109 protein-coding genes and 3 tRNA genes (2 of these 112 cut by a window edge) are annotated in these 111,650 nt (G+C 62.0%); 70 read left to right on the top strand and 42 right to left on the bottom strand.

Annotated features, from left to right (window positions below):
- Positions 1-402, bottom strand: the 5' portion of a protein-coding gene (locus tag ACR0NB_RS08600) for a glutamine amidotransferase (protein WP_480775419.1). The gene continues 333 nt to the left of window position 1, outside the view; only the first 402 of its 735 coding nucleotides appear in the window; the start codon lies at positions 400-402; its stop codon lies beyond the left edge, outside the window.
- Positions 403-442: 40 nt separating this feature from the next.
- Positions 443-2,215 carry an SLC13 family permease gene (locus ACR0NB_RS08595; protein ID WP_480775418.1) on the bottom strand — a complete coding sequence of 591 codons (1,773 nt, stop codon included), beginning with the start codon at positions 2,213-2,215 and terminating at the stop codon, positions 443-445.
- Positions 2,216-2,325: 110 nt separating this feature from the next.
- On the opposite strand from ACR0NB_RS08595, the gene ACR0NB_RS08590 reads away from it, so the two are divergent.
- Complete coding sequence (locus ACR0NB_RS08590) at positions 2,326-3,066, top strand: YebC/PmpR family DNA-binding transcriptional regulator (protein ID WP_170340180.1); 741 nt, start codon at positions 2,326-2,328, stop codon at positions 3,064-3,066.
- Between the two features lie 177 nt (positions 3,067-3,243).
- On the top strand, positions 3,244-4,509 hold the full coding sequence (locus tag ACR0NB_RS08585) for a permease (protein WP_480775417.1): 1,266 nt from the start codon (positions 3,244-3,246) through the stop codon (positions 4,507-4,509).
- A gap of 21 nt (positions 4,510-4,530) precedes the next feature.
- On the opposite strand, the gene ACR0NB_RS08580 is transcribed toward ACR0NB_RS08585, so the two are convergent.
- On the bottom strand, positions 4,531-5,415 hold the full coding sequence (locus ACR0NB_RS08580) for a LysR family transcriptional regulator ArgP (protein WP_480775416.1): 885 nt from the start codon (positions 5,413-5,415) through the stop codon (positions 4,531-4,533).
- 84 nt (positions 5,416-5,499) lie between these two features.
- On the opposite strand from ACR0NB_RS08580, the gene ACR0NB_RS08575 reads away from it, so the two are divergent.
- The 6 genes from ACR0NB_RS08575 (at position 5,500) to ACR0NB_RS08550 (ending at position 11,332) form a co-directional block, all read left to right on the top strand.
- Positions 5,500-6,099, top strand: coding sequence for a LysE/ArgO family amino acid transporter (locus tag ACR0NB_RS08575; RefSeq protein WP_170340781.1), 600 nt, complete (start codon positions 5,500-5,502; stop codon positions 6,097-6,099).
- A 40-nt stretch (positions 6,100-6,139) separates the two neighbouring features.
- The gene (locus ACR0NB_RS08570; protein ID WP_480775415.1) at positions 6,140-7,048 is read left to right on the top strand and encodes a DMT family transporter; all 909 of its coding nucleotides are present in this window, start codon (positions 6,140-6,142) and stop codon (positions 7,046-7,048) included.
- A gap of 94 nt (positions 7,049-7,142) precedes the next feature.
- Complete coding sequence (betI, locus tag ACR0NB_RS08565) at positions 7,143-7,715, top strand: choline-binding transcriptional repressor BetI (protein ID WP_170420352.1); 573 nt, start codon at positions 7,143-7,145, stop codon at positions 7,713-7,715.
- Positions 7,712-9,220, top strand: a complete 1,509-nt coding sequence (gene betC / locus ACR0NB_RS08560) for a choline-sulfatase (protein ID WP_480775414.1) — start codon at positions 7,712-7,714, stop codon at positions 9,218-9,220. The genes betI and betC overlap by 4 nt, the downstream gene beginning before the upstream one ends.
- 86 nt (positions 9,221-9,306) lie before the next feature.
- Entirely contained in the window at positions 9,307-10,965 is a 1,659-nt protein-coding gene (betA, locus tag ACR0NB_RS08555) for a choline dehydrogenase (protein WP_480775413.1), read from the top strand.
- Between the two features lie 127 nt (positions 10,966-11,092).
- Positions 11,093-11,332 carry an HP1242/YdcH family protein gene (locus ACR0NB_RS08550; RefSeq protein WP_093964776.1) on the top strand — a complete coding sequence of 80 codons (240 nt, stop codon included), beginning with the start codon at positions 11,093-11,095 and terminating at the stop codon, positions 11,330-11,332.
- 46 nt (positions 11,333-11,378) lie between these two features.
- Here the strand turns inward: ACR0NB_RS08550 and ACR0NB_RS08545 are convergent, their stop codons facing one another.
- Together ACR0NB_RS08545 and ACR0NB_RS08540 are read right to left on the bottom strand one after the other, a co-directional pair.
- A complete protein-coding gene (locus ACR0NB_RS08545; RefSeq protein WP_093964777.1) occupies positions 11,379-12,779 on the bottom strand; it encodes a helix-turn-helix domain-containing protein in 1,401 nt (466 codons plus the stop codon).
- A gap of 64 nt (positions 12,780-12,843) precedes the next feature.
- Complete coding sequence (locus ACR0NB_RS08540) at positions 12,844-14,049, bottom strand: multidrug effflux MFS transporter (RefSeq protein WP_170436662.1); 1,206 nt, start codon at positions 14,047-14,049, stop codon at positions 12,844-12,846.
- 172 nt (positions 14,050-14,221) lie between these two features.
- On the opposite strand from ACR0NB_RS08540, the gene ACR0NB_RS08535 reads away from it, so the two are divergent.
- The 5 genes from ACR0NB_RS08535 to ACR0NB_RS08515 all read left to right on the top strand — a co-directional run bounded on the left by ACR0NB_RS08535 (position 14,222) and on the right by ACR0NB_RS08515 (position 19,643).
- Positions 14,222-15,754 (top strand): acyl-CoA carboxylase subunit beta, encoded by a 1,533-nt coding sequence (locus tag ACR0NB_RS08535; RefSeq protein ID WP_170340194.1) that lies wholly within the window; start codon positions 14,222-14,224, stop codon positions 15,752-15,754.
- A 70-nt stretch (positions 15,755-15,824) separates the two neighbouring features.
- Positions 15,825-16,310 carry a DUF6497 family protein gene (locus tag ACR0NB_RS08530; RefSeq protein WP_170369475.1) on the top strand — a complete coding sequence of 162 codons (486 nt, stop codon included), beginning with the start codon at positions 15,825-15,827 and terminating at the stop codon, positions 16,308-16,310.
- 127 nt (positions 16,311-16,437) lie between these two features.
- The gene (locus ACR0NB_RS08525) at positions 16,438-16,791 is read left to right on the top strand and encodes a hypothetical protein (RefSeq protein WP_170340793.1); all 354 of its coding nucleotides are present in this window, start codon (positions 16,438-16,440) and stop codon (positions 16,789-16,791) included.
- Positions 16,792-17,276: 485 nt separating this feature from the next.
- A complete protein-coding gene (locus ACR0NB_RS08520) occupies positions 17,277-17,480 on the top strand; it encodes a hypothetical protein (protein WP_480775412.1) in 204 nt (67 codons plus the stop codon).
- A 117-nt stretch (positions 17,481-17,597) separates the two neighbouring features.
- Entirely contained in the window at positions 17,598-19,643 is a 2,046-nt protein-coding gene (locus ACR0NB_RS08515; protein ID WP_480775411.1) for an ATP-binding protein, read from the top strand.
- Between the two features lie 115 nt (positions 19,644-19,758).
- Here ACR0NB_RS08515 and ACR0NB_RS08510 read toward each other — a convergent pair whose 3' ends face one another.
- Complete coding sequence (locus ACR0NB_RS08510) at positions 19,759-20,196, bottom strand: DUF4174 domain-containing protein (RefSeq protein WP_480775410.1); 438 nt, start codon at positions 20,194-20,196, stop codon at positions 19,759-19,761.
- 144 nt (positions 20,197-20,340) lie between these two features.
- Between ACR0NB_RS08510 and scpA the strand changes: the two genes are divergently transcribed.
- From scpA to ACR0NB_RS08480, 6 genes are all read left to right on the top strand, one after another.
- Positions 20,341-22,506, top strand: a complete 2,166-nt coding sequence (gene scpA / locus ACR0NB_RS08505) for a methylmalonyl-CoA mutase (RefSeq protein WP_480775409.1) — start codon at positions 20,341-20,343, stop codon at positions 22,504-22,506.
- A gap of 157 nt (positions 22,507-22,663) precedes the next feature.
- Positions 22,664-23,266, top strand: coding sequence for a VOC family protein (locus tag ACR0NB_RS08500; RefSeq protein WP_170581564.1), 603 nt, complete (start codon positions 22,664-22,666; stop codon positions 23,264-23,266).
- Positions 23,263-23,751, top strand: coding sequence for a GNAT family N-acetyltransferase (locus tag ACR0NB_RS08495; protein WP_170581561.1), 489 nt, complete (start codon positions 23,263-23,265; stop codon positions 23,749-23,751). The genes ACR0NB_RS08500 and ACR0NB_RS08495 overlap by 4 nt, the downstream gene beginning before the upstream one ends.
- Before the next feature lie 45 nt (positions 23,752-23,796).
- Entirely contained in the window at positions 23,797-24,477 is a 681-nt protein-coding gene (locus ACR0NB_RS08490) for a molecular chaperone DjiA (RefSeq protein WP_170340209.1), read from the top strand.
- A 4-nt stretch (positions 24,478-24,481) separates the two neighbouring features.
- Positions 24,482-25,495 (top strand): endonuclease/exonuclease/phosphatase family protein, encoded by a 1,014-nt coding sequence (locus ACR0NB_RS08485; RefSeq protein WP_170364626.1) that lies wholly within the window; start codon positions 24,482-24,484, stop codon positions 25,493-25,495.
- A gap of 51 nt (positions 25,496-25,546) precedes the next feature.
- Positions 25,547-25,906 carry a hypothetical protein gene (locus tag ACR0NB_RS08480; RefSeq protein WP_480775408.1) on the top strand — a complete coding sequence of 120 codons (360 nt, stop codon included), beginning with the start codon at positions 25,547-25,549 and terminating at the stop codon, positions 25,904-25,906.
- Positions 25,907-25,915: 9 nt separating this feature from the next.
- On the opposite strand, the gene ACR0NB_RS08475 is transcribed toward ACR0NB_RS08480, so the two are convergent.
- The 5 genes from ACR0NB_RS08475 to ACR0NB_RS08455 all read right to left on the bottom strand — a co-directional run bounded on the left by ACR0NB_RS08475 (position 25,916) and on the right by ACR0NB_RS08455 (position 31,696).
- Positions 25,916-27,457 (bottom strand): Ppx/GppA family phosphatase, encoded by a 1,542-nt coding sequence (locus ACR0NB_RS08475; protein WP_475143172.1) that lies wholly within the window; start codon positions 27,455-27,457, stop codon positions 25,916-25,918.
- A 49-nt stretch (positions 27,458-27,506) separates the two neighbouring features.
- Complete coding sequence (locus ACR0NB_RS08470) at positions 27,507-28,196, bottom strand: HdaA/DnaA family protein (protein ID WP_170365667.1); 690 nt, start codon at positions 28,194-28,196, stop codon at positions 27,507-27,509.
- Positions 28,197-29,270 (bottom strand): AI-2E family transporter, encoded by a 1,074-nt coding sequence (locus ACR0NB_RS08465; RefSeq protein ID WP_170357245.1) that lies wholly within the window; start codon positions 29,268-29,270, stop codon positions 28,197-28,199.
- 87 nt (positions 29,271-29,357) lie between these two features.
- Entirely contained in the window at positions 29,358-30,332 is a 975-nt protein-coding gene (locus tag ACR0NB_RS08460) for an isopenicillin N synthase family dioxygenase (protein WP_480775407.1), read from the bottom strand.
- Positions 30,332-31,696: an FAD-dependent oxidoreductase gene (locus ACR0NB_RS08455; protein ID WP_480775406.1), complete on the bottom strand. Its 1,365-nt coding sequence runs from the start codon at positions 31,694-31,696 to the stop codon at positions 30,332-30,334. Before ACR0NB_RS08455 ends, ACR0NB_RS08460 begins: the two co-directional genes overlap by 1 nt.
- 165 nt (positions 31,697-31,861) lie before the next feature.
- Here ACR0NB_RS08455 and proS point away from each other — a divergent pair, with 165 nt between their 5' ends.
- On the top strand, positions 31,862-33,202 hold the full coding sequence (gene proS, locus ACR0NB_RS08450; RefSeq protein WP_170340821.1) for a proline--tRNA ligase: 1,341 nt from the start codon (positions 31,862-31,864) through the stop codon (positions 33,200-33,202).
- Positions 33,186-34,079, top strand: a complete 894-nt coding sequence (locus ACR0NB_RS08445) for a glycosyltransferase family 2 protein (protein ID WP_480775405.1) — start codon at positions 33,186-33,188, stop codon at positions 34,077-34,079. The genes proS and ACR0NB_RS08445 overlap by 17 nt, the downstream gene beginning before the upstream one ends.
- On the opposite strand, the gene ACR0NB_RS08440 is transcribed toward ACR0NB_RS08445, so the two are convergent.
- Entirely contained in the window at positions 34,076-34,435 is a 360-nt protein-coding gene (locus ACR0NB_RS08440) for a hypothetical protein (RefSeq protein ID WP_170340824.1), read from the bottom strand. The two genes, ACR0NB_RS08445 and ACR0NB_RS08440, sit on opposite strands and share 4 nt — an antisense overlap.
- A 312-nt stretch (positions 34,436-34,747) precedes the next feature.
- Here ACR0NB_RS08440 and ACR0NB_RS08435 point away from each other — a divergent pair, with 312 nt between their 5' ends.
- The 3 genes from ACR0NB_RS08435 to ACR0NB_RS08425 all read left to right on the top strand — a co-directional run bounded on the left by ACR0NB_RS08435 (position 34,748) and on the right by ACR0NB_RS08425 (position 37,799).
- Positions 34,748-35,752 carry a DUF6492 family protein gene (locus tag ACR0NB_RS08435; protein WP_480775404.1) on the top strand — a complete coding sequence of 335 codons (1,005 nt, stop codon included), beginning with the start codon at positions 34,748-34,750 and terminating at the stop codon, positions 35,750-35,752.
- 81 nt (positions 35,753-35,833) lie between these two features.
- On the top strand, positions 35,834-37,120 hold the full coding sequence (locus ACR0NB_RS08430) for a lipoprotein-releasing ABC transporter permease subunit (protein ID WP_480775403.1): 1,287 nt from the start codon (positions 35,834-35,836) through the stop codon (positions 37,118-37,120).
- Positions 37,113-37,799 (top strand): ABC transporter ATP-binding protein, encoded by a 687-nt coding sequence (locus ACR0NB_RS08425; protein ID WP_480775402.1) that lies wholly within the window; start codon positions 37,113-37,115, stop codon positions 37,797-37,799. The genes ACR0NB_RS08430 and ACR0NB_RS08425 overlap by 8 nt, the downstream gene beginning before the upstream one ends.
- Here ACR0NB_RS08425 and ACR0NB_RS08420 read toward each other — a convergent pair.
- Entirely contained in the window at positions 37,783-38,220 is a 438-nt protein-coding gene (locus tag ACR0NB_RS08420) for a DMT family transporter (RefSeq protein ID WP_170598539.1), read from the bottom strand. The genes ACR0NB_RS08425 and ACR0NB_RS08420 overlap by 17 nt on opposite strands.
- Positions 38,221-38,315: 95 nt before the next feature.
- Between ACR0NB_RS08420 and ACR0NB_RS08415 the strand changes: the two genes are divergently transcribed.
- The gene (locus ACR0NB_RS08415; protein WP_170598535.1) at positions 38,316-38,720 is read left to right on the top strand and encodes a c-type cytochrome; all 405 of its coding nucleotides are present in this window, start codon (positions 38,316-38,318) and stop codon (positions 38,718-38,720) included.
- A gap of 3 nt (positions 38,721-38,723) precedes the next feature.
- Here the strand turns inward: ACR0NB_RS08415 and ACR0NB_RS08410 are convergent, their stop codons facing one another.
- Together ACR0NB_RS08410 and ACR0NB_RS08405 are read right to left on the bottom strand one after the other, a co-directional pair.
- Entirely contained in the window at positions 38,724-39,410 is a 687-nt protein-coding gene (locus ACR0NB_RS08410) for a hypothetical protein (protein WP_170340237.1), read from the bottom strand.
- Between the two features lie 40 nt (positions 39,411-39,450).
- Positions 39,451-40,113: a DNA-3-methyladenine glycosylase I gene (locus ACR0NB_RS08405; RefSeq protein WP_480775401.1), complete on the bottom strand. Its 663-nt coding sequence runs from the start codon at positions 40,111-40,113 to the stop codon at positions 39,451-39,453.
- A 397-nt stretch (positions 40,114-40,510) separates the two neighbouring features.
- Here ACR0NB_RS08405 and ACR0NB_RS08400 point away from each other — a divergent pair, with 397 nt between their 5' ends.
- The 7 genes from ACR0NB_RS08400 to ACR0NB_RS08370 all read left to right on the top strand — a co-directional run bounded on the left by ACR0NB_RS08400 (position 40,511) and on the right by ACR0NB_RS08370 (position 48,406).
- Complete coding sequence (locus tag ACR0NB_RS08400) at positions 40,511-41,461, top strand: ABC transporter substrate-binding protein (RefSeq protein ID WP_480775400.1); 951 nt, start codon at positions 40,511-40,513, stop codon at positions 41,459-41,461.
- A gap of 9 nt (positions 41,462-41,470) precedes the next feature.
- Complete coding sequence (locus ACR0NB_RS08395; RefSeq protein WP_093964806.1) at positions 41,471-42,523, top strand: quaternary amine ABC transporter ATP-binding protein; 1,053 nt, start codon at positions 41,471-41,473, stop codon at positions 42,521-42,523.
- The gene (locus ACR0NB_RS08390; RefSeq protein WP_480775399.1) at positions 42,520-44,586 is read left to right on the top strand and encodes an ABC transporter permease; all 2,067 of its coding nucleotides are present in this window, start codon (positions 42,520-42,522) and stop codon (positions 44,584-44,586) included. The genes ACR0NB_RS08395 and ACR0NB_RS08390 overlap by 4 nt, the downstream gene beginning before the upstream one ends.
- Before the next feature lie 105 nt (positions 44,587-44,691).
- On the top strand, positions 44,692-45,357 hold the full coding sequence (locus ACR0NB_RS08385; RefSeq protein ID WP_480775398.1) for an NnrU family protein: 666 nt from the start codon (positions 44,692-44,694) through the stop codon (positions 45,355-45,357).
- A gap of 71 nt (positions 45,358-45,428) precedes the next feature.
- On the top strand, positions 45,429-45,950 hold the full coding sequence (locus ACR0NB_RS08380; protein ID WP_480634002.1) for a DUF2478 domain-containing protein: 522 nt from the start codon (positions 45,429-45,431) through the stop codon (positions 45,948-45,950).
- A 90-nt stretch (positions 45,951-46,040) separates the two neighbouring features.
- Positions 46,041-47,288 (top strand): D-arabinono-1,4-lactone oxidase, encoded by a 1,248-nt coding sequence (locus ACR0NB_RS08375; protein ID WP_170340848.1) that lies wholly within the window; start codon positions 46,041-46,043, stop codon positions 47,286-47,288.
- Positions 47,285-48,406: an alanine racemase gene (locus ACR0NB_RS08370; RefSeq protein WP_480775397.1), complete on the top strand. Its 1,122-nt coding sequence runs from the start codon at positions 47,285-47,287 to the stop codon at positions 48,404-48,406. The genes ACR0NB_RS08375 and ACR0NB_RS08370 overlap by 4 nt, the downstream gene beginning before the upstream one ends.
- A 6-nt stretch (positions 48,407-48,412) precedes the next feature.
- Here ACR0NB_RS08370 and ACR0NB_RS08365 read toward each other — a convergent pair whose 3' ends face one another.
- The 6 genes from ACR0NB_RS08365 to ACR0NB_RS08340 all read right to left on the bottom strand — a co-directional run bounded on the left by ACR0NB_RS08365 (position 48,413) and on the right by ACR0NB_RS08340 (position 54,151).
- Positions 48,413-49,168, bottom strand: a complete 756-nt coding sequence (locus ACR0NB_RS08365; RefSeq protein ID WP_093964811.1) for an ABC transporter ATP-binding protein — start codon at positions 49,166-49,168, stop codon at positions 48,413-48,415.
- Between the two features lie 9 nt (positions 49,169-49,177).
- Positions 49,178-49,933: an ABC transporter ATP-binding protein gene (locus ACR0NB_RS08360; RefSeq protein WP_093964812.1), complete on the bottom strand. Its 756-nt coding sequence runs from the start codon at positions 49,931-49,933 to the stop codon at positions 49,178-49,180.
- A 12-nt stretch (positions 49,934-49,945) separates the two neighbouring features.
- Entirely contained in the window at positions 49,946-51,151 is a 1,206-nt protein-coding gene (locus tag ACR0NB_RS08355) for a branched-chain amino acid ABC transporter permease (protein ID WP_480775396.1), read from the bottom strand.
- Between the two features lie 3 nt (positions 51,152-51,154).
- Positions 51,155-52,186, bottom strand: a complete 1,032-nt coding sequence (locus tag ACR0NB_RS08350; RefSeq protein WP_093964814.1) for a branched-chain amino acid ABC transporter permease — start codon at positions 52,184-52,186, stop codon at positions 51,155-51,157.
- Positions 52,187-52,290: 104 nt separating this feature from the next.
- The gene (locus tag ACR0NB_RS08345; RefSeq protein ID WP_093964815.1) at positions 52,291-53,637 is read right to left on the bottom strand and encodes a substrate-binding protein; all 1,347 of its coding nucleotides are present in this window, start codon (positions 53,635-53,637) and stop codon (positions 52,291-52,293) included.
- A gap of 430 nt (positions 53,638-54,067) precedes the next feature.
- Positions 54,068-54,151 (bottom strand) — tRNA-Tyr (locus ACR0NB_RS08340).
- 116 nt (positions 54,152-54,267) lie between these two features.
- Here ACR0NB_RS08340 and rlmB point away from each other — a divergent pair.
- From rlmB to ACR0NB_RS08325, 3 genes are all read left to right on the top strand, one after another.
- Complete coding sequence (rlmB, locus tag ACR0NB_RS08335; protein WP_480775395.1) at positions 54,268-55,041, top strand: 23S rRNA (guanosine(2251)-2'-O)-methyltransferase RlmB; 774 nt, start codon at positions 54,268-54,270, stop codon at positions 55,039-55,041.
- Between the two features lie 392 nt (positions 55,042-55,433).
- Entirely contained in the window at positions 55,434-55,886 is a 453-nt protein-coding gene (locus ACR0NB_RS08330) for a YHS domain-containing (seleno)protein (protein ID WP_170585696.1), read from the top strand.
- Positions 55,887-56,087: 201 nt separating this feature from the next.
- Positions 56,088-56,558 (top strand): CoA-binding protein, encoded by a 471-nt coding sequence (locus tag ACR0NB_RS08325; RefSeq protein WP_480775394.1) that lies wholly within the window; start codon positions 56,088-56,090, stop codon positions 56,556-56,558.
- Positions 56,559-56,562: 4 nt separating this feature from the next.
- On the opposite strand, the gene ACR0NB_RS08320 is transcribed toward ACR0NB_RS08325, so the two are convergent.
- The 3 genes from ACR0NB_RS08320 to hisF all read right to left on the bottom strand — a co-directional run bounded on the left by ACR0NB_RS08320 (position 56,563) and on the right by hisF (position 58,299).
- Positions 56,563-57,138 carry a hypothetical protein gene (locus tag ACR0NB_RS08320; RefSeq protein WP_254439024.1) on the bottom strand — a complete coding sequence of 192 codons (576 nt, stop codon included), beginning with the start codon at positions 57,136-57,138 and terminating at the stop codon, positions 56,563-56,565.
- A gap of 85 nt (positions 57,139-57,223) precedes the next feature.
- Positions 57,224-57,541, bottom strand: coding sequence for a phosphoribosyl-ATP diphosphatase (locus ACR0NB_RS08315; RefSeq protein WP_170357264.1), 318 nt, complete (start codon positions 57,539-57,541; stop codon positions 57,224-57,226).
- Positions 57,538-58,299, bottom strand: coding sequence for an imidazole glycerol phosphate synthase subunit HisF (gene hisF / locus ACR0NB_RS08310; RefSeq protein ID WP_170340259.1), 762 nt, complete (start codon positions 58,297-58,299; stop codon positions 57,538-57,540). The genes ACR0NB_RS08315 and hisF overlap by 4 nt, the downstream gene beginning before the upstream one ends.
- Before the next feature lie 171 nt (positions 58,300-58,470).
- On the opposite strand from hisF, the gene ACR0NB_RS08305 reads away from it, so the two are divergent.
- Entirely contained in the window at positions 58,471-58,863 is a 393-nt protein-coding gene (locus tag ACR0NB_RS08305; RefSeq protein WP_480775633.1) for a DUF302 domain-containing protein, read from the top strand.
- A gap of 6 nt (positions 58,864-58,869) precedes the next feature.
- On the opposite strand, the gene ACR0NB_RS08300 is transcribed toward ACR0NB_RS08305, so the two are convergent.
- Entirely contained in the window at positions 58,870-59,346 is a 477-nt protein-coding gene (locus ACR0NB_RS08300) for a DUF2867 domain-containing protein (RefSeq protein ID WP_480775393.1), read from the bottom strand.
- A 10-nt stretch (positions 59,347-59,356) separates the two neighbouring features.
- Complete coding sequence (hisA, locus tag ACR0NB_RS08295) at positions 59,357-60,079, bottom strand: 1-(5-phosphoribosyl)-5-[(5-phosphoribosylamino)methylideneamino]imidazole-4-carboxamide isomerase (RefSeq protein WP_480775392.1); 723 nt, start codon at positions 60,077-60,079, stop codon at positions 59,357-59,359.
- 135 nt (positions 60,080-60,214) lie between these two features.
- Between hisA and ACR0NB_RS08290 the strand changes: the two genes are divergently transcribed.
- A complete protein-coding gene (locus tag ACR0NB_RS08290; RefSeq protein WP_170365720.1) occupies positions 60,215-60,622 on the top strand; it encodes a DUF2147 domain-containing protein in 408 nt (135 codons plus the stop codon).
- A gap of 4 nt (positions 60,623-60,626) precedes the next feature.
- Here the strand turns inward: ACR0NB_RS08290 and hisH are convergent, their stop codons facing one another.
- Positions 60,627-61,265: an imidazole glycerol phosphate synthase subunit HisH gene (gene hisH, locus ACR0NB_RS08285; RefSeq protein WP_170525221.1), complete on the bottom strand. Its 639-nt coding sequence runs from the start codon at positions 61,263-61,265 to the stop codon at positions 60,627-60,629.
- Entirely contained in the window at positions 61,266-61,853 is a 588-nt protein-coding gene (gene hisB, locus ACR0NB_RS08280) for an imidazoleglycerol-phosphate dehydratase HisB (RefSeq protein ID WP_480775391.1), read from the bottom strand.
- 153 nt (positions 61,854-62,006) lie between these two features.
- On the opposite strand from hisB, the gene ACR0NB_RS08275 reads away from it, so the two are divergent.
- Positions 62,007-62,246 (top strand): Lrp/AsnC family transcriptional regulator, encoded by a 240-nt coding sequence (locus ACR0NB_RS08275; RefSeq protein ID WP_050602861.1) that lies wholly within the window; start codon positions 62,007-62,009, stop codon positions 62,244-62,246.
- A 3-nt stretch (positions 62,247-62,249) separates the two neighbouring features.
- On the opposite strand, the gene ACR0NB_RS08270 is transcribed toward ACR0NB_RS08275, so the two are convergent.
- The 3 genes from ACR0NB_RS08270 to ACR0NB_RS08260 all read right to left on the bottom strand — a co-directional run bounded on the left by ACR0NB_RS08270 (position 62,250) and on the right by ACR0NB_RS08260 (position 63,385).
- A complete protein-coding gene (locus ACR0NB_RS08270) occupies positions 62,250-63,113 on the bottom strand; it encodes a GNAT family N-acetyltransferase (RefSeq protein WP_480775390.1) in 864 nt (287 codons plus the stop codon).
- Positions 63,114-63,201: 88 nt separating this feature from the next.
- Positions 63,202-63,276 (bottom strand) — tRNA-Gly (locus ACR0NB_RS08265).
- A gap of 34 nt (positions 63,277-63,310) precedes the next feature.
- Positions 63,311-63,385: transfer RNA gene (locus ACR0NB_RS08260), tRNA-Gly, on the bottom strand.
- A 148-nt stretch (positions 63,386-63,533) separates the two neighbouring features.
- Between ACR0NB_RS08260 and ACR0NB_RS08255 the strand changes: the two genes are divergently transcribed.
- The gene (locus ACR0NB_RS08255) at positions 63,534-63,686 is read left to right on the top strand and encodes a hypothetical protein (RefSeq protein WP_170340270.1); all 153 of its coding nucleotides are present in this window, start codon (positions 63,534-63,536) and stop codon (positions 63,684-63,686) included.
- Between the two features lie 123 nt (positions 63,687-63,809).
- Complete coding sequence (locus tag ACR0NB_RS08250) at positions 63,810-64,778, top strand: hypothetical protein (protein ID WP_480775389.1); 969 nt, start codon at positions 63,810-63,812, stop codon at positions 64,776-64,778.
- Between the two features lie 62 nt (positions 64,779-64,840).
- Here the strand turns inward: ACR0NB_RS08250 and ACR0NB_RS08245 are convergent, their stop codons facing one another.
- Together ACR0NB_RS08245 and ACR0NB_RS08240 are read right to left on the bottom strand one after the other, a co-directional pair.
- Positions 64,841-68,278, bottom strand: coding sequence for a pyruvate carboxylase (locus ACR0NB_RS08245; protein ID WP_170508853.1), 3,438 nt, complete (start codon positions 68,276-68,278; stop codon positions 64,841-64,843).
- 120 nt (positions 68,279-68,398) lie between these two features.
- A complete protein-coding gene (locus ACR0NB_RS08240) occupies positions 68,399-69,559 on the bottom strand; it encodes an alpha-hydroxy acid oxidase (RefSeq protein WP_480775388.1) in 1,161 nt (386 codons plus the stop codon).
- 161 nt (positions 69,560-69,720) lie between these two features.
- Between ACR0NB_RS08240 and ACR0NB_RS08235 the strand changes: the two genes are divergently transcribed.
- The gene (locus tag ACR0NB_RS08235) at positions 69,721-72,123 is read left to right on the top strand and encodes an ATP-dependent helicase (protein ID WP_480775387.1); all 2,403 of its coding nucleotides are present in this window, start codon (positions 69,721-69,723) and stop codon (positions 72,121-72,123) included.
- A 514-nt stretch (positions 72,124-72,637) separates the two neighbouring features.
- Here the strand turns inward: ACR0NB_RS08235 and ACR0NB_RS08230 are convergent.
- Positions 72,638-72,862 carry a DUF1127 domain-containing protein gene (locus ACR0NB_RS08230; RefSeq protein WP_093964832.1) on the bottom strand — a complete coding sequence of 75 codons (225 nt, stop codon included), beginning with the start codon at positions 72,860-72,862 and terminating at the stop codon, positions 72,638-72,640.
- Between the two features lie 917 nt (positions 72,863-73,779).
- Between ACR0NB_RS08230 and mraZ the strand changes: the two genes are divergently transcribed.
- The 9 genes from mraZ (at position 73,780) to ACR0NB_RS08185 (ending at position 83,473) form a co-directional block, all read left to right on the top strand.
- A complete protein-coding gene (gene mraZ, locus ACR0NB_RS08225) occupies positions 73,780-74,283 on the top strand; it encodes a division/cell wall cluster transcriptional repressor MraZ (protein ID WP_093965061.1) in 504 nt (167 codons plus the stop codon).
- A gap of 4 nt (positions 74,284-74,287) precedes the next feature.
- Positions 74,288-75,283 (top strand): 16S rRNA (cytosine(1402)-N(4))-methyltransferase RsmH, encoded by a 996-nt coding sequence (gene rsmH, locus ACR0NB_RS08220; RefSeq protein WP_480775632.1) that lies wholly within the window; start codon positions 74,288-74,290, stop codon positions 75,281-75,283.
- Positions 75,280-75,648, top strand: coding sequence for a cell division protein FtsL (gene ftsL / locus ACR0NB_RS08215; RefSeq protein ID WP_093964833.1), 369 nt, complete (start codon positions 75,280-75,282; stop codon positions 75,646-75,648). Before rsmH ends, ftsL begins: the two co-directional genes overlap by 4 nt.
- Positions 75,645-77,432 (top strand): peptidoglycan D,D-transpeptidase FtsI family protein, encoded by a 1,788-nt coding sequence (locus ACR0NB_RS08210; protein WP_170357278.1) that lies wholly within the window; start codon positions 75,645-75,647, stop codon positions 77,430-77,432. Before ftsL ends, ACR0NB_RS08210 begins: the two co-directional genes overlap by 4 nt.
- Positions 77,433-77,453: 21 nt before the next feature.
- Positions 77,454-78,935, top strand: a complete 1,482-nt coding sequence (locus tag ACR0NB_RS08205) for a UDP-N-acetylmuramoyl-L-alanyl-D-glutamate--2,6-diaminopimelate ligase (RefSeq protein ID WP_480775386.1) — start codon at positions 77,454-77,456, stop codon at positions 78,933-78,935.
- Complete coding sequence (locus tag ACR0NB_RS08200; protein WP_480775385.1) at positions 78,932-80,326, top strand: UDP-N-acetylmuramoyl-tripeptide--D-alanyl-D-alanine ligase; 1,395 nt, start codon at positions 78,932-78,934, stop codon at positions 80,324-80,326. Before ACR0NB_RS08205 ends, ACR0NB_RS08200 begins: the two co-directional genes overlap by 4 nt.
- A 34-nt stretch (positions 80,327-80,360) precedes the next feature.
- Complete coding sequence (gene mraY / locus ACR0NB_RS08195) at positions 80,361-81,443, top strand: phospho-N-acetylmuramoyl-pentapeptide-transferase (protein ID WP_170357281.1); 1,083 nt, start codon at positions 80,361-80,363, stop codon at positions 81,441-81,443.
- Between the two features lie 150 nt (positions 81,444-81,593).
- The gene (gene murD, locus ACR0NB_RS08190; protein WP_480775384.1) at positions 81,594-82,988 is read left to right on the top strand and encodes a UDP-N-acetylmuramoyl-L-alanine--D-glutamate ligase; all 1,395 of its coding nucleotides are present in this window, start codon (positions 81,594-81,596) and stop codon (positions 82,986-82,988) included.
- Between the two features lie 110 nt (positions 82,989-83,098).
- Entirely contained in the window at positions 83,099-83,473 is a 375-nt protein-coding gene (locus ACR0NB_RS08185; protein WP_093964839.1) for a glycine zipper family protein, read from the top strand.
- Here ACR0NB_RS08185 and ACR0NB_RS08180 read toward each other — a convergent pair.
- Entirely contained in the window at positions 83,470-84,651 is a 1,182-nt protein-coding gene (locus ACR0NB_RS08180) for a BaiN/RdsA family NAD(P)/FAD-dependent oxidoreductase (RefSeq protein WP_480775383.1), read from the bottom strand. The genes ACR0NB_RS08185 and ACR0NB_RS08180 overlap by 4 nt on opposite strands.
- A gap of 129 nt (positions 84,652-84,780) precedes the next feature.
- Between ACR0NB_RS08180 and ftsW the strand changes: the two genes are divergently transcribed.
- The 17 genes from ftsW (at position 84,781) to ACR0NB_RS08095 (ending at position 102,401) form a co-directional block, all read left to right on the top strand.
- The gene (gene ftsW, locus ACR0NB_RS08175) at positions 84,781-85,944 is read left to right on the top strand and encodes a putative lipid II flippase FtsW (protein ID WP_170357284.1); all 1,164 of its coding nucleotides are present in this window, start codon (positions 84,781-84,783) and stop codon (positions 85,942-85,944) included.
- A complete protein-coding gene (locus tag ACR0NB_RS08170; RefSeq protein WP_480775382.1) occupies positions 85,944-87,041 on the top strand; it encodes a UDP-N-acetylglucosamine--N-acetylmuramyl-(pentapeptide) pyrophosphoryl-undecaprenol N-acetylglucosamine transferase in 1,098 nt (365 codons plus the stop codon). Before ftsW ends, ACR0NB_RS08170 begins: the two co-directional genes overlap by 1 nt.
- Positions 87,038-88,447, top strand: a complete 1,410-nt coding sequence (gene murC / locus ACR0NB_RS08165; protein WP_170371540.1) for a UDP-N-acetylmuramate--L-alanine ligase — start codon at positions 87,038-87,040, stop codon at positions 88,445-88,447. The genes ACR0NB_RS08170 and murC overlap by 4 nt, the downstream gene beginning before the upstream one ends.
- A 75-nt stretch (positions 88,448-88,522) precedes the next feature.
- The gene (locus ACR0NB_RS08160) at positions 88,523-88,771 is read left to right on the top strand and encodes a DUF2484 family protein (RefSeq protein WP_480775381.1); all 249 of its coding nucleotides are present in this window, start codon (positions 88,523-88,525) and stop codon (positions 88,769-88,771) included.
- Positions 88,768-89,034, top strand: a complete 267-nt coding sequence (locus ACR0NB_RS08155) for a DUF2484 family protein (protein ID WP_005984154.1) — start codon at positions 88,768-88,770, stop codon at positions 89,032-89,034. The genes ACR0NB_RS08160 and ACR0NB_RS08155 overlap by 4 nt, the downstream gene beginning before the upstream one ends.
- Positions 89,035-89,058: 24 nt before the next feature.
- The gene (locus ACR0NB_RS08150; protein WP_170525247.1) at positions 89,059-89,352 is read left to right on the top strand and encodes a hypothetical protein; all 294 of its coding nucleotides are present in this window, start codon (positions 89,059-89,061) and stop codon (positions 89,350-89,352) included.
- Entirely contained in the window at positions 89,349-90,275 is a 927-nt protein-coding gene (gene murB / locus ACR0NB_RS08145) for a UDP-N-acetylmuramate dehydrogenase (RefSeq protein ID WP_480775380.1), read from the top strand. The genes ACR0NB_RS08150 and murB overlap by 4 nt, the downstream gene beginning before the upstream one ends.
- Positions 90,276-90,379: 104 nt before the next feature.
- Complete coding sequence (locus ACR0NB_RS08140) at positions 90,380-91,300, top strand: D-alanine--D-alanine ligase (RefSeq protein ID WP_480775379.1); 921 nt, start codon at positions 90,380-90,382, stop codon at positions 91,298-91,300.
- Positions 91,288-92,295 (top strand): cell division protein FtsQ/DivIB, encoded by a 1,008-nt coding sequence (locus tag ACR0NB_RS08135; protein WP_480775378.1) that lies wholly within the window; start codon positions 91,288-91,290, stop codon positions 92,293-92,295. Before ACR0NB_RS08140 ends, ACR0NB_RS08135 begins: the two co-directional genes overlap by 13 nt.
- A 7-nt stretch (positions 92,296-92,302) precedes the next feature.
- Positions 92,303-93,637 (top strand): cell division protein FtsA, encoded by a 1,335-nt coding sequence (gene ftsA, locus ACR0NB_RS08130; RefSeq protein ID WP_480775377.1) that lies wholly within the window; start codon positions 92,303-92,305, stop codon positions 93,635-93,637.
- Positions 93,638-93,656: 19 nt separating this feature from the next.
- Positions 93,657-94,040 carry a hypothetical protein gene (locus tag ACR0NB_RS08125; protein WP_480775376.1) on the top strand — a complete coding sequence of 128 codons (384 nt, stop codon included), beginning with the start codon at positions 93,657-93,659 and terminating at the stop codon, positions 94,038-94,040.
- A 344-nt stretch (positions 94,041-94,384) separates the two neighbouring features.
- Complete coding sequence (gene ftsZ, locus ACR0NB_RS08120) at positions 94,385-96,016, top strand: cell division protein FtsZ (protein WP_480775375.1); 1,632 nt, start codon at positions 94,385-94,387, stop codon at positions 96,014-96,016.
- A 213-nt stretch (positions 96,017-96,229) separates the two neighbouring features.
- Positions 96,230-97,150: a UDP-3-O-acyl-N-acetylglucosamine deacetylase gene (lpxC, locus tag ACR0NB_RS08115; RefSeq protein ID WP_093964852.1), complete on the top strand. Its 921-nt coding sequence runs from the start codon at positions 96,230-96,232 to the stop codon at positions 97,148-97,150.
- A 125-nt stretch (positions 97,151-97,275) separates the two neighbouring features.
- Positions 97,276-98,139, top strand: coding sequence for an outer membrane protein assembly factor BamD (locus ACR0NB_RS08110; protein ID WP_170340921.1), 864 nt, complete (start codon positions 97,276-97,278; stop codon positions 98,137-98,139).
- 36 nt (positions 98,140-98,175) lie between these two features.
- Complete coding sequence (gene recN, locus ACR0NB_RS08105) at positions 98,176-99,825, top strand: DNA repair protein RecN (protein ID WP_480775374.1); 1,650 nt, start codon at positions 98,176-98,178, stop codon at positions 99,823-99,825.
- A 101-nt stretch (positions 99,826-99,926) separates the two neighbouring features.
- Positions 99,927-101,612 (top strand): chloride channel protein, encoded by a 1,686-nt coding sequence (locus ACR0NB_RS08100; protein ID WP_170364553.1) that lies wholly within the window; start codon positions 99,927-99,929, stop codon positions 101,610-101,612.
- Between the two features lie 123 nt (positions 101,613-101,735).
- Positions 101,736-102,401: an outer membrane protein gene (locus tag ACR0NB_RS08095; RefSeq protein ID WP_170391021.1), complete on the top strand. Its 666-nt coding sequence runs from the start codon at positions 101,736-101,738 to the stop codon at positions 102,399-102,401.
- A gap of 33 nt (positions 102,402-102,434) precedes the next feature.
- On the opposite strand, the gene ACR0NB_RS08090 is transcribed toward ACR0NB_RS08095, so the two are convergent.
- The 4 genes from ACR0NB_RS08090 to cobS all read right to left on the bottom strand — a co-directional run bounded on the left by ACR0NB_RS08090 (position 102,435) and on the right by cobS (position 107,722).
- Positions 102,435-102,779 carry a DUF427 domain-containing protein gene (locus tag ACR0NB_RS08090; protein ID WP_170391022.1) on the bottom strand — a complete coding sequence of 115 codons (345 nt, stop codon included), beginning with the start codon at positions 102,777-102,779 and terminating at the stop codon, positions 102,435-102,437.
- A 78-nt stretch (positions 102,780-102,857) separates the two neighbouring features.
- Complete coding sequence (locus ACR0NB_RS08085; protein ID WP_480775373.1) at positions 102,858-104,648, bottom strand: aminopeptidase P family protein; 1,791 nt, start codon at positions 104,646-104,648, stop codon at positions 102,858-102,860.
- A gap of 84 nt (positions 104,649-104,732) precedes the next feature.
- On the bottom strand, positions 104,733-106,610 hold the full coding sequence (gene cobT / locus ACR0NB_RS08080) for a cobaltochelatase subunit CobT (RefSeq protein WP_170368150.1): 1,878 nt from the start codon (positions 106,608-106,610) through the stop codon (positions 104,733-104,735).
- Positions 106,611-106,735: 125 nt separating this feature from the next.
- Positions 106,736-107,722, bottom strand: a complete 987-nt coding sequence (cobS, locus tag ACR0NB_RS08075) for a cobaltochelatase subunit CobS (protein WP_093964859.1) — start codon at positions 107,720-107,722, stop codon at positions 106,736-106,738.
- A 605-nt stretch (positions 107,723-108,327) separates the two neighbouring features.
- Here cobS and ACR0NB_RS08070 point away from each other — a divergent pair.
- On the top strand, positions 108,328-109,230 hold the full coding sequence (locus ACR0NB_RS08070) for a Hint domain-containing protein (protein WP_480775372.1): 903 nt from the start codon (positions 108,328-108,330) through the stop codon (positions 109,228-109,230).
- A 5-nt stretch (positions 109,231-109,235) separates the two neighbouring features.
- Here ACR0NB_RS08070 and ACR0NB_RS08065 read toward each other — a convergent pair whose 3' ends face one another.
- Positions 109,236-109,856 carry a J domain-containing protein gene (locus ACR0NB_RS08065; protein WP_093964862.1) on the bottom strand — a complete coding sequence of 207 codons (621 nt, stop codon included), beginning with the start codon at positions 109,854-109,856 and terminating at the stop codon, positions 109,236-109,238.
- Positions 109,857-109,963: 107 nt separating this feature from the next.
- On the opposite strand from ACR0NB_RS08065, the gene ACR0NB_RS08060 reads away from it, so the two are divergent.
- Positions 109,964-110,218, top strand: coding sequence for a BolA family protein (locus ACR0NB_RS08060; RefSeq protein WP_093964863.1), 255 nt, complete (start codon positions 109,964-109,966; stop codon positions 110,216-110,218).
- A gap of 82 nt (positions 110,219-110,300) precedes the next feature.
- Positions 110,301-110,690 carry a DUF805 domain-containing protein gene (locus tag ACR0NB_RS08055; RefSeq protein ID WP_093964864.1) on the top strand — a complete coding sequence of 130 codons (390 nt, stop codon included), beginning with the start codon at positions 110,301-110,303 and terminating at the stop codon, positions 110,688-110,690.
- A 12-nt stretch (positions 110,691-110,702) separates the two neighbouring features.
- On the opposite strand, the gene ACR0NB_RS08050 is transcribed toward ACR0NB_RS08055, so the two are convergent.
- Both ACR0NB_RS08050 and pepT read right to left on the bottom strand, forming a co-directional pair.
- On the bottom strand, positions 110,703-111,170 hold the full coding sequence (locus ACR0NB_RS08050) for a DUF4177 domain-containing protein (RefSeq protein WP_170585770.1): 468 nt from the start codon (positions 111,168-111,170) through the stop codon (positions 110,703-110,705).
- Positions 111,171-111,253: 83 nt separating this feature from the next.
- On the bottom strand, positions 111,254-111,650 hold the end of the coding sequence (pepT, locus tag ACR0NB_RS08045; protein WP_480775371.1) for a peptidase T. Its footprint extends 860 nt past the window's final position; 397 of the gene's 1,257 nt are visible here — the last part of the coding sequence; its start codon lies beyond the right edge, outside the window; it ends in the stop codon at positions 111,254-111,256.

Here is a 111,650-nt window from a genome sequence, read left to right as displayed (position 1 = left end):
ATCCTCGGTCAGGTGGCAGCGCGACGGGCCGACCGGCTCGCCATAACGGTCCTTGCTGACCGGCGCGCCCAGATGCGCAGCCAATATGCCCAGGCCATAGCAGCAGCCCATGAAAGGATGATCGTGCGCCGTGATCTGCGGCATCAGCCCCATGATCGCGTCCTCGATCCGGGCGTCCATCTGAGATTTGCTGGCCGGGTCGTCGCTGACGCAGCCCGGCCCGCCGCCGACGATCACGCCGGCATAGTCGGTCACGTCAAGACCTTCGTGCAGGGCCTCGCAATCTAGACGGATGCGGTGGGTGCGCTCGGGCGTCAGCTCGGACCGGTTCAGGATCGAGGCATATTCGGCGTCCGAGGCATCGGTCTCGGGGCGCAGCTGCAGGATCAGAAAGCGTTTCATGCGCTGCCCTTAGCGCGCGGTTCGGCGGTCACGCAAGCCCTCACAGCGGCCAGAACACGAGGATCGCCGGCACCGAAACCGCCACGATCAGAATTTCCAGGGGCAGGCCCATACGCCAATAGTCGCCAAAACGATAGCCGCCAGGCCCCAGCACCAGCGTATTGTTCTTGTGCCCGATCGGGGTGAGGAACGCCGCCGAGGCAGCCACCGCCACCGTCATCAGGAACGGATCGGGCGAAACCTCGAGCGTGCGCGCCATCTGGATGCCGACCGGCGCGGCGACGATGGCGGTTGCGGTGTTGTTCAGCACGTCCGACAGCGTCATGGTCACAACCATCAGAACCGTCAGGATGGCCCAGGCTGGCAGGCCGTCGGTCAGTTGAACCAGCGCATTCGCGATCAGTTCCGTCCCGCCCGAGCTTTCCAGCGCGCTGCCCAGGGGGATCATCGATCCCAGCAGAACCACGACTGGCCATTCGATCTGATTGTAGATCTCGGTGATCGGGATGATCTTTGTCAGCACATAGGCGATCACCACAAGCCCCAGTGCGATCGGCAGGTAGATCAGCCCGATGCTGGCCGCCAGCACGGCAGCGGCGAACAGGCCGATGGCCAGCCACGCCTTGTCATTGGCGGTCACGTTCAGGCCGCGTTGGGCCAAAGGCAGGCAGCCCAGCCACTCGGTCACGTCCGCGCCCCGGTCGCGCGGGCACAGCAACAGCAGGATGTCGCCCGGCTGTACCTCGGTCTTGCGGACCTGTTCGGTGATGCGCCGGCCTTGGCGGGAAATGCCCATCAGGATCGTGTTCTGCCGCCAGGCCAGCCCCAGCCCCTGCGCGGTGCGACCCGCGATGCGGGCGCTTTCGGGCACGACGACTTCGATCACTTCCAACCCGTCGCCAGCAGCCGTCAGCAGCTCTTGCCGGCGGGCATCCGAGAAATCTAGGTTCAGCGCGGCGCGAAACTCGTCCAGCGCCTCGGGGCTGGCTTCCAGCACCAGCGCGTCGCCTTCCTGAAGAATCGCGTTTGCCGCGCGGCCATAGCGGCGCTTGCCGTCCCGGATCAGGCCGATGATAGCGACGTCGGATTTCTCGGCCACCTCGTCCAATTCGGCGACGCGTTTGCCGATATGGGGAGACTCGGCCGGGATTGTCAGTTCAGCGATATATTCCGCCAGCGTTTCCGAACTCTCGGTCTGTTCGCCGCGGTTGGGGATCAGCCGCCAGCCGATCAGGGCGACAAAGGCCAGACCCGCGATGGCCGCCAGCCCGCCAACCGGGGCGAAATCGAACATGTGGAACGGCTCGCCCAGGGTTTCCTGCCGGATCGACGCGATGATGATGTTGGGCGGTGTGCCGATCAAGGTGGCCATGCCGCCCAGAATGGTGGCAAAGCTCAGCGGCATCAGCGTCAGCCCAACTGAACGTCCGGCCTTTCGCGCGGTCTGAATGTCGACAGGCATCAGCAGCGCAAGCGCCGCCACGTTGTTCATGAAGGCGGACAGTACGGCTCCGATCCCGCCCATCAGCGCGATATGCGCGCCGAGGCCCCGCGAGGCATCGACCAGCGTGCGGGTGATCAGGAACACCGCGCCCGACCGCACCAGCCCGGCCGAGACCACAAGAACCAGCGCCACGATGATCGTGGCCGGATGGCCGAACCCGGCAAAGGCTTTGTCAACCGGCACAACACCCAGTATCACGCCGACCATCAAGGCGGCAAACGCCACAAGGTCATAGCGGAACCGACCCCACAGCAGCAGACCGAATACGGTAATAAAGAGTGCAAAGAGAATGATCTGATCTGTCGTCATTGGGCCACCATAAACGCGCTGACTGCACGAGCAAGCGGGTGTCTTGATCCTTTGCCCCGCAAACGTCTATATGTGCGCCGAATACGCAATCACGATTACGAGGACGCAACATGGCAGGCCATTCCAAATGGGCCAACATCCAGCACCGCAAGGGGCGCCAGGACGCCGCGCGGTCCAAGCTGTTTTCCAAGCTGTCGAAAGAGATCACCGTGGCCGCCAAGATGGGCGACCCGGATCCCGACAAGAACCCGCGCTTGCGTCTGGCGGTCAAAGAGGCCAAGTCGAACTCGGTGCCGAAGGACGTGATCGAACGCGCGATCAAAAAATCCCAGGCGGGCGACGGTGAGGATTACGAAGAAATCCGGTACGAAGGCTACGGTCCCAACGGTGTGGCCGTGATCGTCGAGGCAATGACCGACAACCGCAACCGCACTGCGTCGAACGTGCGTTCGACCTTTTCCAAGAATGGCGGAAACCTGGGCGAGACCGGCTCGGTCGGGTTCATGTTCGACCGGAAGGGCGAAGTGATTTATCCCGCATCGGCGGGCGATGCCGACACGATCTTCGAGGCGGCCATCGAGGCTGGGGCCGAGGATGTGGAAAGCTCGGAAGACGGTCATATCATCTGGTGTGCGGATACCGACCTGAACGAAGTGTCCAGTGCGCTCGAGGCGGCTCTGGGTGAATCTGAATCCACCAAGCTGGTGTGGAAACCCACGACCACCACCGAACTGGGCCTTGAGGACATGCAGCGCCTGATGAAGCTGGTCGAGGCGCTAGAAGACGATGACGACGTTCAGCGCGTGACCACCAATTTCGAGGCCACCGACGAGGTGATGGCGCAACTCTAAGCGTCGCACTCGGTTGTTTTTGGAGCCCGGCCGAACACGGCCGGGTTTCTTTTTTTGCCTGCGTCGCAGTTGGTCCTTGGCGCATATGGGTCCTGCGCATACCCTTAGGGTTGAACCGCGCACAAAGGAGCTGGCAGAGACCTTGCGACAGACAGGTCGGGGCCGGCACGACAGGACATGACAGGCAAATCCACGGAATTGGAGCGGCGAAATGTGCCGGTTCTGGCAAGCCAAAGCGTGCTGTCCCAGGTCGCGTGGACGATGGGCAGCCCTTCGATCGTCTTGCCGTTTCTGGCGGTCTCATTGGAGATGCCCATGTTTCTTGCCGGGGCGCTGGTTTCCGTGCGTCAGGCAGGCAACATGATTTCGGACATGTTCTTTGCGGTCCCTGTGTCCGCGAAGCAGCAGAAGAAACGTTCCATTGCCCTGACCGAGGTCGCGATTGGTGCGTGCCTTCTGGCAGCCATCGTGGTTGCGGCGATCGGGGGCTCGCCCGTGGTGGCTGCGGCTTTCGTCCTAGCCTTCTTTGCAATCGGCATGATCGAAGAGGTCCAGGCGCTGATGTTCACTGACCTTTGGGGGGATCACCTGCGCTCGAAATCCCGGATCTGGATGAGCTATCTTCAACTGGGGGCAGGGGGGCTTGGGGCCATCGGGCTGACACTGACGCTGCATCATCTGACTTCGGACAACCCGCCATTCTCGCGTCACTCGACCGTGATCGCGGTGTCTGCCGGGTTCTTTGTGCTGTCCGGATTGTCCATTCTTGCCCTTGCGGAACTGTCGCGGTCGCAACCCCAGGCTCAAACCGGTCGTCGAGCGGCAGGGCAGTTCCTGTCGGACGCTCGGGCCATGTTCGAATTCGCCTGGTTCCGGCGGTATCTGACCATGCGGCTGCCGCTGGTCGGGGTTTCTCTGTCGGTGCCGTTCTTTGCATTGATCGCAGCCGAGGCGCATCATGGATCGGCCAAAGGGCTGACGGCGTTGATCATTTCGTCGGCGACCGGCTATCTGGTCGCCGCGCCCCTGTGGCAGCTCGTGAACATGAAATCACACCGGGCGGTCATGGTGGCCGGGTCGTTGATGGTGGGGGTGACGGGCGTCGTTCTGGTTGCGGTTCACTATTTGCATCTTGACCACGACGTTCACCTGCACGCGATCGCCCTGTTCGTGGCGACCGTCGCGACAACCGGCATCGGCAGTGCACGCAAGCTGTATTTCATCGACACCGCGCCCAAGGAACAGCGGGTCAAGGCATCTGCCGCGATCAAGAGCATTTGCAGGCTCGTGGCGATTGTCGGGTCGGCCGGGTTGGCGGCGGTTGCGCATATGAACGAGGTCGCACTGGCCGTCGCATTCCTCACCCTGTGCAGTTTTTGGTCCGCAATCGCATGCTATCGTCTGGTCACGCCGCAGCCGAAGGATGCGGAACGCGCCACCTGAGCCATCGATCACAGCATGGGGTTACGGGTTTGCCAGCACCTGCGCCGCAACTTTCCGGACCGCTCGCGTCAACGGTGAAAGCGCCGGTGCAAGGATACGCCCGACCTGCCAGGTCAGAGGCACATCCAGCGGGGTGCCGGGCACAAGCTCGCGCAGACGGCCATCCGCGATCGCGCTTTGGACCAGATGCGCGGGGTTCATCCCCCAACCCAAACCTGCGGCAGCAGCGGCTACGAACCCGTGAGACGAGGGCAGAAAGTGGGTCGGCGGAGACAGCCGGCTACCCGTTTGCGCATGGATCCAGGCCTTTTGCAGGGCATCCTTACTGTTGAAGGTCAGGCAGGGTGCCTGCGACAGGCTCTGAGCATTCACTCCGCCAGAGAACCAACGAGCCATGAACTCGGGGCTTGCCGTCGGCAGGTATCTGAGCGTGCCGAGGGCAATGGAATCGCATCCAGGGACGGTCTGCCCGCCGACCGAGATGGCGGCGCTGACATCCCCGCGCCGCAGCCATTCTGCCGAGTGATCCTGATCGTCGATCACAAGGTCAAACAGCATATCACCAACGGCTGCCATCGCGTCTATGAACCAGGTAGACAGAACATCCGCCGGAACCGCGATCCTGACCCGGGTGGGGCCTGTGCCCTGTTCCAGCGAAAGCTCGCGATTGAGTTGCGCCTCAAGCAGGCCGATGTCTTCGGCATGGCGGGCAAGCCGCAAGCCAGCCGGGGTTCCGGTGCAGGGCGTGCCGCGGTGAATCAACGATACGCCGACCCGATCCTCCAGCGCCTTGATCCGTTGCGAAATCGCAGATGGCGTTACCGCCAGTTCCGCGGCGGCGGCGTCAAAGCTGCCATTCCGCAGAATAGCGGCCAGCGCGGCCAGGTGATGTGGGTCCAAGTGCATTAGAAAATCTAATTATAGCTCATTATCTTTAATTTGATACATGTGTATCTGTCGCGTAGTCAACGGACTTGAACAGGAGGGTCCATGTCTACATCCGTCATCGCCGGCTTTGCGCTTGGCTTCAGTTTGATCCTGGCAATCGGCGCTCAGAACGCGTTTGTCCTCAGGCAGGGGCTCCGGCGCGAGCATGTTTTTGTGTTGTGCCTGACATGCGCCGTGTCGGACGCCATTCTGATCGCCGCAGGTGTCGCGGGTTTCGGCAGCCTGGCAACTGCGGCGCCGTGGTTCGAGCCGATGATGCGATACGGCGGCGCGCTGTTCTTGACGTGGTACGGGCTGCGCAGTCTGGCGTCAGCCGGGCGCGGCGGCGCCGCGCTTGAGGTCGGAGAGGCAAAGCGTACAAGTCTGCGCGCGGCCTTGCTGACCGTTCTGGCCTTCACCTGGCTCAATCCGCACGTCTATCTGGACACGGTGGTGCTGATCGGTTCGATTTCGGCGCAGTATGAAGACCGGATGGGTTTCGCCATCGGTGCCATGTCCGCCAGTTTCGTTTTCTTCTTCTCTCTGGGATATGGGTCCAGGGTGCTGTCTCCCATTTTCGCCCGGCCCAGGGCATGGCAGGTGCTGGATGTGCTGATCGGTATCGTCATGTTGGCGATCGCCTGGAAGCTGGTCGCAATGTAGAGGCTTGTTCGTCGCCGGGTTTCCGTGTTCAACCGGACCCATGACAACGATCGCCACCCAATCCCGCCCGCTTGCCGGAATGTTCTGGATGTTCAGCGCTGGGCTGTCCTTTGTGGCGATGACAGCCTTGGTCAAATCTCTGGGTACCTCGATGGATCCGATTGAGGCTGCGTTCCTGCGTTATGCTTTGGGGCTGGTCTTTCTGCTGCCAGCCATGCGGGCGATCCTGACCACGCATCTGACCCGCCGGCATATCGCCTTGTTTGGACTGCGTGGGGCCATACATGCGGTCGGGGTCATGTTGTGGTTCTTTGCGATGACCCGTATCCCGCTGGCGGAAGTGACTGCGATGAACTACCTGACGCCGGTCTATGTGACCTTGGGCGCCGCGCTTTTTCTGGGCGAGACGATGGCCTTTCGCCGTATCGCGGCCGTGCTTGTCGCCATCGTGGGCGCTGTAATCATTCTACGACCCGGGTTCCGCGAGATTTCCGCCGGACATCTGGCGATGCTGGGCACCTCGCTGATGTTGGGGGGTTCGTACCTGCTGGCCAAAGCGATGGTGCAGGACGTGCGGCCTTCGGTCGTTGTGGCGCATCTGTCGATCTGGACGACGTTGTTTCTTATCCCTTTTGCGATCGCCGTCTGGACTCCGCCCAGCCAGCGCGACATCGGCGTGCTGTTCATGATCGCCAGTTTTGCAACGGCGGGGCACTATTTCATGACCTTGGCTTTGCAGGCTGCACCCGTCGCGGTGACTCAGCCGGTCACCTTCTTGCAGCTGATCTGGGCCACGCTTCTGGGTGCGCTCGTGTTTCAAGAGGGCATCGATATCTGGGTCGTGGCCGGGGGGACGCTGATCCTCGCAGCGGTCAGTTTCATAACCTGGCGCGAGGCCGTCCTGAACCGCAGTGGCTTGACCCCTCCAAGCCTTGCCCCCAAGCTGTAAAAGCCCCGGCGCCCCCAAGGGCAACGTTATTGATTGACGAGTCAATAAAAAGCCCTTAGCGTTTGTTCTGTTGAGACTAGGTTTGGGGGCGGTTATGCCAAAACTCGGAATGGAGCCGATCCGGCGCGATGCGATCGTCAGGGCAACGATTGCCGAGTTGGGGTCCAAGAAGTCTCTGGATGTAACCGTCAGTCAGATCGCCAAACGCGCCGGCATGTCCAGCGCCCTCGCTCACCATTACTTCGGGGGGAAAGACCAGATCTTTCTGGCGGCGATGCGGCGCATCCTTGGCGATTTCGGTGCCGAAGCCCGGGCCGAGTTGAAAGCCGCGGCACCGGACCAGCGCGCCCAGGCCATTATCCGCGCCTGTTTCGCGCCGTCCTGCTTTACGCCCGACGTGATCGCCGCGTGGATGACCTTTTACGTTCTGGCCCAGACCAACGATGACGCGCTGCGCCTCTGGCAGATCTATCAGGCGCGGATTCGGTCCAACCTGATCCACGCATTGCGCCCGCTGATGAAGGACCCGGTCGAAGCGGCCGAGAACATGATCGCCCTGATCGACGGTCTGTATATCCGCGCCGCTCTGTCTGCGCCCGAGGAACCGCAACTGGCGGTTACCCACGCCATGCGCGTCCTGACGACCTTGCTTGAGGCCGAAAAATGACACGACCCAACATTCTGATCCTGATGGTGGATCAGCTCAACGGTACCCTCTTTCCCGACGGTCCCGCCGAGTGGCTGCACGCGCCTAACCTCAAGAAGCTGGCGGCGCGGTCAACGCGGTTTGCCAACGCTTACACGGCCTCACCGCTGTGTGCGCCGGGGCGGGCCAGCTTCATGTCGGGCCAGTTACCCTCGCGCACGGGCGTCTATGACAACGCGGCCGAGTTCCGCAGCGACATCCCCACCTATGCCCACCACCTGCGCCGCTCGGGTTATTACACCTGCCTGTCGGGCAAGATGCATTTCGTCGGCCCGGACCAGCTGCACGGGTTCGAGGACCGCCTGACCACCGACATCTATCCGGCCGATTTCGGCTGGACCCCGGATTACCGCAAACCGGGCGAGCGCATCGACTGGTGGTACCACAACATGGGCTCGGTTACCGGGGCAGGCGTGGCCGAGATCACCAACCAGATGGAGTATGACGACGAGGTCGCCTATCACGCAAAGGCCAAGCTCTATGATCTGGCCCGTGGCAAGGATGACCGCCCGTGGTGCGTAACCGTCAGCTTCACCCACCCGCATGACCCCTATGTGGCGCGGCGCAAATACTGGGACCTTTACGAGGAATGCGAGCACCTACTGCCCGAGGTCGGCGATCTGGGCTATGAAAACCAAGATCCACATTCCCAGCGCATCTTCGACGCCAATGACTGGCGCAGTTTCGACATCACCGAAGAAGACATCCGCCACTCGCGCCGGGCCTATTTCGCCAATATCTCGTATCTGGACGACAAGATCGGCGAGATCCTCGAAGTGCTGGAGACCACCCGGCAGGAGGCGACCATCCTCTTCGTCTCCGACCACGGCGACATGCTGGGCGAGCGGGGCCTTTGGTTCAAGATGAACTTCTACGAAGGCTCGGCCCGGGTGCCGCTGATGATCTCGGCGCCGGACCTGCCGGCCGGCCGCATCGACACCCCGGTATCGACCATCGACGTGACCCCGACGCTGGGCGCGCTGGCGGGCATCGACATGTCGGAGATTGCCCCATGGACGGACGGGCAGGACCTTGTGCCGCTGGCCAATGGCACCGAGCGCACGGCGCCGGTTCTGATGGAATACGCGGCCGAGGCGTCTTATGCCCCGCTGGTGTCGATGCGCTATGGCAAGTGGAAATACAACCGCTGCGCGCTGGACCCCGATCAGCTGTTCGACCTCGAGGCCGACCCGCACGAGTTGGAGAACCTGGCCGACAAGCCCGAGCACGCCGGCACGCTGCAAACCCTGCGCGCCAAGTCCGAGGCGCGCTGGGATCTAGACCGGTTCGACGCCGAGGTGCGCGCCAGCCAGGCGCGGCGCTGGGTCGTGTACGAGGCGCTGCGGCAGGGCGGCTATTACCCGTGGGATTATCAGCCGCTGCAGCAAGCGTCTGAGCGCTACATGCGCAACCACATGAATCTGGACAACCTCGAGGAAAACCAGCGCTTCCCGCGCGGCGAATGACCTCTTTCACACTTTGAAGATACGCCCACCGGTGGCAACGCACGGGACATCCCGCGCCACCGGTCGGGGCCAATGGAGACACGACCATGGAAGCAGATTTCGTCATCGTCGGCGCCGGATCCGCCGGATGTGCGATGGCCTATCGTCTGAGCGAAGCGGGGGCCTCGGTTTTGGTGATCGAGCATGGCGGCACCGATGCAGGGCCGTTCATCCAGATGCCGGCGGCGCTGAGTTATCCGATGAACATGCCGATCTATGACTGGGGCTATCAGTCCGAGCCCGAACCCCACCTGAACAACCGGCGGCTGGCCTGCCCGCGCGGAAAGGTGATCGGAGGGTCGTCCTCGATCAACGGGATGGTCTATGTGCGCGGCCATGCGCGCGACTTTGACACCTGGGCCGATATGGGCGCGGATGGCTGGTCCTTTGCGGATGTTCTGCCCTATTTCAAACGGATGGAAAGCTGGCACGACGGCGGCCATGGTGGTGACCCCAAATGGCGCGGTACCAATGGCCCGCTGCATGTGTCGCGGGGGCCGCGCAAGAACCCGCTGTTCAAGGCCTTCGTCGAGGCCGGGCGGCAGGCCGGCTACGAGCTGACCGATGACTACAACGGCGAGAAACAGGAAGGCTTCGGCCCGATGGAGCAGACCGTCTGGAAAGGGCGGCGCTGGTCGGCGGCCAATGCCTATCTGAAGCCCGCGCTGAAACGCCCGAACTGCGATATCGTACGGGGCCTTGCCACGCGCGTGGTGATCGAGGAGGGCCGCGCAACCGGGGTCGAACTGATCCGTGGTGGCCGAACGCAGATCGTGCGCGCCCGGCGCGAGGTGGTGCTGGCGGCCTCGTCGATCAACTCGCCCAAGCTTCTGATGTTGTCGGGGATCGGACCCGCCGCGCATCTGGCCGAGCACGGCATCAACGTGGTCGCCGACCGGCCCGGCGTGGGGGCGAACCTGCAGGATCACCTGGAACTGTATATCCAGCAGACCTCGCTGCAGCCGATCACGCTGTACAAATACTGGAACCTGTTCGGCAAGGGCCTGATCGGGGCGCAGTGGTTGTTCACCAAGACCGGCCTTGGCGCGTCGAACCAATTTGAAAGCGCGGCGTTCATCCGGTCGAAGCCGGGGGTCGAGTACCCGGATATCCAGTACCACTTCCTGCCCATCGCTGTGCGCTATGACGGCAAGGCCGCAGCCGAGGGGCACGGCTTCCAGGCGCATGTGGGGCCGATGCGCTCCCCCTCGCGCGGGGCTGTGACGCTGCGTTCTGCCAAGCCCGAGGACGCGCCGGTGATCCGCTTCAACTACATGAGTACCGAGCAGGACTGGGAGGATTTCCGCACCTGCATCCGCCTGACCCGCGAGATTTTCGGCCAGGACGCGTTCAAGCCCTATGCGGGCAAGGAGATCCAGCCCGGCGCTGACGTGCAGACCGACGAAGAACTGAACGCGTTCATCGCCGAACATGCCGAGAGCGCCTATCATCCCTGCGGCACCTGCCGGATGGGGCGGGCGGACGATCCGAACGCGGTCGTCGACCCGCGGGGCCGAGTCATCGGGGTGGATGGGCTGCGCGTGGCGGACAGCTCGGTGTTCCCGCAGATCACCAACGGCAACCTGAACGCGCCGTCGATCATGGTGGGCGAAAAGATGTCGGATCATTTGCTGGGCAAAGACCCGCTGCCCCGGGCCAATGGCCGACCATGGATTCACCCCAAATGGGCTGAGGCACAGCGTTGAAGGCATTGCCGGGGAGGGGAACGCGACCGCGAAGGAAACATTCCCCTTTCAATTGATCCGAGTCAAAGTCAGCTTTGGTATTAGGGTCTAGCTGTAGTGCGAAACCAAACTGAAGGAGCGAGCAGGAATGTCCCATACCCCGCATGAACTGGCCGAGGAATTCCCGGACAAGGTTGAACTGATGAGCCAGCTCAAGCAGACCGATGCCCATTTCGCCCGGCTTGCGGACGAATATCACGAACTCAACCGTATGGTGCATCGGGCGGAAACCAATGTTGAGCCGATGGAAGACCTGGCCGAGGGCGAACTGCGCAAAAAGCGGGCCGCGCTCAAGGATCAGATCTGGTCGATCCTGAGCAAAGCGTGAACCAAAAAGGGGGCAGGATCTGATCCTGCCCTTTCCGTTTTTCAGCTCAGGTGACTTCGTAGGGCAGCGTGCCGCGCGTATGGGCGTCGATCTTCAGTCGGCGCTCCAGCGGTGGCACGGACCGTTGGTGGCAGGTCTGGCGTTCGCAGATGCGGCAGGAAATCCCGATCGGTTCGTAGGCGCTGGTGTTGTTGATGTCCAGATTGTCGGCATAGACCAGTGCTTCGGCGTGCCGGACCTCGCACCCGAGGGCGATGGCATAGCGGCGCACTGGCGCACCGAAGGACCCGCCAGACTTTGAAACGTCGCGCGCGATCGAGATATACCGAACCCCGTCGGGTGTTTCCGCCAATTGCAGCAGGAAATGACCAGGCGTTTCAAAGGCCCGGTGCACGTTCCAAAGCGGGCAGGCCCCGCCGAACCGCGCAAATTGCAGCCGTGTGGCCGAATGGCGTTTGGTGATCGTGCCCGCCTGATCGACCCGCACAAAGAAGAACGGGATGCCCTTGGCGCCCGGTCGCTGCAGCGTGGACAAGCGGTGGGCAACCTGCTCGATCGACGCGCCGAACCGGTTGCTTAGCAGTTCAAGATCGTGCCGGTCTTCCTGCGCTGCTGACAGAAAGGCGGTGTAGGGCATCAGTGACGCGCCAGCGAAGTAGTTTGCGAGGCCGATCTTGGCGATCGAGCGGGCTTCGTCGCTTTGAAACTTGGCAAAGTCCAGCGTGGCCTCGAGCAGTTTGTCCTGGCTGATCAGCGCGACCTGCAGCAGCAGTTGAAACACTTGGGTCTGCGGCGCTGCGCGCGAAGACAGGCGCAATGTTTTTGTAGCGTTGTCATAGCTGCGCAGGGCCGGAATGTCTTCGAACATCACCTGAACCCCGCGTTCCTTCAGGCTGTCCAGTGCTGCCTGCCGAATGCCTCCCGGTCCTTCGGCGCGGGCGGCGAACCGTTCCGCGGCTCGATCGACCGCGTCAATGTAGTTGTCGCAATAGTGAAAGAAATCGCGAACCTCTTCCCACGGGCTGGCCTGGATACGGGCATCCTCGCGTCCGAGGGCCTCGTCCAGCGAGGCGAGTCTCTCATGGGTCTGCCGGTAAGCTTTGTGCAGCTCGATGAAGGACCGCGCCAATGCGGGGGCATTGGACGCCGTTAGCCGCAGGTCCGCCAGAGGGGGGATGGCATCCGCGAAGACAGGATCGGCCAACGCCTCGCGCATGTCCGAGACCAGACGCTCGCTGTCGCCGGTGCTCAGCTCGGTAACATCCATGCCGAATTCCTGCGCCAGCGCCAGAACAACCGTGGTCGAGATCGGCCGGTTGTTGTTCTCCATCTGGTTCAGATAGGGCAGGGAAACACCCAGCTTGGCCGCAAATTCCTTTTGCGTCAGCGTCAGACGCGTCCGCATTTCGCGCAGCTTTGCGCCTGCGTAGAGTTTCTGAGTGGCCATCGGTTTTCTTTGCAGTTATTCCGTCTTCGCAGGCTAACTTTGCAAAGTCCCGGGTGCAAGGTGGCTAGATGCCGAGTTGACGTTCCCGCCAGATCACGCTGCTGATCGCGACGATGGCCAGAACCGATGTGGCCAACATCAACCACAACAGCGGCATGGCGCCGGTTTCATTGGTCAGCATTGCACCGGCCAGGGCGCTGAGAGCTGCGCCGCCGCCCAGCATGATCGCGCCGCTCAGCCCGGATGCGGTCGCGGCCAGATGTGGTCGCACGGACAGCGATCCGGCGGTTGCATTCGGGATCGACATGCCGTTGCCCAAGCCGACGAATGTCATGAACCCGAAAAAGCTGAGCGCCGAGCCCCAACCCGCCAGAAACAGAACCGCGGACAGCGCGACGCCGATTGCATTCAGCCAGCAGCCCCAGCGCACCATCCGGTTCACGCCATAGCGCACCGAGTACCGGCCGCTGATGAAGTTCCCGAAGAAGTAACCGACAGCCGGGGCGCCGAAATAGATTCCGACTTCGGCGGCGGTCAGGCCAAAGATCTCGGTGCCGATGAAAGGCGCGCCGCCCAGATAGGCGAAGAACGCGCCAGACGACAACGCGGATGACAGCGAATACCCCCAGAACCGCGGAGAGGTCAGCAGTTCGGGATACTCCCGAAACTGTTGGATCAGGGTTTTGCCGCTCTTGGCCGAGGTTTCTCCGAAGTCATGATAGGTCAGAGCCAGCGCGAAGGCAGCCAGTCCGAAAGGCAGCCAGAAATTGGCCTTCCAGCCAAAGCTTTCCTCCAGAACGCCACCGATGGCCGGTCCGATCATCGGCACGACGGCCATGCCCATGGTGACGTAACCGATCATGGATGCGGCCTGATCCTGGTCATACATGTCGCGCACCGCTGCGCGGCTGAGGACGATCCCCACGACGATAACGGCCTGCCCCATGCGGAAGGCAAGAAATGTCTCGACGTTGGGGGCGTAGATGCACCCCAGAGTTGCCAGCAGAAACAGCACCAGCCCCCACAGCAACACCGGCCGCCGCCCGGCCTTGTCGGCGATCGGACCAATCAGAATCTGCAGGACGGCGTTGATCAGCAAGTACAACGCAATCGACAGCTGCATGACCTTGTAGTCGGCCTCAAAATACACCGCCATGAAAGGCAGGCTGGGAAGGAACAGGTTCATGCTGAGCGCCGACAATCCCGACAGTAGGACAAGCGTTAGCAGCTTGGGCGGAGAGCGGTGCGTAGACGTGGAACTGAACTGCATGGTTCACTCATAATTCCGGTATTCGGGAAAGGCCATGCCGATGCACAAACATTAACTGATTTGCAATTCTCAGAAATGTAATTGCCAAAATTTTGCAAATTTGCCGAAAAGGCCTTTGGGTGATGCGGAGCAATCTATATTGTCGCCACAAATTTGACAGGGGAAAATCGTGATGAAGGACATCCTTGCCGAGCTTGAGAACCGCCGTGAGGACGCGCGCCTGGGTGGCGGGCAAAAACGGATCGATGCGCAGCATGCGCGGGGCAAGCTGACGGCGCGCGAGCGGATCGAGCTGCTGGTCGATGAGGGCAGCTTTGAAGAGTTCGACATGTTCGTGACCCATCGCTGCACCGATTTCGGAATGGAAAAACAGAAACCTGCGGGCGACGGTGTCGTGACCGGCTGGGGTACGATCAACGGCCGCATGGTCTATGTGTTCAGCCAGGACTTTACCGTGTTTGGCGGTTCTCTGTCGGAAACGCATGCGCAGAAGATCTGCAAGATCATGGATATGGCCATGCAGAACGGCGCGCCTGTAATCGGCATCAACGACTCGGGCGGGGCGCGAATCCAGGAAGGCGTTGCCTCGCTGGCGGGCTATGCCGAGGTGTTCCAGCGTAACATCATGGCCTCGGGCGTGGTGCCGCAGATCTCGGTGATCATGGGCCCCTGTGCCGGTGGCGCGGTCTACAGCCCGGCGATGACCGACTTCATCTTCATGGTCAAAGACACCTCGTACATGTTCGTGACTGGCCCCGACGTGGTGAAGACCGTCACCAACGAGGTCGTCACCGCCGAGGAACTGGGCGGAGCATCGACCCATACCAAGAAGTCCAGTGTGGCTGATGGCGCTTTCGAAAACGATGTCGAAGCGCTGGCCGAAGTGCGGCGGCTGGTCGACTTCCTGCCGCTCAACAACCGGGAAAAGCCGCCCGTGCGCCCGTTCTTTGACGAGCCGGGGCGGATTGAGACTTCTCTGGACACGCTGGTCCCGGAAAACCCCAACACCCCCTACGACATGAAGGAACTGATCACCAAGGTAGCCGATGAGGGTGATTTCTATGAAATCCAGGAGGATTTCGCGAAGAACATCATCACTGGCTTCATTCGGCTTGAGGGGCAGACCGTCGGCGTGGTGGCAAACCAGCCGATGGTTCTGGCGGGGTGTCTGGACATTGACAGCAGCCGCAAGGCCGCACGGTTTGTACGGTTCTGCGACTGTTTTGAGATTCCGATCCTGACCCTGGTGGACGTTCCCGGCTTTTTGCCCGGCACCAGCCAGGAATATGGCGGTGTCATCAAACATGGCGCCAAACTGTTGTTTGCCTATGGCGAAGCGACCGTGCCCAAGGTGACCGTGATCACTCGCAAGGCTTACGGCGGCGCCTATGACGTCATGGCGTCAAAGCACCTGCGCGGTGATTTCAACTATGCCTGGCCAACCGCCGAGATCGCAGTGATGGGCGCGAAGGGTGCAACCGAAATCATCCACCGCGCCGATCTGGGAGATCCGGACAAGATCGCGAAGCACACTCAGGACTATGAGGATCGGTTCGCCAACCCGTTTGTCGCGGCCGAACGCGGCTTCATCGACGAGGTGATCATGCCGCACTCGACGCGCCGCCGTGTGTCGCGGGCCTTTGCCAGCCTGCGTAACAAGCAGCTGAAGAACCCTTGGAAGAAACACGACAACATTCCGCTGTAATCCGCCGGGGCGCTTTGCCCCGGTTCGATCCACGAATGTTCCCGATTGACCGCTGACACAAAACCGTTTCATGATCCCAGCCACCAGATACGGAACAGCGCAGGAGATGATCCTGGCGCCTGCGACCCCGGAAGGAGGAGCCTGCCTGTGGCAGGTCCGGGGTCGCGCTCTTGTTCTGGCTTTCATGTGTTTTGGATCGCCCGGTTTCGCGCAGGACGGGAACCTGTTGCCGGTTCCATCCGGCCAGCCGGTGACACTTGAGGACGTTCTGGTCGATACCAACCCGGGCGAACTCTGGCTGCGGTTTCGATTTGTCGCGCCCAAGATTGGCGATGAGGTGGGCGGTATCGGCTATGACGTGGCCGCGACCGACATGGAGCATCTGTGTCAGACGCTGGCCATTCCTTATGTCGCGCACCATCAACTCAGCCCGGCGCGGGTCGTGATCTCGCTGTCCGACCGCCCGGTGGAATTCGGCAACTCGTCTCCGGACGCGACGCAGTATTTTGAAGCCTACCGGTTGGAGCAATCCGCATGTATCTGGGAGGGACTCTGAACATGATTTCCCGATCTCATGTCGTCGGAGCATTCCGAGAAACTGATGCGGCTTTGGAGATACGCATGACACATTCATCCCTGCGCGGGTGCCCGTCGCGGACCGGTTTTTTGAACGAGGTGGCGGCATGTTGAAGCACCGTGGTTTCCCCGGACGGCTGCCGGGAACCGATTTCCAGTTCACGATCCGCCGGGCAAACCCCAAGGGCGTGACGCCATTGACCCGTCGTGAACGCTATCGGGACCGAAAAGCCGCGGACAAGCGTGCCGATACGGCATTCCTCGAAGCTCTGTGGGAGCATTTCGGGGATCAGCCGTTTGAACGCGGAAATCTGGACGCTGGTCGCCTCAGCTGGCTGTTTGGGCGCGAGGTCGTGCCTGCCGAGGATCCGTTCGATCCGGCCAGCTATGATGCGTTGCTGAAGATCGACTTTGAGACCGCGCGGCAATCCTTCCCCGATATCTTCGGTGGGGAGGCATAGTACGGCATGAGCCTTCAGCCAAATATTATGGGTTCATCTGCTTGGAGCGCGATCCGGCGGCGACCGGATATGCGGTCCAGTAGGCGCCCATTGATGGCTGAAGTCTGTGCCGGAACCCGTTGCAAACCGGGCTCTTTCGGCACGAACCTGCGCGCTGTTTCCGGGAATGGGCAATTTCCAGCCGGAATTTCCGGCGTTGCAATTGATCCGTTGGCGGCCGCATTTTTGCCGTGCAAGGTGAACGGGCCGTGCGGCTCGACTTTGCCTGCGCCGCACATGCACCTACTATTCCGTACCCCTTCCTTCCGCGGGCAGGACCGTGTTTCCAACACAGACCTGCCCGCGCTTTTCTTTGGCCGTACTGCGGACCCAAGGCGGCAAAAAACTGCGCAAAGCCCTGTTTCACCCCGTTTGATATTGAATAACAAAGCCCGTTTCAGGCATTTGCTGTTCAATTCGACAAGAAACCAAAAGGGGCAGTATACATGCGAATCTCACGAGTTTTCCTTGCGCTCGCAACCTTTGGCGGGTTGGCAGCCTGCGGTGATTCAACCGGGGAACAGGCGCTGCTTGGCGGCGGAGTCGGGGCTGTCGGGGCTGCGGTTCTCAGCGCGGACCCGATCCTTGGGGCTGCGGTCGGTGCAGCCGGCAACGTGCTGTATTGCAAGACGCAAAACAACTGTAACTGATACCGGTTTTCCGGGGCGCGCGTCGTCCCGGCCATCATTTGACGGAACGCCGTTGCAGGGCATCAGCCCGGCAACGGCGTTTTCGTTTGTCCAGAACACAAAGACAGAGGACGTTCCATGTTCAACAAGATCCTGATCGCCAACCGAGGTGAGATTGCCTGCCGGGTCATCAAGACCGCGCGTAAGATGGGTATCGGCACTGTCGCCATCTACTCGGATGCCGACAAGCACGCGTTGCATGTGGAAATGGCCGACGAAGCGGTTCACATCGGCCCGCCGCCGGCGAACCAGTCCTATATCGTGATCGACAAGGTGATGGACGCCATCCGCCAGACCGGCGCGCAGGCGGTGCATCCCGGCTATGGCTTCCTGTCCGAAAACGCGAAATTCGCCGAAGCGCTTGAGGCCGAAGGCGTCGTGTTCGTGGGCCCCCCGAAAGGGGCGATCGAGGCCATGGGTGACAAGATCACCTCGAAGAAGATCGCGCAGGAGGCCGATGTCAGCACCGTTCCCGGATACATGGGCCTGATCGAGGATGCGGACGAGGCGGTGAAGATTAGCCAGCAGATTGGCTATCCGGTGATGATCAAGGCCAGCGCCGGCGGGGGCGGCAAAGGCATGCGCATCGCCTGGAACGACGAGGAGGCGCGCGAGGGCTTCCAGAGTTCCAAGAACGAGGCGGCGAATTCGTTCGGGGATGACCGGATCTTCATCGAGAAATTCGTGACGCAACCGCGCCACATCGAAATTCAGGTTCTGTGCGACACGCATGGCAACGGCATCTACCTGGGCGAGCGTGAATGCTCGATCCAGCGCCGCAACCAGAAAGTGGTGGAAGAGGCCCCGTCGCCCTTCCTCGACGAGGCGACCCGCCGCGCGATGGGCGAACAGGCCGTGGCGCTTGCCAAGGCCGTGGGGTACGCCAGCGCGGGCACGGTGGAATTCATCGTGGATGGCGACAAGAATTTCTACTTCCTGGAAATGAACACCCGCCTGCAGGTGGAACACCCGGTGACCGAGCTGATCACCGGTGTCGATCTGGTCGAACAGATGATCCGCGTCGCCGCAGGCGAGCCTCTGTCGATCACCCAGGACGACGTAAAGCTGACCGGCTGGGCGATCGAGAACCGGCTGTATGCCGAGGATCCTTATCGCAACTTCCTGCCCTCAATCGGGCGGCTGACCCGCTATCGTCCGCCGCAGGAGGTGGCCGCGGGGCCGCTGCTGGAAAACGGCAAATGGCAGGGCGATGCGCCCAGTGGCGAGACAGCTGTGCGCAACGATACCGGCGTCTATGAAGGCGGCGAGATCAGCATGTATTATGACCCGATGATCGCCAAGCTGTGCACCTGGGCGCCGACCCGCGAGCAAGCGATCGAGGCGATGCGCGTGGCGCTGGACAGTTTCGAGGTCGAAGGCATCGGCCACAACCTGCCGTTCCTGTCGGCGGTGATGGATCATCCGAAATTCGTTAGTGGTGACATGACCACCGCCTTCATCGCCGAGGAATATCCCGATGGGTTCAACGGTGCCGAACTGCCCGAAGGTGACCTGCGCCGCATTGCGGCCTCGTGCGCGGCGATGCACCGGGTGGCCGAGATCCGCCGCACCCGTGTGTCGGGCCGGATGGACAATCACGAGCGCAAGGTCGGCAAGCGTTGGGTGGTCACGCTGCAGGGGCAGGAATATGCGGTGCAGGTGAATGCAGACCGCGACGGTGCCACGGTCAAGTTCGAGGACGGAGCCGCCCTGCGCGTCAGCTCGGACTGGACGCCAGGTGACCAGTTGGCGGTTCTGGACGTGGACGGTAGCCCGCTTGTGCTGAAGGTCGGCAAGATCTCGGGCGGGTTCCGCATCCGTAACCGGGGGGCGGATATGAAGGTGCATGTGCGCCGGCCGCGCGCTGCCGAACTGGCCAAGCTGATGCCCGAGAAACTGCCGCCAGACACATCGAAGATGCTGCTGTGCCCGATGCCGGGCCTGATCGTGAAGATCGATGTCGAGGTCGGCCAAGAGGTGCAGGAAGGTCAGGCGCTGTGCACGGTCGAGGCGATGAAGATGGAGAACATCCTGCGTGCCGAGCGCCGAGGCGTTGTCTCCAAGATCAACGCCGGTCCGGGCGACAGCCTGGCCGTCGATGACGTGATCATGGAGTTCGAATAACGCCCATGTGTGCCTGCCCGGAAAATGTGGGTTTTGCCCGTTCTGCCGCCATCTGCACCGTCGGTGCGGATGAGGCGGGCGTAGCAGACCCCCTCCGCCGGGCGGATTGCGGTCGTCAGCGCCGCTCGCGGACTTCGCGCTCGCGCAGGGGGGTCTTGTCGATGGACCGGCTGATCTCGCGCACGCTCCACGGCGTGGGTTTGCGCAGTTTCACCACCCCGTCCTTGTCGACGAAGACCATCGCGAACCCGCGCGGGCGCAGCTGCGTCCGGATCGGGGAGCGCGCCGAAGGGTCGGTGTCGGTCAAAACGATGACGTCCCGGTCACGCATCATGTCTTCGCCCTCCAGCAACAAGTCGATCTGCTGCTGGAATCTGGGGTCGGCTGGCGTATCGGCGAACACCACTATGGGGCGGTGTGTCCACAGAAACTCGTTCAGATCGCTGTCTCCGGCTGGCCGGATATACGCGGTTTCATCCGGGGCCGCACCGTCGGCGGCGACGGCGGCCACAGGCAAAAAAGCTGACAAAACAAGGGCAAGCGTGCGGGTCATGTGGTCTCCTGTTCCTTTGAATATAGACCCAGTTGCCGCGAATGCGACCGGCGAAATGCGTGCGGCTATCAAAAAAATGAATGATCGGATCTGCCGTGCGTCTGGTCGGCCCCTTCATACACATACCCAGCCCCTCGGCGTGCCATGCGGGCCCGCGACGGGAACAGACAAGAGGATTACGCTATGACCAACACGAAGGATTGGCGCGCCCTGGCCGAAAAGGAGCTGCGTGGGCGCCCTGTCGAAGACCTCTCCAAGACGACGCTGGAGGGGATCGAGGTCAAGCCGCTGTACACGCAGGACGACATCGAGAACCTGCCGCATATCGGGTCGTTGCCCGGCTTCGGGCCTTTCACACGCGGTGTGAAGGCCACGATGTATGCAGGGCGTCCGTGGACCATCCGCCAATATGCAGGTTTTTCCACTGCCGAAGAATCGAATGCCTTCTACCGCCGCAACCTTGCGGCCGGTCAGCAGGGCGTTTCGGTGGCTTTCGATCTGGCCACGCACCGCGGCTATGACAGCGACCACCCGCGCGTGGTGGGCGATGTGGGCAAGGCCGGGGTGGCCATCGACAGCGCCGAGGACATGAAGATCCTGTTCGACGGCATTCCGCTGGATCAGGTCTCGGTCTCGATGACGATGAACGGCGCGGTGATTCCGATCCTGGCCAATTTCATCGTCACCGGCGAAGAGCAGGGCCACGACAAATCGGTTCTTGCGGGTACCATTCAGAACGACATTCTGAAGGAATTCATGGTCCGCAACACCTATATCTACCCGCCCGAGCCCTCGATGCGGATCATCTCGGACATCATCGAATACACCTCGAACGAGATGCCCAAGTTCAATTCGATCTCGATCTCGGGCTACCACATGCAGGAGGCCGGGGCGAACCTGGTGCAGGAACTGGCCTATACCCTGGCCGACGGGCGCGAATATGTGCGCGCAGCCATCGACGCGGGAATGGACGTCGACAAGTTCGCTGGGCGGCTGTCGTTCTTCTTTGCCATCGGCATGAACTTTTTCATGGAGATCGCCAAACTGCGCGCCGCGCGTACGCTGTGGCACCGGGTGATGACCGAATTCGGGGCCAAGTCGGACCGTTCGAAGATGCTGCGCACCCATTGCCAGACCTCGGGCGTTTCGCTGCAGGAGCAGGACCCCTACAACAACGTGATCCGCACCGCATATGAGGCGATGAGCGCGGTGTTGGGGGGCACGCAGTCGCTGCATACCAACGCGCTGGACGAGGCGATCGCGCTGCCTACCGATTTCTCGGCCCGCATTGCGCGGAATACACAGTTGGTGTTGCAGGAAGAAACCGGCGTTACCGATGTGGTCGATCCGTTGGCCGGCTCCTACTATGTGGAAAGCCTGACCAATGAACTGGTCGAAAAAGCCTGGGCCCTGATGGAAGAGGTCGAGGAGATGGGCGGCATGACCAAGGCGGTTGCCAGCGGCATGCCCAAGCTGCGGATCGAGGAAAGCGCCGCGCGCCGTCAAGCCATGATCGACCGTGGCGAAGAAGTAATCGTCGGCGTCAACAAATACCGCAAGGACAAGGAAGACCCGATCGAGATCCTCGAGGTCGACAACCAGGCTGTCCGCGAGGCGCAGATCGCCCGGCTGGAACGCATCCGCGCGACCCGGGACGAGGCCGCCTGTCAGGCTGCGTTGGACGAACTGACCCGGCGCGCGAAAGAGGGGGGCAACCTGCTGGAAGCCGCCGTCGAGGCCGCGCGTGCCCGCGCAACCGTAGGAGAGATCAGCATGGCAATGGAAAAGGAATTCGGCCGTCATCGGGCCGAAGTGAAAACGCTGGCTGGTGTCTATGGCGCAGCCTACGAAGGTGACGAGGGCTTTGCCGCCATCCAGAAATCGATCGAGGAATTTGCCGAGGAAGAGGGCCGCCGCCCGCGTCTTCTGGTGGTCAAGATGGGCCAGGACGGTCACGACCGCGGGGCAAAGGTGATCGCCACCGCGTTCGCCGATATCGGTTTCGACGTGGACGTCGGTCCGCTGTTCCAGACCCCGGCCGAGGCCGCGCAGGACGCGATCGACAATGACGTGCATGTGGTTGGCATTTCCAGCCAGGCGGCGGGCCACAAGACGCTGGCACCGCAACTGGTGGAAGAGCTGAAAAAGGCCGGCGCCGAAGATATCATTGTTATCTGCGGTGGCGTCATCCCTCAGCAGGATTATCAGTTCCTGTATGATCACGGGGTCAAGGCCATCTTCGGGCCGGGGACCAACATCCCTGAGGCGGCACAAGACATTCTGCGCCTGATACGCGAGGCGCGCGCCTGAACTGTGACTTTGGGGGGTTTTCTGCCCCCTTTTTCGCGATGCCTGCGGCCTCGGGCATTCACCCGCTGGGATGTTTGGTGTCAGATGAAGTGCCAAAGTCAGGCTTTTCATGGTATCCGATGGCATGAGGTCGGTTTTGGACGCTGGAGGCGCAATTATGGAGCTTGATCATCTGGCGGTGGCCGCGTCGACCTTGGACGAGGCGGTCGCGCATGTAGAGCAGGCCTTGGGTATTCCGATGATGCCCGGTGGCAAACATGGAAAATTCGGCACCTACAACAAGCTTTTGGGTCTGGACGAGGGCCTGTATCTTGAAGCGATCGCGATTGACCCGGACGCTGCCGATCCTGGGCGGCCACGTTGGTTTGATCTTGATCGTTTCTCGGGGCCGCCGCGGCTCAGCAACTGGGTCTGTCAGGTTTCGGATCTGCAGGCCTATGTCGATGGCTTCTCAATCGACATAGGCGATATCCATGACCTTGATCGTGGTGCCTTGCGGTGGAAGATGGCGGTGCCGGGATCGGGGCGTTTGCCGTTCGACAACCTGTTTCCCGCCTTGATTCAATGGCAAGGTGACCTGCATCCGGCTGGCATGCTGCGGGCCAGTGGCTGCCACCTGCGGCGGCTGGTGGTCTTTCACCCGGACGCGCTGGATTTGGCGCAATTGCTCGGTCCGCTCGACAGGGTAGTTTTTGATTCCGGGTCTGCGGCTCTGCGGGCTGAATTTGAAACGCCGCACGGACCGCGGGTGCTGGAATGATCATTCGCCCGGCTCTGCCCCGGGATGCGGCTGAAATTGCGGAGATCACCAATTCGATCATCCGCGAGACGCTGATCACGTTTACCACGACCGAGCGAAGCCCCGAAGAAATCGCGCGGGATATCGACGAGCGAGGGCTGGCGTTCCAAGTTGCCGAGCTTGAAGGCCGTGTCGCGGGATATGCGACTTTTAGCAGTTTTCGCTCGGGTCCCGGATATGCGCACAGCCGGGAACACACCATCCTGCTGGCTCCTGAAGGCCGTGGGCGCGGCGCGGGTCGCGCGCTGATCCGAATCTTGGAGGAGGTTGCGCGATCGCAAGGCGTGCATGTTCTGGTCGCTGGAATCTCGGCCGAGAACCCGGGCGCGATTTCCTTTCATGCGGCGGTCGGTTTCGAGACGGTCGGCCGAATGCCGGAAGTTGGTCGTAAATGGGGGCGTTGGCTGGATCTTGTGCTGATGCAGAAAATTCTGGCCCCGGAATGAATGGTCGCACCTGACAGTCCGTACTCGGCGCGCTAGTGTGCGCTCATGTCGATCTGGTCCCGCATATCCGAGGCGCTGAGCGCGCTTGCCAAAGGTGAAAGCCTGACGGCCGTTTTTGAGAAGCTACGCACGCCGCCCGAACGTTCGGTGGCCTTCGCGATTGCTGTGATCGCCTTGGGCGCAAAGATGGCCAAGGCGGACGGGCAGGTGACCCGCGACGAGGTGACCGCTTTTCGCGAGGTGTTTCGTATTCCGCCAGAGGAAGAGGCCGGCGCGGCGCGCGTGTTCAACATGGCCCGGACGGATGTGGCCGGGTATCAGGAATACGCACGCAAGATCGCGCGCATGTTCGCCGAAGACAGCACCACCCTGTGCGACCTCATGGAGGGGCTGTTTCACATCGCCATGGCGGACGGGTTCTATCACCCCAACGAGAACGAGTTTCTGGAGGATGTGGCGCGGATTTTTGGCCAGACCGATGCACAGTTCAAAGCCCTGCGTGCGCGCTTCGTTCCAGATGCGCCCAAGGATCCCTACACCGTTCTGGGCGTGACCCCTGACACTCCACTACCCGAGATCCGAAAAATCTGGCGCAGGCTCGTGCGTGACACACATCCAGATGCGATGATGGCCCGTGGTGTTCCCGAAGAAGCAATTCGCCTTGCCGAAAAAAAGATGATCGACATCAACCGCGCCTGGGATGAAATCAACGGCGCGCGGGTCTGAGACGATGCGTCTGGCGACCTACAATATCGAATGGTTCGCCAATTTGTTCGACCGCAATGATGAACTGGTTGTCGATGACAGCTGGTCGGGCCGGCACAATGTCACCAAGGCACAGCAGATCGAGGCCATTGCGACGGTGCTGACGGCCGTCGACGCCGACGCCATGCTGATCGTCGAGGCGCCGAATACGGGCAAATCGCAAAACACGGTGCGCGCCTTGCAGCATTTCGCCGAGACGTTCGATCTGCGTACATCCAATGCGATCATGGGTTTCGCCAACGATACGCATCAGGAACTGGCCCTCTTGTATGATCCCGAGGCCCTGACCGCCCGGCACGACCCGAAAGGAGTGCAAGATGGCGGCCACGATCCCGACGATCTCCCACGCTTTGACCGCGAGTTTCGGATCGATCTGGACATTGACGCGACCGAGGATCTGGTGCGGTTTTCAAAACCACCCATGGAACTGGCGGTCCGAACCCGGGCCGGGTTCGAGTTCCGGTTGATCGGTGCACATCTGAAGTCCAAGGCACCGCACGGTGCCCAATCGCGCGACGAAGCCTTGCGCATCTCTATCGCCAACCGCCGCAAGCAGTTGGCGCAGGCTGTCTGGCTGTCGCGCCGGGTGCGCGCGCACATAGCCGCTGCTGAACCGGTGATCTTGCTGGGCGACTTGAATGACGGGCCGGGATTGGATGAATTCGAACATCTTTTCGGGCGGTCATCGGTGGAAATCCTTCTGGAAACCGGCCTGTACGATCCGCATCCCGCACAGGCACTTCGACCTCGGCCGGGCTGGATCCCATCGACCGCGCGCTTTGCCCGCCCGAAGGAAGGCCAATATCTTGAGGCGTTGTTGGACTACATCATGATCAGCGAGGATCTGAGGGTCCGCAATCCGGTCTGGCGCATCTGGCACCCGTTCCGGGACGAGCACTGCTGGACGGTGCCGGAGTTGCGCGATGCCTTGGTCACGGCCTCAGATCATTTTCCGGTGACGCTGGACATCGACATCTGACCCTTTCAACAACTGATCCCGCCCCTTATATTTCAGGTCATGAAACGATTGATGCTGATAGGTGCCACGGCCCTTTTTGCCGCGCCGGCCGCGGCCCAGGACGAAGGCGGTAAGTCCCTTATGGAGCAGGGGGCCGAGCTGTTCTTCGAAGGCCTGCGAAAGGAAATGGAGCCCGCGCTCGAGGATCTTCTGGGGCTTGCCGAGCAATTCGGCCCGGCCATGCAGTCCTTTATTGAGGAGATGGGCCCGGCCCTTGCCGAGATCGGCGGCAAGGTCAAGGACTGGAGCGCCTATGAGGCGCCCGAAATGCTGCCCAATGGCGACATTATCATCCGCAGGAAACCGGACGTCCCCGACCCGCCTGATGAGGTTGCTCCCAAGGAGGACGACGAAGGCGCAACTGATATCTGATCGTCCGGATCAGCCCTGCATTTTGACGATCGGGCGCGATTTCAGCGCGTTCGCCAGTGACTCGAACCTTGCCCCGGCCACTTCGTTGAACAAGGGGCTGAGCGACTTGGGCAGATAAAACTCCAGTTCGCGCTTCTTGGGGTAGAACCGCAGCTTGCCAGTTGCCGCGTCGTTCTGCATCCAGAGCATTGCGCCGAAACGCATGGCCTTTCCCAGAATCTCGGCCTGCTTCTGGTCGCGCTCGTCCAGCAGTTCGTACAGAGGGGCGAACCGGTTGCCCTCTCGCTTGTTCCGGTACCGATGCTGTAGGGCAAGTCCGATGAAGACACGTTCCGAGTGTTTCAGGCCGCCCAGGTTGGCGCGAGTCACATTGTCGAAACAGACCTCGGCCCGATAATCGGGGTGGGCGCGCCAGCTCACATCGTGCAGCAGGCAGGCCGCCTTGATCAGCCGAACTCGGGCTGGAGGGGCGGACCGGAACAGCGGCATCACGAAATCATAAAGATGCGGCCCGAAACCGGGCAGCCGAGCGTCCTTTTGCTCCGAGAACCGGCAGGCCTCGATCAAAGGGTCGCAATCCCGCAGAATCTGGGGCATCTGCTCATACAGCAGACCCTCGCGGATACCGTAGCTGGATATTGCGATGTCTTTGGGTTTGAAGGTGCGGATCAGCCGCGACAGCACGTCCATGGCGTAAGGGATCAGGGCCATCCGCGAGCTTGAGACCCCGGCCTGAGAGCGCAGGTGTTCGTGGTCGCCCTTTTCGATGAACTTGATCGTTTCGCGCACCTGCTTGGTGGTCATGCGGTATTCGTGCAGCACGTTCAGCGGATATCCGCGGCGCAGCATGTCCAACCTTGCAAAGGCTCGCCAGCTTCCGCCGACCAGGAACAATCGGTCGCGCTGCGGCCCCATCTGGTCACGAAGCGCCTCGAGTGTTTCCTTGATGTGGGCCTTTCGGGCGCGGCGCCCGCCCTTGATATCCCGGAGTTTGAGCGGCCCCAGCGACGAGGACACGCACCGTCCGACCGATCCGCCGCCGATCTCTGCCAGCTCCATGGACGAACCGCCGATGTCGCAGATCAGGCCGTAGGCGCCCGGCCAGCCCAGCAGGACACCCTGTGCCGACAATCGGGCCTCTTCCTCGCCGTCGATGACCGAGATATGCAGCCCTGTCTCGGCCAGAACCTCCTGACAGAACTCCGGACCGTCTTCCGCCTCGCGCACGGCAGCGGTGGCTACAACGTGCAGTCCGGGAAGGCCAAGATCGCGGGACAGGTGTTCAAAGCGCCGCAGCGCCGCCAGCGCACGTACGCGACCGCGCGGGTTCAGCCTGCCGGTCTCCGACAGCCCGGCGCCAAGTTCGCACATGACTTTTTCGTTGTAGAAATATGCGGGTGACCGGGCCGCGCCGTCAAAGATAACCATCCGGACCGAGTTCGATCCTACATCGACCACGCCAACGCGCGAGAGATCGCGGATTCCCGGATGGTCGAACAGCGGTCTTCCGAATGGTCCCCAGTCCGGGATCCTTGCAGCGCTCTGTTCCATGATCTCCCCAACGTTGCCTCGCGCAGGATGCGAAATCGGACCCCATGGGTCAATCACCGGAAACCGCCGTATCGATTTCGTTGTTCAGAACGCGCACGGCCAAGGCCCGTGTTATCTCGCGCTTTTCTGCCAAGGCGACCTGATCCAGTTGCGCCACCACGTCGGCTGCGGTTTCAAATCGGCGATCCATGTGCTTGACGAGGTAGGCGATGACGTCCGGCCCCGGGTTCAGCTGTCGGTCGACGAACAGCTTGGCCAGAACCGCGCACAGCAAGGCATCATCGGGCGGATCAAGCGCCACATGATGGGCACCTTCCACCCGGCTTTGCAGGTCTGCCAGCGGCAGTTCCCAGTATTTGGGGGCAAGGCGCCCGGTCATCAGCAGGGCATGCCCCTCGGCCAGAACCAGATTGTGGAGGTGAAACAGGGTTTTCTGCTGGTCTATATCCCCGGCGATCATGGGGATGTCCTCGACCGCCACGGGACTTTGCGCAAGTGCGGGAACATCTTCGTGTTTCAGATCAGAGGCCTGCACGATACGCCCGCCTGTCTCGGCGGCCCAGACATGCGCAAGATGGGTTTTGCCCGATCCGGCCGGGCCGCTCAGGACCAGCTTGTTGCCCGGCCAAGAATTGGCCGAGATCATTGCGACGGCCAGCGCATTCGCGGGAGACACGAAAAAATCCTCGCGCCCCAGCGCCGTCATCGCCGGAAGATCAAAGCTCAGCTGTTTGGCCATTCACTCGCTTTCCGGATCCAGCTCGTCACGCCCCGTGTACAGGCGGCTTGTCAGATATTGCGAAGTTCCGAAACGTGCAAGCACGCCCAAGGCCGCAGCGACTGGAACGGCGATCAGCATGCCGACAAACCCGAATAGCGCGCCAAAAACGGACAAGGCCAGAAGCAACCAGACCGGGTGCAGCCCGACCGAGTCACCAACCAGTTTGGGCGTCAGGAAATTGCCTTCGACGACTTGGCCGATGGCGAATATCCCTGCCACCAGACCGATCGAGGCCCAGTCACCCCAGAATTGGAACAGCGCCAAGCCAATGGCCAGCGTACCGCCGATCAATGCGCCCAGATAGGGAATGAAGGTGACCAACCCGGCGATGAAACCGACCACCAGGCCGAATTGTAGGCCGACGATCATCAAGGCAACGGCGTAGTAGGTGCCCAGGATAAGGCAAACCGTACCCATGCCGCGCACGAACGAGGCAAGAACAGCGTCAATATCGGCCGCCAGTTTGCGGATCGTCGGTGCATGGTCCCGGGGCAGCAGATCGTTGATCCGGGCGATCATCCGGTCCCAGTCCAGCAAAAGGTAGACGGCCACGACGGGCACAATCACCAGAAGGACCACGATGTTCACCGCTGACCCGACCGAAGCCATGACCGTTTCGAGGATGTCGCCTGTTTTACCCTTCAGCGTGTCGCCCATTGAAAGAAGGAACTGGTGGGTGTTCGATTCCCGGTCCAACAGCGACGGGAATTGCCGCTCGACGAAGGCTCGCATTTCCTGGAACAGGCTGGGCAGTACGTCCACCAGATCGATCAGCTGAGTGATCAGGGCCGGAACCACCATCAGGATCATCAAGGCAAAGGCAAGAATACTGAAGACGGTAATGATCGCCGTCGCAGCCGCGCGGGAGAGCCCCATGTTCTCCAGCCGATCGGCTACGGGATCCAGGAAATAGGCCACTGCGCCGCCGATCACGAATGGCAGCAGAACGTCGCCCAGCAGCCACAACAGCAATATGAATATCGCAGCGGCGATGCCCCAATATCTGAATTGATCCCGAACCGGCAACGCCATCGCGGCCTCCTGACTGCGTCGTTGCCCTTGTTCTTGGCTGATGAAGGCCCGCGATGCAAGCGGTTCATGGATCAGTGTTTTTGTGTCTCAGTCGTGCAGAGTGCCCAGTTCCGGCGTGTCTTCGGCGGCGGTCTCGTCGGACCAGTTGGTGCGCCAGATCTCGGCGGACCAGTGACCGCAATGTACGGACGGGCGGTCAAATCCCGGCAGCGGCGGCAGCAGCGGAGAAACCACCACGTCGTGCCGTGGTACCGCGAAATAGGGAAAAGAGTAGCGCTCCTTTCCGGATCGGTTGACCACGCGGTGCGGGGTCGATTTCAGGCGCCCTCCGGACCAGAGCTCGAGCATGTCCCCGATGTTGACGACAAACCCACCAGTTGGGCAGTCGGGAGTGATCCAGCCGCCGCCCCGCGTCTGGACCTCCAGTCCACCCACCGGGTCAGGGGCGATGATGGTCAACGCGTCAGTGTCCTTGTGGGGGTGGATGCCATAGCCGCCTTCTTCGGGGGCCTGCGGCGGGTAGTGCAGCAAAGTCATGTTGGTCAACGGGTCGCGGAACGCATTCCGCAGGCTGCCCGCAGGCAGTTCCAGCCCGGCCTCCAACGCGCCCAGCAAGCTGTCGGCCACCTGATCCAGTCGCGCCCAGTATTCCAGGATGATACCATGCGCATCCGGTATTTCTGCGGGCCAGAGGTTGGATCCGTACAGCGCGCAATCCCGGCGGATGGGCGCATCTTCGGCCACTTCGTGGTGCAGCTTGTAGCCCTCATACTTGTCCGCATGTCCCGACCCGTCATTGGGGGTGAAGAACCCCATCGGGATATATCCGCGATAGTTCTCGCGGGTGATCGCCTGCTGCCATTTGCTGGCTTCGTCCACGTCGAAGATTGCGCGAACGCAAACCCGGACCCGCTCGACCAGCTCTGGCGGGATGCCGGTGCCGGTGATCGAAAGGAAACCTATCCCGGTGCACGCATCCATAACATGCTGGACGATGTTTCCGTGGTCAGGATGGGCCTCCTGCATCAAAGGCGCAATGTCGATCGTCGGGATGCGTTCCATCAGTGGATCCTCACGCCTTGTCTGTCCAATTCGGAATGAACCGGGGTCAGGTTCAATTCGGACAGCTCTTGATTGCTTTTCAGTGCGATGGCGGCCGCGATGCCCGCCCCTTGGCCCATCACCGCGCAGCAGGCCATGTTGCGTGTCGCCGCGTGGGCGATGCGGTCGGCCCCGTGAGACCGGCCAGCCACCAGCAGCCCGCGCACCCCCTTGGGCAGCATCGAGCGGTAGGGTACCTGCATATAGCGCCCGGTGGTGGGCAGGATCAGGATGCCGAAACCGTCGATGAACTCGGGGTAGATGCCGATCGTGTCCTCGAACCGGCCCTGATGGCGCACATCGTCCTCGGTCATGTTGTAGACCGCGTCGATCTTGCGGGTGTCACGGATGCCGATGGTCATGCCGAAGTTGCGCAGCCGTGCGTTTTCGCATCCGGGCATGAACCGGCGCAGAGCGTCAATCGCCAGCTTGGTCTGGCGGCGGCCCTCGATCTCGCCCCTGGTTAGGCTGTCCGGGTCAGTCCCGTCGATCCCGGCCAGGTGGATCAGGTTCATATAGGTCAGTTCGCCCGTGTCATGCATTGCACCCCAGGTGCCCGCGATGGTGTTCAGGTGCGCCGGAATGAGGCCTTGGTCGATGGCCTGCTGGAACGGCTTGTAGACGAAGGGCGAGAACATGTCGTCCTCTTTGCCGCTGGTCTCGATGTTCCATTCACCGCCGCCGCCCCAGTCCTTGTAGGTCTGCGGGTCGGCCTTTACGCCATCCATGAAGGCGCGCTTGTCGACCCCGGCCAAGTGGAACATGACCGAGGCCGCCATCATCTGTTCCGGCTCGGTCTTGCGGGTCGGTGCGCCGGCACGGTGGGCCACGTCGGCATCACCCGTGGCGTCGATCACGATGCGGGCAAGGATTGCCTCGCGCCCCGCCTTCGACTCGGTGATCACACCAGTGATCCGGTCGCCGTCCATGATCGGGGCCACGAACTGGCGATGCAGCATCGGGCGGACCCCGGCCTCTTCCACCAACCGGTCAGCCACCAGCTTGAAGCCCTCGCTGTCCAACTCGTAGCTCAGCGATTGGCTTTCCGGGACCGCCGCGCCCATCTCCTTGGCGCGTTGCTCGAACTCCCATCCGATGCCGCCGGCCTCGATGGTCTTGTCGTGCCGGTACCAGGCAAAGCCCTCGACCCCGACAGCGGTGATATTGCCGCCCATGCAGCCGAAACGGTCCAGCAGAGCGACCTCGGCCCCGGCCCGCGCGGCAGCAAGCGCCGCGGCCAGCCCTGCCGGGCCAGAGCCCACCACCAATACGTCAGTCTTGTGCACCACGGGGATGTCTCGGGCGGGTTCGCGGATGGTCTGCATCGGGGCCTCGTCTTCAGAAGTTTTCCCACTGTTTCGAGACCTGATTGGCGGGTCAATCAAAATTCCGACTGACCTGAGGTCGCAAATCCGCCATTGCCCGATTGCCCCCGGCGGGGCTTTCGCATAATCACGTGGCCGTGGAATTCTCACCTGCAAGGTAAAAACATGCGCCTCAGCCGTTACTTTCTGCCCGTACTCAAGGAAAACCCGTCCGAGGCCCAGATCGTCAGCCACCGGCTGATGCTGCGCGCCGGGATGATCAAGCAGGCCGCCGCCGGGATCTATTCGTGGCTGCCGCTGGGTTTCAAGGTGCTGCGCAAGCTGGAAAACATCGTGCACGAGGAGCAGATCCGCGCCGGGCACATTCCGATCCAGATGCCGATCCTGCAATCCGCCGATCTGTGGCGGGAATCCGGGCGTTATGATGATTACGGTCAGGAAATGCTGCGTATGCAGGACCGCCACGGCCGCGATATGCTCTATACCCCCACCGCCGAGGAACTGGTCACCGACATCTTCCGCGGTCACGTCAGCAGCTACAAGGACCTGCCGCTGACCCTGTACCAGATCCAGTGGAAGTTCCGCGACGAGATCCGCCCCCGTTTCGGCGTGATGCGCGGCCGCGAATTTTACATGAAGGACGGCTACAATTTCGACCTGACGAAAGAAGACGCGCTGCACGCCTACAACCGCCACCTGGTCAGCTATCTGCGCACCTATGAACGCATGGGGCTGCAGGCGATCCCGATGCGCGCGGACAGCGGCCCGATCGGCGGTGACGACACGCATGAATTCCTGGTGTTGGCCGATACCGGCGAATCCGAGGTGTTCTATGACAGCGCGGTTACTGATATCCGTCTGGGCGAGCGCGACATCGACTATGACGACAAGGCCCAGTGCCAGGCGATCATGGAGGAGTTCACCTCGCTCTATGCCCGCACGGACGAAACCCATGACGAGGCCCTGTTCCAGCAGGTGCCCGAGGAACGCCGCCGCAGCGCGCGTGGCATCGAGGTTGGGCAGATCTTCTATTTCGGCACCAAGTATTCCGAGCCGATGGGCGCTACGGTGCAAGGCCCCGACGGCAAGCAGGTTCCGGTGCACATGGGCAGCCACGGCATCGGTGTCAGCCGACTGATCGGTGCGATCATCGAGGCCAGCCACGACGACAAGGGCATCATCTGGCCCGAGGGCGTGACCCCGTTCCACTGCGGCATCGTCAACCTGAAACAGGGCGATGACGAGGCCGACGCGGCCTGTGACAAGATCTACAAGGCCCTGACCGCGCTGGGGCTCGAGCCGCTCTATGACGACCGCAACGAGCGGGCAGGGGGCAAGTTTGCCACGATGGACCTGATCGGCCTGCCCTGGCGTATCACCGTCGGCCCGCGCGGGCTGAAGAACGGGGTGGTCGAACTGACCAGCCGCCGCACGGGCGAAAGCGAAGAGCTGAGCCCCGAGGCCGCCGTAACTCGCATTGCCGAGATCTATGAGCGCTCCGTCTGAAACCGGTGACGCGCCGCTGATCTCGGTGATCACGGCGACTTGGGACCTGCTGTCCCAAGGGCGCCAGGACACATTTCGCCGCGTCATCGAATGCATGGCGCGGCAGAATTGCGACCGTTCCGAGCACATCATTCAGGACGGAGCTTCGACGGATGGGACGGTCGAATTCATCCAGGATTTGATCGCCGACGCGCCGCGCACGCGGCTGATCAGTGAACCGGACCAAGGCCTGTACGACGCGATGAATCGCGGCGTCAAAGCCGCACGCGGCGAATACGTGCTGTTCCTCAATTCCGACGACTCATTGGCAGCGGATGATGTTCTGAACCGGGCGGCCGAGCGATTGACCGCGACCCGCCCCGACTATCTTTTTGGGTCAACCCTGCACCGGTCCGCTGACGGCGGGGAAAAGATGGAAAAACGGATGTCGGTCAAAGCCATCCTCCAGCGTATGCCGTTTTGCCATAATTCTGTTTTTTTGAGACGAGATGTTTTTCAGGAATTGGGGGGACACGACACACAGTTTCGCATCGCCGCGGACTACGACCTGATGCTGCGACTGGTTGCCGGGGGCTATCGCGGCGAAAGGATGGATGAGCCGATTTCATTGTTCTGGGACCGGGGCGAGACCAGCGACCAGCAAGCGACGGGGCAGGACTATGCCCGGGTCTGGCAACGGTTCTTTGCCGATTATCGTGCGGCACAAGGATTGGATCTGGATGATTTCGCGGAGTTCTATCGCCGCGGGCATATGCCGGCAAACCTGCTCATCGAGGTGCTGAGGCGCCCGGAAACGCCACTGCCGATCCGGCGGGCCGCCAAACACGGCCTTGCCAAGTCTCTACGCCGGTCCGTCCAGTTCTGGCGGCGGTACTAGGACCCGCCCGTCGCCGGACGCGCGCGAAGTAGTTCCCCATCCGCCCTGTCACCTCGGGCGACTACGACGGGGCGGCCCATACGTCGGACCAGATCCTTCAATTCGATGTCCAGGAACCGCAACCCGCAAAGCCGTTTGCCGGTCGCCCGGTCCATCAGGCACATGCGCCCGCTTTGGAATGCCAGGCGATAGCCTTTTTCGCGCAGCGTGTCGGCTAGACTGGCCCAACTGGCCGCACCGGCAAACAGCGGTCGGATGACGGCCCGCAGCAACGCTGCGGTTTCGCAATCCATGTCCTGAGAAGTGATCGTCGTGGCTGGCGCACCAACCTGTTCAATTTCCTTTTCAATATTCATGAGCGACCCCCGCTCTTTAAAATGTATTCCCCCACAATCAGGGTGCCAAAATTTCTTAAAAGAAGCAAAATGCGAAACAAAGTTGCTGTGAAAATGTTGCATTTCAAGTTCAGTTTAATGTCTGAACCTCACATTGACTTCATACCTGAAACAATAAGGGCCTGTCTGTGATGGGCTTCACAACCAGCGGTATAATCGTCTTTCGAAAATCATCCGCTGCTGGAATTTGCGCCCGATGGCTGATTCTGCGCCAACACGGCAAAGCGGATTTGGCGGCCGGTCGAGAAGCTGATACAGCGGCGCCAAGTGATTATGAAAGGCAACCCGACCGTGCTGAGTTTTGCCACGATAGTGTATTCCAAGGATTACCCGCTGCTCGAGTTGCAGGCGCGTTCTTTTGCGCGATTTGCTGATCCGGCCAAGGTTGCATCCATCCATGTTGTCCTGAATGACGTCGACGAAACCGCATTGCGGGCGCGTATCGAGCCCATATTGGCGGCCTACGGTCCTTTGCAATCCAAGGTTCGGGTCGTCGGGGGCGATGACCTTCTGCTTGGGGCAGGTCAATGCGCCTGGCGTTCACTGGGCGACCGGCTTCTGATTGAAGGACGGCACCGTATCCCTTTCGTGCGAAAGGGGGGCTGGCGCGGCAACAACGGATACCGCGCGCAGCAGGTGCTCAAGCTGGGTGCCGCACGGATCGCCGAGGCGGAGCAGATGGTTATTCTGGACACCAAAAACCTGTTTCTGCGGTCTTTCGCTGAGGCAGATTTCTTTTCGGATGGCGGAGCCGCCCGGCTTCCGTTCATTTCGGTCAAAAGCGACTTTCACCGCAACTGGCTGCAGCAGAGCCTGGACGCTTTGCAGGTCACCGTCCCGGATATTGAGGCTTTGAAGACCACGACGTTTTCGACGCCGTTCCCGGTGCGTAGGTCGTTGGTTCTGGAGATGTTGGACGAGATCAACGAACGCTACGGTTCGGTGCAGTCGCTCTTCGGGTCGCGCCGGAGACCCTCGGAATTCATGCTGCTGAATGCGTTTTGTCTCCGGTCGGATCTGGCTTTGCGCCCGTGGTTCGAGGACGCACCTAGCACCGCGCTGGGGCTTTGGCCGACCTATTCGCAACAGAAGCTGGAAGACCTGATCGCCAGGATCGACGAACCGGAACTGTTGAGCCTTGGTCTGCACAACCGGGCGGTTTCCATGCTGACTCCTGAAACCCAAGATCGCTTGTTCGATGCCTTGGCGTGTCGGGGGATCAGTGATCGTGAGACGACCCAGTCTGTGCTGAATGCAACTGCGTCGCTGGCCGGTTGAACGGGCGCGTACATCCAGAACCGGCTTGACCATCCAGCCAAATCCCGAAAATGTCCCCACCACAGATTTGCCGGAGCAGGAATGGCCAGAACACCCCCTCCCTTTGCCGCCTTCGAATGGAAGATCGCCTGGCGCTATCTGCGCGCCCGGCGTGCCGAAGGCGGTGTAAGCGTGATGACCTGGATCTCGTTGATCGGGATCACGCTGGCCGTGTTCGCGCTGATCGCCACGCTGGCGGTCCGGTCAGGGTTCCGGTCCGAATTCGTAGGCACCATTCTTGGGGCCAACGCTCATGTAACAGTCTACTCGGCCGGCGAACTGGACGCGCAAGGGCAGTTTGATCGCACCATCGTTGAATACGACGCCATGGCCGAACGCATCGCGCAGGTGCCGGGCGTTCAACGCGCCGCGCCGCTGGTCAAGGGGCAGGTCCTGATCACCAACCGCGACCGCAGCAGCGGGGTCGAGGTGTTCGGTATCCGCCCCGACGACCTGTACAGCCTGCCCGGTATCGCCGAAAGCGATCAGGCCTACGGCGACCTGTCCCGGTTCGAGGAGGGGATCGCCATCGGCTCGGGCGTGGCCCGCGCCATCGGTGCCACGGTGGGGGATCGGGTCAAGCTGACCTCGCCCAACGGGGTCAAGACCGCCTTCGGCACCTCGCCCCGCGTGAATGCCTATGAAGTGGTCTACGTGTTTTCGGCCGGGCGCTATGACATCGACCGCACCCGCGTCTACATGCCGTTTTCCGAGGCGCAGAGCTTTTTCAACCGCGAGGGCGTCGCCGACGAGATCGAGGTGATGGTCGACCGCCCCGAGGACCTGAACCCCATCCTGATCCCCATCCTTGAGGCGGCGGGAGAACGCTCGCAGATCTGGACATGGCAGGATGCCTCAGGCGGTTTTCTGCGCGCGCTCGAGGTCGAAGACAACGTGATGTTCATCATCCTGTCGATCCTCGTGCTGATCGCGGCGATGAACATCGTGTCGGGCCTGATCATGCTGGTCAAGAACAAGGGGCGCGACATCGGCATCCTGCGCACCATCGGCCTCAGTGAGGGCTCGGTGCTGCGGGTGTTTTTCATCTGTGGTGCCTTCACCGGGATCATAGGCACCGCGATGGGCGTCATCCTGGGCTGCCTGTTCGCCCTATATATCGATCCGATCTTCTCTTTCGTGAACTACGTGATGGGCGGCGGTGTCTGGGATCCGGCGATCCGCGGCATCTATGCCTTGCCGGCCGAGCTGCACCTGTCGGACGTGCTTAAGGCGGTGGGGCTGTCGCTGGGCCTGTCCTTCTTCGTCACCTATTTCCCGGCCCGCCGCGCGGCGCGGCTGAACCCGGTCGAGGCGCTGCGCTATGAATGATGTCACCTTGCGTCTGACCGGCCTGACCAAGACCTATCTGAAAGGCACGCCCGCCGAGGTGCAGGTGCTGCGCGGTGCCGATCTGGAACTGCGCGCGGGCGAGGCAGTGGCGCTTGTGGCGCCTTCGGGGGCGGGCAAGTCGACCCTTCTGCATATCGCCGGTCTTCTGGATACGCCAGATTCCGGGACGGTCGAAATCGGCGGGCAGGATGCGACCGGCAAGGGCGACCGCACCCGCACCGCGATGCGGCGGCGGGATGTGGGCTTTGTCTATCAGTTTCATCACCTGCTGCCGGAATTCACCGCGCTGGAAAATGTCGTGCTTCCGCAATTGGCCAACGGGGTGTCCGAAAGGGCGGCCAAGGCCCGCGCGATGGATCTGCTGGGACGTGTCGGCGTCGCCGACCGTGCCGACCACCGCCCGGCAGCTTTGTCGGGGGGCGAGCAGCAGCGGGTGGCTTTCTGCCGGGCCCTAGCCAATGAACCGCGTGTACTGCTGGCGGACGAGCCGACAGGGAATCTGGACCCAGGTACCTCGGATCAGGTCTTTGCCGCGCTGATGGGTCTGGTGCGCGAATCCGGCCTGTCGGCGTTGATTGCCACGCACAACCTTGACCTGGCGGCGCGGATGGACCGGATGCTGCGGCTGGACGGGGGTGTGCTCAGGCCAGCTGAGTGATCGCGACGCCTACGGCCATCACCGCGATCCCGCCGGCGCGCATCAGGGTCAGCGGTGCGACCTGCGCGCCGAAAAGGCCGAAATGGTCAATGGCCGCGGTGCTGATCAACTGCCCCAACAGCACGAAGAACACCGCGTTGCCGACGCCGAAATGCGGTGCGACGTGGGTAATGGATAGCACGTAGAAGGCAATCAGAACCCCACCCAACAGCAGATGTTTCGGGGTCTGCGCAACCTTTGCCAAAGCTTGTGTTCCGGGGAACAGCAGCATCACCAGCGCCGAAGACCCAAACGCCACTGCAAACAGGATGACCGCAGCGGTGGTGGGCGAGCCGATCAGTTTTCCGAGCGCCGCATTCAGCGCGGCGAGAATCGGAACTCCGATCCCGGCGGCGAGCATGATGGCTGCATAATGTGTCATGGCCCGGACCCCTTAGCCGATTTCGTTGATCTGGATCATTGCGGGTCGTTACGGTTCGGGCAACCCTGCTTTTGGCGTTAGAACGGAGGAACGCAATGAAACTGTTGACGTTTACGGCATTGGCTATGGCCAGTACGATAGCCGCCACAGGTGCTGAAGCCCAAGATGCCGAAGCCGGGGAGCAGCTTTACCTGCACCATTGCGCCACCTGTCATGGACTGGATGCGACTGGACATGGGCCAATGGCCGGCGTGCTGTTGATCCAACCTACCAATCTGAAGACGCTTGGGAACGCGGGCGGTAAATTTCCGACCGCGCGTGTGGTGCAGCGGATAGACGGCCGTGATCCTCTGGTCAGCCATGGCAGTCCGATGCCGGTCTACGGGCCATATTTCGAAGGGCAGGACACCGCCATCAAGACAGATGCCGGCCAGCCGATCCTGACCAGCAAGCCGATTGCCGATCTGGTCGCGTATCTAAAGACCTTGCAAGGCAAGTGAACCTCATCTGCAGATGCCTTCCACCTTGGCACCGCTCCAAGGGATAACCACGTCGCTTTCTCGCCGGGCACCCGGCAGTTTTTCCGGGTCGAAATGCTTGGCCAGCATGTCATGCAAACGCTGGGTCCGCGGGGCGTCCGGATCCAATGCGCGGCAGCAGACATATTCCTCGACGATGGCGCCCTGCTGTTCAAACCCGTAGTCGAGAAAATCGGCCGAGTTATCCAGATCGAACAGGTAAGGATCCTTGCGGCCACCATGTTCGGCAGCCGCCCGCAACGGGTGATAGCCGGTGGTTTTCCTGTTCTGCCATTGCCAGACATGGGTCAGTTCATGGGCAAAGATCATGGCGGCCACAAGGTTCATCTGGTCGGGGTACCGCGCCATGTAGTCGTCAAGATACCAGTCCTTGGTGAAGTATACCCGGTTGAACAGCGCGATCGCCGCCGGTTTTCCGGTTACGATCTCGTCCTTGACCGGCGGCAGGATACGCTCGCGGCAAGCCAGCCTCGGTCTGGCTTTTCGTTCGTACGTGATGGAGGCGACCGGCGCGCCTTCGACCAGCCGAACCCGGTCAAGATCCAGCGTTTCGCCTTGAACCTTGCTTGCAAAGGCGCGCTCGTTCTCGGTCAGAGGGCGACCGCAGGACAACAGAGCAAGAAAAAGCAGGATCGAAATCAACCGGACCATGACCAAACCCTAGCCCGCTGTGGTTCGGTCGCAAGCGATTCTAGAGGCTCATCGCAAGCACCCGGCTGATTTCGGTCAACGACCTGCCGGATTGACGCATCCAGGTGTTGAAGGCGTCCTGTACCGCAGCCATCGCTTTCTTGGAGGTGGCTGGCTTGTCGATGACGCCTTCGGCGATCAAACGGGCGGTTACGTCGCGTGACAGGATAAAGCTGTCTCTTCCGGTAAAGCGCATCGCATACTGGGCTGAAGCCCCGCCCAACCGAGAACCACGTTTTGCGAGCATGTCCAAAAGTCCGACATAGTCGGTAGATGGCCAGCCGCCCAACACTTTGCCAACGCCGCCTTCCGTGCGGAGTTCCATAAGAAACGCTGCGTTGTCGCGCACGGTGGCGATCTTGGTGCCGTTGCGCACGATGCGCGTGTCCTGCAACAGCGCGTCGAATTTCTCATCATCCATGAAGGCGCAGCGCCCGACGTCGAACCCGTCAAAGGCCGCCTCGAAACCGTCCCATTTCGCCTCGATGACCTTCCAATTGAAGCCAGCCTGAAAGATGCATTTTGTGATTGTCGAAAGCCACCGATCCTCTGGCAGGGCGGCCAATTCCTTGGCGGATTTGGGCTTGGACAGTTTGTCTTCAAGCGCGTGCGCTCCGCCGTGCCGGTCGGCCGCCAACCCATAGATCTCATCGAAATGGTGCATCGCAAAGCTCCCTTCGCGCCAAATGTTGCCAATTTGTTCCGGTAAATGCAAGGGCGGCCGCCCAGTACGGTCTGCCATTTGGGCAAAACAGTCGGAAAATCAGGATTTTGCCCCATCGTTACAAGAAATACTCGACAAACGACCCCAATTGGGTTTGTGATTGACTCGTCAATCAATGTCCGATCCGCGAAACCTCGGGCAAGCCGCCCCATGACACGAGGGCGCGAGAGGAATGAAATGCGGTACCGAGGCCGTTTATTGGGAATGACGCGAACTGTTCGCTTTCCTTTTCCGGCCAAATTTGTGCATGTTGCGACATGGTATTGTCGTTAGACAAGTCAGCCGGCGGGCACGTTTCCGCCGGGGTGGGCAAAACAAAGAAACAGGGAGAAAATCCATGAAAAAACTGAATGTAAGCCTTCTGGCGATCATGGTCGCTGGCGCCGCGCACGCGGCTGACATGGGCGCGGTGGACGAGCCGATCAAACTGGCGATCAACGAGTGGACGGGCCAGCACGTCACCACGCATGTCGCTGCAGAGATGCTCAAGGCCGCCGGTTACCAGGTCGAATTCGTCACCGCGGGCATGTTGAACCAGTTCCAGGCGCTGGCCGACGGAGACATCGATGCAACGCTCGAGATCTGGTCGTCGAACGTGTCAGACGAATACGCCAAGAAAATCGAAGAGGGCACCGTGGTCGAAATCGGCGACCTTGGCCTCGATGCGAAGGAAGGCATCGCATATCCGGCGCATGTCGCCGACCTGTGCCCGGGTCTGCCCGCGTGGGAAGCGCTGAAGGACTGCGCGCAAAACTTTGCGACGGCTGAGACCCTGCCGATGGGACGTCTGGTCGACTATCCGGCTGACTGGGGTACGCCCGGGGCAGACCGCATGGTCGGGCTTGAACTGCCGTTCAAGGCTATTCCTGCCGGGTCCGAGGGCGCGCTGATTGCCGAACTCCGCGCTTCGACCGAACGCAAATCGCCTCTGCTGATCACCTTCTGGCAGCCGCATTGGGCCATGTCGGCCTATGATGTGAAATTCGTTGAGTTGCCGCCGGGTGAAGACGCCTGCTTCAACGATCCGGCCTGGGGGCCAAACCCCAATGCCGTCAACGACTGCGATTTCTCGCCCTCGCGCATCTTCAAAGCCGGATGGATCGGTCTGGCGGACAAGTGGCCTGCCGCGTATGAAATCCTGAGCAACTATCAACTGGCGGTCGAAGACCAGCAGCCGATGATGGGTGCGATCGATGTCGACGGCGGCAAGGTCGAAGAGGTTGTCGCGGCCTGGATGGCGGACAACGAAGACAAGTGGCGTCCGGTCGTGGACGCGGCAACGAAGTGAGCCACCTAAGTGACTGACGCGAATACGCCAGCCATTGCCTGCCAGTCTCTCTGGCAGGTTTTTGGCCAAGGCGCAGAAAAAGCCCTGACCGACGCGTTGTCTCGGTCAGGGAACGACGCCGACAAGGCCGCCGCCGATTTGCGCGAGCAGGGGTTCATCCCGGCTGTTCAGGATGCAAATTTCGAAGTCCGCGATGGTGAATTGTTCGTCATCATGGGTCTGTCGGGGTCCGGCAAGTCGACCCTGATCCGTTGCATCTCGCAACTGTTGCCCGGAACGGGTGGCGAGATCCGCATCGACGGCGACAACGTGATGGGTGCCCCGAAGAAGCAGCTGACCGAACTGCGCCGCAAGAAACTGGGCATGGTGTTCCAGCATTTCGGACTGTTCCCGCACATGACGGTGGCCGAGAACGTCGCCTATCCGCTACGCGTGCAGGGTGTGGGCCGCAAAGAACGTCTGGCCCGCGCGCAGGAAGTCATTTCTCTGGTGGGGCTCGAGGGCCGCGAGGACAGCTTTCCTCGGCAGCTTTCGGGCGGTCAGCGTCAGCGCGTGGGCATCGCCCGGTCTTTGGCAGTAAACCCCGACATCTGGTTCTTGGACGAGCCGTTCTCGGCCTTGGACCCGTTGATCCGGCGGCAGCTGCAGGACGAATTCCTGCGCATTCAGGCGACGCTGAAGAAATCCATCGTCTTCATCACGCATGATATTCAAGAAGCGCTAAAGCTGGCGGACCGCATCGCAATCATGCGGGACGGCAAGATTGTGCAGATCGGCACGCCGACGGATATCGTTCTGCGCCCCGTCGACGACTATGTGCGCGAGTTCTCAAAGGACGTGGCCAAGGGCCAGCACGCCAAAGTCGCCTCGGTCATGCAAGCGGGCGAGGCCGAGCGCGGTCCCGATGACCCTGGCCTGACAACAAAGATGACATTGGACGCGGCGCTGGCGCGCTGTATGGCATTGTACGAGCCCGTGCCGGTGCATGACGAAACCGGCGCGATCGTCGGCACCGTGCACCCCTCGGATCTGGCCGCAGCCCTGCAGGTGGATGACGCATGACCGTCGTCGCCGATGTTCCCAGACCCACTCGGATTCACCTGACAGCCGGAGCGCAGGCGGCCCTGATCACGCTGATCGTGGGCGCGCTGTGTCTGGCGCTTGAGCCGCACGCGCCCTGGCTCGTCAAATGGCCTGCGTCATGGGAAGTGCCAGCCACACAATGGGTGGGCGCCTTCCTCGACTGGTTTCTGAACGCGATCAAACCGGCGGCCCGGCTGTTTTCCGACCTTATGGCCTACCCGATGAACTGGGCCAATTTCGTGCTGGGCAATACGCCCTGGCCAATTCTGATCGGGCTGGTGACGGCACTCGGCTGGTATTTGGGCGGGTTGCCCATGGCGGCGCTGGGCTTTCTAGGCCTCACCTTCGTGCTGGCCTCGGGCTATTGGGCCGAGAGCATGAACACCTTGGCGCTGGTGGCCGTATCGGTCCCGGTCGCGCTGATCGTCGGCAGTGCAATTGGCATTCTGGCCAACGAAGTGCCGCGGGTGAAATCGGCCGTTCAGGCGGTGTTGGACATCATGCAGACGGTGCCGACCTTTGCCTATCTGACACCGTTGCTCCTGCTGTTCGGTTTTGGCCCTGTGGTGGGGCTGATCGCCTCGGCCATCTATGCGGCGCCGCCGATGGCGCGAAACGTGATGCTGGGGTTGGAGCGCGTGGAGCCCGAGATCAAGGAAGCCGCCATCATGTCGGGCGGCACCCGGTTCCAGCAGCTGTTCCAGGTGGAAATCCCGGCGGCGGCGACACAGATCATGGTGGGTGTGAACCAGTGCCTGATGGCGGCCCTGTCGATGGTGATCATCGCCGCGGTCATCGGCGGGTTCAACGACATCGGCTGGGAGGTCCTGCTGACCATGCGCAAGGCGCAGTTCGGTGAATCGCTGCTGGCCGGCATGGTGATCGTGGTCTTTGCCGTGGTGATCGACCGCATGAGCGGCACGCTCGCCACTGAACGCAAACGCCACGACAACCGCGTCGTCTGGGCGGTTCTCGGCTTTGCGGTCTTGTTCACGCTGCTGTTCTGGGCGCGGCTGCCCAACCCGTCCGAACTGACACTGCTGGATCCGGTCGCGCAGGCGGTTGACAGCGGCCTCACCACCTTTACCCAGAATAACGGGCCGTGGCTGGATTCGCTCAAGAACAACTCGATGTTCTATGTGCTGCTGCCGCTGCGGATTGGTCTGAGCCAGGCGGTTCTGCCCTTCACCTGGGGGTTCCAGTGGACCCCGGCCATGAGCTTTGGCCTGTTCGCCGCCGGTGCGGTGATCGCCTTGCTGATGGCTTGGCGCGGGCACCTGACCGGTGGACTGGTCACGCTGATCCTGATCGGCATGCTCGAGACCGGCATCGCGAACCTGCCATGGCCCTTCGTGCTGACCGGCGCGGCGGCGCTGGGCTGGGTGGCAGGCGGTTGGCGTCTGGCGGCGTTATCTGTGGCGCTGCTGAGCACGATCCTGATCTCGGGCCTGTGGGAGAGGGCGCTGCTGTCGCTCTATCTCAGCGGTGCGGCGGTGTTCTTCTGCGCCGTCGTAGGCGGGCTGATCGGCCTCGCCAGCGCGGTCTGGTCGCCGGTCTGGAAGATCGTGCGCCCGATCTGCGACATGCTGCAGACAATTCCCCTGTTCGTGTTCCTTATCCCGGTGCTGATGGTGTTCCAGATCGGCGAGTTCTCGGCCTTTCTGGCGATCTGCGCCTATGCGATCGTGCCGATGATCCGCTACACCCGTCACGGGCTGGTCAACACCCCGGACGAGATGATGGAGGCCGCGATCTCAAGCGGAGCGACCGAGTGGCAGATCATGCGCGACGTGCGTGCGCCCTATGCTGCACCCACGATCCTTCTGGGGCTGAACCAGACGATCCTCTATGCCTTTGCGATGCTGGTGATCGCGGCGCTGATCGGCACGACCGGTTTGGGCCAGTCGATCTATCTGGCGCTCGGGCAGGCGGATGTGGGGCTGGGCATTTCGGCCGGGGCGGCGATGGCCATCCTGGCGCTGATCGCCGACCGCATGGTGCAGGGCTTTGCCGAGGAACGCCGCAAGGCGCTGGGCCTGTAACGTTGGATCGGGGGCGGCGCAGTTGCCCCCGACCACACTTGATTTCGGACAAGGACCGGGGCCGTTTCCCCCGGTATCTCGGGCGCAAAACAGGCGGAGATGACCATGGCCGGTTGGGGCGCTTTTGTTGTTGCACTTCTGATCTTTCTGCTCAGCCACGCCATTCCGGCGCGTCCGGCAGTGCGCGGGCGGCTGATCGGGCTGATGGGGCGCGGTCCCTATTTCGCGGTCTATTCGGCGCTGTCGCTGGCGGTTCTGGCCTGGCTGATCGTGGCGGCGGCCAACGCGCCCTATGTCGAGGTCATCCCGCCGCTGGCGATACTGCGCTGGGTGCCGCTGCTGGTGATGCCCGTCGTCTGCTGGCTGGCGGTGGCCGGGCTGGCGGCGACCAACCCGTTTTCCTTCGGCGGGCTGGGACGCCGCCCGTTCGACCCCGAGCAGCCCGGCATCCTGCGGACCACCCGGCACCCGATCCTGCTGGCGATGATGCTTTGGGCGCTGGCGCATCTGCTGGCCAATGGCAGCCTGGCGCATGTGGTTCTGTTCGGCCTGTTCGCGGGTTTCGCATGGATGGGCATGGCCCTGATCGACAGACGTAAGGCGCGCGAGATGGGGTCCGAGTGGCCCCGCCTGTCGCGCAACACCGCACGCCTGTCGCTGCGGCTGCCACGTCCATGGCCGCGACCCTGGGTCTGGTTGGTGGCGGGGCTGGCCTATGCCGCGCTGTTGCACCTGCACGCGCCGGTGATCGGGATGTCTCCGCTGCCGTGATGCGGGCGCTGGAAGGGGCGCCCCATGCGTGCTAATTGAAACAACAAGATGAAAATCCGAAAGGTCTGCCGATGCACCTGGCCTATGTCACCACCACCGATCGCGGCGCAACCGACCGCTTGCTGAGCGCGGTAGCCGAACGCCTGCTGGCCAAGGGCGCCCGTCTGGCCGGTGTGGTTCAGACCAACACCGAATGCGCCGACAGCAGCAAATGCGACATGGACCTGCGCGTGCTGCCGGATGGCGAAACCATCCGCATCTCGCAATCGCTGGGCAGCCAGTCGCGCGGATGCCGGTTGGACCCGGCCGCGTTGGAGCAGGCGGTTGGCTATGTGACAGCGTCTTTGGCCGACCGTCCGCAACTGCTGATCGTCAACAAGTTCGGAAAGCACGAGGCCGATGGCCGCGGGTTCCGCCCCGTCATCGGCGAGGCGCTGGCGCTGGATATCCCGGTGCTGGTCGGGGTCAACGGCCTGAACCGTGACAAGTTCGTGGATTTCACCGATGGTGCGGCGCAGTCGCTTGAACCCGATCTGGACGCCATCGAGGCCTGGTTCGACAGCGTCGCCAACCTGCGGCCTGCCGCCGAATAACAGCTTTCCCGACGTAACGTCCTGAAAACCGGGCTTGTTCCCTATCGCCCCCGCTGCAATCCTCTGCCCCGGATGGAAGGAGGATCAGCCATGTGGCAGAATTGGGCAGGCAACCAGACCAGCCAAATACGGCCCAAGCGGCCGACCACGACCGAAGACCTGCAGCAGCTGATCGCCTCGGCCGAAACCCTGCGTCCGGTCGGGGCAGGGCATTCCTTCACCCCGCTGGTTCCGGGCGCGCAACATATCATTGACCTTACCGCCTTGGACCTGCCTGCCGTAACGCAGATCGAAGGTGCACGGGCTTGGGTCAACGCCAATGCCCGGCTGCGCGATCTGTCGCCGGTCCTGGGCCAGCACGGTAAGGCCTTCCGCAATCTGGGTGATATCAACGTGCAAACTCTGGCCGGCGCGGCGGCCACGGCGACCCATGGCACCGGGCGCACCCTGCCGTGCCTGTCTGCCGAGATCACCTCGGCCCGACTGATCGGCGCTGACGGACAGACCCTGACCACCAACGACATTCCGCTGAACATGGTGCAGGTCTCGCTGGGGCTGCTGGGCCTCCTGACCGAGGCGCAGATCAATGTCGTGCCGAAATACAACCTGCGCCGCCGGGTGCGTCTTTCGGACCTGCAGGACACACTGGAGCGCATGCACCAGCATTGGGACGAGAACCGGAATTTCGAATTCTTCTACATCCCCTTCACCGGCAAGACCGTTGAAATCCGACATGACATTACCGACGCGCCCGAGACCCGCGCGCCGCGCGATCTGGACATGATCGCCGTCAAGGTTCTGAAGCTGGCGCGCAATGCGGGTCGGCTCAGCCCCGGTTTGCGGCGCGCCCTACTGCGTCTGCTGACGATGGCCCAATCCGACGAGGACTATGTCGGCGAAAGCTGGCGTGTTCTGTGCAGCGACAGGCACGTCCGGTTCAAGGAAATGGAATACCACCTGCCGCCTGAAAACGCCCGGGACGTGCTGTCCGAACTGATCCGGCGGTTGGAGCGTGACCACGCCGACATCTATTTCCCGATCGAGGTGCGGCAGACCGCAGGCGACGACGCCTGCCTTTCACCTTTCCAAGGTGGCCCACGGGTATCGGTTGCCATCCACACCGATGCGAAGGAAGGCCATCTGCGGTATTTCGAGGCGATGGAGCCGCAATTTGTGCAGGCCGGTGGCCGCCCCCATTGGGGCAAGTTGCACAGCCTGACCTATTCCGATCTGTCGCGCCTCTATCCCGATTTCGATGCCTTCAGCGCATTGCGTGAACGGCTGGACCCAAAGGGCAAGTTCCTGACACCCGCGCTGGCCCGGATGTTCCGCCCATGACTGCAGAGTATCTTGAACATCTCGCCCAAGCGCTGCGCGATCATGGTGTCGATCGGCCGGTTGCCGTCGTCGATCTGGACCGGGTCGATGGGAATTGCGACGCCGCCCGCGCGGGGTTGGGCCACGGCTTGCAGGCACGGATGGTGGCCAAGTCTCTGCCGTGCCTGCCTCTGCTGGACCATATCCGCGCCCGGATTCCGACATCGGGCCTGATGAGCTTTTCCGAACCCATGCTGTCGGCTCTGCTGGCCGCCGAGCCGGACACCGATTACCTGCTGGGCAAACCGCTGCCGGTGACGGCCGCCCGGCGGATTCTTGAGACACATCCCGACGCCGCCCGGCGGGTGCAGTGGCTGATCGACACGCCACAGCGGCTGGACGCGTATCTGTCGCTGGCCACTGACACGGGCCAAACCCTGCGCTTGTCGCTCGAGATCGACGTGGGCCTGCACCGAGGCGGGTTGACCCCCGATCAGGTCGCGGGCGTCGCGGCACGGATCGCGGATCATGCCCATGCCACCCTGTCGGGCGTGATGGGGTACGAGGTGCATCTGGCCAAACTGCCTGCGCTGCTCCGACGCCGCGCGCGGCGCGCCAGTGCGAAAGCATATGAACGGGCGGTCGCTGCACTGGGGCAGGGGGCGCATGGGCTGTGCCTGAACACCGGTGGCAGCCTGACCTTTCAGAACCCGGCCACACGAACTCCGGCGACCGAGGTCGCCTTTGGGTCGGTTCTGGTGAAGCCTTCGGATTTTGACCATGCATCGACCGGGGCGTTTCTGCCTGCCCTGTTCCTGGCCACGCCGATCCTCAAGGTGATGCCGCGCAACCCGGTGCCGGGGATCGACCTGCCCGGACTGCACCGGACCAACCTCGCCATTTCCGGCGGACATTACCTGGCCAGCCCCGTCTGGCCCGAAGGGTTCGGCTATTCCGGCGCGTTCGGGCGTTCAAGCAATCAAGAGGTCTGGGTGGGTCCCAAAACAACCAGGGCGCAGCCCGGCGATATCGCCTTGCTGCGCCCCAGTCAGAGTGAAGCGGTTCTGAACCAATTCGGCACGGTTCTGGCCCTGCGGCGGGGGCAGGTCGTGGCCGAATGGGCCTGCCTGCCCAACTGACGCGGGTCAGATCGCCAGATATTCCTCGCGCAGCTGGGTGTTTTCCAGCACCTCGTCGGCGGTGCCGTCAAACACGATGCAGCCGGTGTCCAGAATGATTGCCCGGTCGGCCAGTTGCAGCGCGCGCACTGCGTTCTGTTCGACGATGATGGTGGTCATGCCCTGCTGCTTGATGTGGATCAGCGTCTTTTCGATCTCGTCCACGATCACCGGGGCCAGCCCTTCGTAGGGTTCGTCCAGCAGCAGCACCTTGATGTCCCGGGCCAACGCGCGGGCGATCGACAGCATCTGCTGTTCGCCGCCCGAAAGGGTTACGCCCTCTTGTTTGCGCCGTTCGCCCAGACGCGGGAACAGCTCGTAGATCCGTTCCAGCGACCAGCCGATCGGCGGGGCGATCTGGGCCAGCTGCAGGTTCTCCTCGACCGTCAGGCCGGGGATGATCCGCCGATCCTCGGGGACAAGACCCAATCCGGCGGCGGCGGCCTCGTAACTGGTCATGTTGTGCAGTGGCTTGTGGTCCAGCCAGATTTCGCCGTGGCGCACCTCGGGTTCGCCCACCCGCGCGATCGAGCGCAGGGTCGAAGTCTTCCCGGCCCCGTTCCGCCCCAGCAGGGCCAGGATCTCGCCTTCGTGGACGTTGAAGCTGACGCCTTGGACGATGTAGCTTTCGCCATAATACGAATGCATGTCCCACACCGACAGGAACGCGGGCGCGGTGCTGGCCATATTGGCGTTTTTCGAAAAGTCAGGTTTCTCGTTCATAGCTTTTCCTCACGCCGCCTCGCCCAGATAGGCCTCTCGGACCTTGGGGTTTCCGCGGATGTTTTCGGGGGTGTCCTCGACCAGCGGCGTGCCCTGTGCCAGAACGGTGATCCGCTCGGCCAGGCTGAACACCACATGCATGTCATGCTCGATGATCGCGATGGTGATGTCGCGCTCATCCTTGATCTGTTTCAGCAGGTCGATGGTGTTGTTGGTGTCCGCCCGTGCCATGCCGGCCGTGGGCTCGTCCAACAGCAGCAGGCGAGGCTTCTGGCTGAGACACATGCCGATCTCGAGCCGCCGCTTGTCGCCGCGCGACAGCGAGGCTGAATGCATGTGCCGCTTGTCGGCCATGTTCATCTCTTCCAGCATGGCCTCGGCCTGTTCGACCACCTCTTTTTCGTTGGCGATGGTTTCGTAGGCGTGCATGCGGAAGGCCCCGTCGCGCATCGCGAAGATCGGGATCAGCATGTTTTCCATTACGGTCAGCTCGCCGAAGATTTCGGGTGTCTGGAACACCCGGCTGATGCCCATCTGGTTGATCTGGTACGGCTCGCGCCCCAGCACCGACTGGTTGTCGAACAAGACCGAACCGGTATCCGGGATCAGTTTGCCCACCAGGCAGTTCAGCAGGGTGGACTTGCCCGCCCCGTTGGGGCCGATGATCGCATGGACCGAGTTTTCCTCGACGCTCAGGTTCACGTCCGTCAGGGCCTTGAGGCCGCCGAAGCGCTTACTGACATCTTTTACTTTCAGAATTGCCATTGACGCGTTCCCTTATTCTGCCGGCTCGGTTTTGCCCTCGCGGGTGTCATCCCCGCCAACGCTTTTGCGGCGGATCCAGTTCAGCAACCGCTGACCGCCCTCGACCAGCCCGCCGGGCAGGTAGATCACCACCAGCATGAACAGGATGCCCAGGGTCAGGTGCCAGCCCTTGCCGATGAACGGGTGGATGATGAACACCACCGCGTCCTCAAGCCCGTCGGGCAGGAAGGCGAACCAGCTGTGCAGCACGTTGTCGTTGATCTTCGAGAAGATGTTCTCGAAATATTTGATGAAGCCCGCGCCCAGAACCGGTCCGATCAGGGTGCCGGTGCCGCCCAGGATGGTCATCAGAACGACCTCGCCCGAGGCGGTCCATTGCATCCGTTCAGCGCCGGCCAGCGGGTCCATTGCGGCCATCAGGCCACCGGCCAGACCGGCATACATGCCCGAGATCACGAAAGCGGCCAGAGTGTAGGGCTTGGAGTTCAGCCCGGTATAGTTCATCCGCTGCTGGTTCGACTTCACCGCCCGTAGCATCATGCCGAAGGGCGAGCGGAAGATGCGGATCGCCAGGTAGAACACCGCCATCATGATCACCGCGCAAAGATAGTAGCCCGCGTTGAAGTCAAAGCTCCACGCGCCCACATCCATCGTGTAGGTCGCGCGCATCGGCAGGCCGAACAGATGCGGTAGATCGGGCGCATTGGCCCCCTGCAGAATCTGCGGGTCATCGGCATAGACCTGCAGGCCGGTTTCCCCGTTGGTCAAGTTGAACTTGGGGTTCGACAGCACAGAATAGGCCAGCGCAAAGCTCATCTGCGCGAAGGCCAGCGTCAGGATCGAGAAGTAGATCCCCGACCGGCGCAGGCTGACATAGCCGATCAGCACCGAGAACAGCCCGGCGACCACGACGCTCAGCGCGATGGCCGGGATGACGTTGTAGCTGAGCAGCTTGAACATCCAGACGGCCGAGTAGGACCCCACCCCCAGAAAGGCCGCGTGGCCGAAGGACAGGTATCCGGTCAGGCCGAACAGGATGTTGAACCCGATGGCAAAGATGCCGAAGATCACGAACCGCTGCATCAGGTCCGGATAGCCCGCGTTGAACTGCGCCATGGCGCTGTCAGTGGGGAAGGGGTTCAGGATGAAGGGGGCCAGCAGCGTCAGCAGCGCGACGACGATCAGCAGGCTTGTGTCTTTTTTGTTCAGTCCCAGCATGGGTTATTCCTCCATCACGCCTTTGCGGCCCATCAGACCCCGCGGACGGGTCAGAAGAACGATGATGGCGACAAGGTAGATGATGATCTGGTTGATGCCCGGGATCGTGGTGGTCGCCCAGGTGGTCGAGGCAAAGCTTTCAAGGATGCCCAGCAGGAACCCGGCCAGAACGGCGCCGGGCAGCGAGCCCATTCCGCCGACCACGACAACCACGAAGCTGAGCACAAGGAAATCCATTCCCATGTGATAGTTGGGCGGGTTCAGCGGCCCGTACATCACGCCCGCGAGGCCAGCCACCGCGGCTGCGATGCCGAACATGATGGTGAACCGTCGGTCGATGTTGATGCCCAGAAGGCCCACGGTTTCCCGGTCGGCCATTCCGGCGCGCACGACCATACCGAAGGTGGTGAACTGCAGGAACGAGAACACGCCCCCGATGATCACAACCGCGAACAGGAAATAGACCAAACGCCAGATCGGATAGATGATGGCATTCGGATCAAAGCCGAACGCCACGCCCAGATCGACCGACCCGCTCAGCGCCTCAGGCGGCGGGGTCTGGATCGGGTTGGCGCCGAAGAAATACTTGATGATCTCTTGCAGAACGATGGCCAGGCCGAAGGTCACAAGGATCTGATCTGCATGGGGACGCTTGTAGAAATGCTTGATCAGGCCGCGTTCCATCACGTAGCCGACCATCAACATGATCGGGATGGCAAACAGGATGGCCAGTGGCACGGACCAGTCGATGATGGTCGCGCCCAGTTCGGGGCCGAACCAGCTTTCGACATAGGGGGTCTTCACCTTCAGCGGGTTGCCCAGAAAGTCGGTCTGGGTCTCGTCGACCACCTCGTAGCTGAGGTTGAAGATCTTCTGAAGCGTGACGGCACAGAAGGCGCCGATCATGAACAGGGCCCCGTGGGCAAAGTTCACCACGCCGAGCGTGCCGAAGATCAGCGTCAGCCCCAGCGCGATCAGCGCATAGGCCGAGCCTTTGTCCAGCCCGTTCAGAATTTGCAGTAGGATTGCGTCCATTGTCCTTACCTTTGACTGGTCCCGGCAACTCTCCCCGGTCGTCGGACCGGAGAGAGCCGTTTTGAGGACTCAGGGGTTTTCTTGCGAAAAACCGAGTGTCGGGGTTACGCGCCCGGGTTGCACTTGCCCAGTTCGCCGCCGGCGAACATCGGGTGATCCGGATCGTACTCGACCTGCGCCCGCGGAGTGATCTCGACGATCTCCAGCGTGTCATAGGCGTTGGTCGGGTTTTCGTTGCCGCGCACGACCAGCACATCCTTGAAGCACTGGTGGTCGGCACCGCGATACCAGGTCGGGCCGTTGCCCAGACCGTCGAACTCGAAGTCCTCGAGAGCTTCGACCACGCCGCACGGGTTGAAGGTGCCTGCGCGCTCGCAGGCATCCGCGTACAGCAGTACCTGGGCATAGCAAGTCTGAGCCGAGTTCGACGGCGGCTTGCCGTACTTCTCGCCGAAGGACTTCACGAAGGCCTTGGTGCCCTCATCCTGCAGCTGCCAGTTCCAGTTCATCGAACCCAGAACGCCTTTGATGTTCTCGCCAGCGCCGGCGGCCATCAGTTCCGAGTACAGCGGAACGACGATCTTGAAGTCCTTGCCGTTTACGACCTTGTCCAGCAGGCCGAACTGGATCGCGTTTGTCAGCGAGTTGACCATGTTGCCGCCGTAGTGGTTCAGAACCAGCACGTCCGCGCCCGAGTTCAGAACCGGCGCGATGTAGGACGAGAAGTCGGTCGAGGCCAGCGGGGTCTTGACGGTGTTGACCGTCTCCCAGCCCATCGCCTCGGTCGACGCCACGATCGACTCTTCCTGGGTCCAGCCCCAGTTGTAGTCGGCGGTCAGGTGATAGGCCCGGCGTTCGGTACCCATCTCCTTGGCCAGCACCGGCGCCAGAGCGGCACCCGACATGTAGGCGTTGAAGAAGTGACGGAAGCCGTTCGCCTTCTTGTCCTTGCCGGTGGTGTCGTTGGCGTGCGTCAGGCCGGCCATGAAGATCACGCCCGCCTCCTGGCAGAGGCCCTGAACGGCCACGGCCACGCCCGAGGACGAACCGCCGTTGATCATGATCGCGCCGTCTTTTTCGATCATCGACTTGGCCGATGCACGGGCGGCGTCGGACTTGGTCTGCGTGTCGCCGGTGACGAACTCGACCTTCTTGCCCAGGATGCCGTTCCCTTTCAGCGCCTTCGACGTGAAGGTGTTCAGGCAGCCGCCGTCGCCTTCGCCATTCAGATGCTCGACCGCCAGCTGCTGTGCCAGCAGTTCGTCATTGCCTTCTTCGGCGTAGGGGCCGGTCTGCGGCACGTTGAAGCCCAGCGTGACTGATCCGCCAGTGGGTTCGTTGGTATAGGCCGCGGCCGACGAAGCCGTGAAGATCGTCGGCAATGCCAGACCGGCGCTTGTGACGGCACCAGACTTCAGCACGCCGCGACGCGTGACAGATTTGTTTGACATGAATTCCTCCCAATTAGCAGGCTACGCCCTCGGGCTCCTCTTCCGTCGGGTAAAACGCAACCTGCGCAGGGTAAGTATGAGGGGCAGAATGAAAATTCCCCAACAAGTCCCTAGAAATGAAATATTATTTTGTAAATTCTTGAACTATTTGATCTATGAATTTGTAAAATTTTGGAATTGAAAGATGCTAAGCTGCTCATTGGAAAGGATGAGTCAGAAAATCCCGTTTCGATACAAACATCGGGTGTCAGGACGCAACCGCCATTCCCACGCCGTCCGATGTCCGGCCGTTGATGCTCGGGGCATCGCATGATCTCCGGGCACTCAACCTTTGCCTGAATTTCCTTCCAGAATCGAGGGCAAACGCAAAGGTCCACCCGGACAAATCCGGTGTGCGCCATCCATCTGCGTTCTGATTTGTGGAAGAAGATGGTGGGCGACCCTGGAATCGAACCAGGCGTGCGTCTCCGCGAGGGAGTTACAGTCCCCTGCCACACCTTGCGGCCTGTCGCCCACTGTCAGGCGTTGCACCTGACGTGGAGGCGTGATTACTAGCGCTCCAAAGGAGCGTCAACAGGAAAATTCCGCTTTGGCGCAGGAAACATTGTTCCCGGCCCGGAGGCCAGTAAAATGAAGAAACCGAAGTGGGTGGTCGAAAAAGAGCAGGCGCGCAAAGCGGCGGCTTCCGAAACCGTTTGGTTGTTCGGATTGCACGCCGTGCGTGATGCGTTGATGAACCCCAAACGGCAGAAACTGCGCCTGATCGTGACCCGCAACGCACAGGACAAGCTGGCGGATGCGATCGCGGAATCCGGCATGCAGGCTGAACTCGTCGATCCGCGAAAATTCAACGCGCCAATCGACCCGGGCTCGGTGCACCAAGGCGCGGCGCTTGAAGTCAAGCCGCTGGAATGGGGCGGTCTGGCCGAGAATTGCATCGGGCGCGAAAACCCTCGGGTGCTGTTGTTGGACCGCGTGACCGATCCGCACAATGTGGGCGCGATTCTGCGCTCGGCCGAGGTTCTGGGCGCCAGCGCGGTCATCGGCACGCGCCACCATTCGGCGCCGGAAACCGGTGCGCTGGCCAAGACCGCCAGCGGTGCGTTGGAACGCCAGCCCTATCTGCGGGTCCGCAACCTGGCTGATGCGATCGTTGAGTTGCAGAATATGGGGTTCCTGGTTCTGGGCCTGGATGGTGAGGCCGAACAGACCATCGAGGCCGCTTTGGACGGCAAGCGCGATCGGCCGGTTGCGCTGGTTCTGGGCGCGGAGGGGCCGGGGTTGCGGCAAAAGACCAAGGAAACCGTGGATATGCTTGTCAAAATTGACGCAGCGGGCGGTTTCGGATCGCTCAACGTCTCAAATGCTGCGGCGATTGCCCTATATGCTTCTCAGCCGCATTGAGAGGAGAGACCCATTCCCGCCCCATCCAAGATTGCTACGTGCTGCTACTGCGGAACCCGCGCGGCGCTGGTCCTCAAGGGCCGCCAGCGGCACGAACTCAGCTGTTCCAGTTGCGGTGCCCCGCTGCATAACCTGAAGATGATCCCGGTCAAAAAGGCTTCGGATCCACAGCCGCGACACAGCATTCCGATGCAAAAGCCCAAAAAGAAAAGCTACAAGAAAAGGAAAAAAGGCCTTTTCTCGCGCGTTCTGGACGAAGCTTGGGATGTGATCGAGGACGTGTTCGACTGAGCCCTTTCCGACACGACCCTTCACAACTGCGTCAAATGGGTTTCGCGGCGCGTCAAAAGTTGCATCTTATAGCGTCTGTAAAACACAACCCGTGAAATCTGATGCTATCCCGACGATCCGTACTTGCCGGTCTTACCTTTTCAATCGCTTGTCCGCTGACATTGCGGGCGCAGACCGCCCCGGTATTCTATTCCGCAAAAGGTGCGGCCATTACCGGTTATGACGCGGTCAGCTATTTTCGGGATGGCGGCCCGGTTCAAGGGCAACCCGACATTGCGGTGATGTGGAAGGGCGCTACCTGGCGGTTTGCCTCGCAGGAGAACCGAGAGGCGTTCGAACTTAATCCGCGTGCCTACGCGCCGAGGTTTGGCGGATATTGCGCCTATGCCATGGCCTATGGCGAGCTCACCAGCACGGACCCGATGGCGTGGAAAATCGTAGGCGGCAGGCTGTATCTGACGCATTCTCTCGAGATCGAAAAGATGTGGCTGATGGACACGGCCGGCTTCATCCAGAAGGCCGAGAAAAACTGGCCGGCGATCCTATACGGTTGACAGGCAGATTCCCGCTTATCCGCTCGTGTCATCACAAAAATGCGCGCGACCTCTTTTTTTTCCGAAACTCATGCCTAAATGTCACAGTGACCGCGGAACGGAACTGCCGCGGGTCATTTCACTGTCCCTCGTTCCAACAACTGGCGCCCAAGGTATCCTTGGGCGCTTTTTTCTTTTCCAAGTCACGGCTAGGCTGCAGCCATGACTGAGTATTCCGATAACTTCCTCAGATCCGTCCTGAAACGCACCAAGGTGGTTGCGGTCGTTGGCGTGTCGATGAACCCGGTGCGGCCCAGCTACTATGTTGCGCGCTACTTGTCGCTCAAGGGATACAAGGTGATTCCGGTCAATCCCGGTCATGCCGGAGCCGATCTTTTTGGTGAAACCGTTCGGGCCTCGTTGTCCGAAATCAGTGAACCCGTTGACATGGTAGATATTTTTCGCAGGTCCGAAGCCGTTCCTCCGATCGTGGATGAAGCGCTGGCTGCATTTCCCGACCTGCGCACGATCTGGATGCAGATCGGCGTCGAAAACACCGAGGCCGCCGCGGTGGCGCAGGCACGCGGTGTCGATGTCGTCATGAATCGCTGCCCCAAGATCGAGTATCAGCGCCTGTTCGGCGAGCTGCGCATGGGCGGGTTCGCCACCGGCATCATCTCATCAAAACTCTGACCGCTCAGTTCACCGCTACGGCGTTGATTTCCGCAAGCTGCTCTTGCCGCCGTTTCTCCAGCACGATGTTGCGCGGGACCCACTCATAGCGCGTGTCCTCGCGCAATGGACTCCAAAACAGGACCCCTCCATAGCGCCATGGGTCCAGAACGACACCTTCGTACATCGAATCACCGCGTCGGCTGATTATTGCCGTGCTGTGATCGATTCGGAACGGGTTGTCGGCGTTGGCGATCGCGCGGTGCAGGGTCAGCGTGCGAAAGTTCTCCTGCTTCAAGCGCCGTTCGATGTCTTCGGCCCAGTGCCAGCACAGCCCGCGCGGGCGCAGTCCTTTGTTGACCTTGGCGTTATGGATCAGAGGGGGGTCTGTGATCTGGTATTCCTGCGCCAGCTGCGCGGTATAGGCATAGGTGACGCGGGCCGCGCGCTGGGCCTCTTCCGGGTCGACCTCGGGCCCCAGCGCCTGGATCTGGGCTGCAAGCCGCGCGACGTCGTCGCTGCGAGCGGGCGGCGCGGATGAGCATGCGCCAAGCCCCAGAATGGCCAGCGTCGTCAGTGCCCAGATCATGGGTTTGAACATGCCTGTGTCCCTCGTCGCCCCTGCGCCCGGCAGGCGCTTCGGTCAATCAGTATAGGGCGCGGACGCTATTGGTGAAAGCCGGGTCTCAGCCCCGGTCGCGTGCGGCCTTTTCGGCGATGCCGCTGGTGCCCTGCCGCCTGGCAAGCTCGGCCAGAACGTCTTCCAGCGCCACGTCGCGCGCGGCCAGCATGACCAGCAGGTGATACAGCACATCGGCGGCCTCGGATGTCAGCCGGTCGCGGTCACCCTTCACGGCTTCGATGATCGCCTCCACGGCCTCTTCGCCAAACTTCTCGGCGCATTTCTCGGGGCCTTTGGACAGCAGCTTGGCGGTCCAGCTTGATTCGGGGTCCGCGCCCTTGCGGGATGCGATCGTGGCGGCCAGCTCGTTCAGTATGCTCATGTCAGCCTCATGGGGATACCCGCGGATGCCATGTGCTCTTTGGCCTCGCGGATCGTGTATTCGCCGAAGTGAAAGATCGAGGCCGCAAGCACCGCGCTGGCTCCGCCTTCGGTCACGCCTTCGACCAAATGATCCAGATTGCCCACGCCGCCCGAGGCGATCACCGGCACGTCGACCGCATCCGAGATGGCGCGCGTCAGCGGAATGTTGAACCCCGCCTTGGTGCCGTCGCGGTCCATCGAAGTCAGCAGAATCTCACCCGCCCCCTTGGCGACGACGGTCTTGGCGAACTCTACCGCGTCGATGCCGGTGGGTTTGCGTCCGCCGTGGGTGAAGATCTCCCATTTGCCGGGGCTGACGGTTTTGGCGTCGATGGCGCAGACGATGCACTGGCTGCCGAACTGGTCGGCAGCTTCGGCGATCACGTCAGGGTTGGCCACGGCGGCCGAGTTGAAGCTGACCTTGTCGGCCCCGGCCAGCAGCAGTGCACGCACGTCTTCCTTGGTGCGCACGCCGCCACCCACCGTCAACGGTACGAAGCACTGCTCGGCCGTGCGCTGAACCACGTCGAACATGGTGCCGCGGTTTTCGTGGGTGGCGTGGATGTCGAGAAAGCAGATCTCGTCAGCGCCGGCGGCGTCATAGGCCTTGGCCGATTCCACCGGATCGCCCGCGTCGCGCAGGCCCACGAAATTCACGCCCTTGACCACGCGGCCATCGGCGACATCCAGACAGGGAATGATGCGGGTTTTCAGCATGGTTTGTCCTTTGTTGCCGCACCTCTACCGGCAAAGCCCCGCCGATGCCAGAGTTGTGATTGTCCTGCGCCCGGAACCTCGTGAAACTGAAGCGGATTTCAGCAGGAGGTGAAAACCATGCGCAACTTGTTTCTTACAACCGCTTTCATTCTGTCCGGTGCGACGTGGGCGATGGCCGACGACATCATCAAGGTTCCCACCGACAAATCCGTGACCGAGGCCATCGACGCGCTGCAGGCCGCCGTCGAAAATGCAGGCGCGACCGTATTTGCCCGCGTTGACCACTCGGCCGGTGCGCACAAGGTCGACATGACGATACCGCCCAATCAGGTCTTGATCTTCGGAAACCCGGCTCTGGGAACGCCCGCCATGCAGATCGACCCGCGTGCGGGATTGTTCCTTCCGCTCAAGGTGCAGGCCTATGAGGATGCCGACGGCCAGGTCTGGTTGGCCTACGAGGATCCCAAGGAAACCATGGACGAGCTTGATGCGGTGGAAAAATCCCCGGTGATCGACAAGATGCGCGGTGCGTTGACCAAGCTGACGGATGCCGCAGCCAACTGATCGGCGTCATACCTGAGAAGCGCGTGCGATCCGTTTCATGCAATTGCGCACGATCAGAATGTGAAGGGGCATGATCACCGTCAGATAGATCCGTCCCAAACGATTGTGAGTCCGCACCCAGGTTGCCATGACTACGCGGTCTTTGTCGCGATGCACGGCGATGCGGAAATCCAGATGGCGGTCATCGATTCCCACGATGACCTCTGTCTCATCCCTGTAGGTCACGGGAAAAATCGCGCCGGTGCCTGCGTCGGGCGAGCCATTGTCGGTGTTCAAGTGCTTGCCGCCCTTCAAGCCGAATGGGGCAACGATTGCGTTCCGGATTCCCATCAGGATCTTCACCCACCCCGGCATGTTCAGACCGATTTTCATCGCGTCAAACGGTGCAAGGTCGCTTTGGACCGAGTACCCATCAACAAAATCGCCCGGAGCGTACAGCGACCACAATTCAGACTGCTCGGGCAGAACCTGTTTGCGGACCACTTGCAATATCCTAACCCTTCAAAGCCGCCAGGGCTTCGCGCAGATCCAGCGCGCCGTCATAGAGCGCGCGGCCTGAAATCGCGCCGTTCAGGTTTGCCCCGCAGTCGCGCAGGGCGATCAGGTCGTCCAGCGAGCTGACCCCGCCGCTGGCAATCACCGGTATCGAGACTGCCCGGGCCAGGTCGGCCGTGGCCTCGACATTGGGGCCTTGCATTGCGCCGTCGCGGTTGATGTCGGTGTAGATGATCGCTGCCACGCCTGCGTCTTCGAAGCTGCGCGCGAGGTCGGTGACCATCACGTCGGTTTCCTCGGCCCAGCCCTTGGTGGCGACGCGTCCGTTGCGCGCGTCGATCCCGACGGCGACCTGGCCGGGAAAGGCCTTGGCCGCCCGACGGACCAGATCGGGGTTTTCCACCGCAACCGTGCCCAGAATCACCCGGGCCAGCCCTTTGTCCAGCCAGGTCTCGATCGTGGCCATGTCGCGGATGCCGCCGCCCAGCTGGGCCGGCACGTTGCAGGATTTCAGGATCGCCTCGACCGGGGCGGCGTTCACGGGTTCCCCGGCGAAAGCGCCGTTCAGGTCCACCAGATGCAGCCATTCGCAGCCGGCCTCGACAAAGGCGCGGGCCTGGGCCGCGGGGTCTTCGTTGAAGACCGTGGCCTTGTCCATCTCGCCGCGCAGAAGGCGTACGGCCTGGCCGTCTTTCAGGTCGATTGCGGGATAGAGGATCATGTCGGGCGGCCTTTTCGTGACTGGTACTGGCGCGGGATATGGCACAGGCGGGGCAGGGGATGCAACGCGACGCAAAGTCAATCTTGCCCGAACGGGTGCCGGCGGTCAGACTGCCTGCAAAACAGGGAGGATACCATGAACAAACTTGCTCTGGCCGCTGCGGCTGCACTTGTCACCTTGGCCACCGGCGCGCGCGCGGATGACCCGGTCGACGGGCTTTGGAAAACCCAGCCGGGGGATACCGGCGGATATCTGCACGTCTCGATCGGGCCCTGCGGCAGCGCCGTTTGCGGCACCATCGACAGCGCCTTTGACAAGGATGGAAACCAGCAGCTGGATTACGAGAATCTTGGCAAGAACATCATCTGGGACATGGTCGCGGATGGCGGCGGCAGCTATAGCGGCGGCAAGATCTGGGCGCCGGACCGGGACAAGACCTACAACTCCAAGATGTCGCTGGACGGTCAGAACAAGCTGACGGTCAAGGGTTGCGTCGCGGGCGGCCTGATCTGTCGCGGTCAGACCTGGACCCGCGTGCAGTAACCGGTCAGGGGGCCCAGGTCAGGAAGTTTCCGATCATCCGCAGGCCCACATCCTGGCTTTTTTCAGGGTGAAACTGCATCCCGATCATCGTGTCGCGGCCGATCACGGCCGTGACCGGCCCGCCATAGTCCACATGGGCCAGACGTTGCGCCGGATTGGCGACGCGGAAATGGTAGGAGTGGACGAAATAGACGTGATCGCCTGAGGCGACGCCGTTGAACACCGGGTGCTCGCTCTCGATCACCAGATCGTTCCACCCCATATGCGGAACCTTCAGCGCGCGGTCTTCGGGCTCGATCCGCACCACATCTCCGGTCACCCAATTCAGGCCCGGCGTGTCGGTATATTCACGGCCCGTGGTCGCCATCAGCTGCATGCCGACGCAGATGCCCAGAAACGGGCGGCCCTTCTGCTCGACCGCTTCGACCATCGCATCATGGATGCCCTTGTGCCCGCGCAGCTCGGCCGCGCAGGCGGGAAAGGCGCCGTCGCCGGGCAGCACCAGCCGGTCGGCGCGCGCGACGACATCGGCATCCGAGGTCACGACGACCTCACCCGCGTCCAGCTCGCGCGCCATGCGTTGAAACGCCTTTTCCGCCGAGTGCAGGTTGCCGCTTTCGTAGTCGATGATCGCGGTCAGCATCTATAGCGCGCCCTTGGTGGACGGAATCGCATCCCCCTTGCGCGGGTCGGTCTCGACCGCATGACGCAGGGCGCGGGCGACGGCCTTGAACGCCGCTTCGGCGATGTGGTGGCTGTTGAAGCCGTGCAACTGGTCGATATGCAGGGTGATGCCGCCATGGGTGGCCAGCGCCTGAAAGAACTCGCGCACCAACTCGGTGTCGAAACTGCCGATCTTGGGCGTCGGCAGGTCCACGTTCCACACCAGAAACGGTCGGCCCGACAGGTCCAGCGCGCAGCGCACCTGCGCATCGTCCATCGGCAGATGGCACTCGCCATACCGCCGGATGCCTTTCTTGTCCCCCAGCGCCTCCGTCAGCGCCTGACCCAACGCGATGCCGGTGTCCTCGACCGTGTGGTGATCGTCGATGTGATAGTCGCCTTTGGCCCGGATCGTCATGTCGATCAGCGAATGCCGCGCCAGCTGGTCCAGCATGTGATCGAAGAACCCCACACCGGTCTGGTTGTCATAGGTGCCGGTGCCGTCGAGGTTGACCTCGACCGTAATCGCGGTCTCGGCGGTCTTGCGGCTGATCGAAGCTGTGCGCATTGGCGAAATCCTCTTGCTACAGGGGCGCTTATAGACGGGGACGGGCGGCCTTATCCAGCCCGATCATTGCAATCGCAGCAAACTGTTGCAGGGGATTGCGCCCGGGCGCGGGGCGTGCCAGCCTGCGCCAAACGGAAGCAACAAGGCCACGAAATGTCCACCTGCGTTTTCATCCAGATCCGCTGCAAGCCCGGCACCACCTACAAGGTGGCCGAAGAGATCGCTCTGCGCGAAATCCACTCGGAACTCTACTCCACCAGTGGTGAATATGACCTGCTGCTCAAGCTTTACATCCCCGAAACCGAGGATGTTGGCCATTTCATAAATGAACACCTTCTGGTCATTCCGAACATCGAACGGTCGTTGACAACAATGACCTTCAAGGCGTTCTAAGGCTCAGCCAAGTTCGAACGTCGTCACGCCGAACACGCGGTTCAGGTCGATATCCGGCTCGTGGTCGGAATACATGCGCGCGGTTTCAAAGACTTTTTCCAGGCCCAAAGCGTCAGCCAGTGCAAAGGCCGCTGCGTTGGGCTTTGGCATGTCGACATAGACCTCAGAACTGTGGTGATCAGCGGGAACTTCGGCCAGGACCGCAGCCAGAAGCGCCTGCGCGATGTCCGGATCGTCGGCGAACAGCGGCCCTACCTTGTAGCCATTCAGGCAGGAGCGCAGAGTTGCATACCCGGCGATGCGACCTTTCTGGATACAAACACGCGAGATGTGGCCCGGTGCGCTCAGCCACTCCGTCAGAAAGGCATCCCGATGCGCGGGGAATAGGGCACGGTCATAGATGCGAAGGTCTTCGGACAGGCCACCGAGGGGCGCAACCTCGATACTGGTCTTGGGTAGGCTGGAGAGGATGCCTGACACTGTGCCGGAGAACCGATAATTGTTGTAGGCGAAGACAAAGCCCGACTTGCGGTAGTTGTCCTGTTGTTCGACCACCCCGTCCAAACCCATGTTTCGCCCCGTACAATGCGCCAGGGCGTGCTGGGCGATTTCCAGACCATGACCGGATCCGCGAAACTCGGGCCGCACGATATAGAAACCCAGAAACGAAAACGCGTCGTCGTAGTTCACGGCTGAAACCGAGGCGATCATCTCGCCATCCAGAAACCCGCCCAGAAATCCGTCGGGGTCGGTCGAGCGGAAACAGATTGCGTCCTCATGACCCGGGTTCCAGCCCTCGCGCCCGGCCCAATCCACTGCGTGGCGCAGTTCTTCGGCGGTCAGCGTGCGAATTTGGTAGTCTGACATCGGGGCATCCATCTGACTGCTGCATGTCAGAACAGAATGGCGCAGGACCGACCGATCCGCCAGTGCTTGTTGTGGGAAGGTGGATATCTGGAGCGGGCGATGAGATTCGAACTCACGACCCTAACCTTGGCAAGGTTATGCTCTACCCCTGAGCTACGCCCGCAATCAGATATCTTGTGCGACCTTTCGGTCCTCGTTGGAGCGGGCGATGAGATTCGAACTCACGACCCTAACCTTGGCAAGGTTATGCTCTACCCCTGAGCTACGCCCGCGCCGTCGAGTGAGGCGTGAACTATAAATTCTGGCGGAAAGCTGCAAGAGGAAAAACGCACTTGGCCGGAAAAAAAATTGCGACGGAACAGGTGTGCTCAGCCGTTGAAACCTACAGCCACGGATATTGACAACGGTGGAGACGGAGGGATGAACAAGGTTGAGAACATAAAACTGACTGCGTTGGTCGGAGCCATGCTTCTGAGCCTCTTTGCAGGTCAGTTGAGAAACGAGCAAGCCTATGAAGTTAATGACATTTTCAAACTGCCGCCCGAGGTCAATTCTCTCGAACTGAGTGGATAACAGCGGTTTCGTTCGAAGGCCAAATTTTGCCGTATTCGATAACTAGTATATGCATAATGCGAAATTTCTGCTCAAACTTGTGCCGGTTGGCGCAAGTATTTGGATACCTAAGAGGGGATTGGCATGCACTGGTTTATTTCTATGTCACGGGTTGTGGCGACATCTTTGTTGCTGACCGGGGCAGTTAGCTTCGTTGCGGTGTTGGCTACGCCAGATACCGCCATAGCCAAGAACGGGAATGGCAATGGAGGCGGAAATGGTAACGGTGGTGGAAACGGAAATAGTAACGGTGGCGGCAACGGAAATGGCAAAAGCGCCGAAAAATCCAGTGCCAGCCTCGGAGGATCTGCGCGCAGCACGAAGGGTGGATCCGGCCAGGGCAAGGGTTTTCTCGCCGGTCTCGGTCTCGCTAAACCAAAAGCACAACGAAAGAACACCAAAACTACATCACGGATCAAAGGGCAGAACGGTTTTGCAGCCAAACTCGACGAATTCTTCACTGGAAAAAAGAAAGTCGAGAAGCCGATCCGTAAAGCGCGGGTAGCGGCGGCAGTTGTCGAGGAGCCGTATGTCAAACCAATCAAGCACGGCAAAATCGCGTCCGAGCTCAAGGGCTTGAATGCCGCGCACGCCAGCCAGACTGCCCTGATGAATGCGGCCCCGAACAGCATGCCTGGCAAGCTCTACAGCTATCAGCAGAGTATACTTGGTTTCTCTGGCGCGACAGAGGAGCTTGAAATGCGCGAACAGGAATTGTCCGAACTAGAAGGTCTGACCGAAGCGGAGATCGAGGACCAATTTGCGCCAACTGAAGAAGAAGCAGCCGAGGGCATCACCGCACAGGACAAATACGAGGATGCCGTGGCCGAAGCGGAGCAGGCTGTGACCGAAGCCGAAGAAGCCTTGGCAGGGGCGGATGATCCGCAGGAAGCACTTGATACCTTGACCGGTGGCCGTGACTTGTCCGATCCGGCTCTTCATGAACTGCACGATTTGTTGGGCTTGCCAGCGCCAATCGAGGAAGAGGTTTCGATTGACAGCACGCCGGAACAGTTGCCGCAACAGCCTGTCGCGGAGTCCAGCGACGGTTGAACTAGCCCGCTCGGATGAAAAAAGGCGCGCCTGATGGCGCGCCTTTCTGTGTTTTAACGGTTTTATTCCAACTCGACCAAAAGATCCTTGGCGTCGATCTGGCCGCCGGGCTGGACATGCACCGCCTTCACGGTTGCGTCGCGTTCGGCATGGATGCCGGTTTCCATCTTCATCGCCTCGATGGTCAGCAGAAGGTCGCCTTCTTTGACCTCCTGCCCGGCGGTGACGGCGACAGTCGAAACCACGCCCGGCATTGGCGCGCCGACATGGTTGGCGTTTCCGACCTCGGCCTTAGGGCGCTGGGCGGTCGAAGCTTGCACAAGGCGGTTGGGAACGCGGATGACGCGCGGTTGGCCATTGAGTTCAAAGAACACTTTGACCTCGCCATTCTCGTCCGTCTCCCCAATAGCCTGGCAGCGGATTTCCAGCGTTTTGCCCGGGTCGATCTCGGCCGAGATCTCCTCTCCCGGCTCCATTCCGTAAAAGAAGGTGCGGGTGGGCAGGGTGCGTACCGGGCCATAGATGCGGTGACGGCCCATGTAGTCCAGGAACACCTTGGGATACATCAGGTATCCGTTCAGGTCCTCGTCATCGACCTCCATGCCTTCCAGCTGTTTCGAGAGCTCCGCGCGGGTGGCCTCCAAATCAACCGGAGGCACGTCTTTGCCCGGCCGTTCGGTGTTCGGCTTTTCGCCTTTCAGCACCTTGGTCAAGATCGTTTCGGGGAAACCGCCCGGAGGCTGGCCCAGATTGCCGCGCATCATGTCGATGACTGAATCGGGGAAGGCCACGTCGGTCGAGGGATCCTCGACCTGCTCGCGGGTCAGGCCCTGACTGACCATCATCAGCGCCATGTCACCCACAACTTTCGAGGACGGCGTCACCTTGACGATGTCACCGAACATCTGGTTCACGTCCGCATACATCTGCGCGACTTCGTGCCAGCGTTCCTCCAGCCCCATCGAGCGCGCCTGCGCCTTGAGGTTGGTGAACTGGCCGCCCGGCATTTCGTGCAGATAGACCTCGGAGGCGGGGGCCTGCAGCCCGGATTCGAAGGCCGCGTATTGGCCGCGCACCGCCTCGAAGTAGTCGCTGATTTCGCGGATCGCCTTCACGTCCAACCCGGTGTCGCGGTCGGTGTGGCGCAGGGCCTCGACCACGGTGCCCAGCGTCGCCTGGCTGGTGTTGCCCGAGAAGCTGTCCATCGCGCAATCCACCACGTCCACGCCCGCCTCGCTGGCGGCCAGGATGGTGGCGCTGGCGATGCCGGCGGTGTCGTGGGTGTGGAAATGGATCGGCAGGCCGACCTCTTCCTTCAGTGCGCGGATCAGCACCCGCGCGGCGGCGGGTTTCAGCAGGCCGGCCATGTCCTTGAGGCCCAGAACATGGGCGCCGGCGTCGCGCAGTTCCTTGGCCATGCCGACATAGTATTTCAGGTCATACTTGGCGCGGTTCGGGTCGAGGATATCGCCGGTATAGCAGACGGTGCCTTCGCAGATCTTGCCGTTCTCGATCACCGCATCCATCGCCACGCGCATGTTCTCGACCCAGTTCAGCGAGTCGAAGACGCGGAACACGTCGATGTTCTGCGCGGCCTGGCGCACGAATTCCTGCACCACGTTGTCGGGATAGTTGGTATAGCCCACCCCATTGGCACCGCGCAGCAGCATCTGGGTCATCAGGTTGGGCATGGCCTCGCGCAGGTCGCGCAGGCGCTGCCAGGGGCATTCCTGCAGGAAACGATAGGCCACGTCGAAGGTCGCCCCGCCCCAGCATTCGACGCTGAACAGCTGCGGCAGGTTCGCGGCATAGCTGGGCGCCACGCGGATCATGTCGATCGAGCGCATGCGGGTGGCCAGCAGCGACTGGTGCCCGTCGCGCATGGTGGTGTCGGTGATCAGCAGCTGGCGCTGGGCCTTCATCCAATCGGCCACGGCCTGCGGGCCCTTCTGCTCCAGCAGGTTGCGCGTGCCCATCAGCGGTTCGGCCTTGGGCGCGGGGGGCTTGGGTTCCTTGAGGTCGGCACGCGGGCGCGGACGATCCTTGGTCTCGGGATGCCCGTTGACCGTGATGTCGGCGATATAGGTCAGAACCTTGGTGCCCCGGTCGCGGCGCTTCTTGAACTGAAACAGCTCGGGCGTCTCGTCGATGAACTTGGTGGTGTATTCGTTCGACAGGAAGGTCGGGTGCTTCAGCAGGTTTTCGACAAAGGCGATGTTGGTGGAAACACCGCGCACGCGGAACTCTCGTAGGGCGCGGTCCATCCGAGCGATGGCCTTTTCCGGCGTCGGCGCCCAGGCGGTGACCTTGGTCAGCAGCGAGTCGTAATACCGCGTGATCACCCCGCCGGCATAGGCCGTGCCGCCATCCAGCCGGATGCCCATGCCCGTCGCCGAGCGATAGGCCGTGATGCGCCCATAGTCGGGGATGAAGTTGTTGAGCGGGTCTTCGGTGGTGACGCGGGTCTGCAGCGCGTGGCCGTTCAGGCGGATTTCGTCCTGGCTGGCCTTGCCGGTGGCCTCGGCCAGGGTCTTGCCCTCGGCGATCAGGATCTGCGCCTGCACGATGTCGATGCCGGTGACCTCTTCGGTCACGGTGTGTTCGACCTGAACGCGGGGGTTCACCTCGATGAAGTAGAACTTGCCGGTCTCCATATCCATCAGGAATTCGACCGTGCCGGCGCATTCATAGTTCACATGCGCGCAGATCCGGCGGCCCAGATCGCAGATCTCGGCGCGTTGCTCTTCGGTCAAATAGGGGGCAGGGGCGCGTTCCACGACCTTCTGGTTTCGGCGCTGGACCGAGCAGTCACGTTCATACAGGTGATAGATCTGCCCGTGTTTGTCGCCCAGGATCTGCACCTCGACATGGCGGGCACGGGTGATCATCTTTTCCAGATAGCCCTCACCATTGCCAAATGCGGCCTCGGCCTCGCGGCGGCCTTCCAGAACCTTCTCTTCCAACTCGTCTTCGGAATAGATCGGGCGCATCCCGCGGCCACCGCCGCCCCAGGACGCCTTGAGCATCAGCGGATAGCCGATCTCGGCCGCTTCCTTTTGGATTGCGTCCATGTCATCGCCCAGCACCTCGGTCGCCGGGATCACCGGCACACCGGCGGCAATCGCCACCTTGCGGGCGCTGGCCTTGTCGCCCAGGGCGCGCATGGTTTCGGCCTTGGGGCCGATGAAGGTGATGCCGTTCTGAACGCAGGCATCCACGAAATCGGGGTTTTCCGACAGCAGACCATAGCCCGGGTGGATGGCGTCGGCGCCGCTTTCCTTGGCGACGCGGATGATCTCGTCGATCGACAGATAGGCCGCGACCGGGCCCAGACCCTCGCCGATGCGATACGCCTCGTCCGCCTTGAACCGGTGCAGGCCCAGCTTGTCCTCCTCGGCATAGACGGCAACGGTGCGTTTGCCCATCTCGTTCGCGGCGCGCATCACGCGAATGGCAATCTCACCCCTGTTGGCGATCAGGATTTTCTTGAAGTCAGTCATGGCAAGTCCCGGTCTTTTGCATTTGGCCGTGTTAATAGACCGAGATTACGCGCAGATATATCTGTAGTTCTGGGTAGAACCGGCATGTTATCGCTCGCAAACGCCGCCTATTGCGGCGTTTTATGGCATATGCTGCATCGCGGCATCAATGTTTGCGTTAACATCCGGCAGATCTTTTAGCGTTGCGGCACCCAATTGTCCCATATTTGCAAGCATGTCCTGCCGCAGATTATCGATGATATGGGTCGGGCCGCGCGCGCCCAATGCTGCAATGCCATAGAGGAACGCCCGCCCCAGCATGACCAGATCGGCGCCCAAAGCGCGCGCCCGCAGGATGTCCAGCCCGCCCGAAACGCCACTGTCAAAGATCAGCGGCAGGTCGGTCGCGGCGCGGATGGCGGGTAGCATGTCGATGCTGGCCGGCGCGCCATCGAACTGACGGCCACCGTGATTCGACACCCACAGCGCGTCGATCCCGGCCTGTTTCAACCGCTCGGCATCCTCGGGGCGCAGTACGCCCTTGATGATGAACGGCCCCCGCCAGTGGTCGCGCAGCCATTTGACGTAATCCATGCCCGGAGAGGTCCTGAGCAGGTATCCGATATGCGCCGTGGGGGGCAGGTTGGCGGTGCCGTCGATATATTTGTCCAGCGTGCGCATCCGGGGCTTGCCGTGACGCGCCATGCCCCAGGCCCAGGCCGGGCGGGCGACGATCTGCGCCAGCAGACGCGGCGTCAGGCGCGGCGGATGGGTCAGGCCCGATCGGGTCTGCCGTTCCCGGCGCGAGGCCACGGGCACATCGACCGTCAGCACCAGCGTGCCGAACCCGGCGGACCGGGCGCGGGACAGCAGGTCGGCGCGAATCTCCGGGTCCTTGGGCGGGTATAGCTGGAACCAGGCGTCGGGGCCGATATGCGGGGCCATGTCCTCGGGGCTTTGGCTGGCGACGGTGGACAGAACATACGGAATGCCTGCCTGCGCGGCGGCGCGCGCCATCAGCGCTTCGGCCCCCGGCCAGACCAGTCCACACATCCCGATCGGAGCCATGCCGAAGGGCAGCGGATGGTCGCGCCCCAGAAAGCGGGTTCTGGTGTCGAATTCCAGCGGGCCCTTCAGGATGGCGGGCAGAAACCCGATCCGGTCCAGCGCCGCCCGGTTGCGTCTCAGCGCGGTCTCGGCCCCGGTGCCGCTGTCGACATAGTCCCAGACAAAGCGCGGCAGCCGACGGCGTGCGCGGCGCTTCAGATCCTCGATACCCGGATAGGTGCTGTGCAGGTCCATGCAGATTGATCCGACCTGCCGCGCGATTCGGCAAGGGTTTCAGTCGGATGCAGCCCGCGCCTGACGGCTCAACCAGCGCTACGAAAGAAATTCGCAAAGTCGTGCGAACAAGCCGTGAACAAACCCTTTCCCTCGGCGCGCTTCCGGCTTAGTTTGGGCGCATGAGCAGTTTCGATGAAAATGACGCCTTCGAAGGCGCCTCGCTGTCGGCCCGCGCCATGGCCGCGCTTCGGCCCGAGGCGGACTACTTGAATGAATTGAACCCGGCGCAGCGGGAAGCGGTCGAGCTGTTGGATGGCCCGATCCTGATGCTGGCCGGGGCGGGCACCGGCAAGACCAAGGCCCTGACCACCCGCATTGCGCATCTGCTGAACACCGGGCGGGCCCGCCCGAACGAGATCCTCGCCGTGACCTTCACCAACAAGGCCGCGCGCGAGATGAAGGAACGGGTCGGCCGCCTGCTGGGCCAGCCCGCCGAGGGGATGCCGTGGCTGGGCACCTTCCACTCGATCTGCGTCAAGCTGCTGCGCCGCCATGCCGAACTGGTCGGCCTCAAGTCGAACTTCACCATTCTGGATACCGACGACCAGCTGCGATTGCTCAAGCAACTGGTGCAGGCCGCCAATATCGACGACAAGCGCTGGCCTGCGCGGATGCTGGCGGGCATCATCGACGACTGGAAGAACCGTGCCCTGACGCCCGACAAGGTGCCCGCCGCCGACGCCGGGGCCTACAACAACAAGGGCGTCGAGCTTTACGCTCAATACCAGACCCGCCTGCGCGAGCTGAACGCGGTGGATTTCGGCGACCTGCTGTTGCACATGGTCACCATCTTCCAGACCCACGCGGATGTGCTGGAGCAATACCAGCGCTGGTTCCGCTACATCCTCGTGGACGAATACCAGGACACCAACATCGCCCAGTACCTGTGGCTGCGGCTGTTGGCCGGTGGGCACAAGAACATCTGCTGCGTGGGCGACGACGACCAGTCGATCTATGGCTGGCGCGGGGCCGAGGTGGGCAACATCCTGCGGTTCGAGAAGGACTTTCCCGGCGCCCATGTGGTGCGTCTGGAGCAGAACTACCGCTCGACCCCGCATATTCTGGCCGCCGCCTCGAACGTGATCCGTGGCAATGAAAGCCGTCTGGGAAAGGAGTTGTGGACCGACAAGCCCGGGGGCGAAAAGGTCCGCCTGATCGGCCACTGGGATGGTGAGGAGGAGGCCCGTTGGATCGGCGAAGAGATCGACGCCATGCAGGGCGGCACCCGTGGCGTGCGACCGATGAACCTGGACGAAATCGCCATCCTTGTGCGCGCCAGCCATCAGATGCGCGCCTTCGAGGACCGGTTCCTGACCATCGGCCTGCCCTACAAGGTGATCGGCGGCCCTCGATTCTATGAACGGATGGAGATCCGCGATGCCATGGCCTATTTCCGGCTGGTGGTCAGCCCCGAGGATGATTTGGCCTTCGAGCGGATCGTGAACACCCCCAAGCGCGGTCTTGGCGACAAGGCGCAGCAGACGATCCAGCGCACCGCGCGCGAACATGGCGTGTCGCTGGTTCAGGGCGCGCGGATCGCGGTCGAGCAGGGGCTGATCAAGGGCAAGGGTGGTGCGGCCCTGCGCGACCTGGTCGAGGGGCTGGCCCGCTGGAACGCGATGACCCGCGGCCCCCGGATCGAGATCGAGGACGATTCGGTCATCGACGACGGCACCGCGCCCGTGCGCTATGGCCCACCCGAGGTGTCGCATATCGAACTGGCGCAGATCGTGCTGGACGAATCCGGCTACACCGCCCACTGGCAGAACGACAAAACGCCCGAAGCGCCGGGGCGGCTGGAAAACCTCAAGGAACTGGTCAACCAGCTGGACAATTTCGAGAACCTGCAAGGATTCCTGGAGCATGTCAGCCTGGTGATGGACAATGAACAGGACAGCGGCGGGCCCAAGGTCTCGATCATGACCCTGCACGCGGCCAAAGGGCTGGAGTTCCCGGCCGTGTTCCTGCCGGGCTGGGAGGACGGGCTGTTCCCCTCGCAACGGTCGATGGACGAATCCGGCCTCAAGGGACTCGAGGAGGAACGGCGGCTCGCCTATGTGGGAATCACCCGCGCCGAAGAGGTCTGCACCATTTCCTTCGCCGCCAACCGGCGGGTGTTCGGGCAGTGGCAGAACGCGATGCCTTCGCGTTTCATCGACGAATTGCCCGAGGACCATGTCGAGGTGCTGACGCCTCCGGGACTGTATGGTGGCGGGCAGATGTCGGCAGGTATCGAGACCCGCGCGGCGCAGGCCAATGTCTACAACTCGCCCGGCTGGAAACGGATGCAGTCGCGGCAGGGGCAATACGGCATGTCACAGCCGCGCGAATCCCGCAACACCGTGATCGACGCGACCGCCGTGGCCAGCTTCACGCTGGGCGAGCGAGTGTTCCACCAGAAGTTCGGCTATGGCGGCGTGGTCGGGATCGAAGGGGACAAGGTCGAGGTCGAGTTCGACAAGGCCGGGACAAAGAAGGTCGTCGCGCAGTATCTATCCGCAAAAGACGACGTGCCGTTCTAATCCTGTTGAATGTGCCTGCCGGCACATGCTCGATTTGTTGATTGGCGCCCGGTCCTGCCCGTGGTGCCTTTTTCATGCCCGAAAGAAATAAAACGGCGGTTCCCAGGGAGGAGGAGGGAACCGCCGTTCTTGTCAACATCAGAGCAGGGAGGAGGAGAGCCCCGATGTATCCGAACCCGGGTTTTCCCCGGTATCTGAAGCGCGCGGTGACACCAGGGAGGAGGAAGGGTGCCACCGCGCTCTTTTCACATCGGGAAGGGAGGAGGAGAACCCGATGTATGCGTTTCCGGGTCTGGCCCGGTATTCGAAGGGCGCGGTGGCATCAGGGAGGAGGAAGATGCCACCGCGCGCTTTCAACATCAGAGCAGGGAGGAGGAGAGCCCCGATGTATCAGCATCCGGCAGGTTGAGGCCGGTATAGGGTGCGGCAGCATCAGGGAGGAGGAGAGATGCTGCCGCTGAAATACAGGTCCTATGGGAGGAGGAGTGGACCTGATCTCGGTGTTTCGTGGCGCTTAGCGCGCGAATTGTTCTTCGGCGGCCTGCATGGCCAGGCGACGGATCATCGAACGGTGCAGGCCCAGATCGGCCAGCTCGCGGTCCGACAGTTCTGACAGTTCGTTCACCGTCTGGCGGTACACGCGATAACGTGCGATACGGGTCTTCATGGTTTCGATCAGAGAGGCGAAACCAAATGTCGATGCGCTTTTGTGTGCGCTGTTGGTGCTTGCGACTGCCATGTTCGTTACCCAATCATCTGTCGTTGCCGCCGCTATGTTCCGGCGCTTGCTTGAGACTGAAGATAGGCAAATGCTGCGATTGCACAATACCGGACAGGATCAATGCTGCTATGCAGCAAGTGCATAGATTGACTGTCGGAATCCCGACACCCGTAAATATGCCTTTAAAATATGGAAATTTTCGTTAGCGCGAACTGCGGAGCATTGTTTCGGCCTGGCTGCCGCCCAACACTTGATGAAAATTTGCGCGCGTAAACGCGGAATTTGTGCGGTTCAGGACTGCGCGATTTTTGTGCGTCTGGCCCAACTCCCGATTTGGGCGGGTTCATGGGACTTTGTGGGACTGGCGGGAATTGGTGGGAAATCCGGGGCGGTCTCTCTCGGGTTCGGCCTGGATCGCAGGGTGATTCGGCGCCATTTGGTCGAATAAGCGAGGGGTGTTGGGTGGAATCATGGGTGTCATGCAGGAAATGTGGGAAATCGTGGGAAAATTTTGGCCGCACGGAATCTGTCTATATATTGTGTTAGGATATTATTCGGTGTCTACCTGTGGTTACTTTTCATGTTTGCGTAAGTATTTTCACTGCTGTAGTTTTCCGAATCTAACCTTTTTGGGAAAAAATCTCATTGATTTCCATGAATTCCCATGGCATCCCTTATTCATCCGATGAGGACGAGGCACATGGGGCGCCAAACGACCCCGAACCAAAAATAAACAGGTTTCATACAGGCATCTCGCTTTCATCACTCAAGAGATCCGGCGCGCGGGCGAGCAGACATCCCCCCAGGTGGCGCGCGCAGCTGGACATCCCGCACAGCGGGTCAATGCGGCGGGTTGATCAGTGGCAGCAGATCAACCCGCCGTTTTTCATCCGGGGGAAGACGTAGGTGGGGCGCAAGCGAAAGGGACAGTCGTCTTGGCGCGCAGGTTTAGAGGTGAAAGCCACCACAAGGTGGACGCGAAGGGCAGGGTGTCGATCCCGGCCTCGTTTCGCCGTGTGCTCGAGGCCTCGGACCCCAACTGGCAGCCCGGTGACAATCCTGAACTGGTGATTGTTTACGGTGACCACCGTCGCAAATACCTTGAATGCTATACTATGGAGGCGATCGACGAGGTCGACGCCAAGATCGACGCGCTGCCGCGCGGCTCGATGCAGCGCAAGATGTTGCAGCGCCTGTTCCACGGGCAGTCTTTCCCGACCAATGTCGATGAAACAGGTCGCCTGGTGTTGCCGGCCAAGCTGCGCAACAAGATCGGGCTGGAAGGCGAAGCGTTCTTTATCGCCGCGGGCGACACGTTCCAGATCTGGAAGCCCGAGACATACGAGGCCGAGGAACTGGCCGCCACCGAAGACTGGTTGGACGAACTGCCCGAGGATTTCGATCCGATGCAGTTCCTTGACGGCATCGAAGGTGCGTGACGGCATGGCCGGCGCGGATCACACTTCATCTGACAAACCCCATATTCCCGTTCTGCTCCGCCCTTTGCTGGACGCGGTCCAGCCGGTTTCCGGCACCTGGCTGGATGGTACCTTTGGTGCGGGCGGCTATACCCGGGGTCTGCTTGAGGCTGGCGCCGACAAGGTAATCGGCGTCGATCGCGATCCATTGGCCTTTGAAATGGCGGCGGATTGGGCAGCCGAATATGGCGACCGGCTGGTGATGCAACCGGGTGTTTTCTCGCGCATGGATGAATATGCCAACGACCTTGATGGCGTGGTGCTGGACCTTGGTGTCTCGTCCATGCAGCTGGACCAGGCCGAGCGCGGCTTTTCCTTCATGAAGGACGGCCCGCTGGACATGCGCATGAGCCAGGAGGGCGAAAGCGCAGCTGATCTGGTCAACACCGCGACCGAGGAGCAATTGGCCGACATCCTGTTCCACTACGGTGAGGAACGGGCAAGCCGCCGCATCGCGCGCGCCATCGTCAAGGCCCGCACCGAGTCGCCCATCACCACCACCCTGCGTCTGGCCGAGATCGTCGAATCCTGCCTGCCCCGCGCCAAGCCCGGCCAGTCCCATCCGGCCACGCGGTCGTTCCAGGCGCTGCGCATTGCGGTGAATGCCGAATACGAGGAATTGTTCCAGGGTATGATGGCCGCCGAGCGCGCGTTGAAGCCGGGCGGGCAGCTGGCCGTGGTCACCTTCCACTCGGTCGAGGACCGGATGGTCAAACGCTTTTTCCAAGCGCGCGCGGGCAAGACAGGCCGTGCCAACCGCTATGCGCCCGAAATCCAGCAGGATCAGCCGCAATTCACGTTGAAGACCCGCAAGGCCATCGGCCCCGACGCGCAAGAGTTGCAGGACAACCCGCGCGCGCGCTCGGCCAAGTTGCGGGTTGCTGTTCGTACCGATGCTCCGGCGGGGGAAATTGATGCCCGCGCCATCGGCATGCCCATGATCGGGGGGAAGGCAAGATGAAGAGTATTCTGTTTGTATTGACTGCCTTGGGTGTTTTCGGGTTGGCCCTGTGGGCCTATCAGGAAAACTACCGCACCCAGCAAGTATTGAAGGAAACCCAGTCCCTGCAGCACCAGATCGGCGCGGCACAGGCCCGGCTGGCGGTGTTACAGGCCGAATGGGCCTATCTGAACCGCCCCGACCGCCTGCGTGAGCTGGCCGACCTGAATTTCGAGCGTCTGGGCCTGCTGCCGCTGCGCGCCGAGCAATTCGGGCGCGCGGACCAGATCGCCTATGCCGAGGATCCCGACCTGCCCATCGCGGACCCGATCGAACTGCAGGCGATCACCGACACCCAGGCCCTGGGCGAGGTGCAGATCCCATGACGCGCACACCGCTCCGCCCGCTTGCCCGCATCCTCGAGGCCCGCGCCCGCGGGGAAAACCCCAAGGTGATCGAACGCGAGAACATCCGCCGCCGCCACGAAGAGATGAAGGACCGCGCCCGCGCCCGCGCAGAGGGGCGGTTGCTGGTGCTCAGCGCGTTTTTCTTTGCGGCATTTGCCATTGTCGGGTTCCGGATGGGCGCTTTGGCTACTTCGGAGGCGCAAGAGCCGCTAGCGAGCGCCCCGGGCGCGTCGATTGCCATGCAGCGGGCGAATATCGTGGACCGCGAAGGCCGAATCCTTGCGACCAACCTTGATACCTACTCCGTTTATGCCCAGCCCCCGCTGATGATCGACCCGATCGCGGCCGCGGAAAAGCTGGTGGCGATCTTCCCGGATCTGGACAAAGAGCGGTTGGTCAAGGACTTCACCGGCAAGCGTAAATTCCTCTGGATCAAAAAACGTATTTCACCGGAACAAAAGCAGGCGGTGCATGACATCGGCGATCCGGGCATCCTGTTCGGCCCGCGCGAAATGCGGCTCTATCCCAACGGCCGGCTGGCCGCGCATATCCTTGGCGGTTCAGGCTTTGGGCGCGAAGGCGTCTCGGCTGCCGAGGTGATCGGTGTGGCCGGGGTGGAAAAACAGTTCGATGACTATCTGCGCGACCCGGCCAACGGAACCAAGCCGCTGCAGCTGTCGCTTGACCTGACCGTTCAGGCGGCGGTGGAACAGGTGCTGGACGGCGGCATGAAGATCATGAACGCCAAGGGCGCCTCGGCGGTGCTGATGAACGCCCATACCGGCGAAGTGATTGCCGCCGCCTCGTTGCCCTCGTTCGACCCGAACGACCGTCCGCGCCCGCCGACCTCGGGCTTTGACCCCTCGGACAGCCCTCTGTTCAACCGCTATGTGCAGGGCGTGTACGAATTGGGGTCGATCTTCAAGATCTTCACTGCCGCGCAAGCGGTCGATCTGGGGCTGGTGAATGCAGACACGATCATCGACACCTCGGGCCCGATGAAGATCGGGCGTTTCCCGATCGGCGAATTCAACGGCAAGAATTACGGCAAGATCAGCGTGGCCGATGTGATTGTGCACAGCTCGAACCGCGGCACGGGGCGGTTGGCGCTGCAGATCGGCGCCGAGCGCCAGCAACAGTTCCTGGACGCGCTGGGCATGTTCGACCCCACCCCGTTCGAGATCGTCGAGGCCAAGGGCGGGGTGCCGCTCAAGCCCAAGAAGTGGGGCGAATTGAGCACCGTCACCATTTCCTACGGCCACGGCCTGTCGACCAGCCCGATGCATCTGGCGGCGGGCTATGCGGCCATCGCCAATGGCGGGCATTATGTCAGCCCCACGATCTTGCGCCGCAACGGGCCGCAATACGGGCCGCGAGTGATGTCAGAAAACGCGGCCAAACAATCGCTGATGATGCTTCGCAAAGTGGTGACGGACGGAACCGCCAGCTTTGGTGACGTTCCGGGCTATGCCGTGGCCGGTAAAACCGGCACTGCCGACAAGCCCAAGCCGCGCGGCGGGTACTATGATGACAAGGTGATCGCCACCTTCGCTTCGGTCTTTCCGGCCTACGATCCGAAATATGTTCTGATCGTTGCGCTGGACGAACCGTCGATCCTGGCCTACGGCGAAAAGCGCCGCACGGCAGGCTGGACGGCGGTACCCGTGGCGGCCGAGTTGATCGGCCGCATCGCGCCGCTGCTGGGCTTGCGTCCGCGGCTTGAGCCTGAGGATCGCGCTGCTATAACGCTGACCTCGAATTAGGCAGTCCGACAGAGGTGGGTCATGGGCGCAAGGTCAAAGAAACTCAGCCAGCTGGCCCTGACCGCGCGCGGCGGTGCCGACCCGGAGATTACCGGGCTGGCCGTGGACAGCCGTCAGGTCAAGGACGGCTTTTTGTTCGCGGCGCTGCCGGGGACGCGCGTGCATGGCGGCGAATTCATCCAATACGCCTTGCGCATGGGGGCCGCCGCCATCCTGACCGATGCCGAAGGCGAGCGGATCGCCGCCGATGAACTGGCCGCCTCGGACGCCGCCCTGGTGGTGGTGCAGGACCCGCGCCAGACGCTGGCCTATACCGCCGCATTGTGGTTCGGGGCGCAGCCGCGCACCATGGTGGCGGTCACCGGCACCAACGGCAAGACCTCGATTTCGACCTTCGTGCGCCAGATCTGGACCGAACTGGGCCACATGGCCGTCAATCTCGGCACGACAGGGGTCGAGGGCGCGTGGACGGCACCGCTGGCCCACACGACACCCGAACCCATCACCCTGCATCGCTGTCTGGCCGAGGCCGCCGAGGCCGGCGTGACCCACGCCGCGATGGAGGCCTCGTCGCATGGGTTGGAACAGCGCCGGCTGGACGGCGTGCACCTGACGGCGGCGGGGTTTTCGAATTTCACCCAGGATCACCTGGACTATCACGCGACGTTCGAGGCGTATTTCGCCGCCAAGGCGGGGCTGTTCGACCGGGTTCTGCCGCAGGACGGAACCGCCGTGATCAACATGGATGATCCGAAAGGCGCCGCGATCCGTGATATCGCGCAGGCGCGCGGTCAGTCGATCCTGACCGTGGGCAGCGGGGATGCTGATCTTTGCCTGTTGAACCAACGGTTTGACGCTACTGGGCAGGATCTGCGCTTTGCCTGGCGCGGCAAGACCTTCCAGACCCGGCTGAACCTGATCGGCGGGTTTCAGGCGGAAAACGTTCTACTGGCTTGCGGATTGGTCATCGCCAGCGGAGACGAGGCTGAACATGTCTTCGACACCCTGCCGCATCTGACTACGGTGCGGGGGCGGATGCAGTTGGCGGCGACCCGCAGCAACGGGGCGGCGGTATTCGTCGACTACGCGCACACGCCCGACGCCGTGGCCACCGCGTTGCAGGCGCTGCGTCCGCATGTGATGGGTCGGTTGATCGCCATCGTCGGCGCGGGCGGCGACCGCGACGCGACCAAGCGCCCGCTGATGGGCCGCGCCGCGGCCAAGAACGCCGATATCGTCTTTGTCACCGACGACAACCCACGCTCGGAAGACCCCGCCGCCATCCGCGCTGCGGTGATGGCCGGGGCCCCCGACGCGACCGAGGTTGCCGACCGGGCCGAGGCCATCCTGCGCGGCATCGATGCATTGCAGCCGGGCGATGCGCTGCTGATCGCGGGCAAGGGGCACGAGACCGGGCAGATCGTGGGTGACCAGGTTCTGCCTTTCGATGATGTGGAACAGGCCAGCATCGCCGTGGCCGCACTGGACGGGAGGGTCGCATGACACTCTGGACCGCATCCGAGGCCGCCGCCGCAACGGGCGGACGGGCCACGACCGACTGGCAGGCGGGCGGCGTATCGATCGACACGCGCACGCTGCAACCGGGCGACCTGTTCGTGGCGTTGAAGGCGGCGCGCGACGGGCATGATTTCGTGGCGCAGGCGCTGGACAAAGGGGCTGCTGCCGCGCTGGTGACGCACGTCCCGGACGGCGTGGCCGCCGATGCGCCATTGTTGATCGTCGACAACGTGCAGACCGCGCTCGAGGCGTTGGGCCGCGCCGCCCGTGATCGGTGCAAGGCCCGCGTGGTCGGGGTGACGGGCAGTGTCGGCAAGACCTCGACCAAGGAGATGCTGGCGACCATCCTGTCGGATCAGGGCCGCACCCATGCCAGCGTTGCCAGCTACAACAACCATTGGGGCGTGCCGCTGACTCTGGCCCGGATGCCGCGCGACACCGAATATGCGGTGATCGAGATCGGCATGAACCACCCCGGCGAAATTGCACCTCTGGCGCGGCAGGCTCGCCCGCATGTGGCGCTGGTCACCACCGTCGCCGCCGTTCACCTCGAGGCGTTCGAGTCGGTTGCCGGCATTGCTCACGAAAAGGCCGCCATCTTCGAAGGGTTGGAGGCCGGCGGCACCGCCATCGTGAACGCCGATCTGGATCATACCGACATCCTGCGCACCTGCGCCGCCCGGCATGGCGCCGTGATCTTGGATTTCGGCCGCACCGCCTCGGATTATAGGCTGACCGGCGTGACCCAGTCGCCCACTGACATCCACGTGACCGCCGAGGCGATGGGCCAGCCTATCGCCTTCGATGTGCAATCTGCGGGGACGCATTTTGCAATGAACGGTCTGGGGGCGCTTGCTGCCTGTGTTGCGCTGGGCGTCGATCTGGACGCGGCCATTGCCGGCCTGGCCAAATGGGTGCCGGTCACGGGGCGGGGCGTGCGCGAGGTGCTGACATTGCCGGACAACGGGCAGATCGAACTGCTGGATGACAGCTACAACGCCAATCCGACCTCGATGGCGGCGGCATTGGATGTGCTGGCGGCAGCGCAGGGCGCACGGCGCATCGCCTTTCTGGGCGACATGAAAGAGCTGGGGCCCGATGAACGCGCGATGCACGCAGCCATGGCAGACGTGCCGGCCATGTGGCAGATCGACAAGGTGCACTGCATCGGTCCGTTGATGCGGGCGCTGCACGAGGCGTTGCCCGAGGACAAGCGCGGGCTGTGGTTTGAGACCAGCGCCGAAATGGTTCAAGAGCTTCCGCAGCTGGTTCGGGCGGGCGATACCGTGTTGGCCAAAGGCTCCCTCAGCATGGCGCTGGCACGGATTGTTGACGGTTTGCGGAAAATGGGGCAAGTGGGCGCGCTTGATGCATGACCACCCATGACCGCGGTGTGAGAAAGGTTTTGTAATGCTCTATTGGTTGACCAGCCTGTCGGACGGAGGGGATTTCTTCAACCTCTTCCGCTACATCACGTTCCGCGCAGGCGGCGCCTTTCTGACGGCCCTGATCTTTGGCTTCCTGTTCGGCAAGCCGTTGATCAACGTGCTGCGCCGGAAACAAGGCAAGGGTCAGCCAATTCGGGATGACGGCCCCGAGGGTCACTTTAACAAGGCCGGCACGCCCACGATGGGCGGGCTGCTGATTGTCGGTGCTCTGGTGACGTCCACGCTGATTTGGGCGCGGTGGGACAATCCCTATGTCTGGATGGTTCTGTTCGTCACGCTGGCCTACGCAGCCATCGGATTCGCGGACGACTATGCCAAGGTGTCGAAGCAGAATACCAAGGGCGTTTCAGGCAAAATGCGCCTGGCTTTGGGCATCATTATTGCCGCGCTGGCCGCGCTGTGGGCGACGCTGCACCACCCCGAAATGCTCCAGAACCAGCTGGCCGTGCCGATCTTCAAGGACACGCTGATCAATCTGGGTATCTTCTACATTCCGTTCTCGATCGTGGTGATCGTGGGGGCGGCGAATGCCGTGAACTTGACCGACGGGCTGGACGGGCTGGCCATCATGCCCGCGATGATCGCAGCCTCGACCTTGGGCGTGATCGCCTATGCGGTGGGTCGCGTCGACTTTACCGAATATCTGGACGTGCACTATGTCCCCGGCACGGGTGAGATCCTTATCTTCACCGCCGCATTGTTTGGCGGTGGGCTTGGGTTTCTGTGGTACAACGCTCCGCCAGCGGCGGTGTTTATGGGGGATACCGGCTCGCTGGCCCTCGGCGGCGCACTGGGCGCCATCGCCGTCGCCACCAAGCACGAGCTGGTTCTGGCCATCGTCGGCGGCCTGTTCGTGGTCGAGGCGTTGAGCGTGATCATCCAGGTGCTGTATTTCAAACGCACAGGCCGGCGGGTCTTCCTGATGGCGCCGATCCATCACCACTATGAGAAGAAGGGCTGGGCCGAGCCAACCATCGTGATCCGGTTCTGGATCATCTCGCTGATCCTGGCGATGATTGGCCTTGCGACACTGAAAGTACGGTAAGGCTCCCGCCGGGCGCGGTGGGCCTGCGGCCCGCCTGTACCCGTTGGGCCCGGCTCGCGCCGAGGGCGCGAGCCTGACGCCGCCCTTGCCAAGGGTCAATTCTTCGGTACAGGGTGGCGGCGCATTGGCAGATGGAAGAAGGTGCGCGGCATGATCCCGGTCAAAGGGTTTTCAGGACATAAGGTTGCGGTTCTGGGGCTGGGGCGGTCGGGCCTGGCCACGGCGCGCGCATTGCGGACGGGCGGAGCCGAGCCGGTGTGCTGGGATGACAACCCCGCCGCGCGCGAAAAGGCCGAGGCCGAGGGGTTCATGTGTCAGGACCTGCGGCGGGAAGGCGCCTTTGACGCGATTGCCACGTTGATCGTATCGCCCGGCATTCCCCATCTTTATCCCGAACCCAACCCGGTTGTTGCCGCCGCGCTGCAGGCCGGCGTTCCGGTCGACAATGACATTGGTCTGTTCTTCCGCTCGCTGGGCGGTGCCGAATGGGACAAGTTCGATGTGCCGCCGCGTGTGGTCGCCGTCACCGGCTCGAACGGGAAGTCGACCACGGCGGCGCTGATCCACCATATCCTGACCCAATCGGGGCGCGAGGCGCAGCTGGCGGGCAATATCGGGCGCGGCGTGCTGGATATCGAGCCCGGCGGCGGCGGATCAGTGGTGGTGCTGGAGCTTTCCAGCTATCAGACCGAGCTGGCGCGTGCGCTGACGCCCGACGTGGCGGTGTTCACCAATCTCTCGCCCGACCATCTGGACCGGCATGGGGGCATGGGCGGCTATTTCGCCGCCAAACGCCGCCTGTTCTCAGAAGGCGGTCCCGACCGTGCCGTGATCGGCGTGGACGAGATCGAAGGCGCGTTTCTAGCCGGTCAACTGGCCGAAGGGCCGGGCGACGACCGGGTAATCCGCGTGTCGGTGGCGCGCAAATTGGCCGGCCCGGGCTGGCAGGTCTTTGCCCGCAAGGGGTTCCTGTCGGAATATCGCAAGGGGCGCCAGGCCGCGTCGATCGACCTGCGCGGCATCAAGGGCCTGCCCGGAACCCACAACCACCAGAACGCGTGTTCGGCCTATGCCGCCTGTCGCGCGCTGGGCCTGGCGCCCAAGATGATCGAGGACGCGCTGCACAGCTATCCGGGCCTGCCGCACCGCAGCCAGATCATCGCCGAGGCAAACGGTGTGACATTCGTGAACGACTCCAAGGCCACCAATGTCGACAGCGCGGCCAAGGCGCTGGGCGCGTTCAAAAAAATCCGCTGGATCTGCGGCGGGCTTGAGAAAGAGGGGGGTATCGCCGCGCTGAACGACGCGACCGACGAGGTTCTGTGCGCCTATGTGATCGGGCGCGAGGCGGCCGGCTTCGCCATGCAGTTGTCGGTTGAGGCCCGCGTTTGCACCACAATGGCCGAGGCAGTCGAACAGGCCATGCGCGACGCCGCGCCGGGTGAAACCGTGCTGCTGGCGCCCGCGGCGGCCAGTTTCGACCAGTACGACAATTTCGAACAGCGCGGCGACGATTTCGTGGCGCAGGTTCAAAAGCGGCTTTGAACTGTACATTTGCAATGAACCGCCGGTTGGGCCAAATTGAAGTGCTATCAGCTTGACGCACCAGAATTAATGTTTTTGTTACCCTAGGAATTCAACACGAGGTTAAGACCATGCTGAACCGCAAGCTTTCAATGATCCTGCCGGCCATCCTGGTGGCAGGGGCCTGCACGAACACAGGCGCGAACTACCAACCCATTGTGGATGGACCCGTCAGCCCGAACTACAACGCAGACCTGGCGCAGTGTCAGGCCGTAGCGCGGCAGCAGGGCACGATCGACAGCAATACCGCTGGGGCGGCGGCCATTGGCGCGGCGGGTGCTGCGGGCACCAAAGCCATCATCGACGACAGCGCAAGCGATCTGGGCCGTGCGGCCGTAGCCGGCGCACTGGTGGGGGCAGGGGCCAGCGCTCTGCAAAACACCCAGAAGCAGGAAGTCATCGTCCGCAACTGCATGCGCGGCCGCGGCTACAACGTCGTAGGCTAAAGGCGACCGGCGATCGCAATTCCGGCGGCGTGGCCCGAGGACCACGCCCACTGGAAATTGTATCCGCCCAGCCATCCGGTGACATCCACCGCTTCTCCAATCGCATAGAGGCCGGGGACATCCCTGGCCTCCATCGTTTTGGATGACAGGCTGTCCGTGTCGATGCCGCCCAAGGTGACCTCGGCGGTGCGGTACCCTTCGGTGCCCGAGGGGGTCAGTGCCCAGTCACTCAGCGCATCGGTCAGCGCCTGCAGCGCCGCATCTGACTGATCGGCCAGGTTGCCACGCATCGGGATCTGGGCGCTCAGAAACTCGACCAGGCGGGCGGGCAGTTGGCGCGCGAGTTCGGTGGTCAGGGCCTTGCGGCCCGCGCTTTGCCGCCGTTCGCGCAGCAGGTCGAACAGGGGCAGCTCGGGGATCAGGTTGACCCGGATCGCCTCGCCCTCGCGCCAGTATGAGGACAGTTGTAGCACCGCCGGCCCGCTCAGGCCGCGGTGGGTGAACAGCAGCGCCTCGTCGAAACTCGTACGATCGTTCGACAGTCGCGCGGGGACGGACACACCGGACAGGTCCTTGAACCGCCCATCGGGGAAGGTGAACGGCACCAATGCGGCTCGGGTCTCGGTGACGTGCAATCCGAACTGCGCGGCGATGTCATAGGCCAGCCCGGTCGCACCCATCTTGGGGATGGATCTTCCGCCGGTGGCCAACACCACGTTGGCACAGGTCAGGTCATATCGCTTACCCTCGCGCTCGACCACCAGTTCAAAGCCGAATTCGGTCTTGCGCAGACCGCGCAGCGACGTGTGCAACCACAGCTCTGCGCCCGCGCGGTCAATCTCGGCCAGCAGCATGGCGATGATCTGCTTCGATGAGCCGTCGCAGAACAGCTGCCCCAGCGTCTTTTCATGCCAGGCGATGCCGTGACGGCCTACAAGGTCGATGAAGTCCCACTGGGTGTATCGCGCCAGCGCCGATTTGCAGAAATGCGGGTTCTGCGACAGGAAGTTCTGTGGTCCGGCGTAGAGGTTTGTGAAGTTGCACCGCCCCCCGCCCGAGATGCGGATCTTTTCCCCCGGCGCCTTGGCGTGATCGATCACCAGCACACGCCCGCCGCAATGGGCGGCGCACATCATGCCGGCGGCTCCGGCGCCCAGTATGATCGTGTCAAATCGCATCCCTCGCCCTTGGCGCGGATTGACGCCAATGACAAGAGGAAGAGGCTGGCCTGAGGGGCATTTTCCCTGTAGACTCTCAAACAGATCCCGAAAACGGGACGGTAACGAGGCAGATAGTGGCGGTATCTCATGACTGAGATGGTGTATGGCGCGGTCCAGGACCAGCGCGGTGAACCGATCCTTCCGAAATGGTGGCGGACGATTGACCGCTGGACGATGTCCTGCGTGCTGATCCTTTTTGCGATCGGGCTTCTGTTGGGGCTGGCCTCGTCGCCGCCGTTGGCGCAGCGCAATGGGTTCGATCCGTTCCACTATGTCGAGCGTCAGGCCCTTTTCGGTGTGTTGGCGCTGATCGCGATGATGCTGACCTCGATGATGTCACCCACCTTGGTGCGTCGGTTGGCGGTGCTGGGCTTTCTGGCCTCATTTGTTGCGCTGGCCTTTCTGCCGGTCTTCGGGACCGATTTCGGCAAGGGTGCGGTGCGTTGGTATTCGCTGGGCTTCGCCTCGCTGCAACCGTCCGAATTTCTGAAGCCGGGCTTCATTGTCGTGGCCGCCTGGCTGCTGGCCGCAGCGCAGGAGATCAATGGCCCGCCAGGGCGGTTGTGGTCGTTTGCGCTGTGTATGTCGATCGTTGGCATGTTGGTGATGCAGCCTGATTTCGGTCAGGCCTGTCTGATCCTGTTCGGCTGGGGCGTGATGTATTTCGTGGCGGGTGCACCGATGTTCCTGCTGCTGGGAATGGCCGGAGCGGTCGTCTTGGGTGGCATGTTCGCCTACGCCAATTCTGAACACTTCGCCCGGCGCATCGATGGTTTCCTGAATCAAGAGGTCGATCCGACGACCCAGTTGGGCTATGCCACCAACGCAATCCGCGAAGGCGGGCTGTTTGGCGTTGGGGTTGGCGAGGGGCAGGTGAAATGGTCGCTGCCCGATGCACATACCGATTTCATCATCGCCGTCGCGGCAGAAGAATACGGTCTGATCCTGGTGCTGATCATCATCGCGCTTTATTCAATCATCGTGGTACGGTCCCTGCTGCGCCTGATGCGCGAGCGTGACATGTTCACCCGGTTGGCAGGCACGGGACTGGCTTGCATGTTCGGTGTGCAGGCGATGATCAACATGGGCGTCGCTGTGCGCCTGCTGCCGGCCAAGGGCATGACGCTGCCTTTCGTCAGCTACGGCGGCTCGTCGTTGATTGCAGGCGGCATCGCGTTGGGGATGCTGCTGGCGTTCACGCGGTCGCGGCCCCAAGGCGAGCTGGGTGACATTCTGCGCGGACGAGGCTGATGACGAACCCCTATTTGCTGATTGCGGCTGGTGGAACCGGGGGCCACATGTTCCCCGCCCAGGCGCTGGCTGAGGCCATGCTGAACAAGGGCTGGCGCGTGCGCCTGTCCACCGACGCGCGCGGCGCGCGCTATACCGGCGGTTTCCCGCATTCCACCGAGATCGTCGAGGTCTCCTCGGCCACTTTCGCGCGCGGCGGGCTGGCGGCCAAGGCGCTGGCTGGTCCCCGGATCGCAGCCGGAGTTGCCGGGATGACGGCCCAGTTGCTGCGCGACAAGCCGGATGTGGTGGTGGGGTTCGGTGGCTATCCGTCGATCCCGGCGCTGAGCGCGGCGGTGATGTTGCGTCTGCCCCGCATGATTCACGAACAGAACGGCGTTCTGGGGCGCGTGAACCAGCTGTTCGCCACCCGGGTCGCGCATGTGGCCTGCGGCGTCTGGCCCACCGACCTGCACGAGGGCGCCCACGGCATCCACACCGGTAACCCGGTCCGTGCTGCCGTGCTGGAACGCGCGGCCGCGCCCTATATCCCGCCCGGAGATTATCCGATGTCGGTGCTGGTGATGGGCGGCAGCCAAGGCGCCCGCATCCTCAGCGATGTGGTGCCCGGCGCCATCGCGGCGCTGCCCGAGAGCCTGCGTCAGTTCATCCGTGTTTCGCATCAGGCGCGCGAAGAGGATGCCGAGCGGGTCACCGCCTTCTACGCCGATCACGGGATTCTGGCCGAGGTCCAGCCCTTTTTCCACGACGTCCCCCGCCGCATGTCCGAGGCGCAATTGGTGATCAGCCGCTCGGGCGCGTCCAGTGTGGCCGACATCTCGGTGATCGGGCGGCCCTCGATCCTGATCCCCTTCGCCGCCGCCGCGGGCGATCACCAGACTGCCAATGCGCGCGGGTTGGTGCAGGCGGGCGGGGCGATCATGATCCCCGAAAATGCGCTTGACGTTCCCGCCCTGACCGAGCAAATCGCATTGGTTCTGACCAACCCCGAAGCCGCACAGAAAATGGCCCATGCTGCCCTGTCGGTCGGGGCGCCCGACGCGACCGAGCGTCTGGTGGCCCTTGTCGAACAGCTGGCGCAGAAGGAGACCCCATGAATCCAGCAACCAAACTGCCGCAGGATGTCGGACCGATCCATTTCGTGGGCATCGGCGGCATCGGGATGTCGGGTATCGCCGAAGTGCTGCTGAACCTTGGTTACCAGGTGCAGGGATCCGATCTGAAAGCCTCGAAGATCACCGACCGTCTGGCGTCGCTGGGTGCGGAGATCTTTGTGGGTCAGCGGGCTGAGAATCTCGACAATGCGGCCGTCGTGGTCGTGTCGACCGCGATCAAGCCGGGCAACCCTGAACTGGACGGCGCGCGTGCGCTGGGCCTGCCGGTTGTGCGCCGTGCCGACATGCTGGCCGAGCTGATGCGGCTTAAATCCAACATCGCCATCGCCGGTACCCACGGCAAGACCACCACCACCACCATGATGGCCGAGTTGATGGTGGCGGGCGATTTCGACCCGACCGTCATCAACGGCGGCGTGATCCATGCCTATGGCTCGAACGCGCGGATGGGGCAGGGCGAATGGATGGTGGTCGAGGCCGACGAGTCGGACGGCTCGTTCAACCGGCTGCCCGCGACCATCGCCATCGTCACCAATATCGACCCCGAGCACATGGAGCACTGGGGCGATTTCGACCGGCTGCGCGCGGGCTTTCATGATTTCGTCTCGAACATCCCGTTCTACGGTCTGGCGGTGTGCTGTACCGACCATGCCGAGGTTCAGGCGTTGGTGGGGCGCATCACCGACCGCCGCGTGCGCACCTATGGGTTCAACGCTCAGGCCGACGTGCGTGCGGTCAACCTGACCTACAAAGGCGGCATCGCGCATTTCGACATCCACCTGCAATACGAGGATACCGTGATCGAGGGCTGCACCCTGCCGATGCCGGGCGATCACAACGTCTCGAACGCGCTGTCGGCCGTGGCCGTGGCGCGTCACCTGGGCATGAAAACCGCTGAAATCCGCGACGCGCTGGCCAATTTCGGCGGCGTCAACCGCCGCTTTACCAAGGTTGGCGAGGTGAACGGCGTCACCATCATCGACGACTACGGCCACCACCCGGTGGAAATCGCGGCGGTGCTCAAGGCTGCGCGTCAGGCGACCGAAGGCCGCGTGATCGCGGTGCACCAGCCGCACCGCTATTCGCGCCTGTCCAACCTGTTCGACGATTTCTGCGCCTGTTTCAACGATGCCGATGTCGTGGCCATTGCCGAGGTATTCTCGGCCGGAGAGGACCCGATCGAAGGTGCCAGCCGCGATGATCTGGTGCAGGGCCTGATCCGTCACGGCCACCGCCACGCACGCGCGTTGCTGGACGAAGGCGACCTTGAGCGTCTGGTCCGCGAACAGGCCCGGCCCGGCGACATGGTCGTCTGTCTGGGCGCCGGCACCATCAGTGCCTGGGCCAATGCGCTGCCGGACCGGCTGAAGGTCAAACAAGCCGTTTGACGTTCGCGGGCATTTGGGTGCACAACTTGCGGATGTGTCGCTGCCCTTGCATGCGACTCATTTGCGGAGAGAACCATGGACTATTCCGTCATCTTTGCCGCCCTTTGGGTGATCTGCGCCACTGTCGTGGCCCTGCTGCCGATGCGCCTGCAATTTCCGCCGGGCATCGTGCTGCTGATCTGCGCGCCGGTTCTGATCGCCTGGCTAGGCGTGGCGCATGGCTGGCTGACCGGAGTGCTGGCTTTTTCCGGGTTCGTATCGATGTTCCGCAACCCCATCCGGTATTACTGGCGCAAATGGTCAGGCCGCGAGGTGGGGCAATGAGCTGGTCGATCGCACTTGCCGCCCTTTGGGGCATCGCCGCCAATGTGCTGGCCATGATCCCCAGCAAGGACAACCATTGGACCCGCGCCTATGCGCTGATCGCGGTGGGCATTCCGATTTTGGGCTATGTCACCTATGAAAACGGCCCGTGGGTCGGCCTGTTCGTTCTGGCCGCCGGCATGTCGGTGCTGCGCTGGCCGGTGATCTATCTGACCCGTTGGACAAAGGCGAAAATGCAAGGCATGAAGGCGGCAGACAAATAACCCGACACCCTTCGGAGGCCAACGATGACGGACATCGCCACATTTGCTTACCTGCCGCTCGCGGCGCTTGTGCTCGGGACGCTGGCCGGATTTGTCGCCGCGCGATGGCTTGGCCTGCGCGCGCTGTTGTGGCTGATTGGTTTGACTTCGGTTGTTGCGCTTGTCCTGATCGCGATGTTGGCAGGCGTCGGCACGGGCGAGGAGGAGCAGGCCTTTGGCCCCTTCGTCTGGCTGACCGGAGGTGTTCTGCCGATTCTGTTCGCGGAAATCATGGGCGGAGTCGTCGGGCGTAGCCTGGCGGTGCGTTCCGGACAATGACCACGATCCCAAGGCCTCGTGGCCGTCTGACTGCGGCCCGTGCTCTGAACGACCTCACCTGGCTGCGTGTCGGCGGCCCGGCGGACTATCTGTTTCAGCCGGCTGACCTTGAGGATTTGCAGGCTTTCCTGCGCGACCTTCCAGCCGGGGTGCCGCTGTTCCCGATGGGCGTCGGCTCGAACCTGATCGTGCGCGACGGGGGCTTGCGGGCCGTTGTGATCCGGCTGGGGCGCGGCTTCAACGGCATCGCGGTCGACGGCACCACCGTCACCGCGGGGGCAGCCGCGCTGGATGCGCATGTGGCGCGCAAGGCGGCGGATGCGGGGGTGGACCTCACCTTTCTGCGGACGATTCCGGGTTCCATCGGTGGGGCCGTGCGGATGAACGCCGGCTGCTATGGCAGCTACACGGCGGATGTTCTGAAATCGGCTACGATCGTCACCCGGCAGGGCGAGTTGGTCGAGCTGACGCCGGCCGACCTGAACTTCCGCTATCGCCAGTCCGACCTGCCCGAGGGTTCGGTGCTGGTGTCGGCCACGTTCCAGGGCCCGGCGGGTGACCCGGCCGACCTGCATGCCCGGATGGAGGCGCAGCTGAAAAAGCGAGACGAGACCCAGCCCACCAAGGACCGCAGCGCCGGGTCGACCTTCCGCAATCCGGCCGGGTTTTCCTCGACCGGGCGGGCCGATGATGTGCACGACCTGAAGGCCTGGAAGGTGATCGACGACGCCGGAATGCGCGGCGCCCGGCGCGGAGGCGCACAGATGAGCCCCAAGCACTCGAATTTCCTGATCAACACCGGAAACGCCACCGCCGCCGACCTCGAAGGGCTGGGTGAAGAGGTGCGAAAAAAGGTTTACGAAACAAGCGGGATCACGCTAGAGTGGGAAATCATGCGGGTTGGTGATCCGCTGACAGATTAAAGCCCCGACCGTCAGACCAAAACAGGAAAATTCAGGCGACGGATCAAAGGCATAACGAAATACGGACCACCAGATAAGGTCCGGGGACATTGAGGCGCACGAACGTGGGTAGGTCGAGCAGGACAAACCCCAAAGTGGCGGTATTGATGGGTGGCCCCTCGGCGGAGCGCGAGGTGTCTCTCAGCAGCGGGCGCGAATGCGCAGCCGCCCTTGTGGGAGAAGGGATCGAGGTCGTCGAGCTGGACGCCGGTCCCGACCTTTGTGCGCGTTTGCAGGACATCAAGCCCGACGTGGTCTTCAACGCCTTGCATGGCCGCTGGGGCGAGGACGGTTGCGTGCAGGGTCTGCTGGAGTGGCTGCGAATGCCCTACACGCATTCCGGCGTTCTTGCCTCGGCGCTGGCCATGGACAAACAGCGCAGCAAAGAGGTTTTCCGCGCGGCCGGCCTGCCCGTGGCCGACAGCGTGATCGTCCCGAAATCGGACGTGATGGCGGGGCACGTCATGCCCGCGCCATATGTGGTCAAGCCCAACAACGAAGGTTCGAGCGTCGGGATCTATCTGGTGTTCGAAGGCTCGAACGGCCCGCCGCAGCTGTCGGATGACATGCCCGAGCAGGTCATGGTCGAACAATACGTGGCCGGGCGCGAGTTGACGGTGACCGTGATGGGCGACCGCGCCCTGACCGTGACCGAGATCCTGACCGATGGCTGGTATGACTACGACGCCAAATACAAGCCCGGCGGATCGCGCCACGTGCTGCCCGCCGATATCCCGCCGCGGATCTTCGATCTGTGCATGGATTATGCCCTGCGCGCCCATCAGGTTTTGGGCTGCCGGGGCGTCAGCCGCACCGACTACCGCTGGGACGAGGCCCGGGACGAAGAGGGCCTGTTCCTACTGGAGACCAACACCCAGCCGGGTATGACCCCCACCTCGCTGGTGCCTGAGCAAGCCGCGCATCTGGGCATGACCTTCGGTCAGCTCTGCGCCTGGATGGTCGAGGACGCCTCATGCGACCGCTGACCGCCACTCGTGCGCCGGTGATCCACCGCGCCAAGCCTCTGTCCGGCCCTGATGCCGAGTTTCAGTCTGCGGACGCCGACGCCGTCCGTGCTGAGCCCAAATTGCGGTTGCGCGGTGGTCGGTTCTTCCGCCGTGGCAAGGGCCGTGCGGACCCGGCACCGTCGCGGTTTAGTTATCGGTTCCAGCGATGGATGCTGACGCCGGGAATCCGGCTGGGGGTCAAGATCGGAGTGCCGCTCTGCGCGGTCGTGGCCACGGTTGGGCTCTACTTCGCGGCCGAAGAGCGGCGAGAAGCGGTTCGGGCGCAGGTGGACAACTTGATCACGTCGTTCCAGGAGCGTCCTGAATTCATGGTCAAGCTCATGGCGATTGACGGGGCGGGGGCCGGCCTTGCTGACGACATCCGCGAAGTCGTGCCTTTGGACTTCCCGCTCAGCTCCTGGGATCTGGATGTCGAGCAGATCCGGGACACGATCACCGGCTTGGACCCGGTCAAATCGGCAACCGTGCGGATCCGTCCGGGCGGCATTCTGCAGGTCGATGTTGTCGAACGTCAGCCCGTGATCGTCTGGCGCACCCGTGAAGGCATCCAGCTGTTGGACGAAACGGGCACCCACGTGGCCGAGATCGCGGCTCGGACCGAGCGCTCCGATCTACCGCTGATTGCCGGTCAGGGTGCAGATCAGCATGTGGCCGAGGCACTGGAACTTCTCGCCACCGCGCGCAGCCTGGGCAGCAGGGTGCGCGGTCTGGTCCGCGTCGGCGAGCGGCGCTGGGACCTGGTTCTGGATCGGGGCCAACGGGTCATGCTGCCGACGGAACGCCCGGTGCGCGCGCTCGAGCGTGTACTGGCGGTGAACGAGGTGCAGGACCTTTTGGAACGGGATGTTGCTGTGGTCGATATGCGCATAGGGGCGCGGCCGACCATTCGGATGACAGAAGCCGCCAGCGCAGACTGGTGGAATACAAAAGTGACTATGGGTAACGGGCAGTAATACGATGATGACGGATCTCTATCAGTCTCAACGCGCAATGCGCCAGATGCGCAGACAGGCCATGCAACGCGGTGTCGTTGCGATCCTGGATGTCGGAAGTTCCAAGATCGCCTGTCTCGTGCTGCGGTTTGATGGGTCGGCGCGGCTGAGCGAGGACAACTCGATCGGGTCCATGGCCGGCCAGACCGGGTTCCGGGTGATCGGTGCGGCGACGACCCGATCGCGCGGGGTGCGCTTTGGTGAGATCACGGCCATGCAGGAAACCGAGCGCGCCATCCGCACCGCGCTGCAGGCTGCTCAGAAGATGGCCGATATCAGGGTAGACCATGTAATCGCCTGTTTCTCGGGGGCAAACCCTCGGTCTTATGGGCTGGATGCGCAGGTGGATCTGGACGGTCAGCTGGTGACCGAGGCCGAGATCGGTCGTGTCCTGAACGCGTGCGATGTCCCGGATTATGGGGCAGGGCGCGAGGTGCTGCATGCACAACCTGTGAACTTCGCTCTGGACAACCGATCTGGCTTGATCGACCCGCGAGGGCAGATGGGTCAGACGCTTGCGGTCGACATGCACATGTTGACGGTCGATGCGGTGGCGATTCAGAACATCGTTCGTTGCGTCAAGCGGTGCGACCTGGAATTGGCTGGCATCGCGAACTCGGCCTATGTGTCGGGGATTTCTGCGCTGGTTGAAGACGAACAGGAACTTGGAGCGGCCTGTATCGACATGGGTGGTGGGTCCACCGGCGTTTCGATCTTTATCAAAAAGCACATGATCTACGCCGACAGTGTCCGCATGGGCGGGGACCATGTCACCAGTGACATTTCGATGGGGCTTGGTGTGTCCGCCTCGGTTGCCGAGCGGATCAAGACCTTCAATGGCGGGGTTCACGCCACCGGAGCCGATGACCGCGACATGATCGACATTGGCGGCGACACCGGGGATTGGGAACACGACCGGCGTACCGCCAGCCGTGCCGAGCTGATCGGCATCATGCGCCCGCGAGTCGAGGAAATCCTCGAGGAAGTCCGCGTTCGGCTGGACGCTGCAGGGTTCGAACATATGCCAAGCCAACAGATCGTTTTGACCGGTGGAGCCAGTCAGATCCCCGGTCTGGATGGGCTGGCCAGCCGGATACTAGGTCAGCGGGTGCGTCTGGGCCGACCGCTGCGTGTGCATGGGTTGCCGCAATCCGCGACGGGCCCGGGGTTCTCCTCGGCGGTTGGTCTTGCGCTGTTTGCGGCGCATCCGCAGGATGAATGGTGGGACTTTGAAATCCCGGTCGATACCTACGCAGCACGGCCATTCAAGCGTGCCGTGCGCTGGTTCCGTGACAACTGGTAGGTTCCTGCTCCGGGCTGCGGTGTTTTACGCAGCCTGGGTTCCGGCTGCGGCTGTCGCGCAGACCCGTATCTCGCCCGAAGCATTCCTGGACGCGGTGGTCGGGAAAACCGTCACGTTCCACGAATTGACCAGCGGTATGCTTGTGGGCACCGAGGAGTTCCTCAGCCCAACCCGCTCGGTCTGGCGGCGAGAGGGCGAGGGCTGTGTCTATGGCCAGATCACGACGCCGGACGGCAAGCTGTGCTTCCTCTATGACACCGAGCCCGGCGCGGTATGCTGGTGGCCGTTCGAGCATGATGGGCGGTTGCTGGTCAGGATCGCGCGGCTGGGGGATGGCGAAATCCAGGAAGTCAGCGGATTTTCGGACGACGGCCTGGATTGTCCTTCCGTTCCTATCAGCTGAAAATTCCGGTTGCGGTGCAGGGATTTATCCCTCAGAATATCAACAAGGCCCGTCAGAGGCTCGTCGGCAGGACCCGAGCAGTCAGCCGCAGTTTGAACAGGATGTCCAGCATCGCACCCGCCAAATCAGGTTGGGGGTTTTCGCGTGTGTCGTGGTCTGTCCGCCCTGAACCGCTAGATTTGCGCAGTCGGGCGAAATGCCGCGAAAAACCGCCTTATTTCTTCCATATTTTGTGGATTCACGCGATTTTTGGCGTGACGTTTGACGTTTGGAAAGGTAGAATCACAAGCGGATAGGCAAGAAAAACACCGCTTTGCGGGATCATAAATACAGGCGGACAGAGCATGACATTGAATCTTTCGATGCCCGGGCACGACGAACTCAAGCCTCGGATTACGGTATTTGGCGTAGGCGGTGCAGGTGGAAACGCCGTCAACAACATGATTGAAAAACAACTCGACGGCGTTGACTTCGTGGTAGCCAACACGGACGCGCAGGCACTGCAGCAAAGCCGCTCGTCGGCGCGGGTGCAGCTGGGCATCAAGGTGACCGAAGGGCTGGGCGCAGGCGCCCGCGCATCGGTCGGCGCCGCCGCCGCCGAAGAAAGCATCGAACAGATCGTCGATCACTTGGCCGGCGCGCATATGTGCTTCATCACCGCCGGCATGGGCGGGGGCACCGGCACCGGCGCCGCTCCGATCATCGCGCAGGCTGCGCGTGAACTGGGTGTGCTGACCGTGGGCGTGGTGACCAAACCGTTCCAGTTCGAGGGCGCCAAGCGCATGCGCCAGGCCGAAGACGGTGTCGAGGCGCTGCAGAAGGTCGTCGATACGCTGATCATCATCCCCAACCAGAACCTGTTCCGTCTGGCCAACGAAAAGACCACGTTCACCGAGGCCTTCTCGATGGCCGATGACGTGCTGTATCAGGGCGTCAAGGGCGTAACCGACCTGATGGTGCGTCCGGGCCTGATCAACCTCGACTTCGCCGACGTCCGCGCGGTGATGGACGAGATGGGCAAGGCCATGATGGGTACGGGCGAGGCCGAGGGCGAAGATCGCGCCATCCAGGCCGCGGAAAAGGCCATCGCCAACCCGCTGCTGGACGAAATCAGCCTCAAGGGCGCCAAGGGCGTATTGATCAACATCACTGGCAGCCATGACCTGACCCTGTTCGAACTGGACGAAGCCGCCAACCGCATCCGCGAGGAAGTGGACCCCGAGGCCAACATCATCGTCGGCTCGACGCTGGATCCCGAGATGGAAGGCAAGATGCGCGTCTCGGTCGTGGCAACCGGCATCGATGCCAGCGAAAGCGGCTCCGAGGCGCCGGCTCCGCGCCGGTCCATGTCCGCTCCTCTGACCCGTACCGTATCGGCGGAAGAAGAAGCAGCACAGCCGGCTCCGGTCGCGGCGGAAGTTGCTGAACCGGCTCCGCAGCCCGAAGCTCCGCGCGAACCGTCACTGTTTGAAGCGGCCGAAGAGCCTTCGCACACGACTTTGCAATTCGGTCAAGGCGCGGATGAGGCTGTCGAGGACGATGACGACGGGCTGCCTCCCCCGGCCTATCAGCCACGCAGCGCCGAGTTCGATCCGCAGCCTGAGCCGGTCGAACGCCCGGCCGAAAGTTATCAGCCGCAACAGGTGCCGCATACCCCTGGAACGCCTTCGCCGGCCGCGCTGGAGCGGCTGCAGGCGGCTGTTCAGAACGTACCGACTTCGGCCCAACGTCTGACCGCGTCGCGCCCGCAGGAACCGGCGCCGCAGCGCCAGCCCACCGCCGAGGAACGGCCGCGGTTCGGGTTCAACCGTTTGATCGACCGGATGACTGGGCATGCCCCGGATACCCCCGCTCAACCGGCCCGGCAACAGCCTGCGATGCGCCAGACTGACGCTACGGCACCCTCGCATGAGGAGGTCGATCCCGAGCAGGAGCGTATCGAAATTCCGGCTTTCCTGCGCCGTCAGGCCAACTGATCGCGGTAACAATATCCACTCACGGGGTCGCCGAAAGGCGGCCCTTTTTCCTTTTGATGCAAACGTTTAAGTGCCAGTAAGCAGGGTTTTGCCGATCTGTTGCAGAACTGTTTCATTCAGTTACAAAGAGTGAGTTGAGCCTTGATGCGCGCTTCCTTAACTGAGGGTGCAACACAGCCGAAAAAGGCTGGACACCGCTCACCGAGGTTCAATTTGCAACAGACGCTCAAATCTTCGATCACGTTCAAAGGCGTGGGCCTGCACAGTGGCAAGCCCGCGACGATGGTTCTGAAACCGGCAGCTGCCGGTCACGGAATCTGGTTCAAGCGGACAGATATCGAACTGGGCAATGCGTTGATCCCGGCCATCTACGATGTGGTCGAAAGAACCCAACTATGCACGCGCCTGGTCAATGACGCCGGCGTTTCGGTGTCGACTGTCGAGCATATCATGGCTGCGCTGGCAGGGTGCGGGATCCACAACGCCCTGATCGAGATTGATGGACCCGAAGTTCCTATCATGGACGGTTCTTCGATCGACTTCGTGCGCGGTATCATCGCCAAGGGTGTCCGCCGTCAGGCCAGCCCGGTTCTGGCGTATGAGGTCCTCAAGCCGGTCGTGGCAGAGCGGGAAGGTGCCCGTGCCTCGATCCGGCCGGCTGACGGTTTGATCATCGAGTTCCACATCGATTTCGAAGACACTGCGATCGGCAGCCAGTCGAAGATCCTGGATATGCGCAACGGGTCGTTTGCTCGGGAACTGTCCGACTGCCGGACCTTCTGCCGCCGAACCGATGTCGAGGCGATGCGCGAAAACGGTCTGGCCTTGGGTGGCACTCTGGAGAATGCGGTTGTTGTTCAAGGGGCCGAAGTACTGACACCGGGTGGCTTCCGTCACCAGGATGAAGCGGTGCGCCACAAAATGCTGGACGCGTTGGGAGATCTGTATCTGGCCGGTGGCCCGATCTTCGGTCACTTCGTCGGCGAGAAATCCGGCCATGCCATGACCAACACATTGCTGCGCAAGCTGTTCGAGACGCCTGGCGCCGTGCGTCCGGTGCTGTGCACGCCTGAGCAAGCCGCACAACTGCCCGGGCAGGGATTGGTCTGGGACGAAATCCCCGAAGTTGCCTGATCCGGCCCGGCCCGGCGACAAATCGGTCGTGGGGCCGATAAGGCGTTTTGCACCGGAATTTTATGTGCTAGACCAAAGCTCAATCCGGGGTTACCCAAAGAGACAAGACGACTAGGATGGGCGGTATGGTTGGCACCAAAGCGGCAGTCAGGCTTGCGGGCGCGATTCTTCTGGCAGCTACTTTGACGGCCTGCGGCAACGCGGGCGGCCTGTTTGGTAACAAGGGCGCTGACAAGTCCCAGAACCTTGAAGGCTTTACGCCCGAGCAGATCTACACCCGTGGCGAATACGAGCTTGCGCAGAATCGTCCCGCAGATGCGGCCTGGTACTTTTCCGAAGTCGAACGGCTTTATCCCTATTCCGACTGGGCCAAGCGGTCACTGATCATGCAGGCTTTCGCGTTCCACTCGGACAAGGAGTATGAAGAAAGCCGCGCCGCCGCGCAGCGGTATATCGACTTCTACCCAACCGACGAAGACGCAGCTTATGCGCAGTACCTTCTGGCGCTCAGCTACTATGACCAGATCGACGAGGTCGGCCGCGACCAGGGTCTGACCTTCCAGGCGTTGCAGGCGCTGCGCACCGTGATCGAGGTCTATCCCGACAGCGAATACGCCACCTCGGCGGTGCTGAAATTCGATCTGGCCTTCGACCATTTGGCGGGCAAGGAAATGGAGATTGGGCGCTATTACCTGCGTCAGGATCACTATACCGCGGCCATCAACCGTTTCCGTGTCGTGGTCGAGGATTTCCAGACCACCAGCCACACAGCCGAGGCGCTGTACCGCTTGGTCGAGGCTTATCTGGCCTTGGGTCTGGTCGACGAGGCTCAATCGGCCGGCGCGATCTTGGGCTACAACTACCAGTCGTCTGAATGGTATGATGCGGCTTACAAGCTGCTGACCTCGCGCGGGCTTGAACTAAAGAGCCGCGGCAACAACTGGCTCAGCACGATCTACCGCCAGACGATCAAGGGCCAGTGGTTGTAATCGCCATGGTCACAGGCTTGGGACGCTGACGACCCGATGCTGCGCGCCCTTGATATCCGCGATATGCTGATCATCGACCGGCTGGAATTGACCTTTCAGCCGGGCTTGAACGCGCTGACCGGCGAGACGGGGGCGGGCAAGTCGATCCTGCTCGACTCGCTGGGCTTTGTGCTGGGCTGGCGCGGTCGGGCCGAACTGGTCCGGCAGGGGGCCGCGCAGGGCGAGGTCGTGGCCGAGTTCGAACTGCCCGAGGGTCATCCCGCCCATGCGATCCTGACCGAGGCCGGTTTACCCGGCGGCTCGGAACTGATCCTGCGCCGCGTCAACACTGCCGAGGGGCGCAAAACCGCCTGGGTCAATGACCGCCGCTGCTCGGGCGAGGTGCTGCGGGCGCTGTCGGAAACCTTGGTCGAACTGCACGGACAGCATGATGACCGGGGCCTTCTGAACCCGCGCGGCCATCGCGGCATGCTGGACGTCTATGCGGGGGCCGAGCCGCAATTGACCGCCGTACGCGCCACCTGGACCGAGATGGCGCGGGCCCGCAAGGCCCTGGCCGAGACCGAGGCCGCCGTGGCCGCCGTGCGCAGCGAAGAAGAATTTCTGCGGCATTCCGTGGCCGAACTCGACAAACTTGATCCGCAGCCGGGCGAGGACGCCGAACTCGACGCGCGCCGCCGGATGATGCAGGGGGCCGAGCGCATCCGCGACGACGTGGCTCGTGCCTTTGCCCTGCTGGGCGGTGACGGGGCCGAAGGTGCGCTGGCGGATGCCGTGCGCTGGCTGGAAGGTGTCGCCGACCGGGCCGAGGGCCAACTGGACGAGCCGATCGCCGCCCTGGGGCGCGCCCTGATTGAACTGGGCGAGGCGCAGGACGGCGTGACCGCATGCCTTGAGGCGCTTGACTTCAACCCGGCCGAGTTGGAGCAGACCGAGGAACGTCTGTTCGCCATCCGCGCGCTGGCCCGCAAACATGACGTGGCCCCCGATGATCTGAGCGGTTACGCCGACACGCTGCGCGCCCGGCTGGGCCAGCTTGAGGCCGGAGACGCCGACCTGGCCGACCGCCGTGTTGCGGTGCAGGCCGCGCAGGCCACCTATGACGCGGCCGCCGAGGCGCTCAGCGCCCTGCGGCGCGAGGCTGCCGGCCGGCTGGACGCGGCGGTAATGGCCGAGCTTGCGCCGCTGAAGATGGAGCGCGCGGTGTTCCAAACCCAGATCACGCCCGCTGAACCCGGACCCGAAGGGCAGGACGCGGTGGCGTTCACCGTGGCCACCAACCCGGGCGCGCCGTCGGGGCCGCTCAACAAGATTGCCTCGGGTGGGGAACTCAGCCGCTTTCTTCTGGCGCTTAAGGTGTGCCTGTCGGGCGATGACAGCACTCGGACAATGATCTTTGACGAAATCGACCGCGGGGTGGGTGGCGCCACGGCCGATGCCGTGGGCCGCAGGCTTGCGGCGTTGGCGCAGGGCGGGCAGGTGCTGGTGGTAACCCATTCGCCGCAGGTCGCGGCCCGCGCGGCGCATCACTGGCGGGTTCAGAAGCACGTGACCGACGGGCAGACCCTGTCCACTGTCCTGCCGCTGTCCGAGCCGGACCGGATCGACGAGATCGCGCGCATGGTCTCGGGCGACGTCATCACGGATGAAGCCCGCGCGGCTGCCCGTTCGTTGTTGCAAGCCTGATGCAGCCGGGCGGCGACACTTGCCTTCAATATCTTGTCAGCCGACTTTTCTAAGCGCCCGGCGTGGCTTAGTAAGGGATACCTGTTTATCCTCAAAGCCCCATGACACAATCAACCCGAACCGTCCTGCGCACTCAGCTCAACCAGGCCCTGGCCGCACTCAAGGACGCGTGGCGGGTACTGCGGCACCGCGGGCCAAGCCAAATCCAGTTCTGGTTCATCGCGCTGGTGATCGGGATCACGGCGGGTTTCATGGCCTTGGGGTTTCGCAAGGGGATCGCGGCCCTGCAAGCGCTGGTCTATCAGACCGACGACATCCTGTTTCTGCACAGCTTTGCCGAGAAACTGCACTGGGCCTGGATTTTGGCGATCCCCACGGTCGGAGGGCTGGTCGTCGGGATCATCCTGCACCGCTTTACCGATGACGGGAGAGTTCGGTCTGTCGCCGATGTGATCGAAGGATCCGCGATCAGCGATGGCCGGGTCGAAACCAAAGCCGGGGTCGCGTCGTTTTTCGCCTCGCTGATCACACTCAGCACGGGCGGGTCGACGGGCCGGGAAGGACCTGTCGTGCACATGGCCGGCGTGATTTCGACCTGGGTATGCCAGCGTATCAATGCGGATGGAATAACCGGCCGCGACCTGCTGGGTTGCGCCGTGGCCGCCGCTGTATCGGCCAGCTTCAATGCCCCGATCGCCGGGGCGCTGTTCGCGCTGGAAGTCGTGCTGCGCCATTTTGCAGTCCACGCATTCGCACCGATCGTGATTGCGTCGGTGGCTGGCACCGTCATCAACCGGCTGGCATATGGCGATGTGACCGAGTTTGTCCTGGACACGCCCGGATCCCTGCAATTTTACGTCGAACTTCCGGCCTTTCTGATCCTTGGGCTGATCTGCGGGCTGGTCTCGCTGTTGCTGATGCGGTCGATCTTTTTTGCCGAAGATTTCGGCAATCACGTACAGGCGCGCCTGTCGCTGCCGCGCTGGCTGCGACCCGCCGTGTCCGGCGCGATGCTGGGCGTGCTGGCAGTGTGGTTTCCGCATATCATCGGCGTCGGATACGAGACGACCATCCGTGCCCTGACCGGAGATCTGGTGCTGACCACGGCCATCCTGTTTGCAGTGATGAAAACAGTGGCAGTGGCCATAACCATGGGTGGTCGTATGGGCGGCGGGGTATTTTCTCCGTCGTTGATGATCGGCGCGCTGACTGGCCTTGCCTTTGGCCTGATCGCCACAGGCCTTCTGCCAAGCGTGTCGGGCACGCATACGCTATATGCTTTTGCCGGCATGGGTGCTGTCGCGGCGGCGGTTCTGGGCGCTCCGATCTCGACCACGTTGATTGTGTTCGAACTGACCGGAGACTGGCAGATCGGCCTTGCCGTGATGGTCTCGGTGTCCATGTCCACGGCGTTGGCCTCGCGCCTTGTGGACCGGTCGTTCTTCCTGACCCAGCTCGAGCGCCGCGGGGTGCATTTGGCCGCCGGGCCGCAGGCTTATTTGCTGGCGATGCTGCGCGCCGGGGCCGTGATGCGCCCGCTGGGAGATCCGAATACGGCAAGCAGGGAGGAGGTTCAGGAGATGATCGAGCAGGGCCTGTGCGTCCGGGCCAGCGCAACCCTCGAGGCGGCAATGCCGTATTTCGATCGAGACGGAGTCACCTGGCTCCCGGTGGTTGTTCGGGATGACGACGGGGTCGAAAACCCGGTCGGAGCCTTGTACCACGTGGACGCATTGAAGGCGTACAACCGTGCACTGGCCGCAACAGCGGCCGAGGAACACTCATGACGAAGCAGTGGCAGGCCAGCCACTGAGAGTTTCTCTTTGATTTTGACACCTTGTCAAAAGGTGAGAACATTCTAGCCTGATTGAAGAATTATCCCTGATAGTCACTTTGATTGAGGTGTGAACATGGCTTTCGAACGGTCTTCTTTGCTGACTGTGGTGGCTGCGGTTTCGATGATTGGTGCTGTCCCCGCGCGGGCGCAGGAGGCTCCGTACGTGACCGGCTTTCTCGGTATCACCGATATGGGCGACTATGATTTTGATTTTTTCCAGACAGTTCCTTCGGTCGTGGTTGGCCAAGGCACCATCACAACCGACAATGGTGTAACCTACGGTCTGGCCGTCGGACTGCGTGTCGCGCCAAATCTGCGGGCCGAGTTCGAACTTTCATATGCTTCGAATGATACCAAGGAAATCGGCCGCCCGTTTACCCAGTATGACGGAAGCTTTGATGCGACCTTCGGGATGGCAAACCTTTGGTATGACGTCCCGGTTCAGGGCAGGTTCAAGCCCTATGTTGGTGGCGGGCTCGGGTTTGCGCGCGTGTCCCATGACGGTCAGTCTGGTGCTGGCGTCACATTGGTCGATGACAGTGACACCGCCATTGCGGGGCAATTGGGGTTTGGCGGACGCTTTCAGGTAGGGGAACGCGGGAACATTGACATCGGGTACCGCTACAAGACGACCGGCGATCTTGATTTCGCCACGACCCAAGTGTTCATCCCGACAGATCTCGCGAATGGCCGCTACTCTTCGCACTCGCTCATTCTCGGATACAGCTACAGTTTCTGACAGACGTAGTTGAGGGCCAGGTTTGTCCAGCCCTCAAATCTGTTCGACCTTCACCGATTCCAGCGGGTAGAAGGCGAGGTAACCCTTGATTTCGGCAACGGCGGGTATGGGATCTTCATAGCTCCAGACCGCATTCTGCGTCACGCTCGACTTGTTGACGATCGAGTAGTGCGTGGCATCGCCTTTGTGCGGGCAATGGGTCAACTTTTCGGTCTTGTCCAGAAAGGCCATCGCGATGTCTGCACGCGGAAAGTAGATGACGGGGGCCAGATCGCCTTCCAACAGTTCCAGGGCGTTGGTCGTTTCGCCCAGAATCGCGCCACCGGACCTGACGCACCACTTGCCAGGTGCTTTGCGGATCTTGATGTAATCTGTCATGTCTGCTCCTTCCCTCGTCGTCGCGGCCTCGTTGTGGTCAGGCCTTCGCCTATGCCTATAGTATGTGACAAACGGGTGTCACAAGGGCGCGGTTGCGGCATCCAACCACAGTTGCGCGGCATGTGACAGTCTTGGCCGGACTTTTTCCGCCACGTCCCGGTGATACGCGTTCAACCAATCACGCTCGGCAGTGGTCAGCATGTCGACGACGATCAGGCGTCGATCGATGGGGACATATGTCAGTGTCCGCCAGCACAGCATCGCGCGCTCGGGGTCTGCGCCGGGCAGGGCGGGGGCCTCCTCAACAACCAGCAGGTTCTCAATCCGAATGCCGAAGGCACCTTCGCGGTAGTAACCCGGTTCGTTCGACAGGATCATCCCGGGCTCGAGCGGAACGTGGCTGACCCGCGCCAGGCGCTGTGGCCCTTCGTGAACGCTCAGGTATGCGCCGACACCGTGGCCGACGCCGTGATTGAAATCCTGGCCCGCGGCCCACAAAGGTGCCCGGGCGATGCACTCGATGTCTCGACCGGCCAGACCAACGGGCCAGCGCAGTTGCGACATCGCGATCATTCCCTTCAGAACCCGGGTAAAGCAGGTTTTTTCCTCGTCTCCCACCGTGCCGATGGGGATCGTCCGGGTGATGTCCGTGGTACCATCCAGATACTGCCCGCCGCTGTCCAGAACCAGAATATGACCGTCCTCAAGCCGGCTGTCGGTTTCTTCGGTCACTCTGTAGTGCATGATGGCGCCGTTTGGCCCGGTGCCGGCAATGGTGTCGAACGAGATATCCTGCAACGCATTGTCGCGCCGCCGGTTCTCCTCCAGCCGTGTGACCACCTGCGTTTCGGTCACGCTGCCGGGTGGTTGGGCATCCAGCCAGCACAGTGTTTCGATGACTGCGGCGGCGTCACGAAGATGCGCGGCGGCGCTGCCGGCAATTTCGGCTTCGTTCTTGCAGGCCTTGGGACGGGCGCAGGGATCGCCGCCATCCACGGCCCGGTCGCCCAGCACATCGGCAACGGCCTGCGGCAGAGTTCCCATGTCCACTTGCACCGCGCCCTCAAGCGCCGCAACAGCGTTCAGGAACGCGTCGGGTTCGTGAATCGAAACCCGCGGCCCCAGATGCTCGTCCATCCCCTTCAGCTTTTTTGCGGCCATGAACAGGTCCACGTGCCCGTCGGCCTGCAAAATCGCAAACCCATGCGCAACCGGGTTATATGGGATGTCTGACCCGCGGATGTTCAGCAGCCACATGATCGAATCCGGCAACGTGATGACGGCAGCCGACCTCCCGTTTCGAGCCAGCGCCGAAGCCAGCCGCGAGACCTTGCTTTCGGCGCTTTCGCCTGCAAATTCCAGCGGGTGCACCTTGACCGGGTTCATTGGCGGTGGTGGCTGGTCGGACCAGATGCGGTCCACAAGGTTGTCTGACGGAACCAACTCGATCCCGCTATTCTGCAGCTCGGCCCGGGTTTTGGTGATCTGTCCGGCGGAATGCAGCCAGGGATCGAACGCCACCTTCCCTCCATCGGGCAACTGCTGCTTCAACCACGCCGAAAGGCTTACGTCGGGCCACGGTACCGGCGTGAAATCGGACGCCACCTGCGCCTTGACCTGAGTGCGATACCGTCCGTCCACAAATACGCCGGCCACGTTTCGCAGCGCAACGCAGAACCCGGCAGAACCAGTGAACCCGGTCAGCCATGCCAGCCGACCATCACGGGGAGCTACATATTCGCCCTGATGCGCGTCGGCACGCGGGACGATGAAGCCATCCAGTCGTTCGCGCTCCAATTCTGTGCGCAACGCCGCCAATCGTGGCGGCCCCTGTTCGGGCCGCGCCGTGACTTCGAAAGACTGGAACATCTGCTTCTCCTTCGGCTCACTACAGGTCTTGATCGCCTGCCTTCACCTTTCTTTGAAATACTCCCGCTGGAGGCAAGACCAGCCTCAGCCGGCCTTTTTCATGCCCATCACGCGGGCCCGCGCGCGCGGGTCGCTGTCGAACAGCGCGGCCAATTGCTCGGTCATCGCTCCTGCCAGCTGTTCGACATCGGTGATCGTAACCGCACGATCATAATAACGGGTGACGTCGTGGCCGATGCCGATGGCCAGCAACTCGACCATCTTGCGCTTTTCGACCATGGCGATGACATCACGCAAATGCTTCTCAAGGTAGTTGGCCGGGTTCACGCTGAGTGTTGAATCATCGACCGGAGCCCCATCCGAGATCACCATCAGGATCTTGCGCTGTTCGCGGCGCGCCAGCATCCGGCGGTGGGCCCATTCCAGCGCCTCGCCGTCAATGTTTTCCTTCAGAAGGCCTTCTTTCATCATCAGGCCAAGATTGGGCCGTGCGCGGCGCCAAGGCGCGTCGGCGCCCTTGTAGACGATGTGGCGCAGGTCGTTCAGGCGGCCGGGTTGCTGCGGCCTGCCGTCGTTCAGCCACGCCTCACGCGCTTGTCCGCCTTTCCAGGCCCGCGTCGTGAAGCCCAGGATCTCGACCTTCACGTTGCACCGTTCCAGCGTGCGGGCCAGAACATCGGCACAGATTGCTGCGATGGAAATCGGCCGTCCACGCATCGAGCCCGAATTGTCCAGCAACAGTGTCACCACGGTGTCGCGAAACTCGGTATCCTTCTCTACCTTGAAGCTGAGCGGCGTCGTAGGGTTGGCCACCACCCGCGCCAGCCGGCCGGCATCCAGAATGCCCTCTTCGCGGTCAAACTCCCAGCTGCGGTTCTGCTGTGCCTGAAGGCGGCGCTGCAGCTTGTTGGCCAAGCGGCTGACGGCGCCCTTCAGCGGCTCGAGCTGCTGATCAAGATAGGCGCGCAGCCGTTCCAGTTCGGCGGGCTCGGCAAGGTCCTCGGCCGCAATCTCCTCGTCATGCGTGTTCAGGTAGACCATGTAGTCTGGATCGGCCTCGGATGCGGGCGGAGGGGCAGGCGGCTCCAAAGGCGCTTCGCCTTCGGGCATCTCGGCTTCTTCACCCATCTCGTCCTCGGCCATCTCGTCCATCGAGACCTGTGCCTGAGACTGATCCTGTTGCTCTTCCTGAGTTTGCTCGGGCGTCGCGTCGGCGTCCTGTTCGTCTTGGTCGTCCTGGCCAGTGCTGTCCGGATCGGGCTGTTCTTCGGCGTCTTCCTCGGCCTGATCTTCCTGATCTTCGTCCAGTTCGTCCGGGTCGTCACCCAACTGGTCGCCATAGCCCAGATCCTTGATCATCTGGCGCGCGAATTTGGCGAATTCGGCCTGATCCGAGAGCACCTCGTCGAGATTCTCCAACACCCCGCCGGCCTGTTCCTCGATGAATCCGCGCCACAGGTTCATGACGTTCTCGGCTGCAGCGGGCAGATCACGCCCGGTCGCCAGATGACGGATCAGATAACCCGCCGCCACCGCAAGCGGTGCCTCCGAGGGTTGCTTGCATTGGTCATAGCCGCGCCGCAACGCCTCGTGGCCGATCTTGACGTCAATGTTCGAAGCCGTGCCGGGCATGTCCCGGGCGCCCATCGCTTCGCACCGGGCGGTTTCCATCGCTTCATAGAGGTCGCGCGCCATATCTCCCGGAGGCGCATATCGTGCATGCGTCGCATCGTCATGGTAGCGCCGGTTCAGCGCCAGGGCATCTGCGGTGCCCCGCGCCAAAAGAACCTCTTCGCGTGTCATTCGGCGTGACACCTGCGGCAGGCGCATCGAGTCTCCGGACAGGCCCGACGGGTCGACGGAATAGCTTACCGACAACTCGGGATCATCGGCCATGACCTTGGTCGCCTCGGCCAGAGCCTTCTTGAACGGATCAGCAGGGTTGTCGTTCTTCTGCGCCATATCTATCAGCCCTCACTCACGCCCTTAGGCCCGACGCACGGTTAAAGTGGCCGGACCCCGTCTTCATCTGGCCCCCGATGTCCCCGCCGGGGGCGTTGCGCCCGATCTGGGCGCAATCGATGCCATCAACCCAGGCTCACGCTGGCCGCGCTTTCCGGCAGTTCTTCATCAAAACAACGCTGATAGAATTCGGCAACGGTCTGCCGTTCCAGCTCGTCGCATTTGTTCAGGAAAGACAGGCGGAAGGCGTAGCCCACGTCGCGAAAGATCTCGGCGTTCTGCGCCCAGTTGATAACGGTACGCGGGCTCATCACGGTCGACAGATCGCCGTTCATGAACGCCGTCCGGGTCAGGTCGGCAACGGTGACCATCTGGCTGACGGTCTTGCGGCCTTTTTCGGTGTTGTAGTGCGGTGCCTTTGACAGAACGATCATCACCTCGGCGTCGTGGCTGAGGTAGTTCAGCGTCGCCACCAGCGACCAGCGGTCCATCTGGGCCTGGTTGATCTGCTGAACGCCATGATACAGGCCGGTGGTGTCACCAAGGCCCACGGTGTTGGCGGTGGCGAACAGGCGGAAATAGGGGTTCGGCGTGATGATCTCGTTCTGGTCCAGCAAGGTAAGCTTGCCGTCATGCTCCAGAACCCGCTGGATCACGAACATCACGTCGGCGCGGCCGGCATCGTATTCGTCGAACACGATGGCCACAGGGTTGCGCAGCGCCCAGGGAAGGATGCCTTCGTGGAATTCGGTCACCTGTTTGCCATCACGCAGCTTGATCGCATCCTTGCCGATCAGGTCGATCCGGCTGATGTGGCTGTCCAGATTGACGCGCACGGCAGGCCAGTTCAGTCGCGCAGCAACCTGCTCAATATGGGTCGATTTGCCGGTGCCGTGATAGCCCTGGATCATCACCCGGCGGTTGTGGGTGAACCCGGCCAGAATAGCCAGCGTGGTTTCGGGATCAAACTTGTAGGTAGGGTCGATTGCCGGAACGCGGTCGCTGCTTTCGGCGAACCCTTTGACGGACATATTGCTGTCGATCCCGAACACGTCACGGACCGAGATCTCTTCGGTGGGTTTTGCGTTGATATCGGTCGATCCGTCAGCCATTCGCCTTGTCCTTATCCTTTGGCCCGTTTTGCCGGGTTTGAACCCGTGTGTGGTGCAACATATTGCAGATAAGGGCAAGGGAAAGCGGCCCCCTTGGAAAGGTGAGCAGGTTTTTCTTTCAAACTGGCCCTATTGACGCGCGGGCGATCCTTGGTCGCGACGCGTACCAGGTGCAGGTCAAGCCGCGTTTGTCAACAAAGGCACTGCGGCCTGTTCGGACGCACATGCCGATCCATGTGTCGGAAATGCTGTATGCAGGTAAGCATTCAATAATCCAAATGTTGAAAATGACCTTATCAGACATATGAAAAATGGTCTCATGGGGCTTTTTGCAAGTTGCTCAAGTACACAGCAGATTTCTTTGCTAGTCGCGAGCCAGAACTGTCAGGTGGCAATACCAGACGTCGAGATGGCAGTTTCTGGATTCAGCGTCATCCTAAGGACGTGTAGAAACTAGGCAGGGCAACACTTTCGGCGAACGGGAAAGTGACCTCGGGCAAATGCCACAAGAAATCGTCACAACTTGCGGCTCGTCACGTGCAGATATTGAAATGTGTTGTGGAGGTGGTACACTATTTCGGACTTAGTTTAAGTAAAAGGTTGCCATGGCTTTAGTCATTACCGGTCCAACGAGGATTTTCTTTCCTCCGAACACGGACACATTTTCTGTGGACTACAACTCCAGCAAGCCAGCGTCTTGGTTTGTATCTGTAACAGATGACGGACTTCTTTCCCCTTCAGATTACTCGGTTACGATTTCCAGTGCTGGTTTACTAACAGTGGACCTGCAGCCGGGGGTTATTGTTCCCCCAAATACAACTCTGAGTTTGATCGTCAGAGCCTCCAGCGGGCCTGGAAATGGCAACAATGCCTCGATTGGGGTAACCGTTAGGTTGCCCGCTGGAACGGTGCCGTGTTTCGTGAAAGGGACATTGATTGAAACTGAAAGTGGCTGTCGCGCTGTTGAGGAACTCGCTGTTGGTGACAAAGTGCGTGCTTCCAGTGGTGAACTGCTACGCATCGAGTGGATCGGAGAGAAGACCCTGCAGGCAGAAGCTTTGAAGCGAAACCACCAGTTACGTCCGGTTTGCATTCAGAAAGGTGCATTCGGAAAAGGACTGCCTGACCGAGATTTGTACGTTTCTCCACAACATAGGATTGTCGTGGAGGGTTGGCGCGCAGAGTTGCTGTTTGGAGAGCCAAAAGTTTTCGCCGCGGCAGTTCATCTCGTTAACGATCATACAATTCGCCAAGTAAATACTTATGATCCCGTTACATACTACCATATTGCTTGCTGTCGCCACGCGATACTGTTGTCGAATGGTTTGCCAACTGAAAGTTTGTTTTTAGGTGAAATGGCGGTGATGTCCTTCGATCGGGAAGATGCCGAGGAACTCCGTGTGCTATTTCCCGAACTGCGAAACGCGGCATCCGCTTTTGAGCAAACGCGCGTACGTTGCCTAAAACGCCCCGAAGCTGCTGCGTTACGCGATACGTTCGCGCACTAAAACCGCTATTTGAAGTTCCTGCTGTCCTTGATCTGATCCCAGGCCCAGACGACTTCCTGCAGCTGTTCTTCCTGGCTGCGGTCGCCGCCGTTCATGTCCGGGTGCAGCACCTTGATCAGCTTTTTGTAGGCTTTGCGAACCTCGGCCTTGGTCCAAGTGTCCTTGGCTTCGAGGATTTCGATCGCACGACGCTCAGTAGGCGGCAGGCGACGGCCTGTTGCGGCCCGACCGGGGTTCTTGGTCGCGTTTTCGCCCAGAACCTGATGCGGATCTTCGATGCCAAGCCGGGCCCAGGCCCGCGCCTCGGGGTCTCCCATGGGCTTGGTTTCGCGTTCCCACACTTTGTCTTTCGACCGTTGGGCGTTCAGCTCGGCCTCGGTGGTGCCGTCGAAGAAATTCCACTTCTGGTTATATTCGCGCACGTGCTGCTGGCAGAACCAGAAAAAGTCGTCCAGCACATCCGGTGCCTTGGGCGCGCGGAACTTGCCGGCTTCCTGGCATCCTTCGTGGTCACAGACCCGGGTCGAGGTCTCGGACGCGCCCGACATGCCCCGACGCCCGCGCGGGTTTTTCTTCTTGGCGCTGGACACCGACATGTCGAATCCGAAGGGATCTGATTTCACCATATGCTCATCCTCATGAACGCGTCTTTTCGACTCGGAGGCAGCAGTTTAATCTAAGTGATGGAAAGTAGAAGAGGGGCGCGGAAAAATAATTGCCGCTGAGAGTAAAAATGACCGTGACCGACGAAATCCGCCAGCGACTTCAGGCCGAGTTCAACCCGCGTGAGCTGGAAGTCGTGGATGACAGTGAACGCCATCGCGGCCACGCAGGGTTTCAGGAAGGCGGCGAAAGCCACTTCAACGTCCGAATCCGCGCAGCCGCCTTTCAGGGGCAGTCCCGCGTTGCGCGTCACCGGGCCGTTCACAAGGCTCTGGGCGACATCGTTCCGCGCATCCACGCCCTGGCTTTGGACATCGGTGACTGAAGCCTTTCGCCTGACTTTTTCGATTATTGTCGGTTTTTTCCAATAATCTGCTATGTTTCCCGTAATTTGCGCGGAGGAAACTATGGAACAGATGAGCCACGCCGTTCGTACGGTGCTGTCAAAATACGCAACCTTTCAAGGGCGCGCGTCGCGCTCCGAGTTCTGGTGGTGGGTGTTGGCGATCTTTTTGGTGCTGGTTGTCACACAATTGATCGACGGTGCGGTGGTGGCGCCTTTGCTGGGGTTCGATGCTTTCGCTTCGGAAGCCGGTCAACCGCTGTCGTGGCTAGTCTCGTTGGGCGTGATCCTGCCGAACATCGCGGTGGGCGTGCGACGTCTGCATGACACCGGGCGGTCCGGTTGGTGGATCCTGATCGGTTTGATTCCGCTGATCGGCACGCTGATCCTTCTGTATTTCTACATTCAACCCAGCGAGCAGGCCGAAAACGCCTATGGTGCCGCGCCGGCCTGACGCGGTCTGAGCCTAGCTGTCGGGCTTTTCTTTTTCGTCCTCGGCATCCGCTTTGGGGGCATCTTCTGACTTGGCCGGTTTCAGCGTCAACGGCGGGTCGTCGTGATCCTGCGCGATGCGGGCCGGAGCCTCGACTTGACCGGCCTCAGCCGCATCGTCCGGGCCAGGAACCGGCCGTGCCAGAGGAGTGTCATCCTCTTCTGGCGGGGTCAGGAGTGCGGCTATGTCGTCGTTGGCGACTTCGGTTTCGACCGCACGGCGAAACACCAGAACATTGCGCCAGTTTTCTGCGGTTCCGGTCAGGCCGACCCGCTCCTCGCTGGGCAGCAGCTCGGCGCGCTGGTACTCCCAGCCTTTCGCACCCAACTCGTTCAGCAAATGCTCGATGGTGACGGCAAACCGGCCCTCGGGTGTTTTGACCCCTTTGGCTTTGGTGCCTTTCTTGGGGGCCGGGACGACCTTGTATTCGTAACGCTGCATCAATGGTTCCTGAACTGGTGTTGGCGGGCAATGTATCGTTCCGTCAGGGACGGGGAACAGAAAACTTCGCGCCCCGGCGAATTTCAGCCTCGACTGTGGCTTTCCCCCTGCGTCGCCTTTGAGGCGATCTTCAGGCACAGCTCGGTTGCCACCGCCATGTCCTGGACCGAGATCCACTCCAGCGGCCCGTGGATGCATTGCATGCCGGTAAAGATGTTGGGGCAGGGGGTGCCGAATTCGGTCAGGCGCGACCCGTCGGTGCCGCCGCGGATCGGAACCGAGACCGGATCGATCCCCATTTCGCGGCAGGCCTCGCGCGCCAAGTCCACCGGTGTCATGTCCTTTTCCAGCCAATAGCGCATGTTGCGGTATTGGTGGCTGATCTCGACGCTGATCTTGGCGCGCGGTTCGCTGGCCTGTACTGCATCACAGACCTTGCGCACCAGCTCGCCCTTGGCTTCCAGCCCGTCCATCTCGAAA

Source organism: Ruegeria sp. CG3, assembly GCF_056537205.1.
This window is presented reverse-complemented; position numbering and strand designations above follow the sequence as displayed.

What these genes read in the sequence shown, in the direction of transcription:
- ACR0NB_RS08545 (WP_093964777.1), bottom strand. Translation starts at nt 12,779, where the DNA reads ATGGCCACTCAGAAACTCTACGCAGGCGCAAAGCTGCGCGAAATGCGG.
- ACR0NB_RS08100 (WP_170364553.1), top strand. Translation starts at nt 99,927, where the DNA reads ATGACACAATCAACCCGAACCGTCCTGCGCACTCAGCTCAACCAGGCC.
- rsmH (WP_480775632.1), top strand. Translation starts at nt 74,288, where the DNA reads ATGGCCGGCGCGGATCACACTTCATCTGACAAACCCCATATTCCCGTT.
- hisF (WP_170340259.1), bottom strand. Translation starts at nt 58,299, where the DNA reads ATGCTGAAAACCCGCATCATTCCCTGTCTGGATGTCGCCGATGGCCGC.
- proS (WP_170340821.1), top strand. Translation starts at nt 31,862, where the DNA reads ATGCGCCTCAGCCGTTACTTTCTGCCCGTACTCAAGGAAAACCCGTCC.
- ACR0NB_RS08380 (WP_480634002.1), top strand. Translation starts at nt 45,429, where the DNA reads ATGCACCTGGCCTATGTCACCACCACCGATCGCGGCGCAACCGACCGC.
- ACR0NB_RS08575 (WP_170340781.1), top strand. Translation starts at nt 5,500, where the DNA reads ATGTCTACATCCGTCATCGCCGGCTTTGCGCTTGGCTTCAGTTTGATC.
- cobS (WP_093964859.1), bottom strand. Translation starts at nt 107,722, where the DNA reads ATGGCTGACGGATCGACCGATATCAACGCAAAACCCACCGAAGAGATC.
- ACR0NB_RS08350 (WP_093964814.1), bottom strand. Translation starts at nt 52,186, where the DNA reads ATGGACGCAATCCTACTGCAAATTCTGAACGGGCTGGACAAAGGCTCG.
- ACR0NB_RS08430 (WP_480775403.1), top strand. Translation starts at nt 35,834, where the DNA reads ATGGCCAGAACACCCCCTCCCTTTGCCGCCTTCGAATGGAAGATCGCC.
- ACR0NB_RS08270 (WP_480775390.1), bottom strand. Translation starts at nt 63,113, where the DNA reads ATGTCAGACTACCAAATTCGCACGCTGACCGCCGAAGAACTGCGCCAC.
- ACR0NB_RS08240 (WP_480775388.1), bottom strand. Translation starts at nt 69,559, where the DNA reads ATGGACCTGCACAGCACCTATCCGGGTATCGAGGATCTGAAGCGCCGC.
- ACR0NB_RS08065 (WP_093964862.1), bottom strand. Translation starts at nt 109,856, where the DNA reads ATGGTGAAATCAGATCCCTTCGGATTCGACATGTCGGTGTCCAGCGCC.
- ACR0NB_RS08085 (WP_480775373.1), bottom strand. Translation starts at nt 104,648, where the DNA reads ATGTTCCAGTCTTTCGAAGTCACGGCGCGGCCCGAACAGGGGCCGCCA.
- ACR0NB_RS08230 (WP_093964832.1), bottom strand. Translation starts at nt 72,862, where the DNA reads ATGGCAGTCGCAAGCACCAACAGCGCACACAAAAGCGCATCGACATTT.
- ACR0NB_RS08110 (WP_170340921.1), top strand. Translation starts at nt 97,276, where the DNA reads ATGGTTGGCACCAAAGCGGCAGTCAGGCTTGCGGGCGCGATTCTTCTG.
- ftsL (WP_093964833.1), top strand. Translation starts at nt 75,280, where the DNA reads ATGAAGAGTATTCTGTTTGTATTGACTGCCTTGGGTGTTTTCGGGTTG.
- ACR0NB_RS08390 (WP_480775399.1), top strand. Translation starts at nt 42,520, where the DNA reads ATGACCGTCGTCGCCGATGTTCCCAGACCCACTCGGATTCACCTGACA.
- ACR0NB_RS08370 (WP_480775397.1), top strand. Translation starts at nt 47,285, where the DNA reads ATGACTGCAGAGTATCTTGAACATCTCGCCCAAGCGCTGCGCGATCAT.
- ftsA (WP_480775377.1), top strand. Translation starts at nt 92,303, where the DNA reads ATGACGGATCTCTATCAGTCTCAACGCGCAATGCGCCAGATGCGCAGA.
- ACR0NB_RS08455 (WP_480775406.1), bottom strand. Translation starts at nt 31,696, where the DNA reads ATGCAGACCATCCGCGAACCCGCCCGAGACATCCCCGTGGTGCACAAG.
- ACR0NB_RS08590 (WP_170340180.1), top strand. Translation starts at nt 2,326, where the DNA reads ATGGCAGGCCATTCCAAATGGGCCAACATCCAGCACCGCAAGGGGCGC.
- ACR0NB_RS08420 (WP_170598539.1), bottom strand. Translation starts at nt 38,220, where the DNA reads ATGACACATTATGCAGCCATCATGCTCGCCGCCGGGATCGGAGTTCCG.
- ACR0NB_RS08415 (WP_170598535.1), top strand. Translation starts at nt 38,316, where the DNA reads ATGAAACTGTTGACGTTTACGGCATTGGCTATGGCCAGTACGATAGCC.
- ACR0NB_RS08155 (WP_005984154.1), top strand. Translation starts at nt 88,768, where the DNA reads ATGAGCTGGTCGATCGCACTTGCCGCCCTTTGGGGCATCGCCGCCAAT.
- ACR0NB_RS08580 (WP_480775416.1), bottom strand. Translation starts at nt 5,415, where the DNA reads ATGCACTTGGACCCACATCACCTGGCCGCGCTGGCCGCTATTCTGCGG.
- ACR0NB_RS08535 (WP_170340194.1), top strand. Translation starts at nt 14,222, where the DNA reads ATGAAGGACATCCTTGCCGAGCTTGAGAACCGCCGTGAGGACGCGCGC.
- ACR0NB_RS08365 (WP_093964811.1), bottom strand. Translation starts at nt 49,168, where the DNA reads ATGAACGAGAAACCTGACTTTTCGAAAAACGCCAATATGGCCAGCACC.
- ACR0NB_RS08360 (WP_093964812.1), bottom strand. Translation starts at nt 49,933, where the DNA reads ATGGCAATTCTGAAAGTAAAAGATGTCAGTAAGCGCTTCGGCGGCCTC.
- ACR0NB_RS08515 (WP_480775411.1), top strand. Translation starts at nt 17,598, where the DNA reads ATGTTCAACAAGATCCTGATCGCCAACCGAGGTGAGATTGCCTGCCGG.
- betC (WP_480775414.1), top strand. Translation starts at nt 7,712, where the DNA reads ATGACACGACCCAACATTCTGATCCTGATGGTGGATCAGCTCAACGGT.
- ACR0NB_RS08540 (WP_170436662.1), bottom strand. Translation starts at nt 14,049, where the DNA reads ATGCAGTTCAGTTCCACGTCTACGCACCGCTCTCCGCCCAAGCTGCTA.
- ACR0NB_RS08210 (WP_170357278.1), top strand. Translation starts at nt 75,645, where the DNA reads ATGACGCGCACACCGCTCCGCCCGCTTGCCCGCATCCTCGAGGCCCGC.
- ACR0NB_RS08375 (WP_170340848.1), top strand. Translation starts at nt 46,041, where the DNA reads ATGTGGCAGAATTGGGCAGGCAACCAGACCAGCCAAATACGGCCCAAG.
- ACR0NB_RS08585 (WP_480775417.1), top strand. Translation starts at nt 3,244, where the DNA reads ATGACAGGCAAATCCACGGAATTGGAGCGGCGAAATGTGCCGGTTCTG.
- ACR0NB_RS08315 (WP_170357264.1), bottom strand. Translation starts at nt 57,541, where the DNA reads ATGAGCATACTGAACGAGCTGGCCGCCACGATCGCATCCCGCAAGGGC.
- ACR0NB_RS08160 (WP_480775381.1), top strand. Translation starts at nt 88,523, where the DNA reads ATGGACTATTCCGTCATCTTTGCCGCCCTTTGGGTGATCTGCGCCACT.
- ACR0NB_RS08425 (WP_480775402.1), top strand. Translation starts at nt 37,113, where the DNA reads ATGAATGATGTCACCTTGCGTCTGACCGGCCTGACCAAGACCTATCTG.
- ACR0NB_RS08345 (WP_093964815.1), bottom strand. Translation starts at nt 53,637, where the DNA reads ATGTCAAACAAATCTGTCACGCGTCGCGGCGTGCTGAAGTCTGGTGCC.
- ACR0NB_RS08320 (WP_254439024.1), bottom strand. Translation starts at nt 57,138, where the DNA reads ATGTTCAAACCCATGATCTGGGCACTGACGACGCTGGCCATTCTGGGG.
- murB (WP_480775380.1), top strand. Translation starts at nt 89,349, where the DNA reads ATGACCACGATCCCAAGGCCTCGTGGCCGTCTGACTGCGGCCCGTGCT.
- ACR0NB_RS08400 (WP_480775400.1), top strand. Translation starts at nt 40,511, where the DNA reads ATGAAAAAACTGAATGTAAGCCTTCTGGCGATCATGGTCGCTGGCGCC.
- scpA (WP_480775409.1), top strand. Translation starts at nt 20,341, where the DNA reads ATGCGGGCCCGCGACGGGAACAGACAAGAGGATTACGCTATGACCAAC.
- ACR0NB_RS08245 (WP_170508853.1), bottom strand. Translation starts at nt 68,278, where the DNA reads ATGACTGACTTCAAGAAAATCCTGATCGCCAACAGGGGTGAGATTGCC.
- ftsW (WP_170357284.1), top strand. Translation starts at nt 84,781, where the DNA reads ATGACTGAGATGGTGTATGGCGCGGTCCAGGACCAGCGCGGTGAACCG.
- ACR0NB_RS08440 (WP_170340824.1), bottom strand. Translation starts at nt 34,435, where the DNA reads ATGAATATTGAAAAGGAAATTGAACAGGTTGGTGCGCCAGCCACGACG.
- ACR0NB_RS08180 (WP_480775383.1), bottom strand. Translation starts at nt 84,651, where the DNA reads ATGCGATTTGACACGATCATACTGGGCGCCGGAGCCGCCGGCATGATG.
- ACR0NB_RS08475 (WP_475143172.1), bottom strand. Translation starts at nt 27,457, where the DNA reads ATGGAACAGAGCGCTGCAAGGATCCCGGACTGGGGACCATTCGGAAGA.
- ACR0NB_RS08255 (WP_170340270.1), top strand. Translation starts at nt 63,534, where the DNA reads ATGAACAAGGTTGAGAACATAAAACTGACTGCGTTGGTCGGAGCCATG.
- ACR0NB_RS08325 (WP_480775394.1), top strand. Translation starts at nt 56,088, where the DNA reads ATGACTGAGTATTCCGATAACTTCCTCAGATCCGTCCTGAAACGCACC.
- ACR0NB_RS08530 (WP_170369475.1), top strand. Translation starts at nt 15,825, where the DNA reads ATGATCCCAGCCACCAGATACGGAACAGCGCAGGAGATGATCCTGGCG.
- ACR0NB_RS08150 (WP_170525247.1), top strand. Translation starts at nt 89,059, where the DNA reads ATGACGGACATCGCCACATTTGCTTACCTGCCGCTCGCGGCGCTTGTG.
- ACR0NB_RS08385 (WP_480775398.1), top strand. Translation starts at nt 44,692, where the DNA reads ATGGCCGGTTGGGGCGCTTTTGTTGTTGCACTTCTGATCTTTCTGCTC.
- ACR0NB_RS08090 (WP_170391022.1), bottom strand. Translation starts at nt 102,779, where the DNA reads ATGACAGATTACATCAAGATCCGCAAAGCACCTGGCAAGTGGTGCGTC.
- ACR0NB_RS08275 (WP_050602861.1), top strand. Translation starts at nt 62,007, where the DNA reads ATGTCCACCTGCGTTTTCATCCAGATCCGCTGCAAGCCCGGCACCACC.
- ACR0NB_RS08185 (WP_093964839.1), top strand. Translation starts at nt 83,099, where the DNA reads ATGCTGAACCGCAAGCTTTCAATGATCCTGCCGGCCATCCTGGTGGCA.
- ACR0NB_RS08135 (WP_480775378.1), top strand. Translation starts at nt 91,288, where the DNA reads ATGCGACCGCTGACCGCCACTCGTGCGCCGGTGATCCACCGCGCCAAG.
- ACR0NB_RS08470 (WP_170365667.1), bottom strand. Translation starts at nt 28,196, where the DNA reads ATGGCCAAACAGCTGAGCTTTGATCTTCCGGCGATGACGGCGCTGGGG.
- murC (WP_170371540.1), top strand. Translation starts at nt 87,038, where the DNA reads ATGAATCCAGCAACCAAACTGCCGCAGGATGTCGGACCGATCCATTTC.
- ACR0NB_RS08170 (WP_480775382.1), top strand. Translation starts at nt 85,944, where the DNA reads ATGACGAACCCCTATTTGCTGATTGCGGCTGGTGGAACCGGGGGCCAC.
- ACR0NB_RS08205 (WP_480775386.1), top strand. Translation starts at nt 77,454, where the DNA reads ATGGGCGCAAGGTCAAAGAAACTCAGCCAGCTGGCCCTGACCGCGCGC.
- ACR0NB_RS08570 (WP_480775415.1), top strand. Translation starts at nt 6,140, where the DNA reads ATGACAACGATCGCCACCCAATCCCGCCCGCTTGCCGGAATGTTCTGG.
- hisA (WP_480775392.1), bottom strand. Translation starts at nt 60,079, where the DNA reads ATGATCCTCTATCCCGCAATCGACCTGAAAGACGGCCAGGCCGTACGC.
- ACR0NB_RS08200 (WP_480775385.1), top strand. Translation starts at nt 78,932, where the DNA reads ATGACACTCTGGACCGCATCCGAGGCCGCCGCCGCAACGGGCGGACGG.
- ACR0NB_RS08305 (WP_480775633.1), top strand. Translation starts at nt 58,471, where the DNA reads ATGGCCGACGACATCATCAAGGTTCCCACCGACAAATCCGTGACCGAG.
- ACR0NB_RS08520 (WP_480775412.1), top strand. Translation starts at nt 17,277, where the DNA reads ATGCGAATCTCACGAGTTTTCCTTGCGCTCGCAACCTTTGGCGGGTTG.
- ftsZ (WP_480775375.1), top strand. Translation starts at nt 94,385, where the DNA reads ATGACATTGAATCTTTCGATGCCCGGGCACGACGAACTCAAGCCTCGG.
- ACR0NB_RS08435 (WP_480775404.1), top strand. Translation starts at nt 34,748, where the DNA reads ATGAAAGGCAACCCGACCGTGCTGAGTTTTGCCACGATAGTGTATTCC.
- ACR0NB_RS08060 (WP_093964863.1), top strand. Translation starts at nt 109,964, where the DNA reads ATGACCGTGACCGACGAAATCCGCCAGCGACTTCAGGCCGAGTTCAAC.
- ACR0NB_RS08480 (WP_480775408.1), top strand. Translation starts at nt 25,547, where the DNA reads ATGCTGATAGGTGCCACGGCCCTTTTTGCCGCGCCGGCCGCGGCCCAG.
- ACR0NB_RS08495 (WP_170581561.1), top strand. Translation starts at nt 23,263, where the DNA reads ATGATCATTCGCCCGGCTCTGCCCCGGGATGCGGCTGAAATTGCGGAG.
- ACR0NB_RS08250 (WP_480775389.1), top strand. Translation starts at nt 63,810, where the DNA reads ATGCACTGGTTTATTTCTATGTCACGGGTTGTGGCGACATCTTTGTTG.
- ACR0NB_RS08490 (WP_170340209.1), top strand. Translation starts at nt 23,797, where the DNA reads ATGTCGATCTGGTCCCGCATATCCGAGGCGCTGAGCGCGCTTGCCAAA.
- hisB (WP_480775391.1), bottom strand. Translation starts at nt 61,853, where the DNA reads ATGCGCACAGCTTCGATCAGCCGCAAGACCGCCGAGACCGCGATTACG.
- mraY (WP_170357281.1), top strand. Translation starts at nt 80,361, where the DNA reads ATGCTCTATTGGTTGACCAGCCTGTCGGACGGAGGGGATTTCTTCAAC.
- ACR0NB_RS08055 (WP_093964864.1), top strand. Translation starts at nt 110,301, where the DNA reads ATGGAACAGATGAGCCACGCCGTTCGTACGGTGCTGTCAAAATACGCA.
- ACR0NB_RS08525 (WP_170340793.1), top strand. Translation starts at nt 16,438, where the DNA reads ATGTTGAAGCACCGTGGTTTCCCCGGACGGCTGCCGGGAACCGATTTC.
- ACR0NB_RS08465 (WP_170357245.1), bottom strand. Translation starts at nt 29,270, where the DNA reads ATGGCGTTGCCGGTTCGGGATCAATTCAGATATTGGGGCATCGCCGCT.
- ACR0NB_RS08290 (WP_170365720.1), top strand. Translation starts at nt 60,215, where the DNA reads ATGAACAAACTTGCTCTGGCCGCTGCGGCTGCACTTGTCACCTTGGCC.
- betI (WP_170420352.1), top strand. Translation starts at nt 7,143, where the DNA reads ATGCCAAAACTCGGAATGGAGCCGATCCGGCGCGATGCGATCGTCAGG.
- hisH (WP_170525221.1), bottom strand. Translation starts at nt 61,265, where the DNA reads ATGCTGACCGCGATCATCGACTACGAAAGCGGCAACCTGCACTCGGCG.
- ACR0NB_RS08595 (WP_480775418.1), bottom strand. Translation starts at nt 2,215, where the DNA reads ATGACGACAGATCAGATCATTCTCTTTGCACTCTTTATTACCGTATTC.
- ACR0NB_RS08050 (WP_170585770.1), bottom strand. Translation starts at nt 111,170, where the DNA reads ATGCAGCGTTACGAATACAAGGTCGTCCCGGCCCCCAAGAAAGGCACC.
- ACR0NB_RS08460 (WP_480775407.1), bottom strand. Translation starts at nt 30,332, where the DNA reads ATGGAACGCATCCCGACGATCGACATTGCGCCTTTGATGCAGGAGGCC.
- betA (WP_480775413.1), top strand. Translation starts at nt 9,307, where the DNA reads ATGGAAGCAGATTTCGTCATCGTCGGCGCCGGATCCGCCGGATGTGCG.
- rlmB (WP_480775395.1), top strand. Translation starts at nt 54,268, where the DNA reads ATGAAGAAACCGAAGTGGGTGGTCGAAAAAGAGCAGGCGCGCAAAGCG.
- ACR0NB_RS08405 (WP_480775401.1), bottom strand. Translation starts at nt 40,113, where the DNA reads ATGCACCATTTCGATGAGATCTATGGGTTGGCGGCCGACCGGCACGGC.
- ACR0NB_RS08355 (WP_480775396.1), bottom strand. Translation starts at nt 51,151, where the DNA reads ATGCTGGGACTGAACAAAAAAGACACAAGCCTGCTGATCGTCGTCGCG.
- ACR0NB_RS08410 (WP_170340237.1), bottom strand. Translation starts at nt 39,410, where the DNA reads ATGGTCCGGTTGATTTCGATCCTGCTTTTTCTTGCTCTGTTGTCCTGC.
- ACR0NB_RS08485 (WP_170364626.1), top strand. Translation starts at nt 24,482, where the DNA reads ATGCGTCTGGCGACCTACAATATCGAATGGTTCGCCAATTTGTTCGAC.
- ACR0NB_RS08445 (WP_480775405.1), top strand. Translation starts at nt 33,186, where the DNA reads ATGAGCGCTCCGTCTGAAACCGGTGACGCGCCGCTGATCTCGGTGATC.
- ACR0NB_RS08510 (WP_480775410.1), bottom strand. Translation starts at nt 20,196, where the DNA reads ATGACCCGCACGCTTGCCCTTGTTTTGTCAGCTTTTTTGCCTGTGGCC.
- cobT (WP_170368150.1), bottom strand. Translation starts at nt 106,610, where the DNA reads ATGGCGCAGAAGAACGACAACCCTGCTGATCCGTTCAAGAAGGCTCTG.
- recN (WP_480775374.1), top strand. Translation starts at nt 98,176, where the DNA reads ATGCTGCGCGCCCTTGATATCCGCGATATGCTGATCATCGACCGGCTG.
- ACR0NB_RS08500 (WP_170581564.1), top strand. Translation starts at nt 22,664, where the DNA reads ATGGAGCTTGATCATCTGGCGGTGGCCGCGTCGACCTTGGACGAGGCG.
- ACR0NB_RS08095 (WP_170391021.1), top strand. Translation starts at nt 101,736, where the DNA reads ATGGCTTTCGAACGGTCTTCTTTGCTGACTGTGGTGGCTGCGGTTTCG.
- ACR0NB_RS08235 (WP_480775387.1), top strand. Translation starts at nt 69,721, where the DNA reads ATGAGCAGTTTCGATGAAAATGACGCCTTCGAAGGCGCCTCGCTGTCG.
- ACR0NB_RS08070 (WP_480775372.1), top strand. Translation starts at nt 108,328, where the DNA reads ATGGCTTTAGTCATTACCGGTCCAACGAGGATTTTCTTTCCTCCGAAC.
- ACR0NB_RS08330 (WP_170585696.1), top strand. Translation starts at nt 55,434, where the DNA reads ATGCTATCCCGACGATCCGTACTTGCCGGTCTTACCTTTTCAATCGCT.
- murD (WP_480775384.1), top strand. Translation starts at nt 81,594, where the DNA reads ATGATCCCGGTCAAAGGGTTTTCAGGACATAAGGTTGCGGTTCTGGGG.
- ACR0NB_RS08550 (WP_093964776.1), top strand. Translation starts at nt 11,093, where the DNA reads ATGTCCCATACCCCGCATGAACTGGCCGAGGAATTCCCGGACAAGGTT.